We start from the raw sequence: 115343 nt of genomic DNA on the forward strand, positions 1-115343 counted from the left end.
CGCTCCAGTACCCTTATACAAAGCCAAGGCAGGTTCTTTGAACCTTAAAATGTAACGATATTGACCCTGGCTATTTGCCGGAGCCATATCATGTGATGTGTAAATGTTGGCAGCGAGCTGGCTGGCTGGCCCTACATTTTCAGGAATTTGATTATAAACCTGGCCCGCCGATGCTGCACCAGCTGCAAACACAGTTGCAAATAGTGCTGACGTTAACACAGGATTGAATTTATTTTTTGACATAAGTGTCCTCTCCTATCTTTATTGATGATTGATACACACGGTGTGTACTGAAATTTAAGCGCGTGGGATTGTTATTTTACTACCGCGTTAAACCCATTCATCTTACACATAACATTTTCTAATATCAAATATTATGTTTGAATAAAAAGTATTGACTATGTCACAGAAAAGGGAGAAGCCAACCTGATGATTTTTTATAGCTCTCCCACTCAGGGAAACGACTTAAGCTGCGCTCTTTGGCAATCATATTAGGAAAAAAAACCAGCAACCAAATCGATGTGACAATTAAAAAAGCCAGCCAGTGCCAAACTAACAAGGCAAAACTACCATAAATCATCATTTCACCTAAATAATTGGGATGCCGGACATACCTGTGAATACCATCCTTAATCAAACCTTGCTGGATCCTTAATGTGTAAAACTTCTGCGCATCCGCAATCACCATGACCACACAGCCAATCAAGCACAGAATGGTACACATAAATAGCCACAAAGAACCGTCAAGTGGGTAGTTAGGAGCAGCAGGTCTGGAAATCAGTAACCAGGCCATGACCCAATACCAAAACAGCACACCAAAAAATGACATAACACCGCCTGCAAATGTGATTTTTTGCTGCCATGCCTTATCTGGAAAGCACAGGTCTTTAATCAACCAGACCAGGCCATAACCACCATGTAAGGCGAGGTATAGCCAACTTTCAATTCTGAAATTTTGATAGAAGTACATCAAAGCCAACACAAAAAATAATGTGCCGGCTTTTTGAAAATTAATGATCCAAGCAAACTTCCATAACTTGGGACCACCCAATAAATCTTCTGTTAAATATTGAGTTAACGCCCTCAGTTTAAGAAATGACTCAGAGAGATCCATCAGTATAGTTTTTGAAGCGCTTTGGCAGTGTAAGGCTTCATTTCGCTGAATGCACCTTGTTGCCACTTGCCAACCCATTCCGGATCATGCAAGACTGATCGTCCGACAGCCACAAAGTCATAAACACATGACTCAATGTTTTTTTCCAGTTGCGCTAATTTATCTGTTGATACCTTTGAGCCTTGCGCAATGTCACGTGACTTTTCATCAACAAAGCTGTCATCTAAACCCACGCTACCAACTGTTATACATGGTTTACCTGATAGCTTTTGCGTCCAAGCAGCCAAATTAAGGTCTGAACCTTCAAACTCAGGTTCCCAGAATCGACGAGAAGAACAATGAAACACATCCACCCCAGCATCAACTAACGGCGCTAAAAATGCTGCCAAAGACTCTGGTGTTTCTGCCAATTTAATTTCATAATTTTGTAGTTTCCATTGAGAAAACCTCAATATCACAGGAAAATCTTCGCCCGCTTCGGCTTTTATCCTCTTAACTATTTCACAGGCAAACCTCGTTCTGCCTAAGACATCGCCACCATACTGATCATCGCGTGTATTTGTGCCTTGCCAAAAAAATTGGTCAATCAAATAGCCGTGAGCGCCATGCAGCTCAACACCATCAAAACCAATGGATTTTGCATCTATAGCAGCTTGAACAAAGGCGTCTTGTGTTCTTTTGATGTCTGCTAAAGTCATTGCCACCCCATGCGGCTTCCCTGGGCCTAACAAACCAGAAGGGCTGTATGCTGGAACACTTTCATCTGGTTGAAGACATTGTTTTCTGACGGCGCCAACATGCCACAATTGAGGCATAATCTTTCCACCCACTTCATGTACAGCATCAACCACTTTTTTCCAACCAGCCAACGCTGCTTCACCTGCAATAAAAGGAACATCTGGATATCCATTGGCCTCAGGCACACCTACACAAGTACCTTCTGTAATGATCAATCCAACACCATTTTCAGCACGCCTGCGGTAATAAGCAATCGCATCTTCTGTAACAGTATGCCCTGGTGAAAAACTTCGTGTCATCGGTGCCATTACGACCCTGTTTTTAATTTTGAGGTTTAGAATTTGACTGGGTTGCCAGACCCTTTTACTTTTTTCTGTGTTATGTTTCATTTTGTGGGCTTCCTGAATTTATAAGAGGTACCGGCATTGTGTTTGCCTTTGTACCATATATTTTTTTGCTCTTCTAGTACCAACCCAGCAGCCTCAAATGCCAGATACCACTCGGGATTGTTTGATATTTTTTCTGACACCCACAGCAAGTCAGCGGCCCGCATTTGTGCCATCCATTGCTGTTGATAAAATTGTTTAACAGCCCGCTGCTGTGTTGCAATTTGATCCAATGATAATTGAGACAAACCACCTAATGCTTGATGAAATACTTGAAGTAATTGCATGGGTTTTTTGATGAGTGCTTGGTGAATGGCAGGCAATTGTTTTGTTAACTGTTTGTGAAAGTAGGCAGGCTGGAATCGCCCTTCACCAAATGATTTCAATACAGAGAAAACCTTTAATTTTTGTAATATATCAAACGCTTCCTTTTCAGATTTCATGGACTTTAATATATCCGTATCTGTAGCATGTGAAACAAAGACCAAACAACCACCTGGCTTTAATAATTGATATATTTGAGGTGCAATGATCGACGTTTCGCAATATTCCAACCCATATTGGCTGGTAATCATATCAACGGGCTGATCAATTTTTTCGTCAATCGCTTCCACCGCCGTTTCATCAAACACTGTTATGCCATCCAAATATGAAGACACCTCAGGAAATGCTTTCATAATGTCAGATTTTTCAATTCGTGCCAAATCAACTGCCATTAAATTGAGCTGTTTGTTAACTTGCACATTTAACTGACTGAACAACAAGGGCAGTGCTAAATTACCAGTACATACATCAACAACAGTTGCTGACTGTGGCAATTCATTCAAAGCGCCCCCCCAAAAATCTGCCAATTCACCATCATAATTCCGTTTGAAGTCTTGGGGCAAAGAGGTTAACGAACCCGTTTTCCAATAAGCCGACCAATGACTTTTTTGATCATCCATGGTCATATTCCAGTAACTTCGCTAATTCTGTTAAAGAATCACCATACTTTTTAAAGTGTTGATTAGCCGATTGGTACAACTTCTGAGTTACTTGACCTGCACTGGCCGTTCTTATGGACCTTTTGGTTTCATAAAATCTCAAGCAAGCCTCTTCGTAATCAAAACCCAGGAAGTCAAGTATTCTTATCGTTTCTGCCTTAATATCCGCAAGCACAGACTCATACTCTACTGAAATCACTTGTGTTGGAAATAAACTTTTCCATAAATCGGCCAATGATTCTTGAAACTTATAATAAGCAACCAATTCATGCAAATTGAAACTGTATTCATTACCTTTTTCAAAATTTTGTTTAAAAGCACTTAAACACACGTCCATTGCATTTCTTTTGCTGTGAATCACTTTAGCTTTCGGAAAAGCCATCAAAAAAGCACCTACATATAAAATATTTGCAGGGTTTTTGTCTGTAAAACACTTTGATTCATCCCACCAAAGCTTAGTTAACTGTTGATAGTTTTGTGACAGTTGTTCAAATACAATTTTCCCACCTGACGAAAACACACTGGGATAGCTTCGACCTATGTCTTTTTCTTGTTGTTCAATCCATTCACCTAAATATTCTAACTCTGATGCACCAGTAATTTTGCTGTGGGATGCCAGTATTTGTTCTATTAAAGTTGAACCAGACCTGGGCATTCCTGCTATTAATACCGGCAAACTTTCACACTCTTTTTGACATTGATTATCTTCAACGAACTCTGGTGTAAAAACAGCTTTGATGTCACATAATAATTTATCCCAATCTGTTTCCTGCTTTTTGAAGGAATTAAACTTTATCGCATTTCCTTGCTTCAAAGCATTGAACGACTCCTCATAATTACCATCATCTTCTAGGTATCTGGCTTTAGTAAAATACAAAGCTGACAATTTTTTATAGTCACTTGTTTTTTCAATCATTTGCTCAACTATCAACTTTTCTTCTTTAGAAAAGGTATAGGTTTTTAGGTTCGCTAAAGTCCAATATATTTCAGGTTGAAATGGGTTGATATCCAGCGCTTTTCTAAAGAATATTGTGGCTTGTTCAATATCACCATTATTTTTTAATAGCATGGCAAGGTTTACTAGACTCTCCATGTGCCTCGGTTCAATGGCTAGAGTTTTTCTGTGTTGGCGTTCTGCCAAAGTCCAATCTTTCAAGGCAGTGGCCACATGAGCTAACTGGTTGTTTGATTCAATGTCATCTGGTTTAATTTCGATTGCTTTTTTCAAAACTGATGCCGCTTTATTATGTTTCTTATTAGCATAATAAATAAAAGCCAAATTTGACATGGCATTTACATAATCTGGCTTCATGTTTAGTGCCTTTTTAAAACACTTTTCCGCTAACAACAAACGCCTTTGATGCAGATGAACAATTCCTTCTAAACGTACATACTCTTCTGATTTAGGTTGTTTTTTTTGCCACCCTTTAACTTTTTTTAATGCTTTTTGATATTTTTTTTGAGCCAGTAACTGATCCACTTCGATTTGAATAGATTGCATCAAACGGTCTCCAACTTATTATCAACAAATTCTGATGTTGATTTTGGTCTGGCCACATCTGAGTGTAGTTCCCAAAAATACTGATGCGAGTCATATTGCATATAGTTCATATCAATGGCCACCATATTATTCGGGTCTGACACATGAAATCTCGAAGGTGGATAGTGATCTAATGGTTTTTCAGCGTGATCAGTATTTTGAGTTTTGGCCGTAAAATAAGCTGTAAAATCGTGTGCAATATTCCTTTCAACAGGATACCTTATGGTGTCATCTGGCATACTGACTTCAGAAACTGTAAAAACAGTTTCAAACCCTGAGTCCATTTCAATACCATAAGTAGCCGTAATGTACTCACCAATTTGAGCGTAAAAATTATGCCAACCACCCGGCATACACTTGTCATTGATAAAATAACGAACAGCCCAAGTTATTTTGTTATATTGACCTGGATTGCCATTAACGAACTTAAGCAAGTCACTGATAAAGTCAACAGCACGAATACCATGTTCCCATTGCAAATAACGAATTACATACCTCAACAACCCATAACCATCTGCAATGGTATACATATGATACATTCCCTTCATCCAATGAAGGTCTTGTTCAGTATAGGAAAAAGAAGCAATCAAAAAATCATTTTTGTCGGTTTTAATTTGATATTTTTCTATATATTCAGGATCTGCCATTGGGCTGTTTGGAAGTAGCTGAGTTGGATAAGCTTTAACCGATACATCCATATCAATATACCGCTGTAAGTCTTTATTAAAGGCCTCAACAGTAATACCAGGCAAACCAAGCATCAAGTCTGTAGACAAGGGAAGTTTCAAATCATAAAACACTTTAGTTAATTCATCGTACTTTTCAGTTTTAATGTTTTTTCTGTTAATGACCTCTAGGGTTTTATCATCTGTTGTTTGAATTGAAATAATCCCTTGGCTTATGATACCTCCTGCAGTAAATATTTTTATGATTTCAACCAACCGCCAAGTCGAGTTTTTAGTGTAATTAACAACCACTTCCTGTGGATATCCTGTTTTGGCTTTGGTGTCCACTATGTGTTGAGATAGCTCAATATCTCTGTCATATAAACCATAATTGGCATCAGCAATCCACAATACACGAACTTTATTTTTAGCTATCCAATCAATTTCCTGTTTAACTCGTTCTAAATCGAATTTCCTGACTTTTTGATTAGTGGCGGAGCCCCAGTCACAGAATGTACAGCCAAAAGGGCAACCTCTATTCGATTCAATAATGGCAGCATCAACCTCTGCGCCATACCCAGCAAAATAACCTGATAAGTAGGGTGACGGTGCAAAATCGGGTTGTGCCGTTCTTTTTCTAGCTGATGTCCTTTTGACATGATGTGGGTTTAATAAACTCCTGTAAGTGATTCCAGACACTTCAAACAAATCTGTTTCATCATAGCTGGTTTTTCCATGTTCATTTTTATATATTTTATCTAATATTTCAATAATGGCTACTTCACCTTCACCATGGACTGAAATATCTACACTGGTGAATTGTGCCATAAAATCTTGACTTGCCTGTGCATATTCAGGCGTACTGGGTCCACCGTGAATAGTCAAATTTCGTGAGTCTTGTTTCTTAATTGCTTCAGATATTTGCATGTTAATGTCTAAAGACCACATGTAATTAGAAAACAACCACACACCTTGTCTAAACTTTCGGTAAGGTCCATTTAAAAACTCATTTGGTTTCATATAGCATATGGGTACCAGTTGAAATTTTTCAGTCAAAGACCCGCCATTATGATTTTCTAGAGCTGAAAACAAAACACCCAACGCCAATGGGTAATGGTTTTTCATGTGAGGGACAAAATATACAGGTATGCGTTCATCAGGTTGGATCGTTTTCCAGCCTTGATCTGATGATAATGCAATACCTGGTAACTTTTCAGAGATGCTGTTTTCAGTCAATTCACACGCTTTTTTCTTTAACGGTATTAACAATCCTTGACCAACAAAACCTGAGACCAATCCTTGCAATTCATCTATAGAATACATAGAAGCAAAATATGATGTGAATTTATCAGAAAATCCATTAATAATATATTGAGATAAAATTTCAATATGATTTGAATTTAATAATACCCAACAACGTTTATTGGCATTCCAATATAGCCATTTTCCACGGTAATGTTGGAGTGAAAAGTTCATTGAAACCCCAAAAACACCTGTAATAGGCCTTTGACTTGGTTCGAAATTAACCAAAGTCAATTCATCATCATTTATATGATCGTCACCAATTAACAAAATTTGATTTTGTAAAAGCGTTAACACCCTTTGCTCAACATGTTGAGCGCTTAACTTAGGATGTAGAGACTTAACCAATGTGTCATTCATAACAGACTGACATGTTATCGATGTATCTGATGACAAATTATTAATTATGTATAAATCTAAAGAAATTAATGCAAATGCAGGTCCCTGACCTGATATTTGGCTGGCCAGCATCTGGCCCTTTCTAAAAATAATATTGTACTTTCGATTAAATTCCAAAATGTTCACACCATTAGACATGCATACATTATAAATGATTTAACACAAAAATCAGACAATAAAAAAGGCGTACCGAAGTACGCCTTTTTTTAATTCAAATACTTAAACTTTGTTTAGAAAGTTTGAGTGTATCTGAAGTAGGTAGTGCGACCGAAACCATCATATAAGAAGAAGTCATAGTCACGTGAACCTACAGCACCTAAACCAATAGGAGGCAGTTTTTCACCAACATTTCTAGCACCTAAAGTGAATTTACCATTCCAAGGAGCATGGTAGTTCAATTGAACATCATGCGTTACCCAAGTAGGTACATTACCTGATTTAACCAAGTTGTCATTGTCATCACGTGTGACACTGTCATATTGGTTGCCAATCAAGTTCATGTTGTAAGCAAAGCTCCAATCACCGTAAGAGTACAAGTTAGAGATAACCATACGATCAGCAGGTGTACCTGGATCTTTAACATTGTTACGTCCACCATCAACTGAAACGTCTAACAAGTGAGATACCATTACATTGGTGCTCATGTTGCCGCCGAATAAGTCATAAGTGAAACGCATGTTTAAATCCAAACCTGAGTTATCCACTTCACCTTGGTTACCAAAACCGAAGTAAACTTCATCAATGGCACCAGAAGGTTTTCTAGCGATTGACAAGCCTGGAGGTAAAGGATCACCCGCTTCTTCTAATTGCAACAAGTAAGCTACAGAGAAAGCACGAATTCTGTTTTCAATGTTGATGTTGTAGTAATCTAAAGTTACGTTGAACCAATCAGTTGGCTCATAAGCCAAGCCAACAGAGTATTGTGAAGAAGTTTCAGACTCTAAACCAGGATTGGCAATTGAGTAAGAATCAACTTGTAAAATACAACCTGGTGCAGCACCCAAAGCAACACAACTTGGATCATCATTCACACTGGTAGCAGAGAATGATTCTTTTTGAGTCAATAAATCCATAGATGGCGCACGGAAACCTTCACCGTATGAAGCACGCAAAGTCAAGTTATCCAAAGGTTGGAAACGAACAGAAACTTTAGGAGAGAAATCATCACCGTAATCAGAGTAATCATCCCAACGACCAGCAACAGAAACTTCTAAGTTATCCAATACAGGCATTAAAGTTTCGAAGTATACAGATGTAATGTCACGAGTACCTGCAGCTGAATTACCAGCTGAGCCACCGATTTGACCGGCTTCTGACAATGAATCGTATTGATCAGAATATTTCTCATTACGTTGCTCAGCACCAATAAAGATTGAAGCAGGGCCGCCAGCCATATCGAACAAGTCGAAGGCTACAGAACCAAACACTTCATCTTGGTCATAACGACCAATTCGTGAAATAACAACTTTCATGCCGTTTAACACGTCTGGATCATTGTCGTATGGAGCCCACAAATCATAAGAACCGTTGTTGATGGCATCTTTAGCAGCAGAACGCAACAAGTAGTTACGACCGATGTCAGAAGTTCTGTTGTTAGCACGTGTAACACCAATTTCAACTTCAGCAGCACCAACCATACCAGTGAAACCCATTTGGAAATTAGTCAAACGGTTAGTCACGGTGCTGTCACGATTACCCAAGGCATCAAATCTGTGGTAAACAGCGATGGCTTGTTGTGGAACACCTAATTCTGGCGCATAGTGCGTAGAGTTAGGGTTTGTAGGATTGTTGTTGCTGTCTGGACCAACGTATGCCCAATCTGGAACAGGTGCATAACGGCCAAACGATTCTGTTTCAGAAACAGAGATATTAGACCACAACTGCCAGTTGTCATTGATGTCGTAAGACGCTTTAGCATAGAAAGATTGGTTGTCAGTTGACGCTTCATCAGCTGAAACTGATGCAAAGTCAAAACTACAGTTAACCAAACCGCTCGCTAAAGGCAATTCATAGTATGCACCAGGTTGGTCACAAGCACCACCAGGTAGAGATTGGAATGGAATGTCATAAGTTCCTTGATCATTCAAGAACCAGCTTTCCATGTTGTTACCATAAGAAGTAACACCTCTTTGATACCAAGGGAAGTCACGTGCAAATACGATTTCACGGCCATTCCAAGATACACCAGCGATCACACGTGAACGGTCACCAGCGGCACCGAATACGATAGAACCTTCTTCTCTTTCACCACCATTTTTAGGTACAGACACTTCTGCGCCACCCAACATGATTTCAGCACCTTCGTAATCTGTACGAGTTACGATGTTTACAACACCACCAATCGCATCAGAACCGTATACCGCAGAAGCACCGTCAGAAAGAATTTCAATTCTTTCAATGGCACCAGCAGGAATGGTGTTCAAATCTTGGTCACCACCTGTAGAAGGTGATTTAGGTAAACGACGACCATCAATCAAAACCAAAGTTCTTGAAGAACCTAAGCCTCTCAAGCTGATTGAAGATGTACCTTGCGCAGATGAACCAGACTGTGGTCTGAAAGAACCTGTGCTGTTAAAAGTTAAGCTACGTAAAAAGTCAGCAGCAGATGATTCACCTGACAACTCAATCTCTTCACGAGAAATTACAGTTACTGGCAATGCACCTTCAACGTCTGAACGTTTAATGCGCGAACCTGTAACAGTAATTTTACCTTGCTCTTCTACACTCTCGTCTTCCTGTGCCATTGCAACAGTACCGAAAGCAGAAGAAGCGATAAAACCTGTAAATAATGCTTTTTGTACAGCATCAGTAATAGGATTACGTTTCATTTTCATTTATATGTTCTCCAAATTGTTATCCATGAGTTAACTCTAAAAATTTATCTATATAGATTCCCTATCCGGCACATACTAACACTTTAATTTATTAAAAAAAAGCTTCAATTCATCTTTTTTCACAGTTTCTTAACATTTCTTAACACAATTCTAACGCCGAAATTCAAGCACGTCTGTACACCTATTAATACACCACCTACTAAAACCATCAATTCTCGCGCAAAAAAAAAGCCCAATCATCTTTGACTGGGCTTTTATGGCTTTTGAAAGTACTCTTTTTAAAGCTTATCTTTTACTGTTTCAACTTGTTCAAACAAAGACGATGGAACACGATCACCAAATGACTTTAAATACTCAGAAACCGAATCCATTTCTGCATGCCAACCTTTTCGATCAACCGCCAACAAATCATTCAATATGTCCTCATCCATGCTCAAATCATTCAAGTTTAAATCTTTCACTTCTGGCAAGCCTCCAATCGCAGATTCACTGGAAGACACTTTATTTTTGCATCTAGCTATGATCCACTCTAAAACTCGCATGTTATCGCCAAATCCAGGCCACATGAAATTTCCTTGCTCATCTTTACGGAACCAGTTGACAGTAAACACCTTAGGAAGCTGAGTGGCTTTGTCTGAAAAACTTAACCAATGACCCCAGTAATCTCCAAAGTGGTAACCGCAGAATGGTTTCATTGCCATAGGATCACGTCTCACAATGCCCACTTCACCTGTTGCCGCAGCTGTGGTTTCTGATGCCACCGTTGCGCCCATCAGCACACCATGAGCCCAGTCGCGCGCCTCGGTAACCAATGGTACCAAACTTGCCCTGCGGCCACCAAAAACAATGGCATCAATGGGCACACCTTGCGCAGCCTCAGCTTGTTCAGAATAGCTTGGACACCTGCTTGCTGAAACCGTAAACCTTGAATTCGGATGAGCTGCTGGACCCGACCCGTCGAATGGATTACCCTTCCAGTCTGTTTTTGGCGTCCTGTCATCTAAACCTTCCCACCAGGGCTGCCCGTCTTCAGTTTCAGCCACATTGGTGAAAATCGTGTTTTTGTAGAGCATAGCCAATGCATTGGGGTTTGTACCTTCTGAAGTACCGGGGGCCACACCAAAAAAGCCCGCTTCGGGATTGATCGCCCACAAACGACCATCTTCACCTGGCCTCATCCAACATATGTCATCACCAATGGTGCTGATTTCCCAACCATCTTTAACATAGCCTTCTGGTGGAATTAACATGGCCAAATTGGTCTTACCACAAGCAGAAGGAAAAGCAGCGGCAACATAAGACTGTTCACCTTGAGGATTTTTAATGCCCAAAATCAACATATGCTCTGCCAACCAGCCCTCTTGTCTGGCTTGATAACTGGCTATTCTCAATGCATGACATTTTTTGCCTAACAATGCGTTACCACCATAACCCGAGCCGTAACTCATGATAGATAACTCTTCTGGAAAGTGCATGATAAATCGGCGATTAGGGTCTAATTCACCTGTAGAATGTAAGCCCTTAACAAAACCACCTTCCCGCTCAATGCGAGCCAATGCACCTTTACCCATGCGTGTCATTAAACGCATGTTTTGAACCACATAGGCACTGTCAGTAATCTCAACACCACAACGAGAAATAGGTGAGTCAATTGGGCCCATACAATAAGGGATGACATATAAGGTTCGGCCTTTCATGCACCCTTTGAATAAGTCGTCCATCTTTGCTTTCGCATCAGCAGGAGCCATCCAATGGTTATTGGGACCCGCATCGGCTTCTTGCTCAGTACATATAAAGGTTAAATGCTCCACACGTGCCACATCTTCCGTATCTGAAAGATGTAAATAACAATCGGGGTGAGTTTCTTGATTCAGCTGCTTGAACGTACCATCGTCCAACAACATTTGATTGAATTTTTGATTTTCTGCTTCGCTGCCATCACACCAGTAAACTTGATCTGCTTCGGTGTGGGCGGCCACTTCTTTGACCCAATCGGCCAATACTTGATTTGTGGTAGGCATGGTGACAAAACCTTCGGTGAAAAATTGGTCGCAAACCTTAACTGTTACGACTCAGAAAATCAAGCTTATCAATGCAAATAAGGTCTATTTGATGCGACCCAGTATGCCTTCCAATTCATCCGCGTCATGAAAGTGAATAACCATTTTTCCTTTGCCTTGAGATTTGGCATGAATTTCAACCCTGGCACACAACTTTTCTGTCAATGATTTTTCCAAATGCAGCACATCCGCTGACTTGTCCATCCTTGGTGCGACTTGTGGCTTGGGATTTTTAAATTGTTTAACCAGCTGCTCTGCCTGCCTAACTGTCATTTTTTTGGCCACGATTTCTAAAGCCAAACTGTTTTGATCTTTGATATCAACAGAAAGCAAACAACGCGCATGCCCCATTTCTAACAAGCCATCATTAAGCATTTCTTTTACTTGATGGCTCAAGTCTAACAAACGCAACAAATTACTGACAGCCACCCTTGACCGCCCCACTGCGTCAGCAGCTTGCGCATGGGTCAACTCAAATTCATCAATAAGCCGCTGTAATGCACTGGCCTCTTCCAATGGACTTAAGTCTTCACGCTGGATATTTTCGATCAAAGCCATGGCAATGGTCTGCTGATCATCAACTTGCTTAACCAACACAGGCACCTGCCTCAACCCTGCTAATTGAGCAGCGCGCCAGCGACGTTCACCAGCAATGATTTCATACCGGTTTGAAGTGAGTTCTCGAACAACAATGGGTTGCACAATGCCTTGTGCCTTTATAGATTCTGACAGCTCTTTGAGCTTGTCTTGATCCATGATACTTCTTGGTTGGTATTGACCAGGTTGCATCAATTCAATATCCATTGATTGCAATTCACTGCCTGAAACCTGCCCTGAACGCTGTCCCAACAAGGCATCTAAACCCCTGCCCAAGCCTGACTTTCTTATGATTTTTTTCTTAGCCACTTTTTTGGCTACTTTTTTTTGCATTTTTCTTTCAGACATTATTTCTTCTCAACAACTCGCTGGCCAACCCTTTGTAGGCAACGGCACCTCGTGACAGATGGTCATATTCCAATGCTGACTGACCAAAGCTTGGCGCTTCAGCGACTTTTACATTTCTGGGGACAACCGTTGAAAAAACTTTTGTGCCAAAGTGTTCGCTGATTTGTGACGCCACGTCATTGGCCAAATTATTTCTGCCATCGAACATCGTTCGTAACAAGCCTTCAATTTCTAAACCGGAATTAACCGTCTGCTTTATCCTGTCTATGGTATCCAGTAATGAAGTCAGACCTTCCAGCGCATAATACTCACATTGCATGGGAATCAAAACTGAATCTGCGGCTGCCAACGCATTGACTGTCAAAATACTTAGTGACGGCGGACAATCAATCAAAATAAAGTCATAATTTAGTGCCAATTCCTCTAACTGAGCAGCCAACATCATTTGAGGGTCTTCATATTCCATCAACGCCAATTCAGCGGCAGTTAAGTTGGTATTTGAGCCAATCAAATCAACTGCATTGGTAGCAATAACAGCATCAACTGCCTCGCACTCTTGTAACAACAATTCACAAGCAGATACTTCTAAAGTTCTGGCATCCACACCGCAGGCCATGGTCGCATTGCCTTGTGGGTCCAGGTCAATCAGAAGCACTTTTTTCTTGAGCATGCTTAAGCCAACAGCCAAGTTAACTGTGGTGGTGGTTTTGCCAACACCACCTTTTTGGTTGGCGACAGCAATTATTTTGTTTTGTTTACTCATGTGCTTTTTTATATTGATACAATTTTCTTTGTTCATTCAAAAACGGCACTTTTAAATCATCCTCTTGGATCATTAAAAATCTCGACTCCATTTCCAAAGTCTCATTTCTTGGCCCTTTCATTGCCAAAAAGCGGCTTTGTGCATCACCTAAGTGATCAGTCCACTTTAAGAATTGATTGACTTCCGAAAATGCACGAGATATTACCACATCAAATTTTTGACCGGGCGAATAATTTTCGACTCGATCATGAATCACTGTCACATTATCCAATTGCATTGCTCGCTTCACTTGACGTAAAAATCTCGCTTTTTTACCCACTGCATCTAACAAAAACACTTCTAAATCTGGCCTAACAATGGCCAAAAGCACGCCAGGCACACCGCCGCCTGTGCCGACATCAATCAAACGATGGTCAGTCTTTGCTATATAAGAATGAACTGACAAACCATCTAAAGCATGCTGTACAACCATACCCCCTAAGTCCCTGATTGCAGTCAAGTTATAAGCTTGATTCCACTTGGCCAGTAAATTTAAATATTGCCAAACGGGCACTGCAAATTTAACATCAAGCTTCAATTTAGCCATTCCTGGTACCAAGGTATTTTCTTGTAACTTTTGCAAATTGGTTTCGTTCATGTAAAAAAATGCTTAAAATATGACTTTTAACCCATGATTATGGGCTGCTTATTGAGTAAGCTGTATCATTCAGAAAACTCAACGATGGTTCTGCCCTCATCTTACCAAAACTAAACACGATTGAATATGAATTTTGATAAAGCCAGACACAACATGGTGACACAGCAAGTGCGCTCATGGGATGTGATAAATAAAGACATTTTGAATGCCATGTTAAACATACAGCGCGAAGAGTTTGTTCAAGTTGCACAGCGAAAACTTGCTTTTGCAGACTTAAACCTGCCGATTGGCAACCGACAAAGCATGATGAAGCCCGTGATCGAAGGACGCATGCTTCAAGCCATCAATCCTGATAAAACACTAGAGGTATTGGAAGTTGGCACCGGCAGTGCTTATGTAACCGCTTTACTTGCCCACCTTTGTCACCATGTCACGTCAATTGACTGTCATGCCAGTTTTGTTCAATCCGCCCAAGTAAAATTAAAAGAAAACAACATAAACAATGTCACGCTGATTGAAGCTGACTTTTATGCATTCGACAACCAACAAAAATTTGATCGTGTTGTTATCACCGGAGGACTGTCTTCAGTTCCCGACTTTGTTTTCAACTGGCTTAAACCCAATGGCGAAGTGTTTGCCATTGTTGGAAAAGAGCCCATTATGGAAGCCAGAATCTATAAAAGCAGTAACGACTATAAGGCTCATTTCGATACCACTGTTGAAGCTTTGAGCAACATAAAATCCACAAATACATTCGAGTTATAAACATGAAAAAAACTTTAATTTTAAGTGCCATATTAGGCACCTCAGCAGTCCATGCTGAAAATTTAAATGAAGTGCTCAACATTGCATTAGAAAACGACCCGCAATTAAAAGCGGCACAATACACTCAACAAGCGAGCAAAGAGAGCAAAAAACAAGCGTGGGCTAATTTCATGCCACAAGTTTCAGGCACTTGGAGCAAATCAAAATCCATAAACAACGAACAGACATTTGGTAGATTCGGCACCATTGAGTCCCCAGATTCAAGCTCTAATGGCTGGAATGTTACACTCAACCAAACCGTCTACGATCATACAAACTTTTTGAGGTTACGCCAGGGAGATTTGGATGTTGCCAAAGGACAAGCAGATTATGATGCCGCAGAACAAGATTTTTTAATTCGCGTGTCTCAAAGTTACTTTGATGTACTCACTCAAATTGATGCCGTTTCGTTTGCGGAAGCAGAAAAAAAGGCCATTCAAAGACAGTTAGACCAAGCTGAACAAAGGTATGAAGTCGGACTTGCTGCCATCACTGACGTTCACGAAGCCAGGGCGCAATACGACGGTGCAAGAGCCAGCGTCATCAATGCCAAAAACTTGCTAGACGACAAAAAAGAAGCACTTTTTGAAATTACGCAAACCAACTTTTCAGATTTAAACGCACTTCCTGAAGACATTGCTGAATTACCTTTAAGCAACCCCAACCTCACTTATTGGGAGTCACTGGGTTTAGAAAACAACCCCAACCTTGGTGCAGCAAAAATCAATGCAGAACTTGCTGAATTAGACTTTAAAAATCAACGCGCAGGCCACTTACCCACTGTTGGTTTAAGAGCAACCCATAGAAATGACACCGACAATGACATCACCTTGGCATCACCCGACGACCCTGACAACTTTATTACTGATGACAGAAAGTCAGAAGGCCAAAGCATCTCATTGAATGTATCTATTCCCATCTTTTCTGGCGGAAGAACCAGTTCACTCAGCAGACAATCAAAATTAAGGTATAAAGCCGCCATGCAAAACCTGGATCAAACCAACTATTCAACAGTTCGGAACATACGGAATGCACTGCATAATGTTGAATCTGGCTGGAGCTCAGTACAAGCCAGAAAATTGGCGATGGTATCTGCTCAAAGCGCAGAAGAAGCGACAACTGCTGGTTTTGAAGTGGGCACACGAAACATTGTTGAAGTTTTGAATTCTCAACGCGGGCTGTATCAAGCTCAAAGAGATTACTCTCGAGCTAAGCATGATTACTTGATGAATATTTTAAAGTTAAAACGTGCCGCTGGTGTATTAAAGCAACAAGACATTTCTGAGATCAATCAGCTGTTGATTGCTGAATAAGAGATTGTAACTGCTGCAAATCTTTCTCAGCTATATCAATTATCCTGAAGCCCCCGAAGATCATATTGGTCTTTTGGGGCTCTGCCCAAACACACTCAACACCAATTGCAGCATTAAAATTTAAAGCCGAAATAACCAACTCTAACTGCATAATATCACCAACGGCCATCTGCCCCCTTCCTGCCAACAGCATGCCACTTTCCGATAAATTCACAACTTGAGCATACTCCTCTCCCGTCATTTGATTGATGACGTGAACCGTCTTAGGCATTGAAGCGCGAACGTGCATCCTTTGATCATTCATTAAAAATCACTCCTAACTGGCAAATTTTTTAAGTCTGGCCATTACCTTAGATAATGCGCTTTGGAAATAGCTTTTTTTCTCAATCTCTACTTTAATGATATTTCCCCTGTGCACATCTATAGCCACTCGTGGCAAGTCCATTTTATCTGGATGGCGGCCCGTTAAATCAACGAACAATATTTTTTTGCTCAATGTACTTACCCAACTGAGTTTCTTGCGAACCCTCTCTCTTTGACTGAATGAAAAGTCAAATAAACTACCATAAGGTGTGGTTATGAGTTTTTCCATCTGCTTTTTCTCATCTTCTGTTAGCTCTCTGATTTCTTCAATTTTCTTTTCTGAAGCGTCTTTCTTTTGATCATCTCGCCCTTTCTTTGCCTCCTCAATGGACATCACTTTTTTCAATTCCGGCGTTGGAACATTGTGATTTTCAGGACGACTTTCCCATGCAATGCAGGTATGGATATTGTCTTTTGTGCTTTGCCTGTCTCTTAATGAAAAGCCCAACTCATCCATCGTCTCATCTAGCAAATGCATAGCCTGAAGTTTATCAGTTCCTTTGAGGGATTGAGCAGCCTCTCTATTTCCCATTTTGGCCAATGATGCTGCAGCTTTTGTTTTCTTCTGCCATGCCTCAGAATCTTCGCCTTCTCTTAGCAATGTTAAGGTCAACGCATCCTCCCAAACATTTTTCAAAATGTCTTTAACAAAGGGAATTTGGCATTCTTTTAACCACACAGACATGTAATCGGCGACCTTGGCTTTGGTGATGTCCATTTTTTCTTTGCCTTTCGCCGCACTGACCCACTTTCTTTCTGCCATGATGGCGCGCTTTTCTTTGACTTTAAGGTACTTATCAAGATCAGTGGCAGCCCTGTCAAATGCTGATCCAGAACCATCAAATGTTTTGGCAGCTGAATCGCTGAATTGATGCACTTTTTTAATGACTTCTGTTCCATGCCATTTCTGCGACGACTCTACCAAAAGCTCCATGTATCTTCTGGCCGGGTGATTTTCATCGGTAAAAAAAGTGTCATCATTAACAGCTAGCCGCAGCAAAGGAATGTTGATGGTATTGAAAGATGACCTGATATTGCTGTCAATTTGTTCATCAGTTTCAATTTCATCGTACACCATTCCCATTAAATCCATGGTTTGGCTCTGTTTAGCACTTAATTCCGGGTAAAAATTTCCAGTGTTGTTTTTAACTTGATCGGCCAACTGCTCTTTTAATTGAGACATGTTTTTACTGCTGGCTTTTACACTTGTTTGTTGACTCAACTGAGTTAAAGCTTGATCAAATTCATTGTTCTTAACTTCTGCTGCGGGATTGGGCTGACTCGCACCGCCTCCTGGAGTTAACATCTGGAAAATTGACTCAACCAACTCCTGAGTTTTACCGTCATATTTTGGTTGCGTAGAACTTGCTTCAGGCTTGGTTTGAGCACCTTCCGGCTCTGGGGCCGTCGATTCTTCAGCTTCACTGGGTACTGCTTCTTCTTTTGCCTTACCACTTTTGCTGTCACTTTGAGCATATTGTGGCTTAATGTTTGGCAAAATACCTGCATCAATAAATATTTGATTGATTTGTTGATAAACGGTATTGATTTCCCTGCTTAACACTTTTGTCAAAGCTTCTAATACCAACACTTTGGCATCAGTATCAATTTCAACCCGATTAATGGCGTTACTTAAAACCCAAACCAAAGAAGGTGGAGAAAACGGCATATTTGATTGGTCAACCTGTCCACTGCCGTATATCACATTCATTCGCTTTTCTAATGTATACAACTCTGCATGAGCTATAACTTCTAAGGAAGAATCCATTTGTGTCAATGCCAATGTGATGCTCAGCTCTTCTTCTGCAACCAGTGACAATGCTGTTGGCGACTCTAATTTATCTAACTGAGCAGATATAAAACCAGGCATCCCTTTGACTTCTGATTTAACCGCCAAAGCCAAATCCTTCCCTTTATCTTTCAACTGACGGTACCAAGAAAAATAATTTTGCTCGTCTTGGTTTGAAGTAGCATTCTCTGCATTTGAAAACAAATCCTTAAGGACAGAAAGCAAAGAACTTTTTAAATGTGCAGTCAAATGTTGGTCAAACACCTGAATACATTGATTGATGATCGTGTTTTTATCCATGTTTAAAGAATTTACAAACAACGTGAGCTAAAATCAATAAAGTTTTACCGCAAGCTCACCATAAACTACAACAAGAAAAGTAAACAAAACAGCAATGATTATTTGATTTCAATTATATTGGGCACGTTTTACAACCTTAAAACGCACACACCTTTGAGGTAAAAATACCCGATTATATGTAATTATGCAAGTTATTTAACATTCATGAACAACTGACTACTCCATAAAATAAAGCATCAGAGACTTATATTTTCACTCTATATATGGCACACCTTATATTTATGGTGTGCCACACAATTTGGATATAACCTATGAAAAGAACCCTTTCAATAATCCCGATCCTTTTTTCATAAAGTCTGAAACATCAAGATCCCCGTCACCATCAGCATCCAACAGCCCCTCCAACATACCCAGCTGTGGTTGTTTTTGCTGTGCCTTTCCACGCTCATTTGTCAACAAATCCTGTAAACCACTGGCATCCAAACCTTTTTCTCGTTTTGTCTTGCCTAAAGCGCCCATAACTACTGGAGCCAATGAGGCCAAAATTTTACCCATATCTTGCCCACCCATACCTGTGGCCTTAGCCAGCCCTTGATTGACTTGGCCTTGCTTTGAACCCAGCACATGGCCCAGAATTTTATCACCCATGGATTCAACTTTACCTTGCCCTAACATACTTCCCAGCTGATCTAAAATTCCACCGTCATGGTCTTTTTCTAACGCATTTGCCAACGCATTTGCACCTTGTACTGATTGGGCATTTTTTTGAAGCGCTGATACCAACATGGGTAAAGCTGCAGCTACTGCCCTTTGCACACCTTCTTTGTTACCGCTTACCTGTCCAACCATTTGTTCAACCAATTCACCACCAACTTGATCTTTTATTAAATCTAAAATACCTGACATATAAAATTCCTGATTATTAAAGCTTTTAAGTTACCTGTAACAAACAACACTGGCAAGTGAACAATTGCAAACTTAATAATTTTAACTTTCTCATTCACAGAAAAGCCGCATAATTCAGCGACTTTCTCTATTGGAATAATTCTGTTTTATTCAGCTTGTCAAAATCAATTAACGGACTGATCTTCAAAGACTGAACAAAAAATCAAATCAGAAGAATCCGGTCCTGATTGATTCAATGTGATGATGTATTCATTATTCAGATCACTCCAAATAGCCAAGTCCCATCGACAATCACCATTGAAATCAGCAGACACAACTGCCACTGGTAAGTTCACACCCAACCCTCCGATGACACCTAATAAGTCATCCAGAATGCCTCCAACAGCATTGACCAAACCACCCAAACCATCTCCCAGCAACACATTGAGTGAACTGTCACCAATATTGACCGAAATGACATCTTGGCTTCCATCTCCATTGATGTCTACCATCACCAAATCCGAGGGCAGTAAGCCAACACTCACTGACGTTCCTGATCCATACGATCCATCACCCAAACCCAAACGCAATGTAACCAATCCTAGAACTTCATCCAAAGCCACCATGTCAGGCACACCGTCATTATTAAAATCAGCAAAGTAAATGTTTCCTGTCGGTAAACCAGCAATGGAAAGTGATGGCAATGACAAACCGCCTAAACCGTCTGACAACATGGAATAAACAGAACCTAACAAACCTTTTACCATGATGTCACCCGCACCGTCACCATTTACATCATCCACATCCACACTTAACGCAGATGCCAATAACCCAAAATCTAAATCAACCCTAGATAAAAAACCGCCATTACCGTCATTCTCAAATAAGGCAACGCGTGCATTGAGTAAGCCGTTAATCGCAACAAAAACATCCAATAATCCATCATCATCTAAATGCCCTACTACGACATCAACTATTGACTCGCCTAGGACCAACCCTACATCGATAACAGTTTCATCACCAAAACTGCCCAAACCTTCATTCAATGACAAAGACAAGTCTCCGGAGTCATCAATGACCAACAGGTCTTTCAACCCATCACCATCCACGTCACCTAAAGCGATGGAAACAGGCGTAAAATCTAAAGGAATAACTGATGGACTTGAAAATGTCCCGTCTCCATTACCTATTTGTATGACCAAGTCCTCACTGTCATTGATAGCCAGTAAGTCATAAAAACCATCGGCATCGTGCTTTAGCACTTGAAAGTTAGTAGAAAAAGCTGAACAGCTTATTGAAAGAAAAACCCCAAAACCATGAATTGAGAGGAAATATTTATGTGTGTGAAAATCATGATTGTTCTCCGCAAAAAAAAAATGTGTGAGCTAATACATCATCTTTTGCATAGGGCATAAATGCCTCACTTATTAATCTATCACAGGCATTATTTCTGTACAATTAAAAAAATAAAAAAGAACTTAATATTGCATAATGCAACAATCTTGTAACATTAAAATAACAATCAAAAAAAAACCTGACATTTTAGTCAGGTTTTTTAGTCATAATAATAATTTTTTATTTTGCAGGATACATGGGCCAATTAACACCGGCAAATTTTTCTAGACAACGAACCACCTGACAGCTGTAACCAAACTCGTTGTCATACCAACAATACAACACCACATTATCACCGTCGACAATAGTTGCCAGTGAGTCAATAACACAAGCCTGACGTGAACCCACAAAATCAGTAGATACTGCTTCAGAAGAAACTGTGTATCCAATTTGTTGTTGCAACCTTGAATGCAACGATTTTCGCCTCAAAAATTCATTGATTTCTTCAGTGCTGGTTGCTTTGTCTAATTTGATATTCAAAATGGCCATAGACACATTCGGCGTTGGAACACGAATGGCATTACCTGTTAGTTTTCCTTTCAACTCTGGCAGTACTTTAGCCACGGCTTTGGCTGCACCTGTTGAAGTCAGAACCATATTCAAAGCTGCTGAACGACCACGACGGTCTTTGCCATGGTAGTTGTCAATTAAGTTTTGGTCATTGGTATATGCATGCACGGTTTCGATGTGACCGTGGTTGATTCCATATTCATCATCCAAACACTTTAAGACAGGAACAATCGCGTTGGTAGTACAAGATGCGGCACATATGACTTCTTTATCAGCTGTGATTTGATCGTGGTTGATACCATATACAATATTTGGAATGTCACCTTGAGCAGGAGCGGTTAACAACACTTTAGAAGCACCTGGACGTAAATGACCACGCAAACCATCTTCATCTTTCCACACACCCGTGTTATCTACAACCAAAGCATCATTGATACCGTAATCAGTATAGTCAATGTCAGCTGGTGAGTTGGCGTATATCACTTGCACTTCGTTACCATTAATGACCATCTTATTTTGGTCATGCAAAACACGGATGGTGCCATTAAATTTGCCATGAACAGAGTCTTTACGCAACAAAGCCGCACGCTTTTCTAGGTCGTTGTCTTGTTTGCTTTTGCGAATCACGATGGCCTTCAAAACCAAGACATCGCCACCACCTGTTTTATCAACCAACAAACGGGCAACCAATCGGCCGATTCGGCCGAAACCATACAATACCACATCTTGTGGCTTTTCTAATGGCTTGGCATTTGAGTCAATCAAGTGATCCAACTCTTGTTTGACATAGGCATCCACATCTGACTGCTCAATTTCGTCGTAGCTGTGATCCTTGAAATAACGGTAAACCATTTTACCCACATCAATGTGAGCAGGTCCTAAAGGCAAATTAGAAATGGCTTTGATGAATGGAAAGGTTTCATACTCACTCAGCTCATTGGCTTCAACCTGACGCACAAAACGGTGTGCTTTCATCAAATCTGTTACCGATTGGTTAATCATGCGTTTGCCATACATATATAATGACACGTTTCTGCGACGGTACAAACGACCAATCATTGGAATCATACCCTCTGCCAAGGCTTCGCGTTCTTTCCAATCTGCAAAAAATTCTGTAGGTAAAGGTCTGTTTTCTTCAGTCATAACAACTCCGGCCCAAGGCCCATTGAATCAAAGGAATGGCCAAATTTGGCCCAAACAACGGGCGCGTATTGTATCACTATTGCTAACTTGGGACTTAAAATAAGTGTAACAAACTTGTTATTTACACTTAAAGCAAGACTGCGGATTAAAGTTTAGTAATCCATTTATCCCAGACAGCTTTAACAACCAACACAGCAAAAAAAGCACTGACCACCCATTCGAACAGGTTGTGGTGTTGATGATCTGCTGCAAGCTGGTTAACAACAAAAGACCACTGGTATATGTCAGTTAAGTAATTCAATAGAAAACCAAAAGCAAACGCAGTGACCACCAATCCCGATAAATAAGCAACCAATGCCCGCATACCCAATTCATTTTTGACAATAAACAAGGTACCAATATTTGAAGCAGGGCCTAACAACATGAACACCAAAACAGCTCCTGGTGAAACACCTGCGAGTAAAAATCCTGCGGCAATGGGTGTTGAAGCGGTAGCACAAACATACATGGGTATGCCTATCACCGCCATCAGCAACATTGATCCCAAGCCATCGCCTAAAATTTGGAAAAAATCATCCGGTACGAACTGTTGTACCAAAGCAGCGACCAACAAGCCCAGCAACAACCACAACACCACATCGCGTAATAACTGCCCGAAAGCATAGCTTAAGCCCGACAGTAATTTGTCCATTTTATTGGTGGTCTGATGACCCTCGATCTCACCTTGTGTTTCATCACAGCATGATGATTCAACTGGCTTGTCTTCAACGGGCTTACTGTCACTTGCCTCTGTTGTACAACAACTGGTTTTAACACTTTGTTTTTGTTTCTCTGAAGCACAACAGCCACTTTCCTTGTTAGCTGTAGTTTTTTGATTTGCCACATCTTCCACACGCCCCACCAACAAACCGGCCATGATGGCGCTGAACACAGCAGCAACCGGCCTGACCACGGCCATAACCGGGCCCATCAATGCATAGGTAAAGGAAACAGAGTCCACACCAGTTTCTGGCGTCGCCACCAAAAATGACACCGTTGCATTCTTTGATGCGCCGGCTGAACGTAAACCCAAAGCCGCGGGGACAACGCCACAGGAACACAGTGGCAAAGGTGCACCAATCAAAGCCGCCTTTACAGTCACCCAAGGACCTTGCCCACCCAGATGCTGATACATGGTTTCAACCGGCACAAAAGCTTTGATTATTGCCGCCATAAAAAACCCAAATACCAACCAAGGTGCTGACAACACGAATAAATCAACAAAAAACCCACCGACTTGCATGGTTTCGAATAAAATATTTTCAAACATCTCCGCTCTCCAGTGCTTGTAATATTGAACAACAGCTGGCTACTTCATCACCACCACAACAGGCTTCATGTAATTTTCCCATGGCTGTCCTCATCGTGACCAGTTCGTCTATTCTTGCATCCAGATCTTTCAATTGCTTTCCAACAAAACGCTTCACATCTTCACAATGAGCGGCTTGTTTGTTTAGTTGAATGGCCAACAGTTGTTTGATGGTTTCCAGAGACATACCTAGACTTTGAGCGCTGCGAATAAACCGCAATGTTTCTAAGTCTTGCGATGAATAGAGGCGGTAGCCAGAAGCACTCCTCTGGCTCGGCTTGAGTAAATCAATTTTTTCGTAGTAACGAATGGTATCAGCTGACACCTGACTCGTTTGTGCAAATTCACCAATTTTCATGACAAAGTCAAAATATTTTTCAATGCGCCCATCATAAGCTTAGACTTAACTCCAAGGTCAAGCTATTTTAAATAAATTAAACATCATTCATGCTTAAAAATAAGCTATAGCAAGCGATTAACACCCAATTAATATTTACAATGAAAAAAAGATTTGCATGAGTCCATTGATTTCAGTAGAATGCGCGCTCCTTTGCTTAACCAAGCAATGAACACTTGCTGCGGAGCGGTAGTTCAGTTGGTTAGAATACCGGCCTGTCACGCCGGGGGTCGCGGGTTCGAGTCCCGTCCGCTCCGCCATTAAGTGCTGCTCACATACCCTTTATTTTTATTTCCCTGCTTTACCATCTTCATAAACTATTTAGGCTTATAACAGACGCTTGAATCAAAGCTTGAGCATTTGTATGCCCTCAATCATTACCCCTCCTTATAAACACCACAAACAACCTGCAATAAAAAAGCCGACACGAGGCCGGCTTTAAAAAAAATAGATGCTGACTTGTCAGAAGCCTGTGGCACCCTTCCAATCACCCCATTGTGTTACTAGGCGGGCTTTTTTTGCTATGCATTGATCAATACTTTCGATGGTTTGTGCCAAATACCTCGGACCACCAGATAACGACTCAACGATTGGCTCAAAGAATGCTTTTAATTCATCACGTTTTTTGGCTTCACAAAAACCACTACCAACAGCAGGCAATCGACCTTGTGCCCATGTAGGAAAACGCAGCTTTATTGCATCAATATTGGCTTGTGTCCATTGCCATAAATCATCTTGAACTTTTGGGTTAGCGATTTGTGGACTCAAAATCGTAAACACTTCATTCAAACGCACGTCATCACTTAAAGCCATATCACGAAGACCGGCCAATGTGGCTTCATCTTTGGTGGCTGCAATGGCCGTCAACAAACGTCCCCTGATCGTGCCACCTGTGTTGGACTTCAATAAGCCAACCACATGCTGATGAAAGTCAGCACCCAAATCTTCTCCCGCAATAGACATCGCTGTACCAATCAAATTGGCATCTATATCTTCACCATTGATTTGACCATCACCTTCAAAACCCGTGTATTTTTTAGCCATATCCGCTAAGTTTGAGCGCCATGTGGTGTCGTTGGCTGTTTTTGCCATAAATGAAATCAACGACTTTTTAAGCTCAATATCAGTGTCACTCAGTTGTTTTTTGTTCAACGTATTTTCCAAAGCACCTTGATATAATTCTTGAGCCACTTTTTCAAAAATAGCTTGATCTGATTCTGGAACGATTCTGTAATCCAGGTACCTCAATACAGACATTGGCGCTTCTATCATTTGCTTGTTATCCGCTTGAGTCAACTGAGGCGCAACAGCAAAGAAATCTGTCAAACTCACTTGGTCTGCATCTAAAGCTGCAAAAAAGCTGTCATTGATACTCATCATTTCTTTGGTGCTTAAACTGTCTCGGTTTTCGTAAAAAGTGTTCCAGCCCGATTTAACACTGAAGCGGTAGTAACCGGCGCCTTTGGCATTGGGCATCACATAAGCAGCACAACCTGAGCCAGGCAACGTAAACGCTCCCTGCCCTTCACTTAACAATTCACAGTGCTCATGCTGCTCACCTTTAATTTGGTAGTTAAAACATGCTGGAATGTCCCAAGTTTTGTTGCTGTCACCTTGACTGCCCGCTGGGAAATAACGACTTTGTTCAAATTGCAGGGTATTTTGACCATCTTCACACTGCACATTGACTGACAGCATAGGAATGCCTGTCTGCTCTAAAAACGAGCCGAAGGTTTGTTTGATTTTTTCTAACGGCACATTCTGTGCTTTTTCAGAAATGGCCGCAATAAAATCATCAGCTGTGGCATTTTTCCAAGCATGACGTTTCATATAATGCTGTAAGCCCGCTCTAAAGTCTTCAGGCCCAATAAATTGGTGCATCATTTCTAATACGCCTCCGCCCTTAGAATAGGTAATACCATCAAAGGCAGAAGCAATGTCATGGTTACTTTTTATCGGTTGCCTGATTTGCCTGGCAGACTCTAGACTGTCATTCCTCATGGCACCCAAAGCACGCCTTAAAATGGTTTCTTCATAGCCAATATTCGGGTAAATGGTTTGCAAAGTGGTCGAAGTAATCCAAGTGGCAAAAGCTTCATTCAACCAAATGTCATCCCACCAATAGGGCGTGACATAGTTGCCAAACCATTGGTGTCCTAACTCATGGGCATGCACTGATGCATATGACTTAATCTGACCTACTGAGGGTGCGTCACCCAATAGAAGCAATTGTTCACGGTAAGTGATGGCACCGGCATTTTCCATCGCACCGGCATTGAAATCGGGCACAGCAATGATGTCTAATTTATCGTATGGATAGGGGATTTCAAAATACCGCTCAATGACCTCTAAAATTTCTTGGGTGTGTGACAAAGCATATTCGAAATCTTTACCTTTCCCTTTGGTGGCAATACCACGCAGCGGCACAGGACGGTCTCGGACTTCATTGGTCGGTAAATCGGCCCATTCAACCACATCAAACTCACCCACAGCAAACGCCAACAAATAAGTTGGCAGTGGTTCTGTAGTTGCATAAGTTGCTTTGGCATATCCTGCTTTATCGGCCACCAAATCTTTTTTCACCATCAGTGTATTGGCGATGGCATGCATTTCAGCAGGTACAGTGATGCTGACATCAAACTTCACTTTGAAAGCAGGCTCATCAAACCCAGGAAAAGCCAAACGGGCAGATGTTGCTTCAAACTGGGTAAAGGCATAATTTAAACCACCATCAACCACGCGATACAAGCCCTCCAATGCTTCGTTAAAAGGCGCCTTGTATGAAATGTTTAATACAGCATTGCCTGCAGGCAAAGAGTCTTTAAACGCAATTCGCGCCACACCGCTTTTATCTACCTGAGTATATTCACCTTGGTGCAATTTACCCTGTTCATCTGTCACTGAAACTGACGATACTTTAAGTAAATTGCCATGGAGGAAATAATGGTTTCTGGCTTGATTGATGGTCAAATCAATCTTTACCTCTCCTGAAAAGTCTGCCTCATCTGGGTTAATGGTTAAATCCAATTGGTAGTGCTTTGGCACCCAATTTTTGTTTAATCGACCTAAAGGCGGCTCATCATAAGCAGCTGTTACAGTCACATTTTGTGCACTGTCATCAGGAATTAATGTTTCAACGCTTTGGTTTGTTTTACTTTGGGGTGTTTGGTCCGAACAGCCTATCAGTATAGACAGTAAGCCAATCAATGTAATTGACTTAATGGTTTGCAAGATCATAGTGGGTTCCTCTTTTATGTTTTTTTTAAAATCGGCGACAATCTATCACAGTACTCACACATAAAACCAGACCGTTTTAGCAAGCTAAAATTAAATACAACAAATAACAAAGCACTGCAAAAGTGTTGTTTTTGGTTTAATATGTCCGGCTTCACTGACCAACAACCCAATAACATGAAAAAAAATGTATTATTTTCGATGATTTTACTCAGTTCATTTAACCTCTGGGCTGATAAGAACACCAGCAGCTCACTGACACAAATAGACCCACATTCATTTGCCAACTTTGATCAAGTCAAAATCACGCACATGACGCTTGATTTAACCGCAAACTTCAAGAAAAAAAGATTAGAAGGCAGCAATACCATCAGCTACGATGTGTTGAACCAACAGGCCAAATACATCATTTTGGACACTCGGGACTTAGACATCAAACGAGTGACCTATTTCGACCTCAAAAAAAATGGTTTAAAGAAAGAACAAAAAGCCATTTGGGATTTACTCAAACCTGTTGACGGCCTAGGTTCTGCATTAAAAATTAAATTACCAGAGGGACATTCTGATTTAACCATCCATTACCACTCCTTGCCACAAGCCTCTGGACTTCAGTGGTTATCTGCAGAACAAACAGCAGAAAAACAACACCCCTTTTTGTTTTCACAATCACAAGCCATTCATGCCAGAAGCTGGATTCCATCTCAAGATTCACCCACAGTAAGAACCACCTATCAAGCCAAAATCACAGCACCCAAAGCATTGCGTGTGGTCATGAGCGCAAAAAATAACCCTGAAAAACCTGAAGATGGCGTTTATCAGTTCAATATGCCTCAAGCCATTCCTGCCTATTTAATCGCCATAGCCATTGGTGATTTGGAATACAAAAACATCAGCGAACATGTTTCCATCTATGCCGAAAAAACCTACATAGAAAAAGCGGCATATGAGTTTGCTGAAACAGAAAACATGATTACCGAAGCAGAAAAATTATACGGCGAATACCGTTGGGGCGATTATGACCTGTTGATTCTACCTCCTAGCTTCCCATTCGGTGGTATGGAAAACCCCAGACTGTCTTTTATCACGCCAACGGTGATTGCAGGAGACCGTTCATTGGATTCATTGATTGCTCATGAACTGGCACACTCATGGTCAGGGAATTTAGTCACCAATGGCTCATGGCGTGACCTCTGGCTAAACGAAGGCTTCACTTCATATTTTGAAGCACGCATCACAGAAGCTGTACACGGTACAGATCGTATGAAGATGGAAGCTGCACTCAACCTGCAAGGATTGAAAGCAGAGATGGCTGAAATGGAGCCACATTTACAAGCACTTGTAGTTACCCAAAACATTAATGATCCAGATGATGTCTTCAGTGGTGTCGCTTATGACAAAGGTCGCTTCTTTTTAGAGTGGTTGGAAGTGACAGTGGGTCGAAAAACCTTCGATGCGTTTTTGAATGGTTATTTTGATCACTTCGCCTTCAAAAGTGTCAGCACTGAAAAGTTTTTGGCTTATTTAGACAAAAACCTGATAACCCAAAGCGGTGGTAAAATCACCATGGAAGCGGTTAAAGAATGGATTTATAAGCCGGGCTTACCAGACACATTACCTGTCCCAACAACAGATCGATTCAAAGCCATTGATAAACAAGTCATTGATTTAAACATCACTGCCGAAGGATTGAAAAAAATAAAATCAGACCAGTGGACAACGCAAGAATGGTTACACTTCATGAAAGGCTTGCCAGAGACTTTGAGTCAAGAACAAATGCAATCATTGGATGATCATTTCGAATTCAATACAGCCCAGAATACTGAAATTGCCCACGTCTGGTTATTGATGAGCATTAAAAATGATTTCCAGCCGGCATTTGAACGCTTGATCAAATACTTAAATGAAATTGGACGCATGAAATTAATCGTGCCGCTTTATAAAGTCATGTCAGAATCAGATGCCCATAAAAATTTAGGTAAAAACATCTACATGAGCGCCAGAGCTGGCTATCATAACTTGGCTCGGTTTAAAATAGACCCCCTATTTCCTGAAATGAAATTCGACACAGAAGATGCCAAATAAAACTGCAAACCAAGCGCTGACCGACCTCAAAGCAGGTAACCAGCGCTTTATAAATGCCGAATCTAAGCACAACAGCTTGAGCATACAACAGAAACAGAAAGCCCATGCCAGCGGCCAAAAACCTTTTGCCATCATTTTGGGTTGTTCAGATTCACGTGTCCCAGCTGAAATCGTCTTCGATCAGGGTGTGGGTGATTTATTCGTCATCCGGGTTGCTGGCAATGTCGTTGCGCCATCACAAATTGGCAGCATTGAGTATGCCATTGAAATGTTCGATACCGCTCTGGTGGTGGTTTTGGGTCATTCGCATTGCGGCGCTGTAGAAGCCACACTTCAAGCGATTGAATCACCTGACAGCATCAGGTCTCAGAACATTCAATCGATTGTTAAACGCATACGACCAGCAATTGCCCCATTGAATCTGACAGTTAACGATACACAGCAGGCAGTTGAGGCCAATATTGCTCACTCGGTCGCACAATTAGAAAATCACTCTGACATCATAGAAAATCACATTAAGTCAGGGACAGTCAAAATTGTAGGCGCTTGTTATGACCTCGCCACAGGGGTGATTAATTTTTCAAGCTGATGCTCCAAGTTGGTTACACCATTACACCCATGGTTAATAGAATTCCCGACCATAATGACTGGAAGGGTTATCAACAAGACTTGGGGGTTAAATACATGTACAAGTTGTTCTTTGGCCAATGCTTTATCCAAGCAATGTCGCATTTTGGTGACAGCAGGTCAATTGAACGTGCCGATGAACTGTTGTTCTGTCCTCGCAATGTATTTCAATATTACATTTTTTCTTTTGCCAACTTTATCTTGTCTAAAGAAGCAAAAGGAGACTCTGATTCCGCCAGTTCATTCTTAACATTTTTAAAAATTAGAGAGCAAAAAGACCCTGGCAGTGTGGCTGCCATTTACCCTCAGCTGAAACCCGTTATAGAGTATGTTGCCAGAAACCAAGCCTATTTTGAAGCTGACATTGATGTTTATGGTCATTTTAAACACACTGCCAAAGAAGTCTATCAACTGTGTAACAAATGAACATCATTAGTCATGATTCAAAGCCCTGTTTGAAAATCAAATCTAAATCAGCAAAAGGGCCAGTAACTTCATAAGTTAAACCTCGATTACCATTCGCAGAAGGGCCCCTTTGTGAACTGAAATACATTCTGGTGCCATCGTTGGTAAATGCCACCCCCGTTACTTCTGAACCGCCATGGCCTTCGATGCACATCACAGGTAACACCCAACCACTTTCACCTAACATCACAATTTCTAAATTCCCACCATCTTCGCACACATAAATTTGGCCGTTGTTGTGAACGGTGAGGTTATCCACGCCTTTGAGAAAGGGGTTTGGAGAAGTGGCGTAATCATATATCACAGCGATAATTTGTGTACCTAATGCCAAACGCCAAATTTTATTATCGCCTTTGGTAGAAAAGTAGATGTCACCGTCATGATACCAAATGCCCTCACCACCATTGAAGGCAGTTGCTTCTACAACTTGATATCGAGTTTGAACGTCCTTGGAACCTGGATTGGGCTCTGGAATATCATGCCAAGCCAACTGCATTTCACCGTTTGCTTGAATCATTTCAGCCACTTGTAATGTACCCTGAGACAAATCAGGATAATCTCTTAAAACTGTTCTGTAGAAACAACCATCTGGCTTATCTTCAGTTAAATAAACCACTTCACCTACAGGATCAATAGCTGCCGCCTCATGTTTAAATGTCCCCAGCGATGTATAAGCAACTGCTGAATCAACCCCTTGTGGGTCACACTCCCACACCAGACCTTGATCCACCTCTTCTGCAGACAACCATGTACCCCAAGGCGTTTTCCCACCTGCGCAATTTCTTAAGGTGTTATTTAAAATCCGGTAACCATCAATGACAGCACCTTGTGCATTGAATTTAATTGCCCCCACACCACCAAATGAATTTGACTCACAATTTGATACATAAATCCAACCTGAAGGATTACTCCCATCAGTATCCTCAAATACAGCACCACCATCAGGTGCCTTGTGCCACAAATAGTCACCACCATCTACTACTGGCAAGCCCTCAGTGGCAACTACACGCGAGGTAAAACCTGAAAGCAACATCAAACCGTTGGCATCTGAGGCTTTTAATTGAAGTTGCTGTGTGCCTTTGAAAGACTGTGCGCCCAGTTTTGACCATGCCGGTAAGGTTGAAAGGGTCAACGCCTGCCCAATAAATTGTCTTCTTCTCATTGGTATGGACCATCCAATAGTGTGAATTAATTTATTGTTTCATGTACAGCATACTCAATCAATCAATTGCTGAAGAATTTCATCGCTGAGTAAAAAGCCATATTCAGACAAGGTTAAACCCGAATCATCCATGGTAAACCAGCCATGCTGCGCCAATGGTTTTAGTTTTTCTATCGCCATGTCTTTTCTCAGGCCAGTGCACGACTCAAAATGCGACCATTGCACCGCCTGTTTGATGCGCAAATGATTCAAAAAAAATTCGAACAACAAAGTGCTGTCATCCACCACTTCATTTGACATCAAACGTTGCGGTGTGCCCGCATGTTGTAAGTATAAATTGGGGTGTTTTTGTTTGACAGTTCGGATGATTTCACCACTGTGCCCCATGGTGACTTTAGCGTGTGCACCAGCACCTATGCCCAAATAGTCACCAAAGCGCCAATAGTTCATATTGTGTTGACTTTGCCTGCTCGGTTTGGCGTAGGCTGAGACCTCGTATTGCTCAAATCCATGTGCGGACAAAATCTCCTGACCTTGGGCGAACATGTCATGCAGCATTTCTACATCGGGTAAGTCTTCTGGCGTTTTGACCGCGAACAAGGTGTTAGCCTCTATGGTTAATTGGTAATAAGAAATGTGTGTAGAACCCATGTCGATTAAACGCAACAAGTCCTCTTTGGCTGCTGCCATGCTTTGTCCCGGTAACCCGAACATCATGTCCACATTGAAATTATCGTAACCAACCGTTTTGGCTTTTTGAACCGCTTTTATGGCTTGTTCGCTGTTGTGGATGCGCCCCAATCTGACCAAGTTCTCATCTTTAAGCGACTGTATGCCAAAAGACAGGCGGTTGATACCCGCTTGTAAATAACCCGCCAAATCATCAAATTCCTGACTGCCTGGATTCACTTCCATGGTCACTTCAGCATCGGGCTGAAACGGCAATACCGCACGTACCCGATTCATCATATTCTGCATGCTGGGTGCAGAAAACAAACTTGGCGTGCCACCACCCATAAAAACGGAACTGATGGGGCGACCCCAAACTGAAGGTAAATCTTGCTCCAGATCTGCCAACAAGGCATCAACATAATTGGCTTGGTCCAATTCTCTTTTCAACTCATGAGAATTGAAATCACAATAAGGGCATTTCTTTACGCACCATGGAAAGTGTATGTATAAGCTCAAGGGCGGCGGAATCAACATCAGTTAACTTTCTGGCCCAATTGATTTGCCAATTGTTCAGACAAAATCGCAACCGCTTGACCACGGTGTGACAAACTTTGCTTTTCCTCTCGCGACAACTCAGCTGCCGTTTTCTTATGCGTTGGCACATAAAAAATCGGGTCATAACCAAAACCATCGGCACCTGATTTTTCTATGGCAATTTCACCTGACCATGTTGCTGTGGCAATCACTGGCAACGGGTCATTGGCATGGCGAACAAATACCAGTACACAACAAAATTGTGCTGCTCGGTTTTCTTTGCCCTCCAATTGTTCTAACATCAAAGCCATGTTGTCTTCAGAAGTTGCATTGACCCCAGCAAAACGAGCCGTTCTGACACCGGGCTTGTCATTCAGGGCCGAAACCATCAAACCAGAATCATCGGCAATACAAGGCAAGCCTGAGAGTGCCGAAGCATGGCGTGCTTTGATGATGGCATTTTCTACAAATGTACTGCCAGTTTCTTCTACATCATACTCAGCGGTTTTGGGCTGTGGAATCAGTTCAAAACCCAAAGGTGACAAGGCCAACTGAAGCTCTGCCAACTTTCCTTGATTGCCACTGGCCAACATCACTTTCATGTGTTGGCATCTAAAGCAGCTTGCTGAACTTCCATTAATTCGCGAATGCCCTTTTCCGCTAAATCCAACATCTCATTCAATTCTTCACGCCTGAACGCATGGCCTTCAGCAGTACCTTGTACTTCGATAAAGTGACCACCGTCATTCATCACCACATTCATGTCCGTTTCGGCATCAGAATCTTCAGGGTAATCTAGATCCAATACGGCTTGGTCATTATAAATACCCACAGAAACCGCAGCAATCGAACCGTGTAAAGGATTTTTCTTGATCATGCCTTTGTCTAACATATGTTGAACGGCATCTTGTAAGGCCACATAAGCACCTGTTATGGCTGCTGTTCTGGTGCCGCCATCCGCTTGTAACACATCACAATCAATCGTAATCATGCGTTCACCCAAGGCTTTTAAATCAACGATTGAACGCAAAGAACGCGCGATCAAACGTGAAATTTCAAGTGTTCGGCCACCTTGCTTGCCTTTGCTGGCTTCTCTTTGCATGCGCGTGTGGGTAGATCGCGGCAACATACCATATTCAGCTGTTACCCATCCCTGACCTTTACCACGTAACCAAGGCGGCGTTCGGTCTTCGATGCTGGCGTTGCACAATACTTTGGTGTTACCACAGCTGATTAAAACCGAACCTTCGGCATGGATAGTGTGGTTGCGTTCAATGCGCACATCGCGCAATTGGTCATTGTCCCTTTTAGATGGTCTCATTGAGCAGTCCTGAATGAAAACCGCTATTTTACACGCTGCTATCAGTGAAGTCAGTCACGAATCTCACAGCGTTTCGCAACTTACATGATTTTTAAGTCATTTTTTGATAAACTGATTGGCATCTAAAAAATTAAAAGAGGTGAATTATGTTTTGGGTTTTTATCATTACCATGATGGTTTTAGGCTTGGTCGCTGCTGCCAATAAAATTGAAACACTGGTTCCTGCGAGTAAACAATTAACAGATTTTCTTAAGCAATCTGAAGGTTGGATAGGCGTCGTTTCTGTTGGACTTTCAATTTATTGGTTGATCAAAACACTGATGTATCTGAAGTTTTACTTCAAATATGCTTTCTTGAAATTTATTTTTGTTTTGGTCAGCATCGCGATCATGTTTTTATTGGGCATGGTACTGTCACAAACTTTATTAAAATCATGGACAGGCGGCAACGAAAAAGTCAACGGTGTCATCGATAAAGTTGTCGGTTTTGCCACACCTTTCAAAGAGCCATTGGGTTTATTGGCTGTCGTCATGGCCTTGGTCAACCTTGGCCTGGCACTGTAAATATTAACGTATCCAACACCTACAATCGGCACTGTTTTATTACCTAAAACAGTGCCAACAACTTGATAACCCACACATGAAAATATTCTTAACTTTGCTGTTAATGAGCAGCGCATGGGCTTCACATGCCACACCAAAAATTTTATCACTTCAAGCCCAGGCCAACACCATTGATCGATTACTGGCCGATAAAGTAAAAAACACATTGCCCACATTGATGCGAAAAAATGGCATTGATATGTGGATAGTTATGGCACGCGAGTACAACGAAGATCCTGTCATACGAACCATGTTACCAGCCACTTGGCATGCCGCCAGACGCCGCACTGTTTTGGTGATGCATGACCCAGACCCAGATTTGGACATAGAAACTTTCGCTGTCGCCCGGTATGACGTTGGCCAAGTGTTCAAAAAAGCATGGGATAAGGAGAAACAACCTGACCAATGGCAACGTTTGATTGAAATCATTACTGAAAAACAACCCAATAAAATAGGCCTTAATTATTCAAACTTTGAAGCGCAAGCCGATGGCTTGACCCATGCTGAACACCAGCAGTTTCTTGAAAACCTACCGCCAGAGTTTCACCCTAAAGTAGTCAGCGCAGAAAAACTGGCGATCAACTGGCTAGAAACACGCACCGCTGCAGAAATGGCCATCTACCCACAAATTGTAGGCATTGCTCATGAAATCATTGCTGAAGGTTTATCTAACCAAGCGATCCAGCCAGGCGTAACCAGTACCGAAGACTTGGTATGGTGGTTTCGAGAGAAAGTACGCTCATTGGGGTTGAAAACATGGTTTCACCCTTCAGTTTCCATCCAAAGGGCAGATGCTTCAAATTTTGATCATTTAAGAACTTTTGATTCAAGGCCAGCAGACAACATCATCAAAGCAGGTGATTTATTACATGTGGATTTTGGCATCACCTATTTGCGGTTGAATACCGATACACAGCAACATGCCTATGTATTAAAACCCGGAGAATCTGAAGCACCTGACTACCTCAAACAAGCCTTGATTAATGGCAACCGCTTACAAGACATATTTACTGACAACTTCAAAGTCGGGAGAACTGGAAACCAAGTTTTGAAAAAATCTCGCCAAGAGGCCATTAAAGAAGGCATCAAACCTTCGATTTACACCCACCCCATTGGCTATTATGGCCATGCCGCCGGCACCACACTCGGTATGTGGGACTCGCAAGAGGGTGTACCACACACTGGCGACCACCCATTACATGCCAATACGGCTTATGCCATAGAATTGAATGCCGCCACTTTCATCAAAGAATGGAACAAAGAAATCCGCATTATGCTGGAAGAAGATGCTTTTTTCGATGGCAAGAATGTGCGTTATATCCATGGGCGACAAAAAAGTTTTCACCTTATTTCAGGTTTTAATAATCTACAACTTGGTGACTGAAGCTTAACTTAACTGAATAGCAATGGTGTCCCTGATTTATCAAACACCATATATTTAGATAAAGTACCGCCCATCTCTACAGTTTTCATCATGGCCTCTAAGTGTTTCATTGAATCCTCAGCAGTAGGCATCACACCATTTTGACCAGACAAACAACCGACCAATACCATATCCCATGGCTTTTGTAACAATTCAGACTCTGCCACCAAAGCATCGAAACTAGAAAGTTCATCCAAAGGTTTATCTACAGTCATGACTGGAGTGAGCTCACCTCCCAATCCTGCTTTGAACTTTTCAGCCTGCGCTTCATTGTGGTCATCAGCCAGTGATTTACTGACAAAGACGAATAAAAAACGTTGTGGCTCTGGTTGTTGTTTTGCTGCCTTCAGCAAAGTGTCATAGTTGGTAATTTCCATAGCATGCAAATAGTTTGAAAACCCGCATTTTAACGCAAACACGGGCTTTGCTTTTCCATCAAATTCAGCTAATCACCGATTCTTGACCTGGGTTAACTTTTTAAGCTCATCCTGAGCTCAAATCAACGACCTTTACCAGAATGTGCAACACTCCTAAACAACGTGTTAGTGAGCAATAACTGCAATCCATCTAAAAATGCCCGCATCGTCGGTTCTTGAGTAAATGCAATTACCATACCTCTTCCTTTAGGCTGGTGTATCAAAAAAGGCTTAAAAGCCAACTGTTTTCTGTTCTCTTCCCATAAGTAACCACTGGCCAACAATTCATCTGACGATTTAAAGCTAGCAACATTTTTTCCTTTATCCAATGTGATTGGCGAATATATTCGACTGCCTGTGACCATGGCCACCACATCAGGCTTGATGCCAGCAGTTAACCAATGTTTTTGATCAACAGATACATTAACCAACACACCCGCTACTGAATCGGGCCTACTTTGCTCGCTTTGAATTCGCTCATTCCACTCCTCATGAGTATCAATCAAACTCCCTGCAACACTATCACCTGTTTCTTTCGCCACTTTATCATCATTTTCTTTGAAAGCATGCTCTGACTTCACAGACAACCAACCCACTTTTTCACTTGCCGCAAAGGCCGTCGCAGCTCCAAAAGTGACTAAAACCCCACCGTCACTCACCCAATCAGTCAAATGATTGATTTCACCCTCACCGAAGGCATTACCGTAAAATCCAGAGGGTAATATCAGCACATCGTAGTCACTTAAATTCATATAGCCCAATTGTTCACTTCTGATCGCTGTGACGGGGTATCCAATTTGTCGTTCAATCACAAACCGTGAATTACCTGCGCTCAAGCTGCTGGTAGGCTCGTCCCAAGCCATGGCAATTTTGGGGGCTTTCATCGCCACCACATTGCCGCTTCCAAAATTGGGGCCTTCGCTGACCCAACTTGAATCAACAGCATCAACCTTGGCACCCGTGTTATCCGCTATGTGACGAACCTGACCTGCCAATGCGGTGCTGTTATTTTTCACTTCAATAATTAAAGTTCCAGCAGGGTATGATGCACCTGAAGCCATTGTAAAAGGTAAATCTGAAGATTTAAGCTGAATACCCTGGCGCAGCGCTTCGGTTAAAAATCTGCCTGCGGCCATGTCTTGCCAAGGCACCAAGTAAGCCACTTTGGCTTTGGTAGCATCCATTAAAGCGGGTAGTTGTTCAGGTGATTTAAAATCCATCAATACAGATTCATTCACACTGCCACATTGCACCGCATCTATGTTATGCATCAAAGGCAATGACCAAGCAGTTAAATCATAAATTTCATCACGCAAGTTCTGACTTCTTCTGTCTTCTTGCTTTTTGATAAAAGCTTTGTCCATATCAACTTGTTGACGCATCAATACTTCGAGCAAGCGACCTTTCGGTTGGGCCCTGTCAACCACGAAACTACCACTGTCAATTGTCTGACCGCAGGCTTTGAATGCCGTTATACTTTCCATCACTTCTAAACCATGAGCTGACAGTAACTTCGCCAAATGGAATGTACCTGCACGATCTGACTGTTTGGGAATGATGTGGTACCTTGACTTGCTTTTTTTACCTGATTCAACTGCACTGATTTGGAACTGATAAAAATCTTTGAGTAATTTTTCTCGGTTTTTGGCGGTTGCTTCAATGGTTGAAACCGAAGCGACAAAATGCTTTTGAACCGAGTCTGCGTAAGTGTATAAGGAACCATCCTTTCTTTTGATGACCTCTCCTCGTGAAGATGCCACCTCATAGGTCGACGCAGATGCACCATAAAAAGTCGGCCAACTGTCCCCATAACCTGGATAAAAGGCATCGAACACTTCACGGGTAAAATAGTCATAACCCATGGCATCAAAATGCTTGGCATGGTTTTTGCCAATGGTTGTGATGTTATCCAGTTGAGCTTGCGTCATCAGCGGATTGATTGGTTCAGCTGGTGGCGCAAAATAATAAGAGCTGTCGCTGCCCATTTCATGTAAATCTATTACCACCAAAGGTAAAAAACGATTCATGATCGCAATGCGTCCTTGAGTCTCGGGCTGTGTCATCGCCAACCAATCACGGTTCATGTCAAACAAATAATGGTTGCTGCGTCCTTGTGGCCATGGTTCATTATGCTCAGCACTGTAGCGGTCAGTGCTGTGCTCTAATCCCACCGAAGCATAGTATCGACTGGTAAATCGCTCCCGTCCATCTGGGTTTTGTAAAGGATCAATAAACACCAAAGTATTGGCCATGATTTGCTGCGTCATCGGATGATCTGGTGACGCCAACAAATGATAAGCGGTCATCATTGCTGCATCTGTACTGCTGATTTCATTGCCATGCACACCATAACCAAGCCACACGGCTGCTGGCATAGACTTCATCAAGGATGCTGCTGATTTGTTCGTTTGTCTAGGATCTGCTAACAATTGAATGTCACGTTCAAAGTCAGTCAATTTGGCTAAATTTTCTTCAGAACCCAACACGAGGTAAATCAACTCGCGCCCTTCCCAAGTTTTACCGTAACTGAATTTTTTGATGCGATCGGGTGCTGCGTGTTCTAAAGCATCAAAGTAAGCCAGCATGTCGCGGTGGTTGGTAATCCTTTCACCTGCTGCATATGACAGCACAGCTTCAATGGTTGGTATATCGGGGTCATAATTGACGTTGGGCCAGAACATCTTTGTGGCTTCCGCCGACTGAAATCCGGCTGTGCAGAAAAACATCAGTGCATAAAAACATTTTACTGTGGGCATGGTCATATCCTTTTATTATTTGAACAGCTGTTTTAACAACTATGCTTTCTGAATTCAAGCACCATAATCAGTACGATTAATTAAAGGCTACACACCCCGTCAAAATCAGCATAGAATATTTCATCTGTAAAGCCTTGCGGTGAGATGTCTTTGTTAGGTATTTGTTGATACCATGATAATATATCATCAGGTATCACCCCACCTGTCATGTCATTGCCACTGAGATAAAATTGATTCATTAAACTCATGTCTCCAAAACCCAATGGCACCATACCTGTCAGGCGGTTGTTATTTAAATAAAAGCCCTGCAATAAAGTCATTTGCCCCCAAGAATCTGGGATGGGGCCGAAAAAGTCATTGTGGTTTAAAGTGATGAAATTAAACTCACTCAACTCACCCATAGATTCAGGTAAACGCCCCGACAGCTGATTGTGAGACAAGTCAATTTGCTTCAATGCCGCCATCTGCCCCATACAACCTGGCATTTTACCCGTCAATTCATTGTTGTTTAGGAACAAGTGCTCTAATTTTTCTAATGAAGTTATGCCAGTAGGGATGCGCCCATAAAACCCTACATTCATGGCTGAAAAATACTCAAGAGACTGTAACAACCCAATAGACTCTGGAATCGCCTCAATAAACTTATTGTTATCAACCCATAAGTCAGTCAAAGCGCCCATACCTGTGACTGTATTCATGATGGTTCCAGTCAATTGGTTATTTTGTAACTGTAAGACTTCCAGTTTAGATAAGTTAGCCAAGCTGTTAGGCACCTGTCCATCTAAATGATTGTCACCCAAGACTAAAATTTCTAACTCACTCAAATTGCCAAACTCTGGTGGGATATAACTGTACAAATCATTATCACTTAGGTTCAAAATAATTAATTGAGAAAGTTCACCCAAGTTATTAGGAATGATGCCATTGAGGTTATTTGAAGACAGATTCAAAAACCATACATTAGCTGGTGGTATGCCAACTGCTGTAACACCATACCAAGAATCCACATTTGCTGTACCCCAGTTGCTGTTATCAAACCAGTTGTCCCCATCAGTGATGTTATACAAATTAACCAAGGACCAGCATTCACCAAATTCAACAGACATGTTGGCTTGACTACACACTGCACTTGCATCAAGGCTTGCCTGTACGACATTGACACTAAACACCAAAAATAAAAGAGAACGCTTAAGACAATTCATATACAACTCAATTTATCATGCTATTGATTATCCCTTATCTCTAACTTGGGGTTCAAGAAAAGTCCAGTTTTTCAACAAGCTTTAAAAGCAAGTCATTGAAAGTTTTGTAAAGCACACTTGACATGACTTCCAAACATAAAGTATGGTTTGCTTTACATTATGTATAATAAGCCAGACAAAGAGAACCCTATGAACACAAGTAAAAATCCAATTGAGCCAAAAAAATTTCGCTTCAACAATAAATTTAAATTTTATGCCATTTCATCCATGATGTTGGTTCAACTTATTGTCTTCATGGGGAAAGCCTCTGGCTTGAATGTTTATTTAAAAATATTGATTGCATTGGTGCCTGCAATACCATTTGTACTGGCGTTATACAGCTTGGCTTCAATGATAAAAAATGATGATGAACTCTCTACAAAAATCATAACAGATGCATTGAGCCTTACCTTTTGTATCACGATTACATGGGCATTAATTGCGGGTCTATTACAATTTATGAACGTATTACCCACTTACAATTTTATTGTTGTTTTTGCTCTCATAGTCGGCACCTTCAGTATCAGTTTCCTCATCATTTCACAGAAGTATAAATAACCAACACAATTACCAGGAAAGTTTATGAACAAACAACACATTGATCCAATGAAAGCTAAAGTAAGAAAAAAATTCACCATGTATATGATGCTTTTCGCAATGATGCTTCAGTTCACCTACCACGTGGGAAACACATTAGGAACCAACCCCTATTTAAAGGTGTTATTTGCCTTACTTCCAGTTGTGCCATTTATTTTTGCATTAATCAGTTTTGCAGCAATGATCAAGCAAGACGATGAAATGTTTAAAAAAATCACTTCTGATGCCTTTATTTTAACAGGTTGCATCACATTGGTTTGGACCATGGCTGTCGGTTTATTCCAAAGACTCAATTTACTGCCACACTTTTCTGTGTATACCGTATTTTTTATTATGGTATTTACATTTGCATTCTGCTATACCTGGATTTATAAGAAGTACCGCTGAATATGAAAAACAAACTAAAAGTGTTGCGAGCCGAAAGAGGTTGGTCTCAAGAGACCTTAGCCCATCATTTGGGTGTGACGCGGCAAACCATCAATGCCATAGAACGCGGAAAATATGACCCCAGTTTGCCGCTGGCATTCAAATTAGCCAAGCTGTTCGAAACATCAATAGAAGGTATCTTTGAATTCCAAGAAGGATGATTTAATGAAGACAATTTATTTTTTGTATTGAAGGACTCTCAGGAAAGAATCATCACTGCAACAAAAATAAAATTCAAAAAAAACCCTGCTATATGGCAGGGTTTTCCAGTCAAGAATATGACTTTATGTGATGTCAATAAAATATCATTGATCAAAACCATGTTTGAAAATCACATCTGATGGTTCAGGTGTTCCTGGGTAACAAATTTCTAAACCCCATGTATCTAATGAACCACCATCGGCATCAATAGAATCATCTACAGTCAGCGTCCAAGTACCGTTCATTTCTTCACCAATCAAGGCACTCAATGCAGTAGCTGGTTGATAAGTACCACCATCGGCAGGAGGGCAAGGTAGCTGCGCTGAAGCTGCTTGATCATCAAAATTCAAATCAAAGTTATCTTCACTGTTACACACGTTCGTCATTAAAGAAACAGCTGTGGTTGAAGGACTTTCAACGCTGATGACCAAATCTGCAATCCATGTATGAGTGCCGCTTAAATCAACCACATTCACGTCGCTAATGATGCCACTGTCAGCAACATTTAATACAGATGTCACTGCACCTGGTGCTGGTGATAAATCTATTGCTTTGGGAACATCGGAACTTGTGTAAATGCTACACACTTCTGTTCCTGTAGTGAATGAAGAAACTGATGCCACTTCAGTGCCACATAAGTTAGTCGCTGTGACACGCCAATAGTATGTGGTACTTGAATCCAGAGCTGTCGATACAGTATAGCTTTCGGCGGTTAAACCAGTCGCTGAATCAACCACATTTGTGAAACCAGCATCTGTAGCAATCTCTATAGCGTAAGTTGCAACTTGCGCAGACGCACTCCATGTAAATGTAGGCATTGAAATTACATCAACTGCTGCATCACTAGGCATCGTCAAGCTCATGGCGCCAGGTGCTGCATCAACTGTAACCAAAGTCACATCAGAACTTTGGGTGTTGTTGGCATCGTTAGCATCAGTAGCAGTCAACGTCATCGTTGCTGTACCTGAGGCCAAACCTGCCAAACCAGAAACAGTAAAGTCTGTTGTATCTGTTGGAGAAACCACTGGGTTCAAAGAATAAGCACCTGAGGCACCTGCAGGAACTCCTGTAGATGTCATGTTAGATGTGCCATTAAAATCATCACTCAAGGTAACAGTAAACACCGCGTCAGAAGGATTGTCCATAGTACACACTTCTATTGTAGAAGGTGCAACACTCAACCCAATTGGACAAGTTGAACCAAATCGTTGATTTCCTAATGCCAGCGCATCAGCCAGCTGAACCAAACCAAATCCTGTTCGAGTATCCCAACCAGCACCGTAATTGGCACCTGTTAAGTCTTTTGCACTGTCTCTCAATAGTTGACGTAAATCTTTATTGGTGATTCCAGATGGACCGCCACAAGCTGCCCATGCCCAAGCAATTCCAGCTGCTACACCGGGTGTTGCCATAGAAGTGCCTGAAATAGAGTTGTAACCACCTGTACAACCATTACAACTTGAAACACCGTCATCAACCAAAACCTGTGTTGGCAAACCCAGGCCATTGGCTTTTAGGAACTGTCCTTCTGTTTGTGTAATGGCCACACCAGGAAGGGCTGCACCAGAAGTACAGTTACCTCCACAAGTGGCATTCAAAGTCCCTGCTTCATTATTGAACAGAACAACACCCACACCACCTGTGTCAGCGACATTGTTCATTTTATCAGCAAAGGTGATGTCACCACGTTCACACAAAACAACTTTACCATCCCAGGCTTGATTGATGTCGCCAGCGTCGCATAAACCACCATCTACCAAATCTTCAGTCACATCACCCGCTGCCGTTTCAGCAATTTGAGTTGCAGTGTAATCAACACCATCATTCGAAACCAGAATCACAGGCACGTTTGAATGTGGTGGACCGGGCCATGTACTCAATACATTGGCTCCACCACCTGATAATTCAACCACATCCCACTCCACATCAGCTGGTGGGGTATTGGGGTCATATGATGTATCAGGAAATTGTGAGAAAGAAGCCCAAGCTTCACTTTGCTCTAATGCAGCCACAGAAATTACTGAATCATAACTTGCAGGAAAACTCGCCACATTATTTCCATCATTACCAGCGGCTGCAATATTAACTATATTGAAGTTGTCATATAAATCTTGAAAAATGGCTTCTTCTGTTGCACTGTTTCCACCACCCAAGCTCATGCTGATGGCATTGGCACCTGCGTCTTTACAAGCAGTGGCAGCAGCACCTAGATTAGACTCTCCTTGAGACCAAACACCCGCATTATTAAATATTTTGATGATATGCAAATCCGCACCACCCGGCATAACACCCACAACACCGATGTCATTATTCATGGCATTGGCCGTACCTGCCACATGGGTACCGTGACCATTACCGTCTTCAGTATAGGCTTCTCCAGCTATTTGAGACATACCTGTGTGATTAATGCCTTGAAAATCATCATGAGCGGCATAAAAGCCTGTATCAATGATACAAAACTTCACACCAGCACCTGTAGGTGCACCATCATCAACGATGCCATCACGATCTGTATCCCAAACGTCTCTGGCTTGAAATTGATCAATGTTCCATGGTGTCACTTGTGCCATTGGTCTGTGCACTGGGACTGGTTCCATAAATTCAACACCATCCATATTGCTCAACAAGCTTTCTTGTCCTTTCGGGAAAGAAACCGCCAAAGTATCATATCGGTCTAACTCATGATTAACTCTGAAATTACTTGAACGAAGTGATGCGGTCAAATTCGATTTTTTACCCTTAGCATAGCGAACATAATATGCCACCATTTCCTGCTCAGCTTTAAATGAATTGTCTACAGTTTTTTGCAACTGTTCTTGTTGTTGGGTTTCGATGCCGCTGTAGGCTATTTGTGATCCGGCCAAAGCCAAAACAATGCTGCTTGTCAGCATGATTTTATTAGGTTTCAATTGGTTCTCCTCTCTTGGTTTTTTTGTATTTAAAAATTCGACATTAACGAATGTATGTGATGCCAGAATGTGCCGTCACTTTTTTTGTTTATTCATTGTGCCTCATTTTGCCGCCAGAGATGGTATCACCATAGAATAGAAAAATCTAAAAAAAAGTAACAATAAGAAGCCTCATATTGATTTTTTTTAACTCCTTTACACCCAAACAGGGTGATTTCCGGTGAATGAACGCCCAATATTAACTTAATAGCCACCTTCCAAACAAAACCCCTATCTTCACCAACACATCAAATTCACTCATAATATTTAACTTATTTGAACCAAAAACCTACAAACCCAGTAAAAATGGCTTATTTTAATATGTGATAACAATAAAAATGGCTTAGATTAATCCCACGATTCCAACACTTGTTTAAAATGACTCAAAAAGTCATTGGTTTGGTGGGCGTCTAAGCTGCGGTGATCAATGGTCAAACTGATGTAACACATCGGTTTGATGACCATGGCATCTTGGCCATTGACGTCTTGAACTACCACACGTTTTTCCATCTTACCCACACCAAGGATGGCTGATTGTGGCTGGTTAATAATGATGGGTGTAGCAACCAATGAACCTGACACACCATGATTAGAAATGGTGAATGTGCCACCTTGGACGTCTTTTTGTGTCAATTGGTTATTCCGCGCCTTTGTAGTCATTTCAGTCAATGCATGTGCAATTTGCAACAAATTCATGTTTTGACACTGCTGAATCACCGGTACAATTAAACCACCATCACCCAATGCCGTTCCAATACCCAGATTCACATGTTTAAAAACCTCTAAGGCTTCTTCGTGAAATTGACTGTTGACCTTAGGCTGGTGCTTGATGGCCATAACTGATGCTGCGACAAAATAAGCCGTGAAAGTAAGTTTGGCACCTTGTGCCTCAAAAGCCGCTTTATTGGCCTTTCTGTGATTGATAATGGCGCTCATGTCCAAGTCAAAAACTGACGTCACATGTGGTGCGGTTTGCACACTGTGTTGCATGTGTTCGGCAATCTTTTTGCGCATGGTGGTGTGCGGAATCATTTCACTGCCAGCTGCAATGGGCGTCACTTCATTAAAGCTTGTCTTTGGCATACCAGCGTCTGATTGGCCATAAACAGGTTTGAAATCCCTATCTGCATTCTTATCTAAGAAGTTTTTGATGTCGCGGGTGGTGATGCGGCTGTTTTTGCCAGAGCCTGAAATTTGTGACAAGTTGAGGTCATGTTGTTGAGATAAACGCCGAACTGCTGGGCTCACAAAGGTAGAAGGAGGATAAGACGGCCCAGCAGTCGGGTCTAAACGAGGTAAATCATTTGCAGAATTTGGAGTTATGCCCTGTGTATTTACTTGTTTTTTGCTATCTTCTTTGTCATCTTCTTGTTCGTTCAGGGCTTTGGACACTGCTTCTTCCGAAATGGTTCCCAATATTTTTTTTTCAGTGACTTCTTCTCCCTGTTGCATTAAGATTTCATGCAAAATACCCGACGAAGGTGCAATGACTTCCATCATCACTTTGTCTGTTTCTAACTCAATGATGGGCTCGTCTTTGACCACTGAATCGCCTTCATTTTTTAACCACTGTGCGACTGTGGCCTTTGTGCCTTCTGTTTGATCGGCAGTCAACCTAATTTCAACCAATGCTTTCATGTCTTTGCTCATATTATTACTCATACCTTGTCCAACTCCATGATGCGCTCAGCAATGCTGTTTGGGTTGGGTAAAGCATGTTCCATCAATCGTGGATCATGTGGGTTTCCAATATCAGCTGTTGCCAATCGCTCAATCGGCGCGTCCAGATAAAAGAACGCCTCTTTGGCCAAAACAGCAGCAATCTCGGCACCAAAACCTGCTGAAACGTTATCCTCATGAACAATCAAACAGCGGCCTGTTCGCTTCACCGACTCCAAAACCATTTCCTTATCCCATGGGCGCAAAGTACGCAAATCAATCAAATCGGCTTGAACGCCCGTTTGTTCAATAGCCGTTTGGCACATGTGCACCATACCGCCCCAAGAGACAACTGTAAGACGATCGCCTGACAAAATCTTTTTTCCTTTGCCAAATGGCACAACGTATTGATCCCCCGGGTATGGACGTCTGGCCCACATGTGGTCGAGCATTTTTCTGTGCTCAAAGAAAATCGTTGGGTTGTTGTCGCGCAAAGCATAACGCATCAAGCCAACGGCATCTTCTGCATTAGAAGGCATTGCCACCTGCCAACCGATGGCATGAACCCACTTCACTTCGGCACATTGCGAATGCCATGGATCGCCGCAACCGAAATAACCACCAGCCATGCGCACCACCATCGGTGCAGCAAAACGGTTGTTGGTGCGCCATCGCATCGAACCTGTTTCATTCAATTGCTCTTCCGCTGGATCGGCATATTTTCTGAATTGAATTTCCGGCACAGGCAACAAGCCCGCCAAAGACATGCCCAATGAGCGACCAATGATGCCTTCTTCAGACAATGAGGTATCAAACACCTTGTCCTCTCCGTGTTTTTCTTGCAAGCCCAAAGTTACGGCATGAACACCACCTTTGGCGCCCACATCTTCACCGAAGACCATCATTTTGTCGTTATGAGTCAACTCGAAATCCAGCGTCTTGCGAATCGCCGTTACCATATTGATGCGACCTGGTTCTGCAATCACTTCTTCCGAACTGGGTGGAAATTGTGGCTTGTTTAAATGTATGCCGCCTTGAAGTTGCAATATCGGATTGCCGTCGCTGTCCTTTTCTTCAAAAGCATGACTGTGCACATCTTCAGGGTCAGCATAACCCTGAGCATCTACTTTGTCTGCCGTTTGTTGACAGAAAGCTATCGCCTCATTTGTCATGTTTTGCCATTCAGTATCTGTCAGAACATTTTGATTGATCAAGTATTTTTTTAGCTTGGGTAGCGGGTCATGTTGTTTTTCAAAAGCAATTCGATCAGCTGATTTATAGCTTTGTGTGTCTTGGGCCGAGTGACCATTCAAACGTGGTACAGTTAAACGCAACAAGGCTGGTTTACGTTCAGTTCTGATGTACTCATTGGCCTCAGCAATCAAAGCCGCCGCTTCTTCTGGATTGGTGCCGTCACCAGATAACAATTTGATGCCTTTGAATGATGCCAAGTTTTTAACGATGTTGCCACCGGGCGTTTGGAAGCTCGAAGGTACCGATATACCGTAGCCATTGTCTTCAATATAAAACATCATCGGTAAGGATAATGTCGTCGCCATGGTTAATGATGACCAAAAACCATTGGTCGCTACAGAAGCATCACCGCCCAAAACCAAACCCATGGCGCCGTCCCACGCTTTATCTTTCAAGTGGTTGCGGTGAAACTCTATCGATTGTGCCCAGCCAGCCACAGGGGTGTATTGTGCGCCAACACCACCAGACATGGGAAGCACACAAGCCCCATCATGGTTCGGCTCATTGAATACCACGCCAATGTCACGGCCATTAGAGAAACCACCTTTGCGCATCATGGTAGATTGCAAGAACTGCTCAACAGGAATCCCCATTGACAACAACAAAGGACGTGAACGGTAATAACCAGAAACCGCATCTTTCTTGGCTGTCATGATTTGACCCAATAAAATTTGAGCCAGGTCATGTCCCCGTGCAGAAAACTGATACAACACTTTTTTCTGTTTCACCAAATCAAACTCTTCCAGGTCATCTAATGCCCTTGACGTTAACATGTCTTTGGCAACTCGACGCCAATCAAACAATTCACTGTTGCTCACTTCATGTTTACTCGTGTTTTGACTTTGAGCCTTTGGGTCATTTGTTTTGGTTTCTGTTTGCACGGTTTTTCCCTCATAAAAACAAGCGACCATTATGACGAAAAGTTTTTAGAATGTGCTTGCTATATATGCCGTACACATGACTTTACAGCAATATTATTGCATTATTTTAAATTAAGCGGATATAATATTGCTCACCATGGACAAATACGACAAACTAATCATCAATCAGTTACAGATTGACGGACGAATATCTAACAAAGACTTGGCTGAAAAAGTGGCGCTGTCTCCAGCCCCTTGTTGGCGCCGTGTTGACGCTTTACAAAAAGATGGCATGATCAAGGGGTACAGTGTGGTCTTAGATCAAGAAAAGCTGGGGCTCAACATCACAGCTTTCGCCTTCATTACATTAGATAACCACCACCCTGAAACCGTGAAAGTTTTTGACCAAGCCATCAAACAATGGCCTGAAATTCTGGAGTGCCACGCCACCAGTGGCGAACATGATTACCTGTTAAAAATAGTCAGCAAGGACATGCAATCCTACAACCAACTGATATACGACAACATCCTTGCCTTGCCTCATATTCGATCCATCAATACCAGCTTTTCCATGCGCCAGAAAAAACGCACAGCACATTTGCCACTTGATAACATTGCAGAATAGTTTGAAAGACTCTTTCTACTTAATAAAGTCTTAACTACCTGTTCCTGTACCCAGTGAATCCACTTTTTAAATAGGCCCCACTTCAGGTGTCACCAATCGACCATTTTTCTTTTTCCACTTGAATGGCACACTTTGCAATTTCATGCCTTTATTGGCCTGAATCACAAAATGCAAATGTGGGCCTGATGAAAACCCTGTCGATCCTGAGCGACCGATTTCTTGTTGCTTTTCTACCCTTTGACCTTTGGCAACCACAACAGACTCCAATTGCAAATGGGCATAAACAGCCATGCTGCCATCATCGTGTAAAATGCGAACAAAATTGGCACGAGACAAGTGTTTGGCATCGACGCCACCGCCATAAAAGTCGTTGGCAATTTCCATCACCACACCACCACGAGCTGCCAAAACCTTCGATCCTTCTGGCATGGCAATATCCACCGCATGCATACTTTGATCCAAATGGTGACTGAATTCACCACCAAACGCCTGTGAAACAAAGTATTTCTTATTGCCAACAAAAGGCAAAGCATAGGCATATGAGGCATCATGCTTCGCCCTTGGATCACCCAGGACAGCATCTATTCGATACCGCATAGACCAACTTCTTTGGTCATTGATGGGTGTGACTGTAGACAAATATAAATCACTGTTTCCCGGCACCAAATACCTGGCAGGCCAAGGTGGGTCGGATTGAACATTTTGAATCTGTGCAAAACTCAAACGCACTTCAACCGGTCCGTGATAGCCATTAACCGCATAAAAAATAGGCATGCGCTTGGTGCCCCTGTTTACCACCTTGACTTGGTTTTCGCTGTCAGCGACACGCACTTGCCAACTCTCAAAGTCATCTACATCTCGAGGTTTTTGATCCGAGTAATGAACCACGCCTTCGGCATCAACGTGTTTGTAATACTTTTTTGCTGATACCACACCAGCAACAAGTAACAGCAAAGCCAAACAGTATTTAATAGTCTGTAAAAATTTCATCGACTCAAAATACCAAAGACAAAAAATTTATGCAATGCCCGCATGTCATTTTGTCACGTGATAGAATCATATTTTTTGAATAAAGCCCACAACATGACCGTACACCAAAGCCAACACCCTTTAGTCAAACACAAGGCCGGATTGCTGCGTCAGAAAGACATATGCAGCAAAGATTTCAGGCAATTAGTTGCTGAAATTGGTGCCTTACTCACTTATGAAGCCACTGCTGACCTCTCCACCCAAAAGGTTGAAATTGACACCTGGTCTGGCCCAACTGAAGTTGAAAAATTGAATGCCAAAAACATCACCGTTGTCCCCATACTACGTGCCGGCTTGGGCTTGCTAGACGGCGTGTTACAAATGATTCCATCCGCTAAGGTTTCTGTTGTTGGTTTTGCGCGCAATGAAGACACACTGGAAGCCGAAGCCTACTATGAGAAATTGGTGCCAGGTATTGAGCACATGACGGTTTTGGTGATTGATCCCATGCTTGCCACTGGCGGTACATTCGTCGCCACCGCAGAACTGCTTAAAAAAGCAGGATGTAAAAACATCAAAGCGATGTTCTTAGTGGCGGCACCTGAAGGTATCGCCCATGTCGAGTCTTCGCACCCCGATGTGGATATTTATGTTGCCGCCATAGACCGCTGTTTGAATGAACAAGGCTATATATTGCCCGGCTTAGGCGATGCCGGTGACAAGATTTTTTCATCACTTTAATGCCTAATGAACTGGCTTTTGTCTCCAGTTTTATTGCTACAAGCTTTGTGGGTCAAGTTTAAAACACCGCGCTTGCCAGAATATAAAACACCTGCATCAGGGCAAACTGCTGCCGAACCCAAATTCAGTATGTTATTACTGGGTGATTCATCAGCAGCTGGCGTCGGTGCCACATGCTTTGAAGAAAGCTTGATGGGACAATTAATCCAACAGCTGCCTTTTGGCTTTTCATATCGGGTTCTGGCGCATGCAGGAGACAATAGCGCAACCGCCATAGAAAGATTGGCAGTCATAGACGGACAATCATTTGATGCTGTTATTACCGTTTTGGGCGTCAATGACGTCACGGGTGGAACCGATGTCATTGACTGGGTAAAGGCACAACAGCAGCTACATCAAAGGCTCCAAAACATGCACCAAGCATCACAATTGATTGTATGCGGCGTCCCTCCCATGGACAAATTCCCAGCCCTGCCGCCAAAACTGCGCCAATACTTGGGGCACAAAGCGAACCAGCTTGATCAAGCCTTACAGCAGCTTTTGGATAAAAACCCAACCGCACATTTTTTCTCGTTGAGAAACTTTCCCTCAGACTTAGGTGCTGCCAGTGACGGCTTTCACCCAGGACCCGAGGTGTACAAGTACTGGGCTGAACAATTAACTCAAACGATCACACGGCATTGCGACTGGCGTTGATGTTACCGTACAGCGACCGCGTGACCATGTTTTCATACACCGGAATCAAAGCATCGTGCTCATCTGCTGTTTTCAATTGCTCTATCCGCTGCAGCGCATACTGTTGAATGGTTAACAAAGGCAATACAATCTGCTCTCTTATTTCAATGGAAGCGGCACGCAGGTGCTGATTGGCCAATAACTTATCTTCTTGCGCCACGGCCAATAAAGCTTGTTCACTGCGCTCGAATTCTTCATTAATCAAACACCAGAAGTCTCCAAATTCCTGGTGCTCTTTTAAATAAGCAGTCAATGGCATATAAGACTTAGCCAATGACATCATGCAGTTGTCCATCAATGTTTTGAAGAACCCTGAGTCTTGGTACAACTTTTGTAAATCAGTCAATCGACCTTGGTCAATCAACGTTTTCAGCGCCGTACCCACACCATAATAACCCAACACGTTTTGTTTCAACTGACTCCAGGCACCGACAAATGGAATCGCCCGCAGGTCTTCAAAGTTCAAGCCACCACCATCGTCATTGCGCTTGGTCGGTCGGCTAGAAATGTTAGTCTGGCCATAGTACTTTAAGGTGCTGACTTGCTCCAAATAAGGGACAAATTTGGGGTGGTCTTTGAACGCTTGGTAGTAACCTAAACTGATGTCAGCCAATTGTCCCAAAATATCATAAGCCACATCGTTCCATGCCACATACTCGGTATTTTCACCTTCACTTGGGTCAGTTTTTAATGCATTGGAAACACCGGCTGAAAGTAACTGTTCCAAGTTGTATTGTGCCGTTTCCGAACGCCCAAAATTAGCTGATATGGTTTGGCCTTGGATGGTCAGTTGGGTCGCATGATTTTGTATTTTAGGACTCAGGGATGCATAAAATTGATGCGTTTCCCCACCACCGCGAGCAGGAGGCCCACCTCGCCCATCAAAAAACACCAACTCAATGCCATACTGATTGGCCACTTCAGAAAGGTTTTCTTTGGCACGTAAAATCGCCCAATTGGCCGCAATGTAACCACCGTCTTTGGTGCCATCAGAAAAGCCCAGCATGATGGTTTGTTGGTTTTGTCTTTGCGCCACATGTTCACGATAGTCAGCGTCTTGATACAACTGTTTCATCACTTGAGGCGCTGCAGCTAAGTCATCAATGGTTTCGAATAAAGGCACCACATCTATGGCAAAAGGTGCTTCCAAACCCGCGTAAAATAACAGGGACATCACAGTCTTCACATCTTCGGCTTTTTGGCAATTACTGATGATATAACGGTGCGCGCCTTGAGGGCCATTGGCTTTTTGAATTTTTTCAATCGCACGAATGGAGTCCAGTGTGTCATACATCACGGCCTCGGCTTCCTTATCCGAGGTCACTTGCTCAAGTACCGATGACAGCACCCGCGAATCTTGTCTGATGTCCAAAGCAGCAAAATAGAAGCCAAAAGTATGCACCTGTTGAATCATCACTTGCACTTGATCGACAAACAAGCCTTGGTGCTTTTCTTTTAAATTACTGACAATCGCCTCTAAATCCGCCACCAACTGAACCGCTGTATAATCGTAATCCTCAGGGTCTGTATAAGCCCCCATGTATAACTGTTTTTCTATCGCTGAAACCTGAGATTCAACCTGCTTAAACGTCAAACGCTTCTTTAAATTTCTGATGTGTCTGAAATAACATTTCAAAATGCTTGAACGCAAACGTTTGGCCACTTTCAAAGTGATGTCAGCCGTCACATTGGGGTTACCATCACGGTCACCGCCTGGCCAAAAACCCAACTCAACAAAACTGTTATTTGGCAACACCTCATCACCATAAACATGCTGTGCCAAACGCTGATTGATGTCTTGAATGGTTTCATAGAACACGTTTTCTAAATACCAGGTCAAGCTCATTGCTTCATCATAAGGTGTTGGCTTGTCCTTGCTATACAAAGGCGTTTTGCCCAATTGGCGCAACAACATTTCAATGTCATCTGTGTTGTTATTTTGAATCGCCTGCGACAGCTCAGTGATGATGCCCAAAACAGGACCTGGGTAAAACTGTGTTGGATGCGCGGTCAATACGATACGTGCATGGTACTCACTTAATTGCTCACGCAGTGCGTCCATCCGACCCATGAAACCAGTCTTTTGTGCCAAAAAAGGTACACTGCCACTGCCATCGGCTGCATGGTTTTGATCAAAACCAGCTTCTTCGATTGCATCAAACAAGACAATTTGGCGCTCAATATACTGAATAAACTTGAACAAAACAGCAACACGCTCTGATTCAGACAAGTCCCCCAAGTGACTGTCCATAAACGCCTCGATAATGACCTGCGGGCTTTTCGCTTGTTGATAAGCTTGCTGACAATCATGCACCAATAAAGGCAACAAAACCCCCACCTGATTGACTTGATCAAAAGGTAAATTCAAGAACAAACTGTTATACACTTGAAATTTGTTCACCACCGTGCGGTGGTATGTGTCAATAATGGTCTTTGCGGTCATGTGGCTCTTATTTTTTGATTGACTACTATCTTAAAAGAGCTGAGGTGGCATTGCAAAGACTGAAATTTGACATCAATACTATGAAGTACTCAAAATGAACATAACACTTAAAAAATATATACCCTGGCTACTCGCAGGTTTTTTAATCACATACCACAGTGTAAAAATCTGCCATGTTGTCTTGGAGCAGGAACTCAACCTCAATTTCCCATTAATGTGGGTCACATCATTGCGCGCCATGATCGTCGTGAGTTTAATCGCATTGGCATTAAAACCTAAGCTCGGCTTGGGCATGATGTGGTTGTTTATTGGCAGCTTAGTCGTCACACAAATCTACATGCAATGGGGCACAGATTGGCGTAGCGTTTTCGCACCACTCAAGGGCTTGATTATACCCAGCCTGATTACTTGGCTGATGAAATCAAATAAACTAAGGCCTTCATCTTGAATAAGGTTAAGACTTTTTAAAATTGATGCACCCCTATTTTTTGAGGTTATTTCGACAACAAGCCAAAAGCATAAGCCAACAACATCGCTGACAGTTTTTCTTCTCGATTTTGGGGTTGATCTAAACCCATGCGTTGCAATGCGGCATCGCAAGTCGCCGAGGGTTTGTGACACCAAGCCTTGTAGACCAATTTCAATTTACTGTGCCATGTGCTGCTTTGGCTTTTGAGGTATTGCAGGGCTTGAATGATGTCCAATTCCAAATCAGTGAAGTCACTGCCAAAAGGGTATTCAGGGAATTGTCCCATGGTTTTGAGTTTGTTGTGGTTGTTTTTTAAACTGGCCAGTGTGTTGTTGCGGTGTGCTTCTGGAATGACCCAATCAGCCGACAGTTTGTTGTATTTAACCGCTTCGGCTCGCAGGTCTTCTTGGAAGGCCGAATCCGCGACACTTATCATTTGCTTGATGCAGTCTTCATCTGACAGACCGCGCAGATCTGCGATACCATATTCAGTGATAACGATGTCACGCAAATGCCTCGGAATGGTGCAATAAGGGTATTTCCAAACCACATTACTTTCAAGGCCATTGTCACCCATGTGGGTGCTTTTCAGCATCAAAATCGAACGGCTGTCTTCCAAAGCATGTGCCATAGCGACGAAGTTATATTGTCCTCCGACGCCGCTGACCACTTGGTTGTTGTCCAATGTGTCTGATGCTGCCGCTCCCATAACATCGACTTTCATGCAGGTATTGATAAAACGTGCTTTGACACGTTGTACCCTGTCCAAGGCTTCGCCACCATACAACTCGTTCACTTGACCGACTGGTGTCATTTGGAATTGGGTGCGGGTTTCATCATCCAGATCATGTAACCATTGGTAAAACCAGGGCGAGCCTAAAAAGAAGGCCGCGTGTAAAACAACACCTTGTTTGAGCTTGTCACCAAGACAATGTGCTTGAATCGCTTGTATGTGATCGTAGTCAAATAAGTCAGTGGCAAATGTTTGACCCGATGAATCCACAATCCGACCTGCTTTAAACGTCAGTTCCGATTTTAAAATGCCCAATGCCTGTAAACGATTGAATTGCCTTCGTGTGATGTGCTCGTCTAGGGCTTCATACTGAAGCAACAACTCTATGATGTTCTTCGGCACCTGTTCAGTGATGACTGACTGGTTAATCAAGGCTTGAATTTCAGCATCAGGATAAACATGGCGTTTTAAAATACCCGACTGAAACAAGTGGGCAAACCCTTCAACAAACATTTCACTGGCAGCATATAAACCCTGCACAAAAGGCTTTGTGTCGCCTGATTGTGCAATCACATCACCAAATCGCTGTTGGATCTTCAACTGTTGTAAAACCGCACCATAAGCGGCCGGGTCGCTGTGTCTGACACAGGTGGCATGCACCAAAGCATCACCCAAAGAACCAATGCCCACTTGTAAAGTACCACCGTCTTGGATCAAGGTGCTGGCCATCATGCCAATGTGATGATCGACGACATTCACTGCACCTCGAGGGGCAGCAAAAGGTTTGAAATAAGCCGATTTGTCATCGACAATGACATCAAAGAAACGGGCATCCACTTCAGCTTGCCCGCCCATGAACGGCATATTTGGATTGACCATGGCGACATAACAAATGTTGTCCAAGTTTTTTCGTTTGGCAATTTTAACCATATCCAAGGTCAAATCGGTGTTGCTGCTGAGACTGTAAACTGGGCCATTGGGTGTTTGCTTCACAGCCACCATTTGCACCAACACATTCATGCCTTTGTCTAAAATATCACGCGCGGCGTGGGTGTAATTGCTGCTGATGTAATGTCTTTGTGCAGTCGCTGAGCGCAGCATTTTGCCCGATTGCATATAAAACTCGGTCAGCTTCATATTTGCTGGAATGGCATTTTTAACCACGTCATCGATGTAGTCCAGCTCAGGATAGTCACCAAAAATGCGCTCGATAACAGGCTTTAAAAAACGGCGTTCCAATAAAGACTTGCCTTTCGGTAATTGTAAGGACAACGCTGTACAGATTTCCAACGACAAGTCAGGTTCTTGTTTGGCCTTGGTCCACAATGCATTGACCAATGGGTTTGGCTTGCCGATACCTAAAGGCGTGCCAACGATTAATTCTCGTCCCACATGTTCGATAATCACATCAACACAGTCTTTGATGGTTGTCATTTTTTCAGTCATGGTTGGCTTCTTTTTAACTCCCTTTGATTGTAATCGTGAACGCAATAATCCGCTTTAACATAAGTCAATAAACATCCCTTTACTTCATCAATTGACTTCTTCAATTCACTTAATTATTTTTTGACCCGCTTTCTTAATGTCTTCTGGGTTAACCTTTGTAGGCACATTAATCCCACGAATCACCGCTGGTCTTTGACCGATTTGGTCATTCCAGCGTTTCAAATTTTTGAACTGCTCCAGCTCAACCCCTGACCAATTGTGTGTATGCACCCAACACCAGTTCGCCATGTCAGCAATCGAATAATCACCTGCCAAATATTCCCGATCGGCCAAATGTCCGTCTAAAACACCGAACAACCGTTTCACTTCGTTTTGATAACGTTCGATGGCCGCAGGAATTTTTTCAGGAAAGTAGCGATAGAATACATTGGCTTGTCCCATCATTGGTCCTATACCACCCATTTGAAACATCAACCATTGCATCACTTGTGAACGACCTGTAATATCAGTAGGCAAAAACTGGCCGTATTTCTCAGCCAAATACACCATCACCGCACCACTTTCGAACACCGCAAAGCTACCATCAACTTCAGTATCGATAATCGCAGGAATGCGGCCATTGGGGTTGATAGCCAAAAAATCAGGCTGTTTCTGCTCACCTTCAGACAAATTGATCGCGTGCAGTTCATAATCCACAGCCATCTCTTCAAGTAATACCGAAACCTTCCATCCATTTGGCGTAGCCGCTGTATATAATTTAATCATTATTTTCTCACATAGCAGATATTATTTGGTCAATTGACCAAGCTGTTTTTAAGAATGAAGTCAAAATATCATATTTTAGAAACAACTAAACATGAATTTTATTTTCAAAACAATTGTTTCATGTTCCATCATGTTCATTGACTCAAACACCGGTCTATACTACCGTGTTAAACTCAACGATTAAACCAATTACAATTATAAAATTATTTTATAAAGTTACGAGAACAATGTTTTCTAAAAGTTTTTCATTCACCCAACTCCATAAGAGCCTTAAAAAGGGGCTGACTTTGTTGACTTTATTGGTATGTTTAACACCTATAGCTTTATCCATGAATACAGATCAGTGGTTGACTGAACATATTCAAGTAGAGGATGGGCTGCCCAGTTCAACCGTTTTTTCGCTGCAACAAGATAATAATGGATTTTTATGGTTTGGCACCACCGATGGCGTTGCTAGATTTGATGGCTATGATTTTAAAATTTACCGTCATGATGGTGATGACATCAACAGCATATCAAATAACAATGCTGGCAATTTATTTATAGATTCTAAAAACAAACTATGGATAGGGACTTTTGGTGGCGGGGTCAATACCCTTGACTTAGGTACTGATGAAATAACCAGACACCCTTATTCAAACGATAATAGTGACTTAAAAACTTCACCTTTTGTTCAAACATTTTTAGAAGACTCGCAATCGAACACTTGGATAGGTACACCTGACGGTTTATTCAAATTTACAGGTGAAGTATCGAAGCATTATAAGCACATTGAGAACAACAAAAACTCCCTCATTCATTCTCGGGTGTGGAGTTTAGTTGAAAGTCTAAAAGGTGATATCTTTATAGGCACATCGAATGGATTAAGTAAATTGAATCCGAAAACAGATGAAATCACTAATTACTACTTACCCAAGCATTTGGTGGTAGACATTTCCTCAAATCAGTTTCGCAAACTGTATTTAATTAAAAACAAAATTTGGATCGGATCATCATCAGGTTTATTAGTTTTTGACATCAAAACATCTCAATTTACTTCGTTCCCTTTGAGCTATAACATCAAAGTGAATGACCTATTACAGGTCAAAAATACCCTTTTGGTTGTGACCACAAGTGGGTTGTTTCAATTTGACCTCTTAAATCAATCTTTTGTTTTCAATGACAATAATCTATGGCGTTTTCTTGAAAACATAGATTTAAGACAAGTATTTATGGATCGCTCAGGCCTCTTATGGTTTGCCTCCAGAGATACAGGAATTTATAAGATTAATCCAACCGGTGGCCTTTTTAGGAATACAAAGATCAAGCAAGCAAATAAAAAGCCCAATGAATTAAGCCAAAAAATATGGACCATAGAATTTGATGCTGAGGGAGATACTTATCTGGGCACTGCAAAGGGCTTGTACGTACAAAAAGATAAGCATGACTTTTCCCCTGTTCTGTTAAAAAATGGCAAGCCAATCTCTGGCAGAATCAGAACATTAAAGTGGAACAAAAACCAAGACTTGTGGATTGGTAGCAGTGACGGCTTATTCATCTTGCCAAACGGTGAAAGGATTGCTAATGAAGTCTATCAACCATTTGACATCCTAGGCATAAAGCCCGCTGACATTTATTCAATTGAGGAAACCCATTCAGGTGAACTTTGGATGTCACTCAACAATCTGGGTATTTTAAAATGGCACCCTGAGAAAAAAGAAGCTCAACTGCTACAGAAATACAAGGGTGTGGTATTAACTGATTTAAATATTGGAAAAATCGTTGAAGACTCAGAATTTAACGTATGGGTTACGACCAACTTATTAGGTCTGATAAAGTTTGATCAAGACCATAACATGACGGTATACAAGAATGAATTCTCAGATAGCAACAGTATAAGCTCTGACAGGGTAAGAGATATATATGAAGACCCGTTAGGTGAAATCTGGGTTGGTACAGCCAGGGGAATTAATATATTCTCTCACAACACAAATAATTTTAGACGATACAGGCAGGCTGGCGCGCTATTGGATGAATCTATTTATTCTATTTCAGGCGACTATAAAAACAATATTTGGGTTTCACATAATTTTGGTATTTCACACATTGACACATCTACTAATAAAACACAAAAATTCAAAATTAATGCCTCAATACGCAAAGATGGCTTAAGCATTAGGGCTGCCAACATCAATTCAAAAGGTAAATTATTTTTTGGCAGTAACAATGGACTCTATACCTTCAATCCAAACGAATTAAAAGCCTGTATTCATTACCAACCCACTTTACTTTTAACCCAAGTGAAAATAAATAACCTCCCACTGACAACTGGACAAATAACTAAAAACAATAATAAATATGAATTATTTTATAACGATCGCGCCCTCTTTTTTCAATTTTCAGCCTTAGAGTACAATGCCACTGAACAAGTCAGGTACAGTTATAAAATTTCAGGCGTTTCCGACGAATGGCAAGACGTTTCAGATTCAAGAAGTTTAGAATTAAAAAGTTTAAAACCTGGTCAATACACTTTAGAAATTCGCGCCAATAATTCAGACTGCCGGTGGTCTGAACAGAAATTAATAATAAATATTGAAGTTCACCCAGCTTGGTGGAATTTATGGTGGGTTTGGTTAATTTTTGGTTCATTTATTATTCTTGCAGCACTCACGTTTCATTACTTTAGAAGTAACATCATCAGAAAACGCAATTTAGAATTAGAGGCTTTGGTTGAAAGCAGAACTTCTGAATTGTTGTTATTAAATAAAAAGCTTGAATCAGCTTCTCAAACTGACTTTTTAACTGGCCTTTATAACAGGTCCGGTTTTATTGAAAAATTCAATAACATTCCAGACAGCGTCGTTCAAGGACATATCGTACTCGCCGACATAGATCACTTCAAAAAGATCAATGATCAGTTTGGGCACATGGCCGGAGATGAAGTACTCAAAGCCACATCAAAAATCATGTTATCACTGATACAAAAAGACGATTTTGTTGCACGCTGGGGCGGTGAGGAATTTATTTTTTATATCTCCAACAACACAGCAGAAGAAGTGTATTTAATGATTGAAAAGATAAGAACCACCATTGAAAAATCAAAGCTCATTTATGCTGAAAAAGAAATAAAAGTCACTTGTACTTTTGGCATTTGTCAAATTCAATCTGGCATGGAATTAAATCAATCCATCAAAGCTGCCGATGAATCAATGTACTTAGGGAAGGCTAAACAAAGAAACATTACTGTGGTATCAAAAGAATTCTGATAAATATGGTGCTCAGAAGAGGATTTGAACCTCCACGACCTTACGGCCACCAGCATCTGAAGCTGGCGCGTCTACCAATTCCGCCACCTGAGCACTGAGGATTTGCATTTTACTTGAGGCCTAACTGATTTAGCAAGCACATTATTGTGCTTAAACTTGCCACATTTCCATCATCAGCTTGATGAGTTCTTGGACTTTTTTATGGTAACTAATATGTGGAAACTGAGGTAAAAACTCAGAGACATCAACACCTGCATAATTTTGTACCACGCACCATTCAATTAATGGATGGCCTGCACCTGCAAACTCCCAATCTAAAATACAAATATCCTGCCCATTGTCGATGATATTCATCGGGTTGAGATCAAAATGAAGTAAATTGCTTTGTTTTTTCCAAAACCCCAAATGAATCAGCTCAGTCACTATAGCGTTAATCGATGATTTCAATGATGTATCCATTTCAGAAAAATAATGGATATATTCGACCATACGAAACACCAACTCTGATCTTTTGTTTTGGAATTGAATTTGGTGTAACGGCGCTATTTTATCGGCCAGTTGCATAAGTTTTTCTGGGTTTTTAAGGTCTTCACTCTGCCATGGCTCGCCTTCAAAATATTCAGTGATTAAATAGCCTTTGCTGAAATTATTGACTATTAACTTGGGAGCAATGTTTAAAGGACGAATGGCTTCTAAAATTTGGGCTTCTGTTTGGCGGTGAATGCCTGGCAATTCATCGTTATTGAACCTAACCACATACACACCACGTTGGGTTTTGACTTTGAATGTCTTATTGATTGTGCCACCAATCAACTCTGTAAGTGATTGATAACCTGCTTTTCTAACCTCGGGTAATTCCGCTACTTTTTCTTCCCATTGATTCAGTCCCCAATCATTGATGACACTGTCTTTTACAACCGTTGTTTTATCGTCGTTTCTATTGTTGCTCATAAGCCTTTTGCCATGCAGTGATGCCCATGACAATCATCACCAAATAAACACCAAACAATGAAGCGGTTAGGTACAAACCTTTATGCCAAAACAAAACGGCTGAGACTGAATTTATTACAAGCCAATAATACCAATTTTCAAACACTTTCCAAACCACCAAAAAAGTAGTAGCAACTGCAAAGCAAGTGGTAAACGCGTCCCAATAAGCAAAGTCTGCTTTCAAAGAGGACATATAGTATCCAAGAAAAGGAACGCACAAGCCTGTGATAATGATTAATTTCAGGTGTTTTTGCCAAGGCCATTTAATGATGGGTTTGTGGTGGTCATTCGTTTCACCCTTTGTCCATTGCCACCAGCCATAAACTGCCATGACCAGATAAAAGACATTAAGCAGTGACTCAGAAAATAGAGAGACCGCATGAAACAGGTAAATGTAAATACTGGTGCTGACGAATGCAAAAAGCCAACACCAGATATTTTCTTTAACCACCAGAACCAAATAAAAAATACCGCAAATAACGGCAACCATCTCCAACAGTGACTGCGCAGTCCAAGCTGTCAGTATCTGATTTAATATGTCCACAAGTCTTTCAATCAGTCTACTTGTGGTGACAAATCACCGTTCAAAACTTTCATTACAAATGGTGCTTTGGGTGTGGTTTCATGGGCTTTTTGCATACACAGACTGACAATCCGCATCACTTCTGCATAATCCCCAAAAACCTGTGTACTCATGGTATTGGTGATCACTTTGATGCCGTTGTGGGCATTCAAATCATCGATAAAACCTTGGATCGCCGGGATGAATTCATCCGCCAAAGGGTACATACTGATTTCTACTGAAACGTTCATTTGCGCTCTCTATTCCCTCTTTCCGTTGGAGGTTATTTTGTTATGTGCTCAAGTGTGGTTGCCACACTTGAGCAATGATACTACGAAACTTTTGATTTAAAAGTCAAATTCTGCACTGATGCCAAAATGGCTTGGATCACCTTTGTGGGTGTACAATTCATCATTCCATTCTGGCGGTACAACGCCAAAGTAGAAACCACGAACCGCATAATCTTGATCCAAAACATTACGACCCCAAGCATACACAGCCCATGTGTCAGCTTGATAACCGGCTTTCAGGTTAACCAACTCATACGCATCTGAAATTTGATCGTGTGAGTCAGAAAAGTAAAACTCATCAGAACCATTCACATCAACGCGGGCAAAGAAACCAGTGTCACCTTGATACAACAGACCTAAATTGTATGTATAACTCGGTGCATGCGCCTGATCTCGGCCAGTGAAATCACCGTCAACAGTGACATAGTCAGAAAACTCTGCTTTCAACAAACCCAATGCACCATGCAAAGAGAAGTTGCGGTTGACTTGGAAACGCCAGTCAGCTTCTAGACCATAATTCTTACCTTCTGCCGCATTGCCTGTGAAAAATACATAGGTCAATGGGTCAGTGGGATCAACTTGGTATGAAGTGCTGACTTGCATGTCTTCGCGTTCAGAATAAAATGCTGCCAGATTTAAATTCAATCGGTAATCCAACAACATCGCCTTCAAACCCACTTCCATGTTCCACAAATACTCAGGATCATAGTCACGCTGTGCTGGTTCCAAAGAAGTGCTCAAATTAAAGCCACCTGCTTTGTAACCACGCGATAAAGTGGCATAGATGTTCTTGCTGTTGTCTAATGCATGGTTGATTGACAGCTGGCCACCGAACATGTCATCTTTGGGTGACAAATCCAAACCATCAGAATCCATGTATTCGGCATCACGCTGTTCAAAGCGCAAACCGGTTGTTAACACGGTATTTTCTGACAAATGGGTATCCAATTGACCAAAAACAGCGATGTTTTGTGCTTCAAAGTCACTGCTCAAATCTCGGTCAACATAACCATTATAAAAATCATTGTATAGGTTAGATTCTTCCATGCTTGAAAAATACAAGCCGGCAATCCAATCCGTGCTGCCACCAAAAATTTGTGAATCAGGGCCAGACACCAAGCGGAACTCTTGAGTCAAGTGAGTCCGTTCACGGTCATTCAATGACGTGAAATCATAAGGTGCTTCATCACCCCAATAATCATCATTCCCCCAGTCACCATCAAAGAAATAACTGATATCAGAATCCGTATATGAAGTGATGCTGACCAAGTCAAAAGCACCCTGATCAATGGTATTTCGCATACTGAAACCTTTGGAACGCTGCCTGTCCCAACCCAAATCATCAATGTGGGTAGTGAAACCATTTTCAGGCGTCCAAACATCAAAACCATTGTCAATGTCGGCAACAATCAAGGTGAAATCCATTTCCCAGTTTTCACTCGCTTGCCAATTGATTTTACCGCGTGCCATCAACTCGTCTTTTTGGTTGCTGTCGTCACTGTTGAAATAATCATTGTAACGAAACCCATCCGCATAGGATTGGTGCACTGAAAAACGGTAGGCTGCATTTTGCTCCAAAGCGCCCGTGGCACTGAAACCCAGTGCTTTGTCACCGTCATCGCCCCATAAGGTTTCCACATGGTAAGCTGCGTCTTGACTTGGCGCTTTTGATTGGGCATAAATCATGCCAGCCAATGCATTGGCGCCATAACGCGTACCTTGTGGACCGCGCAGCACTTCGATCTGTTGCATATCGAATAAAGTCGCTACGCCACCGATACCGGTGAAGTCCATGTCGTCGATGATGAAGCCTACTGATGGGTTGGGCGCACCTTGGTATTGTGAACGCTCACCGATACCGCGGATTTGAAAGTAGCGAGGACGTGATGTTGAACCTGACCAATTCAAGTTCGGCACCAAACCCATGATTTCTTCGAAATGTTGGTTACCGGCTTGTTTGATGGTTTCTTCGTCGATGACTGCTACAGAAGTGGCTATTTCTCTGACGCTTGTGTCACTGCGCAAATCTGCGGTCACAGTTAAATCTTCAAGCTTTTCTGTATCGTTATCTTCCGCTGTTACTAAGCCGCAAGCCAATAACAAAGATGTACTGAGTGTTGTTTTAAAAAAACGTGTTGTGTTCATTTGGATCTCTGAATTAAATTAAAAGAGACCCGGTTCTGGCGAGATATGATTGACCCATTCCTACGCCGGTGTTAACCGGATCAGGTTCTAAGGGTTTGACACAGTGTTATCTAAAGTGCCATCTCAGGTAAAAACCACCCCTTGGATGCCGCGCATTCTATCGCCAAGGGCTGATTTTCTCAAATATTTTTTAAGTTATTAGCTGGCCATTGCTGGCTCTGAAACCACTGGCAATTCAAAACTAAACACCGTTCCTTTTCCTAAATGACTGGTCACTTTGATTCGACTGCTGTGTAAATCAATGATTTTTTTGACAATGGCCAGACCCAAGCCAGAAGAATTTTTTGCACTGGTTGCACTGTTTTCTGCGCGGTACAATCGATCAAAAATGTGTGGCAATTCTTGTTCGCTGATACCACAACCTGTGTCTCGGATTATCATATGGTAACTCTCTTCCTTTAGGCTTAACATGATGGTCACTTGTCCTTTGGGTTCTGTGTGTTTGACTGCGTTACTGATGAGGTTTTCTAATACCCTTTGCATCAAGCCAATGTCAGCTGACACCAGGCAGTGGGTATCTGGTACTTTGACCTCCAAAGTAATGTCATTGGCTTCACACAGGTGTTTGAACTCCATGCTCACATCCTGCATCAATTCGGCCATAGAAAACACTTCATATTCGGGCTTTATGGCCAATGAATCTAATTTTGACAATTCAAACAAATCACTGACCAACTGATTCAACCTTTGACAATGCTTGCTGGCCGTTGCCATGAATTGTTGCTTGTCTTCTTCACTTAAACGGTCTTTTTTAATCACCAAAGTGTCTAAATAGCCTTGAATAGATGCCAAAGGTGTTCGTAAATCGTGTGAAACGTTGCTGATTAAATCTCTGCGGTTTTGATCTGCCGCTTTGATTTGGTTCATTTGTTGTTCTATCTTATTTTTCATTTCAGCAAACGATTGACTCAATACCATGATTTCATCACCTTTGGACTTGTTTCGCTTTCGACTACTTGTTTCTTTTCTGCCTGTAATTTGATTTTGAAAACGAACCACATCTTGGGTTAACTTTTTCAAGGGCTTAGTCAACGTGCGAACCATCAACCAACCAACAATAAAACTCAACATAAGTAAAGCCACAATGCTCGCCAATGCAATTTGTAAAATGTAGTTTTGACTGATGTCTTTAACTAACAGTTCATAGGTTTTTCCACCCAAAATAGCGTAAACATATCCTTCCAATTGGTCATTAAACCTAACTTCCGCTGCCGAAAATGCCTTGCTGCTATTGGGGTTCCTTGGATCAAGGTTCAATAGCGGTCGGGCTGAATCTGGCTGTAAGAATTCCCTTACACCCTGTAAAGGTATCTGCTTTTGAAGCAATGCTTCTGGCGGTATATTGTGGCTTAAAATATGTCCTTGCTTGTCCAACAAGTACACTTCAACCGTTGGATTGATAACCATAGCTCGCGCCGCCAATCGCTTAATTGCATCTTCATTGTGCACCCCGTTTTGAATCAATTGCTCTTCTGCTGCGACATACATGGCAATCGAACCATTCAGTCTTTGGGTAATCTCTAGGTTATATTGAACTGTGGCAAATCGAACAATAAATGCCAAAGCCACACCCATAACAATAAACAATGAAATCAGCATCCATGAAATTTTTCTGCTCAAGGACATAGAATGACCCGAAGAATCAATTGTGCTCATGCGCGGGCCTGTGCTCATGCGCGGGCCTGATTGGCGATGAATTTATATCCTACTCCCCAGACCGTTTCGATGTATTTGGGGTGGTGACTGTCAACCTCAATTTTAGCGCGCAAGCGGTTCATGTGAGAATTGACTGTGTGTTCATAGCCTTCATGACCATAGCCCCAAACTTCATCTAACAACTGAGACCGGTTGTACACTTTTTCTGGGTGGCTGGCAAAGAAATGCAACAAGTCGAATTCTTTCGCCGTCAGCTTCACTTGGCGACCACATAAGGTCACTGCACGTTGTTCTGGGTTAATTTCTAATTCATCGCAGACAATACTTTCGGCAGCATGGTGATTGTGTTTACTGGCATTGGCTCGCCTGAGCAAAGCTTTGACCCTGGCCACAAGCTCCAATACGCTGAATGGTTTTGCCAAATAATCATCGGCCCCCATTTCCAAACCCAGCACCCGATCCAGTTCGGTTGATTTGGCTGTCAACATCAGGATTGGTACCAACTGATTTTCAGCGCGAACCCTTCTGCACACTTCCAAACCATCCATTCCTGGCAGCTTTAAATCTAAAATGATGGCATCCCAAGATTGCTGCTTTGCCACATGTACTGCTTGGATGCCATCGTGTACCAAAGTGATGTTCTGACAAATGTCAGAAAGATGAATTTTAATTAACTGCGCAATATCCAGCTCATCTTCCACCACCAATATTTTCTTACTGTTCACCTGACCCGCCTCCCGTTTTTGTAATTGATTGGGTTTGTGTGCCCTGTGTATGAGAAAGGTATGTGACATATTTTCTTACAAAAAAATGTCGCCCACATTCAGCAGGCGACACTTTTCATGTCCTCTTAAAGTTGGCAAGCGCCGTTGAAATCCACTGGACCAGAAGTCAATCGAGTCAAACTTTCACTGCCTGAGCCAAACCCATCTAGCACCGAATCATAGCTCATTACAGCCGTTGTACAGCCAGTGAACTTAATTTTCACTTGACCCCACAAAGTGCGCATCACATCTGCTGAATTAAAATCATCGCCAAAGCCTGCCCCTTCGGTCGCTGCCAAATCTACAATGGCAGTATCGCCAACCACTGGGCCAACACCGACTAACCACAACTGATCACCCGAACCATCGGCTTGATACGCATACCAAGACACCATGGCACGAACACCACTACCGTCTGGATTACTGGTCACATCAATCACCAAACCATGACCTGGTTTTTCAGCGTTATACCATGAACCACTGAATCCACCGTCGACCAATCGTGATACACGTATTTCAGCCACTTGATTACCCGCTGCTGTGAAGTCTGCCGCCGTTTCATCAAAAGTAAAACCTGGGCCATTGGTACCGCCGAGGAAATGCTGTGGTGAGCCACTTGGATTACCTGCTGAACCATTAAAACCGGGATGCACAGCAATCAAATCACTGGTCGCCATTCCTGTATCAGGTGCGGCTTGATCAAAGAATGCGGCATCTGACTCTGTATTGGCTTCTGTACCTGCGTCCCAGACGCCAGAGCCATTGATTTTGATATTCACAGGTCCTTGGAAATCGCCTGCTTCATCAAACAACTCATAAGCCATGGCGTTGTCATTACCTACAAAAGCATCATTAGAAGGCAACACCATTGAAGCATAAGAAAAGTAACGGTTGTTCATGGGATTGACATAGACCATGGCATCAGATTTCATACCCGGATCGAACAATGGTGCACCTGCAAAACCTTCAGGGTTAGTCAGCATCATGCCCAAACCAGCACCAGATACATTAAAGCCAGCATTCAAATCATCAAAACTGCCGTCTTCTGCTACACGCTCAAGCGCCATTGACGCCATTTCGCCACTGTTAAATAAATCATAACTGCCATCATGAAAGCCGAGCCAAAATGGGGTCAAGAATGTACCGCCATCTGAAGCGGTGTTTTTTACGCTGACGCGCAAAGGTTCAGCGGCCATCTGAATGGTCACTCGCATCATGGCGTGACCTGGATAGGTAAAATCACCTGCCATAGAATCTAACATCGTACCCGGTGGCAATGTCGCACCCAAAAAGTTAACCGGTGAACCATCTGGATTTCCCATGGACCCATTGAACCCCATGTGCATGCCTATGCCATCCTGGGTTGTCATGCCCGTGTTAGGCGCCATTTGGTTTAAAAAGGCTGCATCAGTTTCGGTATTGGCCTCTGTGCCTGCGTCATATACTTGGTTACCATAAACCACAAACGACATTGGCCCTAAGAAAGCGCCTTGGTCATTAAATAATTGATAAGCCATGGCATCGTCATTAGCAACGAAAGCATCATTGGATGGTATCACCATGCTGGCAAAACTGAAGTATTGGTGCATATTGGGATCTAAATCATAAACCACCATACTTTTTTGACCAGGATCAAAAATCGGTGCGCCAGCAAAACCCGGTTCATTAAAAATCATGTCATCCATGCCCGCATTGGTCGAAAAGTCGGCCCGCAAAGTGGCTGCATCGCCATCTTCGGCCAATCGTTCTAATCCTGCTGATGCCATACTGCCTGCATCAAACAGATCAAAATCACCACCATGAAAACCCACCCAAACTGGCGTGAAGTACAAACCACCTTCTGAATTCAAGTTTTCAACTGTGACTTTCAGCTCAACTGCTTGCGACTGAAAAGCTGCTGTCATGGCAGCAAATAATGCCGCCTTCTTAAAAATATTGTTCATTGTTAATTCCTCGCTTATTGAATATGTGGGCCTATTGTGAACAACAAAAATCACGCAATTCTCACGAAACAAGAACGATTTTCTCAAACTGACCTTTTTTTAAAACAGTAGGTTAAAATGATGACTTTCTTTTCATCCAACAGCGTGAACAAGTTGAAATTCGAAGCACAAAATTTAAACCATGCCACCTCACTACCCGCTGAAGTTTATGTTAAAGGTGAATTTGAAAATTTTGACAAACAGGCCGTGTTAAAAAACAGTTGGCAATTGGCAGCTCATGTCAGTCAATTGCAAAAGCAAGGCGATCATGTGGTACACGAAATTGCGGGTACTCCTGTTATCGTTGTCAACACTGGTGAGAATGACAATAAACAAAGCATCCAAGCTTTTTACAATGTCTGTCGCCACCGTGGTGGGCCATTGGCACTGAAAAACGGCAACAGCAAAACCTTGATGTGCAAATACCATGGCTGGAATTACCATTTGAACGGCCAATTAAAATCTGCGCCTGAAATGCAACAAAACAAAAACTTCAATGTTTGTGACCACAAACTGCCAGAAATCAAAACCGCCATCTGGCAAGGGTTTGTTTTCGTGGCACTGAAAGAAGATAACGACTTACCCGATTTGGATGAAGTCTTTGAAGGCATTTCAGAACACATTGCCCCAATCGACATGAGTCAAATGGTGTTTTGTCGTCGCGATGAATTCATCATCGAATGTAACTGGAAAGTGTATGTAGAAAATTACCTCGAAGGTTACCACTTACCACATGTGCACCCGGGCTTGAATAAACTATTGGACTACAAAAGTTACCAAACCGAACTGAAAAAATGGCACAGCTACCAGTTCAGCCCCATTGACACTGGAACGACCAGTGAGGATAACCCCTATGGTGACGGCCAAGCACACTATTATTTCGCCTACCCCAACACCATGTTCAACATCCTGCCAAATCGCGTACAAAGCAATCAGGTTTTACCAATCAACTCGCAACAATGCCGTGTCGTCTTCGACTACTATTATCCCAAATTACCTGGAGATGCCTTAAACAAATTAATCGCAGAGGACCGTGATTTCAGTGACGAGGTACAAGATGAGGACATCAGCATTTGCGAAGCTGTCCAAAAAGGTTACGCTTCTGGCAGCTACACACCTGGCCCTCTTTGTGCCAAACGCGAGTCAGGATTGCACCATTTTCAAGAATTGATCCGTACAGCCTACAGAAGCTCAGAAAAAAAATCATGAACCAAACACCAAAAAAATTTCAATCAAAACACCCCACTCACAAAGAAACCATACTGAAATTTATGGCTCTGGTCGGCATTCTGGTCACTTACTTTGCTTACATGAGTTGGCACCTGGGTGCCGCAGCTGGTGCTTCAGTCGCTTTGCTCAGCTGGAGTTTCTTTGTTTTGTGTACGCCTGTTGCCGATGGTGGTTTTATTTTGGCTTTTCCTTTGCGCTTGCTGTTCAAAGTCAAAATGACCGTGACACAGGTCATCATTTGGTTTGTAGCTGTTGCTATCAACATCACTTATCTGGTTGCCAATCCTGAAGTATATGAACTGTCTGTCATCACACAACTGTTACATCATATATTAATGCAACCTTACCCTTTTTGGTCCATCTTAATCATCAGTGCCATGGGTACATTTTTATCAATTTATTTTGGTGATGAAATGATGGATGTGAACACCCACAAAGAAAGAAGTAAACACCACAAACACGGCATGAAATACCGTTTGATTTTGGTCATTGGCTTGGGTATTCTCACCCTCGTCAGTTACTACTTTTTACTCAGTCAGTTGGACATTCAATTGCCTACATAAAGCTGGTATTGTCACTTCAATGTGGTTTAATCTGCGCCCAAAACTTGCGTTTCTGATCAATCGCAAACAACATGTTTTTTCCCAGTTTTTGGCTGAATTGGTGGATTTTAGACTGCTCAGGATCGACAGATTCCAGAAAGTTTTTAACGAACAGCCCCAATTCGGTATCACCCTCACTGACCAACTGGCGTTTGAAAAACAAACCGTCAGCATCGGCCTGTTGAGACATCAACAGCATCATGGCATAAACACTGCCGGTCAATACCAAATCAGCACCTGCATTAAAGGGGCTCACTTGCAGTCTTTCTCCTGCTAAGCTCAAACAAAATTTCAGACCGCCATCACTGATATCTACGGCTACTTTTTTACCTTCTAAAAACGACAATGCCCCCTCTTTCAGTTCTGTTTTGAACATCTGATTTAATGTCAGGCTCAGTGCACTTCGACTGACTAACCAGGGTGTTTTGGATAACATGCGTTGTAGTGGCATGGGCATTTGCGGCAAGGGCTTGTTTAGATGCCCTGCTTTTTGTGTCACTGCAACTGAACTGTGACTGGTTATTGAATGTTTATTTGATTCCATAATGATTCTACTCTTTGTGCCAAGGCTTCTGGCTGTTTGATGACCCGTCCCCAGGTCCTTTTCGTTTCTTGCGGCCATTTGTGGGTCGCATCTATGCCCAATTTGCCACCTAAATTCACTTCAGGACTGGCAAAATCCAAATAATCTACTGGCGTGTTTTGTTGCAACATGCTGTCTCTGACTGGATCCGATCGTGTGCTGATGGCCCACAACACTGCATCCCAATCCCGCGTGTCTATGTCATCATCAACCACAATAATGTATTTGGTGTAACTGAATTGACGCAGGAACGACCAAATGCCCATCATGATTCTGCGCGCATGACCTGGGTATTGCTTTTTGATGCTCACCACTGCCAAACGGTACGAACAGGCCGCTGGTGGCAGGTAAAAATCCACCACCTCAGGAAACTGTTTTTGCAGCATGGGGATGAACATTTCATTTAAAACAGAGGCCATCACCGAGGGTTCGTCTTCATTTGGCTGCCCCATATAACTGTTGTGGTAAATCGCCTTGTTTCGCATGCTCATCAATTCCACAGTAAAGACAGGGAATGACGCCACTGAGTTGTAATAGCCTGTGTGGTCACCAAAAGGCCCTTCTGGCTCCACATGCTCATATGAAACATGACCTTCCAAAACAATTTCAGCATGGGCCGGCACCATGATGTCAGGATGCAAAATACTGGGAGTCACTTGCGTTTTTGCCCCGCGCAAGAGACCCGCAAAATTAAACTCTGATAAAGTGTCTGGAATCGGTGATACCGCTGCCATGGTGGTGGCTGGGTCTGCACCAATGACAACCACCAACGGAAATTTCTCTGTCTTGCCTTCAGCTTTCCATGCTTGAAAATCAGTGGCACCACCGCGGTGCTTGAGCCAACGCATGATGACTTGACTTTTATTCAATACCTGTTGGCGATAAATACCAATGTTTTGCCGCCCTTGGTTCACGGCTTGCGTGATCACCATACCAAAAGTGATCAAGGGACCGGCATCTTCTGGCCAGCATGTAGGCACAGGCAGCAAATTCAAATCGACTTCATCACCGCGAAGAATTACTTCACGACATGCCGGCTCCGCCACCGTGCGTGGGTTGACATAGGCCAAACGCGATAATTGTTTCAGTTGATCACCACTTTGTTGCCAAGACTGAGGCAATTCGGGTGATTGAAAATAGGCCAACTGCTCGCCCAATGCCCGCACTGCTTCAAGAGAATCCACATTCAGTGCCTTCAACACCCGCCTTTGGGCACCATATAAATTGCCCAACAACGGCATGTTACTGTCATGAGTGGTGTTTTTAAACAACAGCGCCGGTCCATCATTGATTAAACTTTTACGGCTCAAGCCCACCACTTCATGGCAAACATCCACAGGCACATCAACCGGCATCAAATCAGTGGCATTGAATTGACCAATAAACTCTCGCAAACTGTGGCAATGACCACTGTCGTGGCTGTCTAACAAATGCGCAATGCGCTGATTCCAAGAACTTGTTCTGTTCATTGCTTACTCAAAACCACATCAGCAAGCATGGGCATTGTGCTGAACCATGCCCGGTTGTTTGAACCAATAACCATTGCTCATTTCCATTTCTGGGAACAACTTAATCAACGACTCATTCACCTGCGATGCTGACCACTGGCCATCCAATCTTTTCCGCAACAATGAAACCACCGCTTCACTGTGTGAAATTTGAGGTGTGATTCGGTAAATGTCCACCGACTGATCTGGCACAGATGCCAACAAATTGTACTGCTTAGCCGATTGTGTCTGGATGCCGTTGAGCACCAAAAATTCATCACTTTCCTGAGTGGCTAATTTCAAGCCATCTGGGTAGCGGTCACAAATAAAACCACAATCATCTTTTGCTAAATTGTGGGTCCGGGCTGTATAGCATCGTGCCGAATATGCCAATGGTAAACGCCCCCAAACCATTAACTCAGTTTCGCAACCACTCAAATCCCCAAAATCATGTATGTCTTGCTGACTGTGCTCTATGGGTAACACCCACCTTTTCATGCCCAGTTTTTTCAAATGTTGCCAGCTGTCATGGTTGTACACATTGATGCTCGAGCCAACCACAAACTCAACACCCACACGCGACAAAGCTTCCACCGCAGACAAATCACCGGCTTCCACCAAAAATTCACCATTGGCACAAATTTTATTCAAAACAGACAATTCAGAAGCCGCCTCAACCAAGGCCAAAGTTGACAACACCACTTCTTTGCCGTGGTTGGCCAGCATTTTACCAATGGCCAACCAGTCTGCCAGTCGCAAGGCTTTGCGCTTGCTACAAATCACTTCGCCCAGATAAAACGTATCCACCTGTGATTCTGCCATGCGCTCGTAATAATCATGCACTTGCTCAGCCGTCCAAAAATAAGGAATGGGAGCCAGAGATATTTTGTGCTTTTTCTTTGTGTTTGCTTCGGTCATTGCCATTTCCTGTAGTAAGCACCTAAAGTGGTTTGTTGGCCTTCAGATAATTCAGCCAAATCGGCTTGCCATTGCGGCTTGACTTGATAGTCATCACCGGCTCGTTCACATTGGTCAATGGCTGCACGCATGATGGCAGCAACCTGTTTCACATAAGCTGGACTTCGCTGCCTGCCTTCCACTTTGATGGCGGCCACACCCAAGCGTTTTAATTCGGGTAAAATGGCCAAAGTGTTCAAACTGGTGGGCTCTTCTATCGCATAGCCGGTTTGATTGTTGACACAGTACCGGCCTTTACAAATGGTCGGATAGCCCACCGACTCACCATCTGGCACTTGATCAATCAGTACGTCGTTTAATCGGGTGGCCAAGTGACCGTCTTTTTGTTCCCACTTAACATGCGATGCAGGTGAACAGGCCCCAAAATTATTGGGCCCAAGGCCCGTGGCATAGGAAGACAAAAAGCAACGGCCTTCAACCATCACGCACAAGCTACCAAAACCGAACACTTCAATCGGCACTTCACTGTGCTTAACCAAATGAGCCACCTGCTTAACTGACAATACACGAGGAATAACCGCCCGCTTGATGCCGAAGGATTGGGCATAAAAATTAACCGCCTGGTGGGTGGTCGCAGAACCCTGAACTGACAAATGCAAATTCAGATCCGGGTGTTTTTTGTGCGCGTAAGCCATCACACCCATATCAGCCAAAATCAAGGCATCAACGCCCAAATCTGCGGCGGCATCTACAGCACTGTGCCATTGGGGCATTTGTTTGCTGTAAGGGTAGGTGTTGACTGCGATAAAGACTTTACAACCGCGCTCATGGGCATAAGCCACGCCCGTTTCGATTTGCGTATTGGTGAAATTCAAACCCGCAAAATGACGCGCATTGGTGGCATTTTGAAAGCCGATATACACAGCATCAGCGCCGGCATTAACGGCTGCTTTTAAAGCAGGCAAGTTACCTGCAGGACAAACCAGTTCCATAGTGTGAGATCAATGTAAAACCTGCATGGTAGCCCAGCGTTTTGGACACAGCATTGACCCACATCAATCACAAACAACCGCATTGATGTCTGAGGCCACTGCCATTAGAATGTATCCACACCCAATAAGCACCCCAATTTCATGAGCCAAATCAACATCAAAAAAGCCACGTGTGACGACCTGCCAGTTTTGGCGTCATTATTTGACGGCTACAGGCAATTTTACGACCAAGAAAGCAATTTGGCCTTGGCAGAAAACTTCCTCAAAGCACGCATAGAAAACAAAGAGTCTGTGATTTTTTTGGCCACAGATACAGAAGGCAAAGGCATGGGATTCACCCAGCTATACCCTACTTTTTCTTCTGTTTCGGCACAAAGAAGCTGGATTTTGAATGATTTATTTGTCGCATCAACGGCCAGAAAACAAGGCGTGGGTGAAGCCTTGATGAACCGTGCCAAAGCCATGGCCAAAGAAACTGGCGCCAAAGGCATATTACTTGAAACTGGTAAAGAGAATACCACCGCACAAAAACTCTATGAACGCTTGGGCTACCACCAAGAAAATGATGTCTTCTTCTATTTCTTAAAAACCTGAAACCTTAGATTGTTTACTGATTAATCAGACTGCCCGCACTGGCTTTTAATTTGGGATTCATGACCTTAAACCACAGCGGCGGCACGTAGGCCAATACAAACATACCCATATAGCCTGTGGGTAACTGCGGGACATCATCAAAATGGCGCAAAGATTGGTAACTGCGACTCGGATTGGCATGGTGGTCCGAATGCCTTTGCAAGTGAAATAGCACCAAATTCGAGAATAAATGATTCGAATTCCATGAATGGTGTGGCTGACATTTTTCGTATTGACCATTGTCTTTTTTCTGACGCAATAAACCATAGTGTTCAATGTAATTGGCACTGGTCAACTGCCACCAAACCAAAGGCATGTGCAACAACCAAAACACCACACCCATACCACCCAATAGCGCAAACACCATCAAAACCATCAACAGCGTGAGCGCATAAGAATGTAGAATTTGGTTTGATTTTGACCACCACGGCAAACCTTTTCGGGCCAAGCGTTGCCTCTCAATTCGCCAGGCGCGTTTTAAACCACCTGGCCATTCACGCCAAAAAAACCGATAAATATGCTCATTCATTTTGGCGCTGGCGGTGTCTTCTGGTGTGGCCACTTCTCTGTGATGGCCTGCATTGTGCTCGATATTGAAATGTCCATATGCGCTGCTGGCCAAAGCCAACTTAGCTAAATTTTTGTCTAGCTGATTCTTTTTGTGCCCCAACTCATGACCTAAGTTCACAGCCAGACCGCCAAAAACACCCATGGTCAACAAAACCACAGCCTGTTGCCACAAATTGAAATCTATATGACACAAAGCCCACAGCAAATAAAAAAAACTGACAAAGTGGGCAGGCAGCATCAAATACAAAATCCAACTGTAATACGCCTGTTTTTCTAAATCAGGAACGACACTTTCTGTCGGATTTGATGGGTCATTGGGCAACAGATAATCCATCAACGGAATGACCACATAGATAAAAACCAAGGGCAACAACAGCAACCAAGCATGATTCAATTGAACAAACAGCAAAACACCAACAGTGCCTACCAATGGCAGAACTGATGACATCAACCACAAATATTTTTTCTTGTCTTTATACATTGCAAACCCTCTGTTTGCTAAAAGGGTAACACAGACCGACCGGTCGGTCAATTATTCGTAACAACCACTTAAGTCTGTAAGCCATTAAATTTTAAAAACTATAAATCAGCGAGAGATTGATACAGAAATATTAAACAAACCACTTGTCTGGCAATGCCGGTGGTTGGTAGCCGTTCAAATAGGCCATCGCATTTTGTGGCGTTTCAGCGATGTGGTACAACTGTCTGTATTCGGCTTTGGCGAAGTTTTCGTCATATATGTGCTCGAACATCTCAAACAAACGGCTGTAATAACCATCAGCATTCAAAAACACAATCGGCTTTTCATGGTAGCCCAATTGTTTAAGCGTCATCACTTCCAACATTTCTTCCAAGGTGCCGAAGCCACCTGGCAAACCGATAAAACCATCGGCCAATTCAATCATTTTGGCTTTGCGGGTGTGCATGTCTGGGGTGATAATCAGTTCATCATCAATGGTATTGACCACGCCCTCGATGTGCAAGGCTTCTGGGACCACGCCTATGGTGTGACCGCCTGCTGCTTTGAGAGAACGTGCGACCTGCCCCATCAAACCGACCATACCGCCACCATAAACCAAACCCAAGTCGGCTTTCGCCATCAATTGGCCCGTTAATTCGGCTTGTTGAAAATAAATGTCTTTGATTTGGTCACTTGACGAACAATATACGGCAATTTTTTTCATTCAATTAAGCTCCTTTATTGACCCTGAACGTTTTGATGGTAACAGGCCAAGTAACGGTCTTGGTTTCGTCATCGCCCCACGCTTTGGTTAAAGCATCAATGATTTCAGCCCTTGGGTCGGTCTTGTGTTTTACAATGTAATTTTGAGTCGCAGACCAAGTACCCAAGTAACCCACCAAATGCTTTAAGGTCCATTGTTTTTGCATGGTACATTTTGGTGAAGGAATCGGCTCAAAAGGAAACACTATGTCCTCATATCTGTTTTCAATATGCTTGCGCTCTTTTGGCCAAAACTCGCCAATGGTATTTTGGTAATAGTCCATCACAACGGCATCCACTTCTGGGCTGATTTGGTGCAACTCATAACACCAAACTGCCAACACAGCATTGGGCTTAGCCACACGTTTCACTTCACTGAAGAATGCATCGAAATCAAACCAATGCAAGGCCTGACCCACAGTGATCAAATCAACACTGCTGTCTTTGTGCGGGCTGTTTTGCGCCAATGCCACTTCAAACTCAACCCTTGGATAAACCATCGCACGGTAAATTTGTGATTCACTGGCATCGGTCCCAATCACGTAAGAAAACTGATTGGTCATGGCCACCGCAGCTTGCCCATTGCCAGTTCCACAATCCCATGCCAACTGGTGCTCAGGACACAATGAAGCGAGCCATTCGAACAATTCAGTTGGGTATTCAGGTCTGTAAACACTGTAGTCTTCTGCTTGAATTGAAAAGTAATCTTTGAATAAAGCCTTGTCTGTCATGGTGTGCTTTGCGGTTAAAAAAGTGTAGCAAGCATCTTACACAAATCACTCATGAATGGCAAAAACTTGACCTTTGCATCAAAACATCGCAACATGAATACCAATAAACAAAACAAATAGTTGAGGTTCACTTATGAGGGCACACTTATTCGACCGAAAACTCATTGCCGATGAACGTTTCCGTTGGCGTGGCGGTGAGGTTTCCCGATTAGAAGCTTTTGCTGACGGCATTTTTGCAGTAACCATAACTTTGTTGATCATTTCCAGTACAAGCAGTTATGGTTTTTATGACATGTGGTTGATGGTGAGAGACATGCCGGCCTTTTTACTCAGTTTTGCCATGATTTGTTATGCATGGATTGAACATTATTTGTTTTTCAGACGCTATGGTTTGGCCGATGGCTGGACTTTATTTCTCAATGCGCTGTTTTTATTTTTAGTGATGATTTTGGCATACCCTTTGAAATTGTTAAGTGTTTTTTTGTGGCACATTATCCTTGGCGAACCCACCCTGCCACTGTTCTTTTTCCCAGAAGATGCCACCATACAATTCACTGTATTTGAACAGCGTGTGTACATGATGTATTTTTACAGTGCCGCCATCATTGGTGTGTTCGGCACCTTATTTTTTATGCATTTCAATGCCTATCGAAAAAGGAAAGCATTAGAACTTGATCAACTGGAATTGCTCACCACCATTCAAAGCATGAGTGGACAACTGATTTCAGTGATGGTGGCCATTTGTTCTTGCCTTGTCCTCAAAATCACTCAAAATCCGGGCATCTCTGGTGTGGTTTATTTTTCCATGCCAATGCTGCATTTTTCTGCAGCTGCTTACTTTCGACACCAATTTAAAAAATTGGAAACCGAGGCATAATTTCAAATTATTTCGGTGATTTTTTCAGCTGTCTGTATAAAAAACGGTTGGGATGTAACTGCTGACACAAGCTTTGCTCTAAAGGCAAAGGCCTGCCTAAAATCATGTCAGCCAAAAGCTGTCCCAGCAAGGGTGCAGAAGTGAAGCCACGCGCGCCCAAGCCCGTCATCAGGTATAAGCCCTCATTTGTCTTGGCTTCTGGGTATTGTTGCCAATGGCGGCCGTGATGTAAGTCTGCATAATCTATTTTGAAAGACAAGCTGTCAACAACCGTCCCGCAAACTGGTAAATGATCAGGTGTGGTGGTGCGTATACCCGCCTTTCCCGAAATCACTTGATGATTTGGCAGTTGCCAATGATGAAATCCATCCCATTTTTCTGCGTTTCTGAGGGCATGTGAGTCTTCTAGTCTAGGGCTGTCATACCAATCATTTTCATGCATGTGATCAAAGGTCGCCCCCAACAAACAGCGGTTCTCCGACATCGGAATGGCATACCCTTGATGACGCTGCACTTGAGAAAATGGCAAGGTTTCTTGGCTGTGTATTAAGCTGACTTGGCCGTGCTTCGGTACCAAAGGCAAATGTGCGAATGGGTCAAATTTCAAACTGTGAATGCCAGCTGTCACTACCAAAACATCACAAGATTTGATGACCTTTTGATGGCTATCTAGCAGCAACCAGTGTTCTCCCACTTTTTTAATTTCTACCACATCAGCTTCAATCACCTCGTTAGCATAGGGCAACCATTGGTCTTTAAGGCTTTGGGTATCAATGACTCCCGCACTGGGGTACAACACACCCTGGTTTGTGCTTTGAATCAAGTCATCGGGCCAGTGGTGATCTTTAAACAAGGTTTTTTTCCACAACTGTTTTTTGTCAGTTTCACACCACTCTTTGATGCCGATACTTTGAAAACTGTCACTGTCAGATAAGTAAGCCTGAACGGCAAGGTCAAAAGCACGCCAATAAAACAAAGCCTCCGGAGATGATTGCGCAGTCAAATAAGGCATGACCATGCCTTTGGGGTTGCCTGATGCGGCTTGCATTGGTACTGCTTTATCAACTAAAGTCACCGGATGGCCTGATTGGGCACAGGCACGAACCACACTCAGTCCAGCGATTCCACCACCCAAAACAACAATGTCTTGATGAACTGTAGCGGCTTTGGTGGGCGCCCAATTTTGTTTGACAGTTTCAGCTGAGGTATCAGCAGCGGACTCTCCATCTGGCATGACTGCTGTGATGATTTCACGTTTTTTACCGTAGCCTTTGCGTTTATTGACCTCAAAACCGACCGCTTGTAACTGTCTTCTGACTTGAGATGCCGCGGTGTAAGTCGATAAAGTGGTGCCTGATTTTGATAGCCTGGCGACTTGATTGAACAAGTCATCTGACCACATCTCTGGATTCTTCTTGGGATCAAAGCCATCCAAGAACCAAGCATCTACTTCAGCATGACATTGATCGTAGCATGCCACCGCATCTCCCAACATCAGTGTCACAAACACATCATTGGCCAACTGAAAGCGGTGAAAGCCAAGCCGCTGCTCAGGGTAATGCTTTAACAACACTTTAACTTCAGATTGAAGTTCTGGGATGCCTTTGAGGGCCGTTTGTAACTGCTGCTTATTTAACGGGAACAATTCACAACTGATAAAGTGTAATTGTTTAGGCTTTGTTGTTTGGTCTTGCCACATTCGCAAAAGTAACAACAAATTCAATCCTGTGCCAAAACCAGTTTCTGCGACAACAAAAGTTTCTTCTGAGGCTAACGCCTTCCACCTTTCAGACAAGTCATTACCATTTAAGTAATCATGAGTGGCCGTCGCAATAACGTCATTGTTATTAAAATATATGTCATTGAACTGTATGGATCGTAATCCATCTTTTTCTTCAACTTGAGGTTTCGGCGCCAAGGCCATAGACAAAGGGTTCATGTATGGCATTATAACCAAGGCGATATCAATTAAAGCCAATTCTGATCGTTTTTGGGTTAATTTGAGATTGAAATGGTGTGACTTTTAAGAATGAGACAGAGAATCAATTGAGCGCCTGTTAGACGTTACTTTTTGACAATCACTGCAATGGTGAACAGTCATAATTAACTCATAAATTGACATGGATTTACTTTCTTCATGGGTTAATTTTCGCTCACAGCTTTTACATAAAACTGCTTTTATTTTCTGATTGGATATGTGATTTTTGTTAGTCATTAATATTGATAAAACATGATTGTGGGAGATTATAGGCAGCCAAGCTCCAATTAAAAAGCAAATGTATTGTGGATTTAAAAAATGTCACAATTCTTTACAGCTTATGCGGCAGCCACCAACATGTAAGCTTTAATATGCTATAAATTGTCACCCACACACTCAAAAACGTAACAGATGAAAACAATGCTTTCATGATTCACTTTTTTCGATAAAATGTATCAATGGCTGCCATAAAAATAAACATTCCAGGTTATCAGATCAAACAACAAATTGGTTCAGGTGGTATGTCTGTGGTTTATTTGGCAGAGCAACTTTCATTACATCGAGAGGTGGCATTAAAAGTGATGCGCCCGGTTGTTGAAGACGAGTCACACACCATTGAACGCTTTGAACATGAAGCCAAAACCATAGCCCAACTTTATCACCCCAACATCATGAGCATTTACGATGTGGGTCACCTAGAAGATGGCACCTTGTTTTATGCCATGCCACACTTAACCCATGGCGACTTATCTCATATAGAGTGGAAAGATGATGACCACATTAAGGCTGTTTTTGAAGGCATTTGTGACGGCTTGAGCTTCGCCCATGAACACGGCGTGATTCACAGAGACCTTAAACCAGAGAACATCTTATTTGATTCATTTGGTCACCCCCAAATTGCAGATTTTGGCATCGCCATCAGTCAACAACACAAAAAATGGACCAAGGACAACCGCATCGTTGGCAGCATTCAATACATCAGTCCAGAACAAGCACAATCACAACCCATAGATGCACGCTCTGATATTTATGCTGTCGGTGCGATGTTATATGAAGCATTAACTGGACATACCGTATTTCAAGAAACCGATGAGCTGGCACTGATGTTAGCCCATGTGTCGAAAAAACCCGAACCATTACCCGCCTCCAAACAACAGTGGCAACCTGTGGTTTCAAAATGCTTGGCTAAATCAGCCAAGCATCGATATCAAGATGCCGGACAATTAAAAGCAGCCATTGCGGCGGTCAACAGCAACGATGTCTTGACCCAAAGCCGTCCACAAATAAAAAACAAAAGTGGCTGGATATTTGGCATCACAACCGTGCTGGTTTTAGCCACCGTTTATTTTTGGCCCAGCAGCAGCAAACCCACAGAAACTCAAAATAACAACAGCCAATTCATCAGTACAGGAAACAACACAGCTGAGCCGCCACCCAATGACCTTTATGTGGAGTTAAGCGAAACAAGTCAGAACAATGCACTTGAACTGCTGACTCAGCGCCTCAATCAACCTTGGGAACCGGGTGTGGCTGACAGCCTTTTGGAAAGCCTGCTATTACATGTAACAACCCAACCAGAACTCAGTTTAACCATTGCAGAAACCTACATAAATAAAGTATTTAACGATGGGCTGATGGCTTTGAATGAAACCGATTTTGAGCGCACTGCAACATGGCAAAAGCAATTACTAAAAAGCCAGCAAGTTTTCAAAGATATTGATCCACTGAAGCCGCTGATTGAACAACAAATTCTACAAATAGAAGCAGCCATAAATAACACTTTCAATTCATTGCCAGCAAAACAGCAACAAAAAATGACTCAGACTTGGCCATTGTTGGCATCTCAAAAAGCCCAAATACAAAAGCGCAACAAACACGATTTACCGGTCATTCCTTTGTCGCAAAGTAGGAAGCTGGGCATCACCGCAACTGAAATCACTGTGGGTCAATTCAGGCCATTCGCTAATGCCACCGCACTTGAACCAGAACGGTGTAAAAACCCCACTACATCCAGTTTGCGTTTCAGCAGTAAAACATGGTCCAACCCTGGTTTTCTCCAAAAAAACAACCACCCTGTGGTTTGTGTAACCTGGCAACAAGCCACAGACTATGCTCGATGGTTGTCACAAAAAACTGGCCACAGTTACCGCCTTCCAAAAGCCAATGAATGGTTGATGGCAAAGCCCCAAAGCCCAGCAAAGTGCAACCAACACAATGTCGCTGGCGGAGAAACCCAACATTTAAAAATCAAACAAAACCGACACTCCTGTGAAGATGCTTTTATACAAACCTCACCTGTAAAAACCCACCCCGCTGTTCAAGGTGTGTTTGGTATGCAAGGCAACGCCAAAGAGTGGTTACAAGGATGTAAAAAGAAAAACAAGATCCAAAGCTTTTTCAGTGACAGTAATGAATGCGACTCTCACCCCGCCATTGGCCAATCGTGGCTTTCGGGACAACAAGACCTTGGCGATGTCAGCTATGAAAAATCAGGCCAAGCTTGGGTTCACATAGGATTTAGGCTGATAAAAGAACTGTAATTCCTTTTAAAATTAATTGGCTCACCATTATGACCCTGTTCCACGGCAAACACTGCTTTTATTGTAGCTGCTGGGCTTGCTCCAGCCATTGCCCCGCATCACTTTTGTTTTAAAATGACTTACTGAACGACAAGATCATTTCTCTGTATGAATCTCTTCATAAAGGCACCCGCAAGGGGTACAGCTGCGATATTCCCTTGCGACAAAGGATAAGTACCTGTGAAACAGGACTAAAGTGCAGAGCCAAGTAAAACAAAATGGTTAACCTTGAGAAAACTGCCTATTTTTCCAAAATGCTGATTCTGGAAATCGCTGTTCTGAACAATACAGTTCTTGATGCAGTTTGAGGTATTGATTAAAAGCAGCAAAAACCCCTTGCTGATAACTTTTTAATGCCAACCTATTGTGTTTAATAACAGCCTCATAAATGGCCTGCCCTGCTTCTTGACCTTGCTCTAAGGCTTTGGTTATTCCGGCCGAAGTCATCGAATCATAACTTGAAGCAGCATCACCAACAGCCATCCAATTTTCCCCTGCCACACAAGACAATATGGCTGAAGGAGAAACCCTGATATCTAGTGCTTGCGGCTGGCTCAACTCAGTGCCAAATTGATCGCAACAACTTTGATAGAACCAACCACTGTCCAATAACAACTGGAACCAGTTATCTGGATTGTTGCTTTTGTTGTGCTTTAAAGATTGTTTGTCAGTACAAAAACTGATCAACACTTTTTTATTAGGTAACTGCGTTCCATACCACCAACCATCTGCCACAGCACACACCAGTGTATGCGCTGGTTTTTTGGGTTGTTCTATTAAATCATAAATATGACAAACCGAGACAACCGCCTCATATTGATTTCTGGCGACCCCCAAAGAACGGGCCACTTTAGCCTGTATACCAGTGGCATCAACGACAAAATCAGCTTGTTTTTTAATGACTTTGCCATCGGTTTCAATCGTTAAAGTGAATCCATATTCAGAGGCTTGCACATTGAGCAATCTGGTATTTTCCATCACCGAAACACCACAGTTTTTAACAGCAGATACCAGCCCCGAATTGAAAACAGTTCGATTTAAATGATAGCCCTTGCCAATGGGCGTAAAAAAGAAGTCATTGAATCCCGGCACAACACTGCCCCATACAGATTGACTCCCAGGACAAAGCAAATGGTCTTCACAATTGATTACTTCCGATACACCAAGCTTTCGCATGTACTCTGTGGCAGCTGGCGGAATGGTTTCCCCAATGGCTTGACGCTCAGGATAGAGACCACAAATTTGTGTAACTCGGACCTGAATATCTGCAGACGTCTTGAGCTTCTGAACCAGTGACAAGGCGGTGGCACTGCCTGCAGGACCACCGCCAATGATGAAGACTTCTATAGCCTTCAATTAAGATTCACCTTGCGGACAGCCACCAGAACCCTCAGGACCACAATCCGTTGGCGCTTGATAGCCTGGTTTAGAAGCTTGAGGCCATGGTGTGACCAGATCACCTTCGCTGTTAAACAAACTGGCAACCTCTAAAAACTTGTCGGCACCGTAGTTACCACCTTTACCATCATCAATTTGCGTGCCTTGAATGACAAATCCCACTTTATGCCAGTTCATGACGTAATCGAAATAACATTGATAGCGGCCTTGTTGTTGCTTATAAGGCGTTTCCGTTTTGTTTGTTCCATCAATGTCATCACCCCTGACACTGTAAAGCTGTCCACCCAAATTCCATGTGCCTTTTTCAGCATTGTAAGTACACTCTGAAGCTGGGTAAACAGTCACAGGACGCTGAGCTGGCCAAGACCAGTACAAGGTGTTATTGATGTTACCACCTGGTTCTGTACCCGGATTAGGATCAGGCAGGTGTGTGGCACAACTGTTGTAATCCGTATGCCAAGGTTGTGACATGAACTTACATAAATCACCAGGCTCAACTTGAGCGTCTCTCAAAGGAATGTACCCTTCTTGCAGGAACGGTGTGTTCTGGTCTGCTTTTGAATAATCCAAGGCTTGCATATTGATGCGAAAAGGCCCTGTGGTTCCTTGCCAATTTTGGTGGTATAAATTGACATCACGAACAATAAAAGTCAAATCGATACCCGGTGAGTAACGACCGCCCAAACAATTTTCCATGGTGACACGATCTAATTTTTCACCACCACCCAATGCTGGCCCATTCTCTACGAACTTTTTCTCGTACCATTGACTGACCATATGGTATTGTGTGGGCGTTAAAGACAAAAAGCTTTTTTGTGCATCACCCAAAGCCAAAGGCATTTTCACACCTTCATCACTTTCTGCCGGCACATTAGGGTCTCTGATTAACTCTTTCAAATTGGGTAATTTGGCAGATGGGTCATCAGATGGCGTGATACTGGCCATATAGTGATGGCCTTTGATGGCCTGCTGCGGTAAATTGGTATTCCACTGCTGTAACATCGCACCATGGAAAATCGGTAAAATGTCTTGATAAAATCCAGGTGTGTAATCGCTGGTATAGGCCCCATTGTTATAAACCTCTGGGGATATGCCCAATTCTTCTACCCACGTGTTATAGATGTCATCCCAAGTTGACACCACATTCCTGGTTTGTGGCGCATAACCCGGATCAGTACAAACCACCCAACCATGAATGGCTTCTGAAACCGTACCGTCCTCAAAGACTACGGTTGCCATCACTGGACCATCAGATGTGTCATCAAACCAGCCATCATTATCAATGGCATCACATAAATTAGGTGGGTGGCCATTTTCATCTTTGATGCCACTGGCTTTTCCGAAACCTCCTGCAACAATTAACCGCCCTGTTCCTGCTTCAATGGTCACCTCTCCTAAGCTGTCTATCGCTCCCAGTGGATTGAACATATTGAAATGCTCATCTGGAAAACTGACAGGATAAGCATCTGATGTGGCTATAGTTGACCCATTTACATAGCTCGGCGTTGATGAGTTATCAAAGGGAATGGTTTGGCTACCATCAGTTGAGGATGCCAGCGCCCTAGGACCTGCATCAATCACCAACTGTGTTCGCCTTTGGGCGTCACTTAAGTTTGTCCCATATTGTGGATTCCTTACTGGTGGTAGGTTGTTGTTTTCATATGACTCTATGCCATATTCACCATGCACGCCATTTATCGTGTCAGTGATGGTGTAATTGTTGTTCTTTTTATTCGCCAAGTGGACCGTCCAAATGATGTCTTTGATTGTTTTACCACCGACCACATCACCAATTTTAATCTCTCTTCCAGGATCTTGGCTTGGGTATTGCTGCTGACCTTGGTCATAAGCATATAACCTGAATCTTGCTGCTTGTCTCAATGGATTGTGGTCTACATCACGAAAGTCATCCGCATCAATGGGTGTATTTTCAGTTCCTTTTTTGATTGGGATACCACCAAAAGCACCTGTATCTTTGTCTAACAAGTCGCCTGCGGCAGTTTCAGGAGCCAGGTAATAGTCTTTACTGCTGCCTACACGGGCCATGTTAATGCTTGGGTGTACTCTAAAATATGATTTCATGACTCTTCTCCTGAAGCTGTGTTAACTGGCTGCGCATCTTCTTGTGACCAAAAATAAATATTGAGCAAGGCATGGCTGATATTGAGGTTTGAAGCTGGCAATGGTTCCAAACCTGGCGTCTGTGGTAATTGTTGTAAGGAGTTGTGGCACCTGAAGCAATTGTTTTCAGTGGTTGCCACTTGTGTGAATGTTTCAATGGTGCTGTTTGACAGCCTCAGTGAACCTGTTAAATTTTCATCGGTTGCCAGTGACATACCAGGTTTCAAACCATCAATTTTGTTAAACCAAATGGCGCCCACTTCTTGGTAATTTTTCCAAACATCCTCATCATCTAATAATGATTCTACAGATTCATTTAAGCTGGCTATATTGACATCATTACCTGTGTTGACTCCTTGTTCGTTACCAAACTGATACTGCCTACACACTTGGGTGATAGGAGAGAGTTTTTGGGTGGTCTCATCTAACGTCAGTTTATTACTGGAGGAATAATTGATATTGCAGTCGGCTAATTCAGTGTTAGCCGTATAAAACGTAAAATCTTGATCAGATACGGGTTCTTCTAAATTCATACCCGGCTTAACATTGGGCGCGTTCCTGTTGTGCTCAAACGTGGCCCAAATCATTTCAGGATGACCTTCCACAATGCCGCCGATATGAAAGCCAACCAAAGCAACAGTCACAGTTTCAACTTGGTCCCTATCTAATTCTATGCCATTACTGCCATTCCTTAATTTAGAAACTTTGGTTTCAGTGGTAAACATTCCCGAAGTGTCATCACCTGCATCAACAATAACCCAAGAAGCTTTCAGCTCCATTGAGCCTGCCGTTCCTGTGATAGGAAAAGTGGTGGTAGGATCCGCTTTGACCAGCGCACGTAAATTATCAGGATTGGTTAATTTGTTATCTTCAATAAACCCAACGAAAGTGTCATCTAGATACTGTGAATAATAAACCGCCCTGTTGTTATGACCAACAAAAATACCATCTGTTCCGGCTTGTAAAAATTCATCAAAGGAACCATTTGAGTCACGTTTGGTCATGCGAGGCAAGAAACCTTCACTTTCCAAGCCCAACAAAGATTCAGGGCTCTTGAAACTCATAAACCTGGGCTCTCCATTCACATCTTGGGTTAACCAAAGAAAGTTTTGCCATGCCCATTGATGAAAGACACAATTACTCGAACTGACAAATGCCGCATCATTAGTTCTTTTTGTTTGACTGTGTGGAAACCAGTTTGGATCAGCTGTACAAGCTGCACTGTTTAGCTCCGGCTTGATAATGGCTTGCTTTGCAACCACCTTATTTTGTACAGGTTCATTTTCAGCAACCTTTGACTGCTTAATGGTACTGGACGATGTTTCATCCTTTTTTGACTGCTGGTACCAATACAGGCCGCCAACAACGATGATTAATGTTACCAACACAGCAACATTACGAATTGATTTACTCATACTTCTCCCCTAATTTTTGATTTTAAAAGTATGCTAAATTACAATTTTTTCACCCTGGCCTTATACTTTAGATGAGGCCATGTTTTGAAAATTGAGCTTTTCAAGGGTTTATTTTTTTGTGAGGTTTAGCATTTAATAAGTGCCAATGAGTGGGGCAAAATCTCAGAGAATATTTTATTTTTTTAATTGGTGTTATCGACCGCTAAAATAAATTTTTTAAATTCACAATAAAAAAAGCGCCACCTGAGTGACGCTTCTGCTTTGAACATTCATGAAGTTTTTAAAACTGAGTTTACTTCATGATTTCCAACATCAATTTATTCAACTGGTGAACGTATTGTGCAGGGTTTTTCAACTGTCCACCTTCGGCCAGCAAGGCTTGTTGGAACAACATGTCAGACCATTGTGCGAAGCGGTCTTCATCTGCCACTTGTTCAATGTGCTTAACCAAGGCGTGGTCTAAATTGATTTCCAAAGCAGGTAATTGCGAAGGCATCGACTGCCCAGCTTGCTCCATTAATTTCTGCATGTGAATCGCCATCGCATCTTCGTCCATCACCAAACAACTGGCAGAATCAACCAAACGACTTGAAGCCGTCACGTCGCTTACCTTGTCCTTCAAATTTTCTTTGATTTGATTCAGAAAGTTTTTCGCTTCTTCCGGTGTTTCTTTTTCTTCTTCCTTATCTTCGCCCAGGTCTAATTTACCCTTGGCAACTGACTGGAATTTCTTGCCGTCATAATCAGTGACGTGGCTCATGATCCACTCGTCAATGCGGTTGTGCATCAACAACACTTCAATGCCTTTTTTCTTGAACAACTCCAAGTGCGGCGAATTTTTAACCGCTTCGTAAGATTCACCTGTTAAGTAGTAAATCTTGTCTTGGTCACCCGTCATGCGACCGATGTAATCATCCAAGGCGATGTTTTCATCGGCATTGTCATTTTCTGTAGATGAGAAACGCAACAGCTTCAAAACGGCTTCACGGTTAGCGAAATCTTCAACCACACCTTCTTTCAAGATGTCGCCGAACTCAGTCCAAAATTTGGCATATGATTCTGCATCAACGGCTTTCTTTTTCAACAAGCCCAAAACACGTTTAACCAAACCCGTGCGGATTTTTTGTAACAAAGGGTTGTCTTGTAAAATTTCACGCGACACGTTCAAAGGCAAATCATTTGAATCAACGATTCCTTTAACAAATCGCAAGTAATTAGGCATCAACTCTTTCGCCGCATCCATGATGAACACACGCTTGACATACAACTTCAAACCTTCACGGTCTTCAGGGTTTTGAAACATGCCAAAAGGTGATTTTGAAGGAATGTATAACAAGTTGCTGTAGCTCTGCGTGCCTTCAATGTGGTTATGAGACCAGTAGGCCGCGTCATTGAAGTCATTGGTCAATTGCTTATAAAAGCCTTGGTAGTCTTCGTCTTTTAACTCACTTGGCGCTTTTTTCCATAAAGCAGTGGCGTCATTAACCACTTCGTATTCTGGTGTTTTGGCTGGAATTTCATTGCCTTCATCGTCTTTTTCTGGGTAGGTCACTTCCAACATTTTGATTGGGAAAGCCACATGCTCAGAATATTTTTTAACCAAGCTTTTTAAACGGAAGTTATCTGCAAAGTCAGCTTCTTCTTCTCGCAAATGTAAGATGATTTCAGTACCCACATCTTCTTTTTCGATGTTTTCCAAAGTGTAAGCAGATTTACCATCAGATTTCCAAGAAACAGCATCAACTGCATCAGCACCGGCTTTTCTGGTTCGGATTTCAACTTCGTCCGCTACGATGAATGATGCATAAAAACCGACACCAAATTGACCAATCAAATTGGCATCATCACGGTCTTTTTTGGCAATTGATTCTAAATACTTCTTGGTGCCTGAGTTCGCAATGGTTCCGATGTTAGTCATCACTTCGTCACGCGTCATGCCAATACCATTATCTGAAATGGTGACTGTTTTGGCTTCCGCATCAAAGTCAATTTTGATGTGTAAATCATCAGAACCCAAAGCATTATTTTTAATCGCCTCAAAGCGACGTTTGTCGCAAGCATCAGAAGCATTTGAAATCAATTCGCGCAAAAAGATTTCTTTGTTTGAGTAAAGTGAGTGAATCACCAAGTCCAAAACTTGATTCACTTCAGCTTGAAATTCAAATTTTTCAGCAGTTTGTGTCACGTGTTACCTCTTTGTGATAAATATTAAGTTGCCAGCAAAGTAAGGTTTGTCACGCAGTTTTCAAGGTGTGTTTATACAATTTACTGTAAAATGGCGTTTTTTTTCGAGCACATCGAATGAACATCAACTGGTTTCCGGGCCACATGCACAAAGCACAAAAGGAAATACGTCAATTATTACCTGAGGTTGACATGGTGATTGAGGTGATTGATGCGCGCTTGCCTTACAGCTCTCAAAACCCTTTATTGCAAAGTATTCGCCGAGATAAACCCTGCATCAAATTACTCAACAAATCTGATTTAGCTGATGTTGAATTAACAGCACAATGGATTAATTGTTTAGAACAGGATGACACCATCCGAGCCTATGCCGTGAATTCAGACCAGCCTAACTTGGTACAACAAATCCCTAACTGGGTGCGTGCCATGTTTCCAGAACGTGAAGAAAACAAAAAACCCATACAAGTGATGATCATGGGCATCCCCAATGTCGGTAAATCAACCATCATCAATGCGATTGCCGAACGTAACATTGCCAAAACAGGGAACGAAGCGGCTGTCACCAAACGTCAACAACGCATCAAGCTGCGTGACAATGTGATCTTGCACGACACACCTGGCGTGTTATGGCCAAAATTCGACAACCAAAATTCTGCGTTTAGACTGGCATTCACAGGTGGCATCAAGGACACCGTAGTTGATCACGAGGAAGTGGCGTTTTTTGGCGCTGAATACTTGTTAAAAACCTATCCAGACATGCTCAAGGAGCGTTTTGATTTTGATCCTTTGCCCCATGATGAATATGAGTTACTGGCTAAAATTGGTGCCAAACGTGGTTCTTTACGCGCTGGCGGTCGTGTCGACTTAGATAAAGTGTCTAAGATTTTCATCAACGAATACCGCACCGGACAAATGGGACCGATGACTTTGGAAACACCTGAGATGATGGACCAAGAGTTAGCAGAAGTTGAAAAAATGTTAGCCAAGAAAGCAGCCAAAAAAGCGGCTCGTAAAGAATCGTTTCAAGGCCAAAATAAGAGCGCAGGTAAAGGAAAACCCAAAAGAAAAAAATAATGGCTGCCAAAGATTTTGTTTACCAACCACCTTCAGCTGCGTTGGACATCATCCATGCTGATGACGATGTGATCGTATTAAATAAGCCTGCGGGTTTGCTTTCAGTTCCAGGTCGTTTGGATGAGCACAAAGATTGTTTACAAACCCGTGTTCAAGCCCAGTTTCCCACTGCTTTGACTGTCCATCGATTAGACATGGAAACTTCGGGTATCGTCATCATGGCATTGAACAAAGCCGCACAATCTTCTTTGGCGAGGCAATTTCAAGAAAGGCTGACCCAAAAAACATACATCGCTCGCGTATATGGCCATGTGACTGAAGTCAGAGGTACAGTCGAAGCCCCATTGATTTGCGATTGGCCGAACAGACCGAAGCAAATGGTGGATTTTGACAACGGCAAACCTTCGACCACGCACTACAAAGTTTTGAATCAAGAAGCCGAAACAACACTGATTGAACTCACTCCAGTGACTGGTCGGTCTCATCAATTACGCGTACACATGCTGCACATTGGCCATGTGATCGTTGGCGACCGTTTATACGCCACCAGAAAGGCATTGGCTTTTTCTGACCGCTTACAGCTACACAGTCAATCTTTATCTTTCAAACACCCTTCCTCTGACCAAACCATGTCATTCGAATCCAAGCCGACATTTGTAAGCACCTGATTTTTAGTCTAAAATGTTTGCTTTTCTCTAACTGAGCATACCAACATGAAAAGAACCATTTTGATCACTGCGGTCTTAAGCACATTAACATTCAATGGCATGGCCAAAGAGCCAAAAACTGAAGAAAAACCACCAGTTGAAGTGGCAACAACAGAAGTGGTCCCTGGCATTTATATGCTTTCGGGTGTGAATGGCTTCATTGGCGGTAACATCGGTTTGTTGACCGGTGAAGATGCCACCATTCTGATTGATGATGCCATGCCTCCTTTTTTGGACAAGTTGAAAAATGCCGTTCAAAATGTGGCTGGCAAACCCATTGACTTTCTTGTTAACACACACGTTCATGGCGATCACACAGGTAACAATGAAGCCTTGGGCAAAGGGCATGAACACGGTAAAACTCACATTGTTGCTCACGAGAACTTACGCCATCACATGATAACCAAAGGCGTACAAGGGCCTGAAGGTATGGTTCCAGCACCAGAATCTGCTTTACCTGTCATGACCTTTTCAGACCAAATGACCTTCCACTTCAACAAACAACCTGCCACCGTGTTTCACGTCCCGAAAGCTCACACAGATGGTGATGCCGTGATTCATTTTTCTGAAGCCAATGTGATTCATACGGGTGATACTTTTTTCAATGGCCTGTTCCCCTATGTGGATTTGGATTCAGGTGGTTCAGTAGACGGCTATATTCATGCCCAATTAAAAGTCATCAGCATGGCAAACGATGAAACAAAAATCATTCCAGGACATGGCCCCTTGGCCGATAAAGCTGACTTGCAAAAAGCGGTTGATATGTTGATTGACTCAAAACAACTCATTCAAAAAGCCATAAACGATGGCCAAAACCTAGACCAAATTTTAAAAGCCAACCCTTTACAAAAATACCATGATGATTGGAACTGGGGCTTTATTTCTACTGAACGCATGGCGACTCAATTATTCAATGACTTGAGCCATCAAAAAGCACACGCTTCTGGCGACGGGCACCAACACTAAGTTTCAATTCATTCAGACTGCCACTGAAGAACTCAGTGGCAGTTTACTGATACTTTTTTAGAACGATTTCTGCCAACCCAAGTTCCACATGCCATCACTTTGCATTTGAATTCCTGCCAGGTCCTCTAGCAAGGGCAATTTATATTCCAAAGCCAAACGGTGTCCATTGAAGGCATTTGAGGCATTCGATATAAAATTCAAACCCAGACCCAAATTGAACCAGTTTCCACCAGAAAAATCAGCATTCGCAGCGGGCGTCATACTCATATTCTGTGCCATCATCAAACGCGCATCACTGCCTTTGATGCTTTGTTTGTTTTTGGCTTCTAATCGGGCAGAAAAACTCCAACTGTTAGATATGTTTTTACTCGCCCATACATTCAATTGGCTTTCGTGACCCAAACGATAATCAGCATCATTTTTGCCTGTTCTGAAGGTTCCCATAATTTGAGCACCAAAGGCGTGGCTTTCACGGTATAAATTCCAAGTCAAGCCAAGGTTCACATCATAAGTTCCTGAACCTAACCTCATCCCATAAGGCAAAATTGAGTCATCACCCATAGGCGTGTCTCCTTTGGTGTTAATTGAACCTGTTGGTATACTTAAACCCAGGTTGAGGTGTAAACGGCTTTGACCCCAATTTTTAATTCGATACAAAGCACCCAGCCTGGAATCGGATGAACCCGATGTTTCGGTATGAAAACGCATACCCATGCGATTTTCCATGGTCATTTTCTTCTCTGCGTGGTTAATCATAGCCATAACAGTCCATCGATCGCTCGGGGCATACATAAACCCCAGCATGTGCATGCTCATATCCATTTCGATTGGAGCCATCATGTAGCTCTCTAACACTTGCGACGTACTCAAGTCGCGGCTGCCGCTTCCCACACCTGACATGGCCATATTCATGAATCGATAAGACATCATAAACTCACCTTTGTTGTGGGTGTGATCACCCATAACACCAATGGGTGCATGTGTATTGGCGTTATTTTGCTGACTTTCATGCGCTTGAGCCGTCATGCTGAAGGCAATCACTGCCATCCATAGCTTTAATACAGACTGTTTTGTTTTCATAGGAACTCACATCAATAAAAAGACCGCATTATATGAAAGCAAACCGCATTAAAGGCGCGACATTTTGTCGCACACCCACATCCACAAACGCAGTCATGTTAACCTTGCATTCAAATCATCTTAATAACTTAACTGAAACAAATGAATTCATTGTTTAGCTACCGCATAACGATTGCTTTAGGCTTAATAACCGTACTTATACTTAATGCTATTTTTGACTTTTGGGGTGAAACTTCAGCCGAATCGTGGTGGTTGGTGTCGTTATATCTCGGTATGGTTTGTTTAACGCAGTTATTCAGCGTCAAGACACATGATAAATGGTATCCAGTTACCATAGACTTATTTGTCTGGGGCCTTTTTTTCAGCTTCAATCAGGGCGTTTCTAATCCATTGATTTGGTGTTTATTTCTTCCCCCTTTATTTGCAGCCATCAAATTCAATAAATGGTTTGCTTGGCTAGCAACAACAACCGCCAACCTTATTTATTTACTGCTCTGGTATTTACAAGCACCACCGGCCCATCACCACATGATGCAAAGCCATGTGATAGGTATGTGGCTGGGTTTTATAGCCATTTCACTGATGCTCACTTGGATCATTACCACTTTAATGGAGCAACTGAAATCAAAAAATAAGGCGCTCATCGACTTACAACAGAAACAAGCTGAAGATTTTAATATGGTTAAAATGGCCACGCTTGCTACCAGCTTAGCCCACGAACTGGGTTCACCTTTACACAGCATCAAACTGCTGGTTAACGAATTATCTTATGACTTAAAAGACAGTGAACATGCCAAAGACTGCCGTATCCTGGATGAACAAGTTACTCGATGTAAAAAAGCATTAGGTGAGTTAACTAAAATCACCACACAATCTGACACAAACACACACCAACAAGTGAATCTAAAAAACTATTTAAATGATATTTTAAACACATTCGAAGCCACACACCCATCAATTAAGATTCAAAATCTTTTATCAAAAGACATGCAGATCTTAAGTGATGATTTGCTGCCTTTGGTATTCTTAAATGTCATCAATAACTCCATCGCAGCAGGCAGCACCAACATTTTCCTTACTGCCCAATCCAAAAACAATGAAATTAACATCCTCATAAAAGATGACGGGGCCGGTTTAAATCATTCAGAGAAAAATGGACTGGGAATAGGGTTAAAATTAGCAGCACGCATCATGGAAGCCATGAAAGGACAGTTAATTTTTCAGTGCACACCTGATGGTGCTGAAACTCAAATTCTCATACAACAAGCACCATGAAAAAGTCTATCTTAGTGATTGATGATGACAAAACCTTGCGATACAGTTTGTCCAAAGCCTTGAAAAGGCATGGATTTACTGTTCATGAAGCACATGACCTGCAAAGCAGTCAATTGATTTTAAAAAACGAGCCCGTCAATCATGTGCTACTGGACCTAAAATTACAAAAAGAATCTGGTTTGGTTTTGGCACAATCTATTTTAGCCCAATGGCCTCAGCTGAACATTGTGATGCTGACCGGTTTTGCGTCAATCAAAACGGCAGTAGAAGCCATTAAAATAGGTGTTAAGGATTATTTAATTAAACCGGTCAGTATCGAAGAAATATTAAACAGCTTTCAATCTAACAACCAAGGCAACAGTGACATTGAAATCAATGAATCAACATGGTCTCCAAAACGACTAGAATGGGAACACATCCAGAAAGTCTTGCTTGAGCACGACGGCAACATCAGCCAAACCGCAAAAGCACTCAATATGCACCGCCGAACATTACAAAGAAAATTACAAAAAAAACCTGTTAAAAAATAGTTTAACCATAACTTTTTGCCTGACTTCATCACTTTAAGCACTGGTATTTTCTGGCATCATGATTAAAATGTGCGTTTCGATTTCAGCACCCTTATTTTCATGAAAGAATTCCTCGAAAACCTACACAATAACAAAATATTTGAATGGTCAGTTGTTACTGTAATTATCTTGTCTGCTTTGTTAATCGGTGCCAAGACATACGAATTACCAGACTACGCCACCACGGCGTTGTTGATTGCTGACTGGAGTATCACAGTATTTTTTCTGATTGAAATTACTGTGCGCTTTGTCGCCTCAAAGGACAAAAAGAACTTTTTCAAAAGTGGCTGGAATGTCTTTGATACACTCATTGTTGTTGTCAGTTTGATTCCAATAGAAAACTCTGAAATGGCTTTGATTGGTCGATTGGTTCGTGTGTTTCGTGTTTTGAGGATGGTTTCCATCATTCCTGAACTCAGGGTATTAATCAATTCACTCATCAAAGCCATGCCACAACTGTCTTATGTGATGTTGTTGATGTTCATCATATTTTACATTTATGCCGCTGTCGGTTCTTTGTTTTTTGAAAACATCAACCCCGTTTTGTGGGGCGATATTGCCACCAGCATGTTGACATTATTTCGAGTCATGACATTTGAAGACTGGACTGATGTCATGTATGAAACCATGACTGTTTACCCTTTGAGTTGGCTCTTTTACCTGTCATTTATTTTCTTCACTGCTTTTGCTTTCTTGAATATGGTGATAGGCATTGTTGTCAGTGTTTTAGAAAAAGAAAACGCTCTGATGGAGGCTGAAGCTTTACATGATGACATCACAGAACAAAACGACCAATTAGATGTCATACAAGCCGAGTTGGCCGAAGTCAAAGCGTTACTGCTTAAACACACGCAATCACAAAAAACGGTTGATTGAAACCACAGCATATTCAGTAGTTTATTGACCTCAAGGTATAACAGCTGTATATTAATTCAGTAATGTACAGTTTCGAGTGGTAACCAATTTGCATCAATGGTTTTTACAAGTGAAGTCACAGTTTCATCAGTCATTGATATTGTGTCTGTTGCTTTGTGGTTCTGTTTTGGCTCAAAAACAATTAGATACGCGTTATCTCGAATGGGAAAAAAAACTCAATTCTTCTCCAGATGAAGTGTTACAAATCTTAGATAGAAGCCTGCCTCAAGCCCAAAACAACAATTACCAACTGGCACAACATCATTACCTTTACAGCCAAGCTTATATTGCCTTAACCTACCCTGACAAAGCTTTGACCCATGCAGAGCTTGGTCTCAAAGCCATAGATAAACAACAATTCCCTTGGCTCTATCACAAAATCCAAATCGCAAAGGTCATTGCCTTGGACTATGTAGGTGACCCACAACAAGCTCTGCCCATTGCCAATCAAGTCCTCACATGGGCGCGTCAGAAAAAAGACTTATGGCTTTTGGTCGAAGCCTTGTCAGCTCGGGGACATATTTACAATGCGATGTCTTTGTCTGTTAATGCACTGAATGATTTTCAAGAAGCATACCAGCTAGTCCCTAAGCACGGTGGTGAAATTAACCAAGCAGATATTGCGGCGGACATTGCTCTGGTTTATGAGTACCGCAGTGAAGATGAATTGTCAGTCCCTTTTTTTAAAGAAGCTGTTGACTACCACAGAGAAAACAATAGCTTTTTAGAACTTTCTGTCGCTTTGTATGGATTAGGAAGGGCAAACAAAAACCTAGGAAACCTGGATTTAAGCCAACAACAACTTGAAGAATCCGCCCGTTTGGCACGTAAAGTGAAAGACTACCAAGGTGAGGCCTATGCATTGAAAGAATTGGCCGGCATGGCATATAAGCAAGGCAAAACTGAAGAAGCCATTCAGATGTTAAAAACGACGCATCAAACATTCACAACATCAAATAATAAATTCATGCTTTTGGACACCAACTATTCACTCAGCCGCATATACCTGTCTGAAGGCAAAATAAAACTTGCGGAGCAATTTTGGTTGCAAGCTAAAAAGTACCTTGACCCTGAAGCCATGCCATTACAAAGTATTGGTATTGATGAACTCCAGGCTAAAATCTTGGCCAGCAAAGGAGAGTATGAAGCTGCTTATAATAAGTTACTCGAAACGGTCTCAAAAAAACAAAAGATTTACACCGAGTCAAGCATCAAAAAACTGAACCAATTTCGAACCCAGTTTGATTTGAACAACAAAGAAAAAGAAAATGCTGTCTTACAACATGAAAATGAAATGCAAGCACATCGATTAGCAGACCAAGCTACAGAACGCCAACTGACGAATTGGCTGATCATTGCCTCATTTACCAGCACGCTGCTTTTGGCATTTATTGTGTTACGTTCGAGAAAAAATCGCCTAAAATTTGAATACATGGCTCAACATGATGCATTAACCAACATGAGTAACCGCTCATATTGCATCAAACAAATCAAACAACAATTAGAAATCCATCACAACAACAGCTTACTTTTGGCGATGTTAGATTTAGACCACTTTAAACACATCAATGATCACTATGGTCATGCTGTGGGTGATGAGGTCTTGATTCAATTCAGCAGAATTTTCTTGTCTCATTTTGATCAAAACGTCATCACAGGTCGATTTGGAGGAGAGGAGTTTTTATTGGCCATGTCTTATGGTGATCAGCACCAATTAAAACGCTCACTAGAACAATTTAAAGAGTCGCTACTTGAACGCATTAACATTGCACACATTCCAGATTTAAAAGTGACGTTTTCTGCTGGTATCAGCCGGTGCCGGGGCATAAATGATTTAGATAAAGCCATACACCGGGCTGATATGGCGATGTATTCAGCCAAAGCCAATGGACGAAATCAAATCATATTACACCGCGAAATCACTCAATAATTTCAGCATCAGAGACAATAACAACCTCTTCCTTAACTGGTATTCCCCTTTGAATACAGTGGTTTTTAATTACTGAGAACTCAATATTGGGTAACTTAGTGACACCTCCGGATTTCAACACCAATACTGCCACCTCATCACCTTCTTCTGACCACAACTCCAAGCGTTCAACATCTGCCCACGACACATTCTGCCCACCTGACTGAGGTGACAAAATGGTGATGCCAAATGGAGTCACCATGGTTTTCTTTTGGGTGTTAGGAAATAACTTGGCCTTCAATACCTGATAAATAACCAGTATTGGTAACAGTAACAGCATCAATATCAACAACGGAATGATAATCACCAAAGCCAATAAAAATAACAACCAATCAAAAGGCCCTTTTTTATTGGGAAAGCGCAACATACTCAGCACAAATCGATTCATTGCATACCTAACAAGGCTTTGGTCTCTAAAAACTCTTCGAAACCTTGAGGTCCACGTTCTCGACCATTTCCAGAATGCTTATATCCACCAAACGGTGCTGTGCGGTCCATCTGAGCACCATTGAGGTGTATCATCCCAGCCCTTAAAGCAAAAGCAACGCGATTGACGCGTTCACTATCAGCACCAGACACATATCCTGACAATCCATATTCATTGGCATTGGCCATGGTGATGGCATCTTCGTCTGTGTTGTAAGGAATCACACATACCACGGGGCCAAATATTTCATACTGAGCAATAGACATGCCATTATTCACCCCTGTGAACGCCGTGGGTTTGACATAAAAACCTGTCGTTAAACCCTCTGGACGCCCCAAACCTCCAGTCAGCAATTCTGCGCCTAAATCCATGCCCGATTTGATGTGTTCTTGGATGCGGTTCCATTGTGTTTCTGAAACCACTGGTCCCATGTAATTGTTTTCATCATTTGGATCGCCTACCGACAATTTTTCCATGGTTGCTTTAACCACAGCTTCAGCCTCATTCATGCGCTCTTTTGGAATAAACAAACGCGAAGGGGCGTTACAGTTTTGTCCTGAATTAACACACAAGGTTTTGATACCACCAGCCACCGCTTTAGCAAAACGTTCTTCTGATAAATCGTCAAGGATGATGTTGGCTGATTTACCACCCAGCTCCTGGGTCACGCGCTTGATGGAGTCGGCTGCATCTTTTGCCACAGCAATCCCTGCCAAAGTAGAACCTGTGAAAGACACCATATGAATGTCAGGGTGCTTAGAGATTGCTGAACCTACAGTCGGTCCATCACCATGAACCATGTTGACGACTCCTTTAGGGACTCCAGCTTCCTCTAAAATTTCCATCAATATCTGCGCCGAAAAGGGTGCTTCCTCTGATGGTTTCCACACCACGGTACAACCGGTGGCCAATGCAGGCGCCAATTTACAACCAATTTGATTGACGGGCCAATTCCAAGGTGTGATAAAACCACATACACCAATCGGCTCCTTGCGTATCAAAGTGCTGTCTTGTTTAAATTCAAATTCATATTGTTCTAAAATTTCGATCGCTGACTTGAAATGCAAATAACCAGACGCCGCTTGATTTGACTCACTCAACCACTTCGGTGCGCCCATCTCAGCTGTGATCGCAGCGGCCATATCGGTCGAACGTTTTTTGTATTCCTCGGCTATTCTTTTAAGCAAATCTAGGCGTTCTTCTCGTGTGGCTTGAGAGAAAGAAACAAATGCCTGTGTCGCCGCTTGAACTGCTTCATTCACATCATTGGCATTACCTAATGGGATGTTACCCACTGACAGTTCTGTGGCTGGGTTGATGACCGCTAAATGGGGCTTGTCATCAGATTCTATCCACTCACCATTGATGTAAAAGGTGGATTTGTAACTTGCTTGTTCAGTCATTCAAACTCTCTTTCGAAGGAGGTCATATTTTATATGATGACTGTTTCAATTTACCACTGCCAACAGTCACATCTCTGCCTTGCACAATTAGTGAGTTTCAATGAAGTTTTTATATGGCATTTTTGTTTCAAACTTTCGCCACACGCGAATCTGCACCTGTCATTTTTTTTACACCACGCCTGGCATCTTCTAAAAGTAAATAATTTACTGGAATCAAAAACAAAGTCATAAAAGTGGCGAACATGATACCGAAACCCAATGAAACGGCCATAGGAATAAGAAACTGTGCTTGCGTGCTTTTTTCAAAGATCAACGGCATCAACCCCACAAATGTAGTCAAAGAGGTCAAAATCACGGGCCTGAATCTGGCCATTCCTGCTGTGGTAACGGCATCAAGTAAAGATTTGCCTTCTTCACGTTTTTTATTGACATAATCGACCAGCACCAATGAATCATTAACCACCACACCTGTTAAGGCAAGCATGCCCATCATACTCAAAATGGTTAAATCCATGCCCATAATCCAATGGCCAATTATGGCCCCTGCAGGACTGAAGGGTATGATGGACATCACGATCATGGGCTGAGCATAGGACTTAAAAGGTATCGCTAACAGTGCATAGATGACAAACAAAACGGCAATCAAACCATAAAACAAAGTACCAAACGACTCTCGCTGTTCCTCTGCTTCGCCACCAAACTCATAACCAACACCAGCCAAAGGCCCTGTTAACTGATTCAAAAACTGTGACATTTCTTCATTCACCGCAGCCATATTGATGCTTTCTTTATTCACATCCGCAGTGACATTCAACGTTCGCTTGCGGTCTAATCGATTGATGACAGACGGGCTTTTTCCTGAAATCATCACGCCCACTTCATTGAAAGGCACTTGAACGCCATCAGGTGAAGTGATAATCAAGTTTTCCAAGGTATTAACCGTACTTCTTTCCGCCAATGAATAACGGAGCATCACACGAATATCATCTCTACCACGCTGGATTCTTTGTACCTGAGCCCCAAAAAATGCCTGTCGCACCTGCCTGGCTAAACTGCTCAAAGTGATGCCCAAAACTTCACCTTGTGGTTTGAGTTCTAGTTCAATCTGGCTTTTACCATTCGACATGCTGTCTGTGATGTCAAACACATCTGGGTATTGCGCCAACTGTACTTTGACCTGCTCAGCCAAACTTTGTAATTCATTCAGATCCTGACCGCTTAATCGAATGTCAATTGGATTGCTCGAACGGCCTATTTCTGCCCGGTAATTGACTTCTTCAGCACCCGGAATGGGGCCTATCATTTGTCGCCATTCATTGACCAATTGACCGCTGGTTATTTCACTTTCACGCTTTTCAGGTGCGACGACTTGAAACATCACACGACCTACATGTGATTGACCACTACCTGAACCACCTGCCGAACCAGAACTTGACATGATGCTGACAATCAAGCTTTCACCTGTTGCTTCATCAATGTATTTTTCTTGTAACTGCTGGGCCTTATCGGTAATTAATGAAACATACTTGTCTGTGGTTTCAAAAGGTGTACCAATTGGCATCACCAAAGACGCACGTGCTATTTCACTGGGTACTCTAGGGAAAAATATAAACCGTGTCCAGCCACTGAATACCATGGCATATACCATAGCAACAACGGACAAAAACAGAGACAAGGTTAACAACCTATTTTTCAGCGCTTTAACCAAAACTGGCTGGTAGTATTTGGCAATAAAATGCTCTAAACCATTGGCAAATTTTTTCTGAAACCGACTGAATGCACCAGGCGCTTTGGTAGACTTTTTCATGTATTTCAAATGCGCCGGTAAAACAAACTTAGATTCAATCAAAGAAAATAACAACACAGGAATTACCACAAATGGAAGCTGCTTGAAAAACACACTCCGTCCGCCTTCTATCAAGGCCAAAGGAATAAATGCAGCTACTGTCGTCAAAATACCAAAAGTCACAGGTGTGGCCACTTCTTGGGTTCCTTCAATCGCCGCCCTCAAACCATCACCATGACGTTCCATGTGGGTATGTATATTTTCTCCAGTAACAATGGCATCATCAACCACAATCCCCAACACCAAAATAAAAGCAAATAAACTGACGATATTAATGGTGATGCCAAACACAGGCAATAAAGACAAAGCACCCATAAAGGAAACTGGAATACCAATCACCACCCAAAAAGCCACCTTAGGTCGCAAGAACAGCGTCAATAACAATAACACCAACACACCACCTTGTATCGCACTGTTGATCAATGTACTCAACCTGTTTTTAACAATTTGAGAACGGTCTCGCCAATAGTCTAATTTGATGCTTTGCGGTAAACTGGCACTTTTTTCAGCCAAGTAAGCTTTGACCTTGTCTGCTACCTCAATGGCACTTTGTTGCCCCACACTATAAACCTCAATTTCCATCGCCCGTTCGCCATTGAACCTGTTCAAAATAGCCTGTTCTTCAAAACCATCGGATATGGTTGCTATATCGGACAATCGCAACAACGACCCATCGGCCCGATTGCGTATGATTAAATTTTCAAACTGTGCTTGTTCATAGGCTTGGCCCTGAGTCCTCAGCAAGACATCACCGCCGGTGGTTTTGATGTTACCTGCGGACAAATCCAGTGAATTATTTTTTATCGCATTGGTGATTTGATCTATGGTAATGCCATATTCACGAAGCGTGTCTTGATTCACTTCTATGGCAATTTCAAAAGGACGGACATTTTCTAAAAACACTTGAGTGATGCCGTCAATGCTGATGATGTCATCACGAACTTGTTCACTGACTTGGCGCAATTCTTTTTCTGATACATCACCATAAACCACCACTGAAATGACTTCCCTTTTGCGCGTGGCTTTACTCACCAAGGGCTTCTCGGCGTCCACTGGTAAGGTGTTGATGGCATCGACGCGATTTTTAATTTCATTCAACAGCACTTGCGCATCATAACCACTGGATAATTCAACGGTCACACTCGAACTGCCTTCACTAGAACGTGAGCTTATGTTGTCGATGCCTTCTAAGTCACTGACGGATTCTTCAACTCGAATCGTGATGCCTTGCTCTGTCTCAGACGGTGTTGAGCCTGGTAAAGAGGTTCTGATGTTGACAACATCTAATTCAATTGAAGGAAACACTTCCAGCGGAATTCGGGTATTGAGTGACAACACACCAATGAAAATGATACTGATCATCAATAAATTGGCCGCCACATGGTTTTTTGCAAACCAACTGATAAATCCTTCTTTCATGAACCTTGCTCAGTTGATTTGTTTTTATTCCCTTTGCCTCGCTTTTTCTTTCCTTTATCTTGGTGACCACTGGCATCACCAGATTCAATGGAGCCATCTGCTTTAATAATTTCTACCGCAGTACCACTGACTGCATCACCCAACGGCGTGGTGCTGATTCTTTGGCCTCTTGTGAATTTGTTTTCAATGACCACTTGCTCATCATCCATCCACAAAGTATCAATATGAACCCGTTCAAGAACGCCGTTTTCTATCAAATTGATGTAGTTACCCGTAGCCACGGCTGCACGAGGTAAAACCACCACATTGTCTAATGTATTTCCTTGAATCAAAGCATTAACAAATTGACCCACTTTCAACGGCGGTGTGCCATCACCTCTGAACTTGTAAGGGTCTTTAACCTCAACTACCACATATAATTGTCTGGTTTGCGCATCAATGGTGCCTTCCACACGCACCAATTCACCTGGCCAAGTGTGGGTTTTGTTAGCCAAAGTGGCCATTAATTTTACCGCAATGTTGGCTTCCTTAGTTCGACTCTCTAGGTCACGATACAGTTCAGGTAAGTTCAAATGTGCCAAATCACTGCCTTTCAAAGGCAAGCGAATTTCAACAGAATCCACAGCATAAATATTTCCCAAAGTGGAACCATTGTTAACGACTTGGCCTACATTGACATCAAGACTCAGTACCCTGCCTGAAAATGGCGCGACAATTTGTGTGCGCTTTAGATTCAACTCCGCTTGAATCACTTTGGCTCGGCTGGCTTCTAAAATAGACAAGGCTGAATTAAGCTGTGGCTCTCTGGCCACCAATGAAGGTGGTTTATTCGTATTGCCTAATTTTTGCCAATCTTTCAAGGCCATTTCAGAACGGGCTTTTTCGTCTTCTAGTGTAAATTCAGCTTGTTTATATTCTGCTTTGGCTATGGTCAACTGGGCTTGATAATCGGCGTCATCAATGGTTAATAACACATCGCCTTTTTCGAAAAATGCACCGTCTCTGAACTGGTCGCTGACCGAAGTCACTTGACCTGATACTTGTGCAATCACCAGGCTTTGTGTTTTCGGTTTAACGATGCCATAAGAGGGCACCCACACTTGATAACTTTCTGCTTTAGGCATCATCACTTCTGTTCGAAGTTTATGGGTGGGCGTATCTTTAAACTTTTTTGCTTCAGGCTTAGTCGCAAAAATCAGCCAGACAACCACAACAGCAGCTGACAAAATGATTAATGGCAAAAGTATTTTTTGGGGTTTCATAATTTTTTATAGTGGTCAGTTTTAACTAAAATTAATTTAATTTAATGAATCATCAGCATCTTATTCAGGATGCAAGACGCCATTTTAAGACCACATTGTGCAAAAAGTGTGAAACACTAAATTTGAATCAAGCTATTTATTTAATATCTTCATCTATAACCATGCCTTTGCTCTTGGCACGCCTGGCCCATTTGTTTCGGGCATGAATCTGTAGATCTTCAATTTTATCTGATTCATCCATGATTTCTAAGCCCAACAAGGTTTCAAAAACATCCTCTAAAGTCACCAAACCATCAACATCACCATACTCATTAACCACCAAAGCCATGTGAAAATTATTCTCAAACAGGTGTTCAAGCAACAAAGGCAGTGAAAGGTACTCTGAAACATATTCAAGTGGACGTTGGAGGCTTTCTAAACTCACGTTTTCACCTTTGGCATGAGCCAATAACACATCTGACTTCAATACAAAACAAGGGTTGTCTTTGTTCTTTTTAGAAGTCAAGGGTATTCGAGAAAAGCGCAAATCTGACACCTGTTCAAACACATCTTCAATCATGGCAGCCGCAGGTAAACTGGTGATCACACTTCTCGGTGTCATGATGTCTTTGATCTTCAAAGAACCTAACTGGAATAAATTATTGATGATGCGTGCTTCATGCGCATCAATCAAACCCGTCCGTTCGCCCAAGCCTGCCATGGCGATGAATTCATCGCGGTTGAAGCCGTGGTGCTTTTTACCCTTTGAAATCAGCTTGGTGATGAACTCAGAAGCAATGATCAAAGGGTATAACAATTTAATTAACACAGCGATAAAGCCCATGGTCAGCGAAGCCAATGACTTCCAATACACCGCACCAATGGTCTTCGGAATGATTTCAGAAAACACCAAAATCAAGACCGTAATGACCGCTGAAAAAACACCAATCCATTCGCTGCCAAAAACTTGAGTTGCCTTGGCACCAGCGACAATCGCGCCCACCGTGTGTGCTATGGTATTGAGTGTCAAAATTGCAGCCAAAGACCGGTCCACATCATCAAACCTGAGCTTTTTTATCAAGTTGGCTTTTTTGGCATCTGTTAGTTTGAGTTTTTCAATGTAAGCCGGCGTGATGCTCAACAGCACCGCCTCTGCAATCGAACACAGAAAGGAAAACAACAAAGCACCAAAAACGTAAAATATCAGCAACAACATAAATCAATCCTTTAAATTTTATTAACCCGCTTTTTTCAAATACACCAACAACAGAGACACTGCGGCTGGCGTCATGCCTTGGATTCTTGAGGCTTGGCCGATGGTTTCGGGTTTGATGTTGTTGAGTTTTTCAGTCAACTCACCACTCAGGCCGGTGATGGCGCTGTAATCCATGTCCAAAGGCAGTGCTTTGCTTTCGTGTTTTTTGGCTTTGTCGATTTCTTGCTGTTGGCGTTCCAGATAGCCTGCATATTGGGTGTGGATTTCGACCTGTTCCAAAACTTTTTCAGCCTGCGATGGCAGCGAAATTTCATCCAATGAATTGAGCATGCTGATGTTAACCTCAGGTCGGCGCAATAAATCATAGGCGCTGGTTTCTTTACTTAATTCAATGCCTGATTGGGTGATGAATTTTTTGCCTAAGGCATTGTTCGGGCCCAACCAGACAGATTTTAAGTGATCTAATGAACCTTCAACATCTTTGCGCTTCTGAGAAAAGGCATCCCATCGTGTGGCATCGACCAAGCCCAGTTCATGACCTTTTTCAGTGAGCCTGAAGTCGGCATTGTCTTCACGCAGCATCAAGCGGTATTCAGCACGTGATGTGAACATGCGGTAAGGTTCATTGGTGCCTTGAGTGATTAAATCATCAATCAAAACACCCATATAAGCTTCGTTCCTGGCAGGTGTCCATGAAGGCTTCCCTGCTACTTTCAAGGCGGCATTCATGCCCGCAATCAAACCTTGCGCACCGGCTTCTTCATAGCCTGTGGTGCCGTTGATTTGACCTGCGAAGAACAAGTTTTCCACGTATTTGGTTTCCAAAGAGGCTTGCAGTCCACGAGGGTCGAAGAAATCATACTCGATGGCATAACCCGGTCTTGTGATGTGTGCGTTTTCAAAACCTTTGATTGAGCGCACCAAATCAATTTGCACATCGAATGGTAAAGAAGTCGAGATGCCATTGGGATAAAGCTCATGGGTATTCAAGCCTTCTGGCTCAACAAAAATCTGGTGTGAGTCCTTATCAGCAAAGCGCATGATTTTGTCTTCAATCGATGGACAATATCGCGGCCCTTTTCCTTCAATTTCACCTGAATACATCGGCGAGCGGTCTAAACCATTGCGGATAAAATCATGTGTTTGTAAATTGGTATGGGTGATAAAACAACTGACCTGTTCAGGGTGTTGTGACAAATCACCTATATATGAAAAAACAGGTCTTGGTGTGTCACCAGGCTGTTCTTCCATGACCGAAAAATCGACGGTTTTACCATCAATTCTAGGTGGAGTGCCTGTTTTCAAGCGATCGACTTGAAATGGCAAAGCACGCAGTTTTTGCGCCAAAACCGTCGCAGGCGGATCACCCGCCCTGCCACCTGAAAAATTAGACATGCCAATATGAATTTTACCGGCCAAGAAAGTACCGACAGTTAAGACCACCGTTTTGGCCATAAAGACCAAACCCATTTGTGTCACGGCACCTTTGACTTGGTCATTTTCAATGATCAAATCTTCTACGCCTTGTTGAAACATCGACAGGTTTTCTTGAGTTTCGACCACGCCACGGATGTGTTCACGGTACAAAGCACGGTCACATTGTGCGCGGGTGGCACGAACGGCCGCCCCTTTGCGCGAATTCAGTGTGCGCCATTGGATACCCGCATGGTCTGTGGCCTGTGCCATCACGCCACCCAGTGCATCTATTTCTTTCACCAAATGGCCTTTACCAATGCCGCCTATGGCAGGATTACAGCTCATTTGTCCAATGGTTTCGATGTTGTGGGTTAGCAGCAAGGTTTTTGCACCCATGCGCGCAGAAGCCAAAGCGGCTTCGGTTCCGGCATGGCCCCCGCCAACAACTATCACATCAAAAATTTGGTCGTATTTCATCGCATTCACATTAAATCAAAGTCAACCCCGCATTTTACCATTGTTTTCTTTCTGATTTTTGTTTCAGGTACTAAAAAAGGGCCTTCCTGGCCCAAATTTTTAAGGAATCCCCCCAACTATATAGATAAATTTGAAGAACATATGGAGAGTATCGGACGGGCCATGCGCTTCCTTCGCATCACCCGAACATTTTTAATCATTCATCAGAATGTTTGCGTGTACCTCATGTATGTGATGCGGCCATAACCATCATACAGACCAAAGTCATAATCCCTGCTTCCGGCATTACCCAAGAATAAAGGAGGGAACTTCTCACCAATGTTTCTCGCACCTAAAGTGATTTTCCCGTTCCATGGTGTGTGGTAATTCAACTGTAAGTCATGGGTTACCCAAGTTGGCACATGACCATTACAAATCGCACCATTTGGGTTATTAGGATCTGCACTCATGGTGTCACATTGGTCACCAATCAAATTCAAGTTATAACCAACAGAGAAGTCACCATACGAAAACGTATTATTGATAACTGCTCTGGTGGCGGGCAAACCCGGATCGCCGACAAAGTCACGTGTGCTGGGGTTTTCTGCAGTAAGCAAATGACTGACTTGGATGCCTGTAGCCATTCGGCCGCCCAACATATCAAAACTGAACTTGGCATTTAAATCCAAACCTGAAGTATCAAACTCACCTCTATTAGCAAAACCGCGCAAGAAGCCACCTCTGATTGAACCATCTGGGTTGAAATCCACATTTAATCCCGCTGGGACTTGCCCACCTGTTTCAGCTAAATTTACAATTTGCTGCAATGAGAATGCTTGAATTTGATTATCAATTTTGATGTTAAAATAATCCAAAGTAAAATTGAACCAATCTGTTGGCTCATATGCCACACCAAAAGCAAACTGCTTTGAAGTCTCAGAGCTTAATTGTGGATTACTGATAACTGTCCCAGAAACCTGAGCTTGGTTTGCTCGGCAAGTAGCCAAATCTTGATACCCAAACGACTGACAAGTCGGCAAATGGAACGTAACACTGTCTGCAGTTTGTGACGGTTTTTGAGTCAATTCATCCAATGTTGGTGCCCTGAAACCTTCACCATAAGATGCTCGCAAGGTTAAATTATTTAACATTTGATAGCGGAATGACAGCTTTGGAGAGAAATCATTTCCATAGTCCGAATACTTATCATATCGGCCTGCCAGTGACATTTCTAAATTATCCAGCAATGGGAATAATGCTTCAAAAAAAGCAGATGTCACTTCACGTGTACCACCAGCACTTGAACCTGAAGAACCACCTACTTGGCCGGCCTCAGACAATGAATCATAGGTATCATAATATTTTTCGTTCCTTTGCTCTGCGCCTAGTGAAATTTGCGCCGCACCATTGGCCATTTCAAATAGGTCAAAAGCCACTGAGCCAAAAATTTCATCCTGATCATACCGGCCCACCCTGGATGTAGTTACATTAATAGAATTTAATACGGTTTCTGAAACCGAGTAAGGGTCACCTAAATTATAAGTACCGTCCGCAATCGCCGCATCAGCCGCTGACCTGAGTAAATAACCGCGACCAATATTAGTAAAGGTGTTGTTGTTTCTGTTAACTCCGAACTCCACTTCAGCACGCCCAATTTGACCAATTACTCCCAATTGAAATGTGGTATTTTCAGTTTCAGTGGTGTTGTCTCGATTACCCAAAGCATCAAAACGGTGCCACCAATTGACTGGCTGGGGTTCAAATCCAGAGTTAGGATCATACAAAGGACTGTCAGGATTGGTTGGGTTATTTGGGCTGTCAACTGGAATTAATACGCCTGAGCCACCAAAAGATGCTGCGGATGTTGCGGCAGCTGGCGCATACCGTCCAAATGTTGAGGTTTTAGCTACGGAGATATTTGACCATAATTCCCAGCTGTCATTAATTTCATACTTCACTCGACTGTAAAAAGACTCGTTTCCCGATGACGCCTCATCTGCAGCAACCAAGTTGAAATCAAATCCACAACGACCTCCAGGGCTCAATAAAGCAAACCCAGTGTCTGGAAAAGCACACGCGCCTGGGATTGCAGTCCAGTTGGTTAAATCATCAAGAACACCATCTCCATCCACATCTGATTGTGTTGAAAAGTTGTTACTATAAGGAGATGTTCCCGGATTAGTCCATGGAAAGGCACGAGAGAAAATGATTTCACGGTTATTCCATGAAACACCGGCAACTATACTGGCTCGGTCTCCCGATGCACCAAATATAATTGAACCCTCTTCTCTTTCACCACCCTCTGATGGTATAGACACTTCAGCGCCACCCAACATGATTTCAGCACCTTCATAATCACTGCGGGTGATGACATTTATCACACCACCAATGGCATCAGAACCATAGACAGCAGAGGCGCCATCACTGAGTACTTCAATGCGCTCAATCGCGCCCATTGGTATTTGTGTTAAATCTGCTGATCGGCCTGTTATACCCGACTTGGCCATTCTTCTACCATCAATAAGAACCAAAGTCCGAGCGGTTCCCAATCCTCTTAAACTGACACTCGCCACACCAGCATTACCACTACCAGATTGTGGTCTATAAGAACCGGCACTATTGAATGTGGTATTTCTAATAAAGTCCGCAGCATTTGATTCGCCACTGAGTTCTAACTGCTCTCTGGTTATCACTGTTATGGGCAATGCACCCTCAACATCTGACCGTTTAATTCTTGAGCCAGTTACAGTGATTTTTTGTTGATCTTCAACATCTTCTTCTTCATCATTTTGCACTTGCGCGAAAGCCACACTGCCCATAGCAGTAGAAGCCACCAAACCAGCAATCAAAGCTTGCTGTACAGCTTTAGTTATTGGGTTTCGTTTTAAATTCATTTTTGATTCTCCAAATTTTTTTATTTCTCTGTTTTTGTATTTCAGTTCTTCAGTAGGTATATGAGCACCTACTGATTAACTGACTGATCAAATTTATGGTTGATGCAGTCAATAGATTGCAATCTACGAAAGAAGCTGTATCTACTATTCTAATAGTACCTATCTCTTCGTACTAAATCAACAATAGTTTACATTTTTTTAACCATTACAAAAATCAATAGATTATGCAAAGGCAGTAAAACAAGAGGGAGAAATGACATACACCATTGATATAAAAGGATTTATTAGGCACTTAAATAGTAAACAGCGTTAAGAACAGAAGCTGAAGAAAAAGAGTCTGGGCTTAATGAAACCCTTAAAAATAAGTTAATATAACCCGGTTACTTGGCTTTTAAACTAGATTGATTAACAAATAAAAGGCTTCAAAAAAGGCATTGGGAACAAAAATAAACGCATAAAACAGATATGATAAATTGATTCTTTTTTTATAAATGATCACTAAATTTTCAAATGGATTCATAAACTCACTCCAAAGCCGCTATCAAATAGTTCAACAGTCATAATTTCATCAAATTAATGTTTTTTAAGGTTTCGACATGTTTGTGTTTTATCGACCCATTGCCCACCAGAATCTACACACTTGGCTTGGTTTAAAATAACACACCCTCGAAAACACAACAAGCAAAGCACAAACAATCCATACATCAGATTCAACCTCATATTCTTTCTGCGGTAATTTGAAAACGCAAAGGGCCCCCAGTTGATAGCGCATCAAATGGATAGCAGGTAGTCAACACCAATTGATCTTTATCTTGAATAACAATTTGTTCTATCCGACTGTCAACGATACGCAAGTCATTCACTTGATAGCTGAACTTCCCTTGTAAGGTTTCAACTTCAATCACATCACCCACACTGACACCAGATAGGTAACTAAAATGTGAATCATTGTGACCACTGAAGACCGTGGTCTTATCCTCACCAGGCATACCTGACTGGTATGAATGCGCTGGGCCAAAAGCCATGTTCCTGCCACTCGCACCAGCTAAAATATAGCTGCTTTGATTTAAACTGGGGACAGACAGTTTAGCCACAGGATGGGTATCAGCCCAAGACCATGGTGGGTGCACATCACCATCTTTCAGTGTCAGCGCCCATGCATCAGCGATCAGCCACTGAGATAAATGGGCCTTTGCCAGCATGTACCCGGAGGAAAGCACATACCAGCCGCCCAAAACAAAGATGCCGACGATCACCATGCGTAATCCACGCTTCTTGGCAGGTTTGTTCACTGCATAACCTTTACCGCCATAAGTCAAACTGTGCTTAGAGAAATGGTTTTTTAAAAAATAGTTCGTTGACATCTGATGCTCCTTAAAGTTTATGCTGCATTTGAGTGCGTCGTTGTAACCACCCTGCTATTAAAATCATCAACATGCCAAACAGCATTTGTCCTTTGATGCCAAGTGAGCCTTGAGGATATGCTAACGACTCTGCATACCTTTTTTGTGCTGCCTTGGCTTGTGCTTGCCTGCTCAGGTTGGGTGTTTTATCTACCGCAACTAAAGATGTAAACTCAGTCACTAACCCATGATTCAATGCCAACTCGGTAATGCTTTGTTTTAAAATATCGCGATTGCCTCCTAACATCAAATCATCCATCCAATCCTCAACTTGGTTTCTGGCCCATAGCCTCGCGATACCCTCGGTTCTTCCATCATGTGACAGCTTCATACCTTCAGACCATGATTTGTTACCCTCATCATGGTGAGTTATTCCGCTGACAGTAAATTCATTACCACCCAGCTTGTCTTTTAGCGGTGTTTTAGTCGTCACGATCAATGGTTGCCCTAAATACAAATCTGGAATCACTTTGGGGCTTTGTTCGGCTTTTGTGGCTTGCCATGCCACATCCACATCAGTCATGGCAGGAGATGCCAATTTATTGAACACATCCCGCATAGATTCATCAACCAAATTCAAATCAGCAATTTGTGTGTAACTGCCTCGACCAAACATCGCTGCTTTGTTCATGAAATAATTGTTTGGCGCAACTCCAATGGCGATGGTGAACAATCGGGCATCGCCAATGTTTTTTGCAATTTGGTCAAATATGGCGGCTTCATTACCCACCGAGCCGTCAGTTAAGAAAATAATTTGGTTCAACATTTCAGCTTTGATGTTGCTGTCTTGCATGGCAATTTGTAATGCGGGCGCCATATTGGTGCCACCATCTGAAGAAAAACCATCAACAAAGTCCAATGCCCGCATGATATTTTCTGGCGTAGCAGGCATGGATTGTGAAAACAAAGCTTTGGCTGTCGAGTCAAAGTCAATGACATTAAAATAATTGTCAGCTGTTAACTCCGACAATGAAAACAACAAGGCATCTTTGGCTTGTGCCAATGCCTTTCCATGCATCGAACCCGAGGTATCCATGATGAAAGTGATGTTACGTGCTTGGGTAACTTTTGCTGTGGCTTTTGGCGGCATGACCATCAATAAACTGTACTCATAGCCACCTTTCACTTCAGAAAACAAAGCCGCTTTGGGTGCATCGCCCAAGACAGGATACCAACGCATGACAAAGTCATGACTGTCATACAGCTGTGAATCTTCCAAACGCACAACGTGGTTTTTAAAATCTGATGCGATGTGTACTTCATGATAAAGTGAACGAATTTCATCCACTTCGAAGCCAGCATCTAAGTGTACTTTGATCTGTCTTTGGAGTGAATCAGTCACATTGCTGTGCATCGGTAAACGTGCATCATAATCTGCAGGCACATAACGGGGTTTGATTGACATGGGTAACTGTAATTCAAAGTAGCCATTGTCATAACGCAAGCTTTGTTGGTAAGTGAGCTCTATTGTGATTGACTCAAAAGGTGCAATATTGGCAATATCTGAAGTAAAAATATTCGGACGATGTTGCTTCACCATGGTCGCGGTCAAGCCTTCGGCTTTGGCTTGTTGGTAGATTTGTTCAGCTTGCTTTTTCTCGTGAATCTCGCCTTCGATCATGCGGTCTCCAATGGTCATTTTAAGCCGATATAAAGCCGACATGTCTGCCAAAGGATAGGCATAGACCCCTTCTGTAATCCAGTCTGGATTGTGGTTGGTAAATTGTTGCTTAACCGTTATCGTCGCCAACAACCCATAAACATCGACATCAAATGAAGTGTTGTCTAATGTTAAGCTGCGGTATTCTCCGTTGGCTTTGTTAAAAGACAACAT

The 115343-nt window shown here is 42.4% G+C and carries 89 protein-coding genes, 2 tRNA genes and 1 riboswitch (2 of these 92 running past the window's edge); of the genes, 28 read left to right on the plus strand and 63 right to left on the minus strand.

Annotation, left to right across the window (positions count from 1 at the left end; genetic code table 11):
- From FET73_RS03030 to rsmG, 11 genes are all read right to left on the minus strand, one after another.
- Positions 1 to 243: the 5' portion of a S8 family serine peptidase gene (locus FET73_RS03030; protein ID WP_154222430.1), read on the minus strand. 3666 nt of this gene lie to the left of the window's left edge; 243 of the gene's 3909 nt are visible here — the first part of the coding sequence; the start codon lies at positions 241 to 243; its stop codon lies beyond the left edge, outside the window.
- Between the two features lie 160 nt (positions 244 to 403).
- Positions 404 to 1114: a methyltransferase family protein gene (locus FET73_RS03035; RefSeq protein ID WP_179952078.1), complete on the minus strand. Its 711-nt coding sequence runs from the start codon at positions 1112 to 1114 to the stop codon at positions 404 to 406.
- Complete coding sequence (locus tag FET73_RS03040) at positions 1114 to 2241, minus strand: NADH:flavin oxidoreductase (protein WP_154222432.1); 1128 nt, start codon at positions 2239 to 2241, stop codon at positions 1114 to 1116. The genes FET73_RS03035 and FET73_RS03040 overlap by 1 nt, the downstream gene beginning before the upstream one ends.
- Complete coding sequence (locus FET73_RS03045; RefSeq protein ID WP_154222433.1) at positions 2238 to 3182, minus strand: hypothetical protein; 945 nt, start codon at positions 3180 to 3182, stop codon at positions 2238 to 2240. The genes FET73_RS03040 and FET73_RS03045 overlap by 4 nt, the downstream gene beginning before the upstream one ends.
- The gene (locus FET73_RS03050) at positions 3175 to 4722 is read right to left on the minus strand and encodes a tetratricopeptide repeat-containing sulfotransferase family protein (RefSeq protein WP_154222434.1); all 1548 of its coding nucleotides are present in this window, start codon (positions 4720 to 4722) and stop codon (positions 3175 to 3177) included. The genes FET73_RS03045 and FET73_RS03050 overlap by 8 nt, the downstream gene beginning before the upstream one ends.
- Complete coding sequence (locus FET73_RS03055) at positions 4722 to 7088, minus strand: B12-binding domain-containing radical SAM protein (RefSeq protein WP_179952079.1); 2367 nt, start codon at positions 7086 to 7088, stop codon at positions 4722 to 4724. The genes FET73_RS03050 and FET73_RS03055 overlap by 1 nt, the downstream gene beginning before the upstream one ends.
- 269 nt (positions 7089 to 7357) lie before the next feature.
- Entirely contained in the window at positions 7358 to 9961 is a 2604-nt protein-coding gene (locus tag FET73_RS03060; RefSeq protein WP_246172636.1) for a TonB-dependent receptor plug domain-containing protein, read from the minus strand.
- Between the two features lie 278 nt (positions 9962 to 10239).
- Positions 10240 to 11982 carry a phosphoenolpyruvate carboxykinase (GTP) gene (locus FET73_RS03065; protein ID WP_154222436.1) on the minus strand — a complete coding sequence of 581 codons (1743 nt, stop codon included), beginning with the start codon at positions 11980 to 11982 and terminating at the stop codon, positions 10240 to 10242.
- Positions 11983 to 12066: 84 nt separating this feature from the next.
- The gene (locus tag FET73_RS03070; RefSeq protein WP_246172637.1) at positions 12067 to 12966 is read right to left on the minus strand and encodes a ParB/RepB/Spo0J family partition protein; all 900 of its coding nucleotides are present in this window, start codon (positions 12964 to 12966) and stop codon (positions 12067 to 12069) included.
- Positions 12959 to 13729 carry a ParA family protein gene (locus FET73_RS03075; protein ID WP_179952080.1) on the minus strand — a complete coding sequence of 257 codons (771 nt, stop codon included), beginning with the start codon at positions 13727 to 13729 and terminating at the stop codon, positions 12959 to 12961. The genes FET73_RS03070 and FET73_RS03075 overlap by 8 nt, the downstream gene beginning before the upstream one ends.
- Entirely contained in the window at positions 13722 to 14366 is a 645-nt protein-coding gene (rsmG, locus tag FET73_RS03080) for a 16S rRNA (guanine(527)-N(7))-methyltransferase RsmG (RefSeq protein ID WP_154222438.1), read from the minus strand. Before rsmG ends, FET73_RS03075 begins: the two co-directional genes overlap by 8 nt.
- A gap of 126 nt (positions 14367 to 14492) precedes the next feature.
- Here rsmG and FET73_RS03085 point away from each other — a divergent pair, with 126 nt between their 5' ends.
- Positions 14493 to 15131, plus strand: coding sequence for a protein-L-isoaspartate O-methyltransferase family protein (locus FET73_RS03085; protein WP_154222439.1), 639 nt, complete (start codon positions 14493 to 14495; stop codon positions 15129 to 15131).
- Positions 15132 to 15133: 2 nt separating this feature from the next.
- A complete protein-coding gene (locus tag FET73_RS03090) occupies positions 15134 to 16483 on the plus strand; it encodes a TolC family outer membrane protein (RefSeq protein ID WP_154222440.1) in 1350 nt (449 codons plus the stop codon).
- Here the strand turns inward: FET73_RS03090 and FET73_RS03095 are convergent.
- The 7 genes from FET73_RS03095 to zntR all read right to left on the minus strand — a co-directional run bounded on the left by FET73_RS03095 (position 16458) and on the right by zntR (position 24574).
- Entirely contained in the window at positions 16458 to 16787 is a 330-nt protein-coding gene (locus tag FET73_RS03095; RefSeq protein ID WP_154222441.1) for a PilZ domain-containing protein, read from the minus strand. The genes FET73_RS03090 and FET73_RS03095 overlap by 26 nt on opposite strands.
- 12 nt (positions 16788 to 16799) lie before the next feature.
- Positions 16800 to 18935 carry a DUF1631 family protein gene (locus tag FET73_RS03100; RefSeq protein ID WP_154222442.1) on the minus strand — a complete coding sequence of 712 codons (2136 nt, stop codon included), beginning with the start codon at positions 18933 to 18935 and terminating at the stop codon, positions 16800 to 16802.
- A gap of 309 nt (positions 18936 to 19244) precedes the next feature.
- Positions 19245 to 19841 carry a DUF937 domain-containing protein gene (locus FET73_RS03105; protein WP_154222443.1) on the minus strand — a complete coding sequence of 199 codons (597 nt, stop codon included), beginning with the start codon at positions 19839 to 19841 and terminating at the stop codon, positions 19245 to 19247.
- Between the two features lie 164 nt (positions 19842 to 20005).
- Complete coding sequence (locus FET73_RS03110) at positions 20006 to 21082, minus strand: FG-GAP-like repeat-containing protein (protein ID WP_154222444.1); 1077 nt, start codon at positions 21080 to 21082, stop codon at positions 20006 to 20008.
- Positions 21083 to 21395: 313 nt separating this feature from the next.
- Entirely contained in the window at positions 21396 to 22868 is a 1473-nt protein-coding gene (locus FET73_RS03115) for a glyceraldehyde-3-phosphate dehydrogenase (RefSeq protein ID WP_154222445.1), read from the minus strand.
- Positions 22869 to 23013: 145 nt separating this feature from the next.
- On the minus strand, positions 23014 to 24177 hold the full coding sequence (locus FET73_RS03120) for an SO_0444 family Cu/Zn efflux transporter (RefSeq protein ID WP_154222446.1): 1164 nt from the start codon (positions 24175 to 24177) through the stop codon (positions 23014 to 23016).
- The gene (zntR, locus tag FET73_RS03125) at positions 24170 to 24574 is read right to left on the minus strand and encodes a Zn(2+)-responsive transcriptional regulator (RefSeq protein ID WP_154222447.1); all 405 of its coding nucleotides are present in this window, start codon (positions 24572 to 24574) and stop codon (positions 24170 to 24172) included. The genes FET73_RS03120 and zntR overlap by 8 nt, the downstream gene beginning before the upstream one ends.
- 222 nt (positions 24575 to 24796) lie before the next feature.
- On the opposite strand from zntR, the gene FET73_RS03130 reads away from it, so the two are divergent.
- Positions 24797 to 24873 (plus strand) — tRNA-Asp (locus FET73_RS03130).
- Between the two features lie 202 nt (positions 24874 to 25075).
- Here the strand turns inward: FET73_RS03130 and FET73_RS03135 are convergent.
- Positions 25076 to 27850, minus strand: coding sequence for a M1 family metallopeptidase (locus FET73_RS03135; RefSeq protein WP_154222448.1), 2775 nt, complete (start codon positions 27848 to 27850; stop codon positions 25076 to 25078).
- 174 nt (positions 27851 to 28024) lie between these two features.
- On the opposite strand from FET73_RS03135, the gene FET73_RS03140 reads away from it, so the two are divergent.
- From FET73_RS03140 to FET73_RS03150, 3 genes are read left to right on the plus strand one after another with little or no spacing between them, the layout of a single operon-like run.
- On the plus strand, positions 28025 to 29929 hold the full coding sequence (locus FET73_RS03140) for a M1 family metallopeptidase (RefSeq protein ID WP_154222449.1): 1905 nt from the start codon (positions 28025 to 28027) through the stop codon (positions 29927 to 29929).
- Positions 29919 to 30518 carry a carbonic anhydrase gene (locus tag FET73_RS03145; RefSeq protein ID WP_154222450.1) on the plus strand — a complete coding sequence of 200 codons (600 nt, stop codon included), beginning with the start codon at positions 29919 to 29921 and terminating at the stop codon, positions 30516 to 30518. The genes FET73_RS03140 and FET73_RS03145 overlap by 11 nt, the downstream gene beginning before the upstream one ends.
- The gene (locus FET73_RS03150) at positions 30518 to 30982 is read left to right on the plus strand and encodes a hypothetical protein (RefSeq protein ID WP_154222451.1); all 465 of its coding nucleotides are present in this window, start codon (positions 30518 to 30520) and stop codon (positions 30980 to 30982) included. Before FET73_RS03145 ends, FET73_RS03150 begins: the two co-directional genes overlap by 1 nt.
- 10 nt (positions 30983 to 30992) lie before the next feature.
- Here FET73_RS03150 and FET73_RS03155 read toward each other — a convergent pair whose 3' ends face one another.
- Genes FET73_RS03155 through rph form a run of 4 tightly spaced genes read right to left on the minus strand, consistent with a single transcriptional unit; the run spans position 30993 to position 34710 of the window.
- Positions 30993 to 32183, minus strand: a complete 1191-nt coding sequence (locus FET73_RS03155) for an alkaline phosphatase PhoX (RefSeq protein ID WP_154222452.1) — start codon at positions 32181 to 32183, stop codon at positions 30993 to 30995.
- 54 nt (positions 32184 to 32237) lie between these two features.
- On the minus strand, positions 32238 to 33389 hold the full coding sequence (gene hemW / locus FET73_RS03160) for a radical SAM family heme chaperone HemW (protein WP_154222453.1): 1152 nt from the start codon (positions 33387 to 33389) through the stop codon (positions 32238 to 32240).
- Positions 33389 to 33991, minus strand: coding sequence for an RdgB/HAM1 family non-canonical purine NTP pyrophosphatase (rdgB, locus tag FET73_RS03165; RefSeq protein ID WP_154222454.1), 603 nt, complete (start codon positions 33989 to 33991; stop codon positions 33389 to 33391). Before rdgB ends, hemW begins: the two co-directional genes overlap by 1 nt.
- A complete protein-coding gene (gene rph, locus FET73_RS03170; protein WP_154222455.1) occupies positions 33988 to 34710 on the minus strand; it encodes a ribonuclease PH in 723 nt (240 codons plus the stop codon). The genes rdgB and rph overlap by 4 nt, the downstream gene beginning before the upstream one ends.
- Positions 34711 to 34856: 146 nt before the next feature.
- Between rph and FET73_RS03175 the strand changes: the two genes are divergently transcribed.
- Positions 34857 to 35273, plus strand: a complete 417-nt coding sequence (locus FET73_RS03175) for a hypothetical protein (protein ID WP_154222456.1) — start codon at positions 34857 to 34859, stop codon at positions 35271 to 35273.
- Between the two features lie 76 nt (positions 35274 to 35349).
- Entirely contained in the window at positions 35350 to 36696 is a 1347-nt protein-coding gene (locus FET73_RS03180; RefSeq protein ID WP_154222457.1) for a M24 family metallopeptidase, read from the plus strand.
- Between the two features lie 8 nt (positions 36697 to 36704).
- Here the strand turns inward: FET73_RS03180 and FET73_RS03185 are convergent, their stop codons facing one another.
- The 3 genes from FET73_RS03185 to FET73_RS03195 all read right to left on the minus strand — a co-directional run bounded on the left by FET73_RS03185 (position 36705) and on the right by FET73_RS03195 (position 41013).
- Positions 36705 to 37112 (minus strand): ribonucleotide reductase subunit alpha, encoded by a 408-nt coding sequence (locus FET73_RS03185; protein ID WP_154222458.1) that lies wholly within the window; start codon positions 37110 to 37112, stop codon positions 36705 to 36707.
- A 122-nt stretch (positions 37113 to 37234) separates the two neighbouring features.
- Positions 37235 to 39907: a M14 metallopeptidase family protein gene (locus FET73_RS03190; RefSeq protein ID WP_179952082.1), complete on the minus strand. Its 2673-nt coding sequence runs from the start codon at positions 39905 to 39907 to the stop codon at positions 37235 to 37237.
- A gap of 80 nt (positions 39908 to 39987) precedes the next feature.
- Positions 39988 to 41013 (minus strand): leucine-rich repeat domain-containing protein, encoded by a 1026-nt coding sequence (locus tag FET73_RS03195; protein ID WP_179952083.1) that lies wholly within the window; start codon positions 41011 to 41013, stop codon positions 39988 to 39990.
- A 255-nt stretch (positions 41014 to 41268) separates the two neighbouring features.
- On the opposite strand from FET73_RS03195, the gene FET73_RS03200 reads away from it, so the two are divergent.
- From FET73_RS03200 to FET73_RS03210, 3 genes are read left to right on the plus strand one after another with little or no spacing between them, the layout of a single operon-like run.
- The gene (locus FET73_RS03200) at positions 41269 to 41706 is read left to right on the plus strand and encodes a hypothetical protein (protein WP_154222461.1); all 438 of its coding nucleotides are present in this window, start codon (positions 41269 to 41271) and stop codon (positions 41704 to 41706) included.
- Between the two features lie 24 nt (positions 41707 to 41730).
- Positions 41731 to 42132 carry a hypothetical protein gene (locus tag FET73_RS03205; RefSeq protein WP_154222462.1) on the plus strand — a complete coding sequence of 134 codons (402 nt, stop codon included), beginning with the start codon at positions 41731 to 41733 and terminating at the stop codon, positions 42130 to 42132.
- A gap of 2 nt (positions 42133 to 42134) precedes the next feature.
- Complete coding sequence (locus FET73_RS03210; RefSeq protein ID WP_154222463.1) at positions 42135 to 42332, plus strand: helix-turn-helix transcriptional regulator; 198 nt, start codon at positions 42135 to 42137, stop codon at positions 42330 to 42332.
- Between the two features lie 144 nt (positions 42333 to 42476).
- On the opposite strand, the gene FET73_RS03215 is transcribed toward FET73_RS03210, so the two are convergent.
- From FET73_RS03215 to FET73_RS03225, 3 genes are all read right to left on the minus strand, one after another.
- The gene (locus FET73_RS03215) at positions 42477 to 45281 is read right to left on the minus strand and encodes a S8 family serine peptidase (RefSeq protein ID WP_154222464.1); all 2805 of its coding nucleotides are present in this window, start codon (positions 45279 to 45281) and stop codon (positions 42477 to 42479) included.
- 387 nt (positions 45282 to 45668) lie between these two features.
- Complete coding sequence (locus FET73_RS03220; protein WP_246172638.1) at positions 45669 to 46982, minus strand: dihydrolipoamide acetyltransferase family protein; 1314 nt, start codon at positions 46980 to 46982, stop codon at positions 45669 to 45671.
- Positions 46979 to 49114 carry a thiamine pyrophosphate-dependent enzyme gene (locus tag FET73_RS03225; RefSeq protein ID WP_343032265.1) on the minus strand — a complete coding sequence of 712 codons (2136 nt, stop codon included), beginning with the start codon at positions 49112 to 49114 and terminating at the stop codon, positions 46979 to 46981. Before FET73_RS03225 ends, FET73_RS03220 begins: the two co-directional genes overlap by 4 nt.
- Before the next feature lie 136 nt (positions 49115 to 49250).
- On the opposite strand from FET73_RS03225, the gene FET73_RS03230 reads away from it, so the two are divergent.
- A complete protein-coding gene (locus FET73_RS03230) occupies positions 49251 to 49718 on the plus strand; it encodes an Lrp/AsnC family transcriptional regulator (RefSeq protein WP_154222466.1) in 468 nt (155 codons plus the stop codon).
- Between the two features lie 66 nt (positions 49719 to 49784).
- On the opposite strand, the gene FET73_RS03235 is transcribed toward FET73_RS03230, so the two are convergent.
- The gene (locus FET73_RS03235; protein WP_154222467.1) at positions 49785 to 50708 is read right to left on the minus strand and encodes a peptidoglycan DD-metalloendopeptidase family protein; all 924 of its coding nucleotides are present in this window, start codon (positions 50706 to 50708) and stop codon (positions 49785 to 49787) included.
- Between the two features lie 93 nt (positions 50709 to 50801).
- Between FET73_RS03235 and upp the strand changes: the two genes are divergently transcribed.
- Positions 50802 to 51428 (plus strand): uracil phosphoribosyltransferase, encoded by a 627-nt coding sequence (upp, locus tag FET73_RS03240; RefSeq protein ID WP_154223072.1) that lies wholly within the window; start codon positions 50802 to 50804, stop codon positions 51426 to 51428.
- A 6-nt stretch (positions 51429 to 51434) separates the two neighbouring features.
- Positions 51435 to 52124 (plus strand): SGNH/GDSL hydrolase family protein, encoded by a 690-nt coding sequence (locus tag FET73_RS03245; RefSeq protein ID WP_154222468.1) that lies wholly within the window; start codon positions 51435 to 51437, stop codon positions 52122 to 52124.
- Here the strand turns inward: FET73_RS03245 and FET73_RS03250 are convergent.
- Positions 52099 to 54606 (minus strand): phosphoenolpyruvate carboxylase, encoded by a 2508-nt coding sequence (locus FET73_RS03250; protein WP_154222469.1) that lies wholly within the window; start codon positions 54604 to 54606, stop codon positions 52099 to 52101. The two genes, FET73_RS03245 and FET73_RS03250, sit on opposite strands and share 26 nt — an antisense overlap.
- A gap of 214 nt (positions 54607 to 54820) precedes the next feature.
- Between FET73_RS03250 and FET73_RS03255 the strand changes: the two genes are divergently transcribed.
- Positions 54821 to 55054, plus strand: coding sequence for a hypothetical protein (locus FET73_RS03255; protein ID WP_179952084.1), 234 nt, complete (start codon positions 54821 to 54823; stop codon positions 55052 to 55054).
- Positions 55055 to 55100: 46 nt separating this feature from the next.
- Here the strand turns inward: FET73_RS03255 and FET73_RS03260 are convergent, their stop codons facing one another.
- Together FET73_RS03260 and FET73_RS03265 are read right to left on the minus strand one after the other, a co-directional pair.
- Entirely contained in the window at positions 55101 to 57254 is a 2154-nt protein-coding gene (locus FET73_RS03260) for an acetyl-CoA hydrolase/transferase C-terminal domain-containing protein (RefSeq protein WP_154222471.1), read from the minus strand.
- A gap of 105 nt (positions 57255 to 57359) precedes the next feature.
- Positions 57360 to 58019 (minus strand): glutathione S-transferase family protein, encoded by a 660-nt coding sequence (locus tag FET73_RS03265; RefSeq protein ID WP_154222472.1) that lies wholly within the window; start codon positions 58017 to 58019, stop codon positions 57360 to 57362.
- Positions 58020 to 58348: 329 nt separating this feature from the next.
- Between FET73_RS03265 and FET73_RS03270 the strand changes: the two genes are divergently transcribed.
- A complete protein-coding gene (locus FET73_RS03270; protein WP_179952085.1) occupies positions 58349 to 61264 on the plus strand; it encodes a ligand-binding sensor domain-containing protein in 2916 nt (971 codons plus the stop codon).
- Between the two features lie 6 nt (positions 61265 to 61270).
- Here the strand turns inward: FET73_RS03270 and FET73_RS03275 are convergent.
- From FET73_RS03275 to FET73_RS03310, 8 genes are all read right to left on the minus strand, one after another.
- A tRNA-Leu gene (locus FET73_RS03275) sits at positions 61271 to 61357 on the minus strand.
- Positions 61358 to 61414: 57 nt separating this feature from the next.
- The gene (locus tag FET73_RS03280) at positions 61415 to 62215 is read right to left on the minus strand and encodes a phosphotransferase (protein ID WP_154222474.1); all 801 of its coding nucleotides are present in this window, start codon (positions 62213 to 62215) and stop codon (positions 61415 to 61417) included.
- Positions 62202 to 62798, minus strand: a complete 597-nt coding sequence (gene pnuC, locus FET73_RS03285; protein WP_343032266.1) for a nicotinamide riboside transporter PnuC — start codon at positions 62796 to 62798, stop codon at positions 62202 to 62204. The genes FET73_RS03280 and pnuC overlap by 14 nt, the downstream gene beginning before the upstream one ends.
- Before the next feature lie 11 nt (positions 62799 to 62809).
- Positions 62810 to 63067 (minus strand): YkoF family thiamine/hydroxymethylpyrimidine-binding protein, encoded by a 258-nt coding sequence (locus FET73_RS03290; RefSeq protein WP_154222475.1) that lies wholly within the window; start codon positions 63065 to 63067, stop codon positions 62810 to 62812.
- A gap of 96 nt (positions 63068 to 63163) precedes the next feature.
- Complete coding sequence (locus FET73_RS03295) at positions 63164 to 65251, minus strand: TonB-dependent receptor (RefSeq protein WP_154222476.1); 2088 nt, start codon at positions 65249 to 65251, stop codon at positions 63164 to 63166.
- A 40-nt stretch (positions 65252 to 65291) separates the two neighbouring features.
- A riboswitch (TPP riboswitch) is annotated at positions 65292 to 65403 on the minus strand.
- Positions 65404 to 65449: 46 nt separating this feature from the next.
- Entirely contained in the window at positions 65450 to 66967 is a 1518-nt protein-coding gene (locus tag FET73_RS03300) for a sensor histidine kinase (protein ID WP_179952086.1), read from the minus strand.
- Between the two features lie 14 nt (positions 66968 to 66981).
- Entirely contained in the window at positions 66982 to 67692 is a 711-nt protein-coding gene (locus tag FET73_RS03305; protein WP_343032267.1) for a response regulator transcription factor, read from the minus strand.
- Positions 67693 to 67817: 125 nt separating this feature from the next.
- Positions 67818 to 69674: a spondin domain-containing protein gene (locus tag FET73_RS03310; protein WP_154222479.1), complete on the minus strand. Its 1857-nt coding sequence runs from the start codon at positions 69672 to 69674 to the stop codon at positions 67818 to 67820.
- A gap of 144 nt (positions 69675 to 69818) precedes the next feature.
- Between FET73_RS03310 and FET73_RS03315 the strand changes: the two genes are divergently transcribed.
- Both FET73_RS03315 and FET73_RS03320 read left to right on the plus strand, forming a co-directional pair.
- Positions 69819 to 70922: an aromatic ring-hydroxylating oxygenase subunit alpha gene (locus FET73_RS03315; RefSeq protein WP_218944253.1), complete on the plus strand. Its 1104-nt coding sequence runs from the start codon at positions 69819 to 69821 to the stop codon at positions 70920 to 70922.
- Complete coding sequence (locus tag FET73_RS03320) at positions 70919 to 71506, plus strand: hypothetical protein (RefSeq protein WP_154222481.1); 588 nt, start codon at positions 70919 to 70921, stop codon at positions 71504 to 71506. The genes FET73_RS03315 and FET73_RS03320 overlap by 4 nt, the downstream gene beginning before the upstream one ends.
- A 16-nt stretch (positions 71507 to 71522) precedes the next feature.
- Here FET73_RS03320 and ubiT read toward each other — a convergent pair whose 3' ends face one another.
- Genes ubiT through ubiU form a run of 4 tightly spaced genes read right to left on the minus strand, consistent with a single transcriptional unit; the run spans position 71523 to position 75525 of the window.
- Positions 71523 to 72089, minus strand: coding sequence for a ubiquinone anaerobic biosynthesis accessory factor UbiT (gene ubiT, locus FET73_RS03325; RefSeq protein ID WP_179952087.1), 567 nt, complete (start codon positions 72087 to 72089; stop codon positions 71523 to 71525).
- On the minus strand, positions 72065 to 73597 hold the full coding sequence (locus FET73_RS03330) for a UbiD family decarboxylase (protein WP_154222483.1): 1533 nt from the start codon (positions 73595 to 73597) through the stop codon (positions 72065 to 72067). The genes ubiT and FET73_RS03330 overlap by 25 nt, the downstream gene beginning before the upstream one ends.
- Positions 73598 to 73615: 18 nt before the next feature.
- Positions 73616 to 74533 (minus strand): U32 family peptidase, encoded by a 918-nt coding sequence (locus FET73_RS03335; RefSeq protein ID WP_179952088.1) that lies wholly within the window; start codon positions 74531 to 74533, stop codon positions 73616 to 73618.
- Positions 74530 to 75525, minus strand: a complete 996-nt coding sequence (gene ubiU, locus FET73_RS03340) for a ubiquinone anaerobic biosynthesis protein UbiU (protein ID WP_154222485.1) — start codon at positions 75523 to 75525, stop codon at positions 74530 to 74532. Before ubiU ends, FET73_RS03335 begins: the two co-directional genes overlap by 4 nt.
- 141 nt (positions 75526 to 75666) lie before the next feature.
- Between ubiU and FET73_RS03345 the strand changes: the two genes are divergently transcribed.
- A complete protein-coding gene (locus tag FET73_RS03345; RefSeq protein ID WP_154222486.1) occupies positions 75667 to 76119 on the plus strand; it encodes a GNAT family N-acetyltransferase in 453 nt (150 codons plus the stop codon).
- Positions 76120 to 76132: 13 nt separating this feature from the next.
- Here the strand turns inward: FET73_RS03345 and FET73_RS03350 are convergent, their stop codons facing one another.
- The 3 genes from FET73_RS03350 to FET73_RS03360 all read right to left on the minus strand — a co-directional run bounded on the left by FET73_RS03350 (position 76133) and on the right by FET73_RS03360 (position 78681).
- The gene (locus FET73_RS03350) at positions 76133 to 77209 is read right to left on the minus strand and encodes an alkane 1-monooxygenase (protein ID WP_154222487.1); all 1077 of its coding nucleotides are present in this window, start codon (positions 77207 to 77209) and stop codon (positions 76133 to 76135) included.
- A 130-nt stretch (positions 77210 to 77339) separates the two neighbouring features.
- A complete protein-coding gene (locus FET73_RS03355) occupies positions 77340 to 77912 on the minus strand; it encodes an LOG family protein (RefSeq protein ID WP_154222488.1) in 573 nt (190 codons plus the stop codon).
- A 4-nt stretch (positions 77913 to 77916) separates the two neighbouring features.
- Positions 77917 to 78681, minus strand: a complete 765-nt coding sequence (locus FET73_RS03360; RefSeq protein ID WP_154222489.1) for a class I SAM-dependent methyltransferase — start codon at positions 78679 to 78681, stop codon at positions 77917 to 77919.
- A gap of 133 nt (positions 78682 to 78814) precedes the next feature.
- Here FET73_RS03360 and FET73_RS03365 point away from each other — a divergent pair, with 133 nt between their 5' ends.
- Positions 78815 to 79558, plus strand: coding sequence for a TMEM175 family protein (locus FET73_RS03365; protein WP_154222490.1), 744 nt, complete (start codon positions 78815 to 78817; stop codon positions 79556 to 79558).
- A 7-nt stretch (positions 79559 to 79565) separates the two neighbouring features.
- Here FET73_RS03365 and mnmC1 read toward each other — a convergent pair whose 3' ends face one another.
- Positions 79566 to 81506: an FAD-dependent 5-carboxymethylaminomethyl-2-thiouridine(34) oxidoreductase MnmC1 gene (mnmC1, locus tag FET73_RS03370; RefSeq protein ID WP_154222491.1), complete on the minus strand. Its 1941-nt coding sequence runs from the start codon at positions 81504 to 81506 to the stop codon at positions 79566 to 79568.
- A 488-nt stretch (positions 81507 to 81994) separates the two neighbouring features.
- On the opposite strand from mnmC1, the gene FET73_RS03375 reads away from it, so the two are divergent.
- Entirely contained in the window at positions 81995 to 84076 is a 2082-nt protein-coding gene (locus tag FET73_RS03375) for a bifunctional serine/threonine-protein kinase/formylglycine-generating enzyme family protein (RefSeq protein WP_154222492.1), read from the plus strand.
- 261 nt (positions 84077 to 84337) lie between these two features.
- On the opposite strand, the gene FET73_RS03380 is transcribed toward FET73_RS03375, so the two are convergent.
- The 4 genes from FET73_RS03380 to htpG all read right to left on the minus strand — a co-directional run bounded on the left by FET73_RS03380 (position 84338) and on the right by htpG (position 91234).
- Positions 84338 to 85471 carry an NAD(P)/FAD-dependent oxidoreductase gene (locus FET73_RS03380; RefSeq protein WP_154222493.1) on the minus strand — a complete coding sequence of 378 codons (1134 nt, stop codon included), beginning with the start codon at positions 85469 to 85471 and terminating at the stop codon, positions 84338 to 84340.
- Positions 85472 to 87595 (minus strand): LodA/GoxA family CTQ-dependent oxidase, encoded by a 2124-nt coding sequence (locus FET73_RS03385; RefSeq protein ID WP_154222494.1) that lies wholly within the window; start codon positions 87593 to 87595, stop codon positions 85472 to 85474.
- Entirely contained in the window at positions 87592 to 89049 is a 1458-nt protein-coding gene (locus FET73_RS03390; RefSeq protein WP_154222495.1) for a hypothetical protein, read from the minus strand. Before FET73_RS03390 ends, FET73_RS03385 begins: the two co-directional genes overlap by 4 nt.
- 292 nt (positions 89050 to 89341) lie before the next feature.
- On the minus strand, positions 89342 to 91234 hold the full coding sequence (htpG, locus tag FET73_RS03395) for a molecular chaperone HtpG (RefSeq protein WP_179952089.1): 1893 nt from the start codon (positions 91232 to 91234) through the stop codon (positions 89342 to 89344).
- A 116-nt stretch (positions 91235 to 91350) separates the two neighbouring features.
- Here htpG and ylqF point away from each other — a divergent pair, with 116 nt between their 5' ends.
- From ylqF to FET73_RS03410, 3 genes are read left to right on the plus strand one after another with little or no spacing between them, the layout of a single operon-like run.
- On the plus strand, positions 91351 to 92307 hold the full coding sequence (ylqF, locus tag FET73_RS03400) for a ribosome biogenesis GTPase YlqF (protein ID WP_154222496.1): 957 nt from the start codon (positions 91351 to 91353) through the stop codon (positions 92305 to 92307).
- Complete coding sequence (locus tag FET73_RS03405; RefSeq protein ID WP_154222497.1) at positions 92307 to 92975, plus strand: RluA family pseudouridine synthase; 669 nt, start codon at positions 92307 to 92309, stop codon at positions 92973 to 92975. Before ylqF ends, FET73_RS03405 begins: the two co-directional genes overlap by 1 nt.
- Positions 92976 to 93020: 45 nt before the next feature.
- Positions 93021 to 93980 (plus strand): MBL fold metallo-hydrolase, encoded by a 960-nt coding sequence (locus FET73_RS03410; RefSeq protein WP_154222498.1) that lies wholly within the window; start codon positions 93021 to 93023, stop codon positions 93978 to 93980.
- Positions 93981 to 94037: 57 nt separating this feature from the next.
- On the opposite strand, the gene FET73_RS03415 is transcribed toward FET73_RS03410, so the two are convergent.
- The gene (locus tag FET73_RS03415) at positions 94038 to 95060 is read right to left on the minus strand and encodes a transporter (RefSeq protein WP_154222499.1); all 1023 of its coding nucleotides are present in this window, start codon (positions 95058 to 95060) and stop codon (positions 94038 to 94040) included.
- Positions 95061 to 95201: 141 nt separating this feature from the next.
- On the opposite strand from FET73_RS03415, the gene FET73_RS03420 reads away from it, so the two are divergent.
- From FET73_RS03420 to FET73_RS03435, 4 genes are all read left to right on the plus strand, one after another.
- Positions 95202 to 96335 (plus strand): sensor histidine kinase, encoded by a 1134-nt coding sequence (locus FET73_RS03420; RefSeq protein WP_154222500.1) that lies wholly within the window; start codon positions 95202 to 95204, stop codon positions 96333 to 96335.
- A complete protein-coding gene (locus FET73_RS03425) occupies positions 96332 to 96865 on the plus strand; it encodes a response regulator transcription factor (protein WP_154222501.1) in 534 nt (177 codons plus the stop codon). Before FET73_RS03420 ends, FET73_RS03425 begins: the two co-directional genes overlap by 4 nt.
- Before the next feature lie 99 nt (positions 96866 to 96964).
- Entirely contained in the window at positions 96965 to 97780 is an 816-nt protein-coding gene (locus FET73_RS03430; protein ID WP_154222502.1) for an ion transporter, read from the plus strand.
- 88 nt (positions 97781 to 97868) lie between these two features.
- Positions 97869 to 99749 (plus strand): GGDEF domain-containing protein, encoded by a 1881-nt coding sequence (locus FET73_RS03435; protein WP_218944254.1) that lies wholly within the window; start codon positions 97869 to 97871, stop codon positions 99747 to 99749.
- Here FET73_RS03435 and FET73_RS03440 read toward each other — a convergent pair.
- The 9 genes from FET73_RS03440 to FET73_RS03480 all read right to left on the minus strand — a co-directional run.
- Positions 99739 to 100176: a hypothetical protein gene (locus tag FET73_RS03440; protein WP_154222504.1), complete on the minus strand. Its 438-nt coding sequence runs from the start codon at positions 100174 to 100176 to the stop codon at positions 99739 to 99741. The genes FET73_RS03435 and FET73_RS03440 overlap by 11 nt on opposite strands.
- Positions 100173 to 101618, minus strand: coding sequence for an aldehyde dehydrogenase family protein (locus FET73_RS03445; RefSeq protein WP_154222505.1), 1446 nt, complete (start codon positions 101616 to 101618; stop codon positions 100173 to 100175). Before FET73_RS03445 ends, FET73_RS03440 begins: the two co-directional genes overlap by 4 nt.
- Positions 101619 to 101745: 127 nt before the next feature.
- A complete protein-coding gene (locus FET73_RS03450; RefSeq protein WP_154222506.1) occupies positions 101746 to 104883 on the minus strand; it encodes an efflux RND transporter permease subunit in 3138 nt (1045 codons plus the stop codon).
- Positions 104880 to 106145, minus strand: coding sequence for an efflux RND transporter periplasmic adaptor subunit (locus FET73_RS03455; protein ID WP_154222507.1), 1266 nt, complete (start codon positions 106143 to 106145; stop codon positions 104880 to 104882). The genes FET73_RS03450 and FET73_RS03455 overlap by 4 nt, the downstream gene beginning before the upstream one ends.
- Before the next feature lie 136 nt (positions 106146 to 106281).
- Positions 106282 to 107340 carry a CNNM domain-containing protein gene (locus FET73_RS03460; protein WP_154222508.1) on the minus strand — a complete coding sequence of 353 codons (1059 nt, stop codon included), beginning with the start codon at positions 107338 to 107340 and terminating at the stop codon, positions 106282 to 106284.
- A 21-nt stretch (positions 107341 to 107361) separates the two neighbouring features.
- Complete coding sequence (gene mnmG / locus FET73_RS03465) at positions 107362 to 109233, minus strand: tRNA uridine-5-carboxymethylaminomethyl(34) synthesis enzyme MnmG (RefSeq protein ID WP_154222509.1); 1872 nt, start codon at positions 109231 to 109233, stop codon at positions 107362 to 107364.
- A gap of 203 nt (positions 109234 to 109436) precedes the next feature.
- Positions 109437 to 112106, minus strand: coding sequence for a TonB-dependent receptor plug domain-containing protein (locus FET73_RS03470; protein WP_154222510.1), 2670 nt, complete (start codon positions 112104 to 112106; stop codon positions 109437 to 109439).
- 716 nt (positions 112107 to 112822) lie between these two features.
- Positions 112823 to 113470: a class GN sortase gene (locus FET73_RS03475; RefSeq protein ID WP_154222511.1), complete on the minus strand. Its 648-nt coding sequence runs from the start codon at positions 113468 to 113470 to the stop codon at positions 112823 to 112825.
- Positions 113471 to 113480: 10 nt separating this feature from the next.
- A protein-coding gene (locus FET73_RS03480; protein ID WP_154222512.1) for a VIT domain-containing protein crosses the window boundary here: on the minus strand, positions 113481 to 115343 show its 3' portion. The gene runs 267 nt beyond the window's last position; 1863 of the gene's 2130 nt are visible here — the last part of the coding sequence; its start codon lies off the right edge, out of view; its stop codon occupies positions 113481 to 113483.

This window comes from Marinicella rhabdoformis (assembly GCF_009671245.1).
Taxonomy (GTDB): Bacteria; Pseudomonadota; Gammaproteobacteria; order Xanthomonadales; family Marinicellaceae; genus Marinicella; species Marinicella rhabdoformis.

Coding starts and splice junctions, on each gene's coding strand:
- FET73_RS03035 (WP_179952078.1), bottom strand. CDS start 1,114: ATGGATCTCTCTGAGTCATTTCTTAAACTGAGGGCGTTAACTCAATAT.
- FET73_RS03040 (WP_154222432.1), bottom strand. CDS start 2,241: ATGAAACATAACACAGAAAAAAGTAAAAGGGTCTGGCAACCCAGTCAA.
- FET73_RS03045 (WP_154222433.1), bottom strand. CDS start 3,182: ATGGATGATCAAAAAAGTCATTGGTCGGCTTATTGGAAAACGGGTTCG.
- FET73_RS03050 (WP_154222434.1), bottom strand. CDS start 4,722: ATGCAATCTATTCAAATCGAAGTGGATCAGTTACTGGCTCAAAAAAAA.
- FET73_RS03055 (WP_179952079.1), bottom strand. CDS start 7,088: ATGAATGACACATTGGTTAAGTCTCTACATCCTAAGTTAAGCGCTCAA.
- FET73_RS03060 (WP_246172636.1), bottom strand. CDS start 9,961: ATGAAAATGAAACGTAATCCTATTACTGATGCTGTACAAAAAGCATTA.
- FET73_RS03065 (WP_154222436.1), bottom strand. CDS start 11,982: ATGCCTACCACAAATCAAGTATTGGCCGATTGGGTCAAAGAAGTGGCC.
- FET73_RS03070 (WP_246172637.1), bottom strand. CDS start 12,966: ATGTCTGAAAGAAAAATGCAAAAAAAAGTAGCCAAAAAAGTGGCTAAG.
- FET73_RS03075 (WP_179952080.1), bottom strand. CDS start 13,729: ATGAGTAAACAAAACAAAATAATTGCTGTCGCCAACCAAAAAGGTGGT.
- rsmG (WP_154222438.1), bottom strand. CDS start 14,366: ATGAACGAAACCAATTTGCAAAAGTTACAAGAAAATACCTTGGTACCA.
- FET73_RS03085 (WP_154222439.1), top strand. CDS start 14,493: ATGAATTTTGATAAAGCCAGACACAACATGGTGACACAGCAAGTGCGC.
- FET73_RS03090 (WP_154222440.1), top strand. CDS start 15,134: ATGAAAAAAACTTTAATTTTAAGTGCCATATTAGGCACCTCAGCAGTC.
- FET73_RS03095 (WP_154222441.1), bottom strand. CDS start 16,787: ATGAATGATCAAAGGATGCACGTTCGCGCTTCAATGCCTAAGACGGTT.
- FET73_RS03100 (WP_154222442.1), bottom strand. CDS start 18,935: ATGGATAAAAACACGATCATCAATCAATGTATTCAGGTGTTTGACCAA.
- FET73_RS03105 (WP_154222443.1), bottom strand. CDS start 19,841: ATGTCAGGTATTTTAGATTTAATAAAAGATCAAGTTGGTGGTGAATTG.
- FET73_RS03115 (WP_154222445.1), bottom strand. CDS start 22,868: ATGACTGAAGAAAACAGACCTTTACCTACAGAATTTTTTGCAGATTGG.
- FET73_RS03120 (WP_154222446.1), bottom strand. CDS start 24,177: ATGTTTGAAAATATTTTATTCGAAACCATGCAAGTCGGTGGGTTTTTT.
- zntR (WP_154222447.1), bottom strand. CDS start 24,574: ATGAAAATTGGTGAATTTGCACAAACGAGTCAGGTGTCAGCTGATACC.
- FET73_RS03135 (WP_154222448.1), bottom strand. CDS start 27,850: ATGATCTTGCAAACCATTAAGTCAATTACATTGATTGGCTTACTGTCT.
- FET73_RS03140 (WP_154222449.1), top strand. CDS start 28,025: ATGAAAAAAAATGTATTATTTTCGATGATTTTACTCAGTTCATTTAAC.
- FET73_RS03145 (WP_154222450.1), top strand. CDS start 29,919: ATGCCAAATAAAACTGCAAACCAAGCGCTGACCGACCTCAAAGCAGGT.
- FET73_RS03150 (WP_154222451.1), top strand. CDS start 30,518: ATGCTCCAAGTTGGTTACACCATTACACCCATGGTTAATAGAATTCCC.
- FET73_RS03155 (WP_154222452.1), bottom strand. CDS start 32,183: ATGAGAAGAAGACAATTTATTGGGCAGGCGTTGACCCTTTCAACCTTA.
- hemW (WP_154222453.1), bottom strand. CDS start 33,389: ATGTTGATTCCGCCGCCCTTGAGCTTATACATACACTTTCCATGGTGC.
- rdgB (WP_154222454.1), bottom strand. CDS start 33,991: ATGAAAGTGATGTTGGCCAGTGGCAATCAAGGAAAGTTGGCAGAGCTT.
- rph (WP_154222455.1), bottom strand. CDS start 34,710: ATGAGACCATCTAAAAGGGACAATGACCAATTGCGCGATGTGCGCATT.
- FET73_RS03175 (WP_154222456.1), top strand. CDS start 34,857: ATGTTTTGGGTTTTTATCATTACCATGATGGTTTTAGGCTTGGTCGCT.
- FET73_RS03180 (WP_154222457.1), top strand. CDS start 35,350: ATGAAAATATTCTTAACTTTGCTGTTAATGAGCAGCGCATGGGCTTCA.
- FET73_RS03185 (WP_154222458.1), bottom strand. CDS start 37,112: ATGGAAATTACCAACTATGACACTTTGCTGAAGGCAGCAAAACAACAA.
- FET73_RS03190 (WP_179952082.1), bottom strand. CDS start 39,907: ATGCCCACAGTAAAATGTTTTTATGCACTGATGTTTTTCTGCACAGCC.
- FET73_RS03195 (WP_179952083.1), bottom strand. CDS start 41,013: ATGTCTGTTGAATTTGGTGAATGCTGGTCCTTGGTTAATTTGTATAAC.
- FET73_RS03200 (WP_154222461.1), top strand. CDS start 41,269: ATGTATAATAAGCCAGACAAAGAGAACCCTATGAACACAAGTAAAAAT.
- FET73_RS03205 (WP_154222462.1), top strand. CDS start 41,731: ATGAACAAACAACACATTGATCCAATGAAAGCTAAAGTAAGAAAAAAA.
- FET73_RS03210 (WP_154222463.1), top strand. CDS start 42,135: ATGAAAAACAAACTAAAAGTGTTGCGAGCCGAAAGAGGTTGGTCTCAA.
- FET73_RS03220 (WP_246172638.1), bottom strand. CDS start 46,982: ATGAGTAATAATATGAGCAAAGACATGAAAGCATTGGTTGAAATTAGG.
- FET73_RS03230 (WP_154222466.1), top strand. CDS start 49,251: ATGGACAAATACGACAAACTAATCATCAATCAGTTACAGATTGACGGA.
- FET73_RS03235 (WP_154222467.1), bottom strand. CDS start 50,708: ATGAAATTTTTACAGACTATTAAATACTGTTTGGCTTTGCTGTTACTT.
- upp (WP_154223072.1), top strand. CDS start 50,802: ATGACCGTACACCAAAGCCAACACCCTTTAGTCAAACACAAGGCCGGA.
- FET73_RS03245 (WP_154222468.1), top strand. CDS start 51,435: ATGAACTGGCTTTTGTCTCCAGTTTTATTGCTACAAGCTTTGTGGGTC.
- FET73_RS03250 (WP_154222469.1), bottom strand. CDS start 54,606: ATGACCGCAAAGACCATTATTGACACATACCACCGCACGGTGGTGAAC.
- FET73_RS03255 (WP_179952084.1), top strand. CDS start 54,821: ATGTGGGTCACATCATTGCGCGCCATGATCGTCGTGAGTTTAATCGCA.
- FET73_RS03260 (WP_154222471.1), bottom strand. CDS start 57,254: ATGACTGAAAAAATGACAACCATCAAAGACTGTGTTGATGTGATTATC.
- FET73_RS03265 (WP_154222472.1), bottom strand. CDS start 58,019: ATGATTAAATTATATACAGCGGCTACGCCAAATGGATGGAAGGTTTCG.
- FET73_RS03270 (WP_179952085.1), top strand. CDS start 58,349: ATGAATACAGATCAGTGGTTGACTGAACATATTCAAGTAGAGGATGGG.
- FET73_RS03280 (WP_154222474.1), bottom strand. CDS start 62,215: ATGAGCAACAATAGAAACGACGATAAAACAACGGTTGTAAAAGACAGT.
- FET73_RS03290 (WP_154222475.1), bottom strand. CDS start 63,067: ATGAACGTTTCAGTAGAAATCAGTATGTACCCTTTGGCGGATGAATTC.
- FET73_RS03295 (WP_154222476.1), bottom strand. CDS start 65,251: ATGAACACAACACGTTTTTTTAAAACAACACTCAGTACATCTTTGTTA.
- FET73_RS03300 (WP_179952086.1), bottom strand. CDS start 66,967: ATGAGCACAATTGATTCTTCGGGTCATTCTATGTCCTTGAGCAGAAAA.
- FET73_RS03310 (WP_154222479.1), bottom strand. CDS start 69,674: ATGAACAATATTTTTAAGAAGGCGGCATTATTTGCTGCCATGACAGCA.
- FET73_RS03320 (WP_154222481.1), top strand. CDS start 70,919: ATGAACCAAACACCAAAAAAATTTCAATCAAAACACCCCACTCACAAA.
- ubiT (WP_179952087.1), bottom strand. CDS start 72,089: ATGGAATCAAATAAACATTCAATAACCAGTCACAGTTCAGTTGCAGTG.
- FET73_RS03330 (WP_154222483.1), bottom strand. CDS start 73,597: ATGAACAGAACAAGTTCTTGGAATCAGCGCATTGCGCATTTGTTAGAC.
- FET73_RS03335 (WP_179952088.1), bottom strand. CDS start 74,533: ATGACCGAAGCAAACACAAAGAAAAAGCACAAAATATCTCTGGCTCCC.
- ubiU (WP_154222485.1), bottom strand. CDS start 75,525: ATGGAACTGGTTTGTCCTGCAGGTAACTTGCCTGCTTTAAAAGCAGCC.
- FET73_RS03345 (WP_154222486.1), top strand. CDS start 75,667: ATGAGCCAAATCAACATCAAAAAAGCCACGTGTGACGACCTGCCAGTT.
- FET73_RS03350 (WP_154222487.1), bottom strand. CDS start 77,209: ATGTATAAAGACAAGAAAAAATATTTGTGGTTGATGTCATCAGTTCTG.
- FET73_RS03355 (WP_154222488.1), bottom strand. CDS start 77,912: ATGAAAAAAATTGCCGTATATTGTTCGTCAAGTGACCAAATCAAAGAC.
- FET73_RS03360 (WP_154222489.1), bottom strand. CDS start 78,681: ATGACAGACAAGGCTTTATTCAAAGATTACTTTTCAATTCAAGCAGAA.
- FET73_RS03365 (WP_154222490.1), top strand. CDS start 78,815: ATGAGGGCACACTTATTCGACCGAAAACTCATTGCCGATGAACGTTTC.
- mnmC1 (WP_154222491.1), bottom strand. CDS start 81,506: ATGCCATACATGAACCCTTTGTCTATGGCCTTGGCGCCGAAACCTCAA.
- FET73_RS03375 (WP_154222492.1), top strand. CDS start 81,995: ATGGCTGCCATAAAAATAAACATTCCAGGTTATCAGATCAAACAACAA.
- FET73_RS03385 (WP_154222494.1), bottom strand. CDS start 87,595: ATGAAATCATATTTTAGAGTACACCCAAGCATTAACATGGCCCGTGTA.
- FET73_RS03390 (WP_154222495.1), bottom strand. CDS start 89,049: ATGAGTAAATCAATTCGTAATGTTGCTGTGTTGGTAACATTAATCATC.
- ylqF (WP_154222496.1), top strand. CDS start 91,351: ATGAACATCAACTGGTTTCCGGGCCACATGCACAAAGCACAAAAGGAA.
- FET73_RS03405 (WP_154222497.1), top strand. CDS start 92,307: ATGGCTGCCAAAGATTTTGTTTACCAACCACCTTCAGCTGCGTTGGAC.
- FET73_RS03410 (WP_154222498.1), top strand. CDS start 93,021: ATGAAAAGAACCATTTTGATCACTGCGGTCTTAAGCACATTAACATTC.
- FET73_RS03415 (WP_154222499.1), bottom strand. CDS start 95,060: ATGAAAACAAAACAGTCTGTATTAAAGCTATGGATGGCAGTGATTGCC.
- FET73_RS03420 (WP_154222500.1), top strand. CDS start 95,202: ATGAATTCATTGTTTAGCTACCGCATAACGATTGCTTTAGGCTTAATA.
- FET73_RS03425 (WP_154222501.1), top strand. CDS start 96,332: ATGAAAAAGTCTATCTTAGTGATTGATGATGACAAAACCTTGCGATAC.
- FET73_RS03430 (WP_154222502.1), top strand. CDS start 96,965: ATGAAAGAATTCCTCGAAAACCTACACAATAACAAAATATTTGAATGG.
- FET73_RS03440 (WP_154222504.1), bottom strand. CDS start 100,176: ATGAATCGATTTGTGCTGAGTATGTTGCGCTTTCCCAATAAAAAAGGG.
- FET73_RS03445 (WP_154222505.1), bottom strand. CDS start 101,618: ATGACTGAACAAGCAAGTTACAAATCCACCTTTTACATCAATGGTGAG.
- FET73_RS03450 (WP_154222506.1), bottom strand. CDS start 104,883: ATGAAAGAAGGATTTATCAGTTGGTTTGCAAAAAACCATGTGGCGGCC.
- FET73_RS03455 (WP_154222507.1), bottom strand. CDS start 106,145: ATGAAACCCCAAAAAATACTTTTGCCATTAATCATTTTGTCAGCTGCT.
- FET73_RS03460 (WP_154222508.1), bottom strand. CDS start 107,340: ATGTTGTTGCTGATATTTTACGTTTTTGGTGCTTTGTTGTTTTCCTTT.
- mnmG (WP_154222509.1), bottom strand. CDS start 109,233: ATGAAATACGACCAAATTTTTGATGTGATAGTTGTTGGCGGGGGCCAT.
- FET73_RS03470 (WP_154222510.1), bottom strand. CDS start 112,106: ATGAATTTAAAACGAAACCCAATAACTAAAGCTGTACAGCAAGCTTTG.
- FET73_RS03475 (WP_154222511.1), bottom strand. CDS start 113,470: ATGTCAACGAACTATTTTTTAAAAAACCATTTCTCTAAGCACAGTTTG.